Raw genomic sequence first — 110,239 nt, forward strand, 5'->3', positions numbered from 1 at the left:
TTTTCGGCTGTTAAGGGCCCCCTCGCCCGCCTGCGGGAGAGGGGGCGAGCGTCAGCGAGCCGGGGTGAGGGCGGCGCGTGTCCACGCGCCCAAGACCTGGAGAGACAGCCGCTTTCGCTGTCGCGAAGCGCACCTGGCGGTGCGCGCCCTCTCCCTCCCGTCGCTGTCGCGACGGGCCCCTCCCTCTCCCGCTGGCGGGCGAGGGAAATTATGTCTACTGCGGCCAGCGTCACCCTGGACGCAGCCGTCACCAAGGGCTTCGAAAGGCGTTCCGAAAATTAAACCGGACAGCCGCGGGTCAAGCCCGCGCATGACGAGAAGGCAACCGTCTCCATTCGGACATTTGCGTCCGCCCCCCGCGCGGGCTAGAACACCGGGATGACCGTGACGATTGCGCTCGACCTGGCCGACGAGGCCGCCACCGGCCGCCTGGGCGAGGCGCTGGCGGCGCGGGCGCGGCCGGGCGACGTGATCGCGCTGGAGGGTCCGCTGGGCAGCGGCAAGAGCACCCTGGCGCGGGCCTTCGTCCGCGCCCTGACCGCCGCCGACGAGGAGGTGCCCAGCCCCACCTTCACCCTGGTCCAGACCTACGAGACCGCATCGGGCGCGGTCTGGCATTTCGACCTCTACCGCCTGGAGCGGCCCGACGACGCCTACGAGCTGGACATCGAGGACGCGCTTGCCGACGGCATCTGCCTGATCGAATGGCCGGACCGGCTGGGGCCGCTGCTGCCGGCCCGCCGCCTGCACCTGACCCTGGCCCCGGGCGCGGCCGAGACCGCCCGCACCGCCACCCTGGACTCCCACCGCCAGTGGGACGACCGCATCGGAGACATATCGGTTTGAGCGATCGCGAAACCCTGATCCGCCAGTTCCTCGCCCGTGCCGGCTGGGGCGAGGCCCGACGCGGCCGCCTGGCCGGCGACGCCAGCTTCCGCCATTACGACCGCCTGGCCGAGGGCGAGCGCCGCGCCGTGCTGATGGACGCGCCGCCGCCCAAGGAAAAGGTGATGCCGTTCATCGCCGTCGCCATGCACCTGGAGCGGCTGAACCTGTCCGCCCCCCGCCTGCTGGCGGTGGACATCGAGAACGGCCTGCTGCTGCTGGAGGATCTGGGCGACGACACCTATACCCGCCTGCTCGCCGCCGGCGCCGACGAGGATTCCCTTTACGCCCTGGCGGTCGATGTTCTGGCCCGCATCGCCGCCGACCCCCAGGCCATCCCGCTCGGCCTGCCGGCCTATGACGACATCCGCCTGCTGTCCGAGGCCGGCCTGCTCACCGAGTGGTACATGCCGGCGGTGCTGGGCCGGGAGATCGCGGCGGCGGCCCGGGCCGAGTACGAGGCCGTCTGGCGCGGTCTGTTCCCCATCGCCCGCGCCGTGCCCGACACCCTGGTGCTGCGCGACTTCCACGTCGACAACCTGATGCGCCTCGACCGCCCCGGCCTGGCCGCCTGCGGCCTGCTGGACTTCCAGGACGCGGTGGCGGGGCCGCTCACCTACGACCTGATGAGCCTGCTGGAGGACGCCCGCCGCGACATCGACCCGGCCTTGGCCGGCCGCATGACCGAGCGCTTCCTGGCCCAGCTGCCGGGCCTCGACCGTCCGGCCTTCGAGGCGTCGTGGGCGGTGCTGGCGGCGCAGCGCCACGCCAAGGTCATCGGCATCTTCACCCGCCTGGCGCGCCGCGACGGCAAGCCCAACTACCTGGTCCACATCCCCAGGGTGTGGCGCCTGCTGGAGGCGGCGCTGGCCCATCCCGCTTTGGCCCCCCTGGCCGCCTGGCTGGACCGCCACCTGCCGCCCGAGACGAGAACGGTTCCCACCCCATGAGCACCCGCCCCACCCACGCCATGATCCTGGCCGCCGGCCTCGGCCTGCGCATGCGCCCGATCACCGAGTACACGCCCAAGCCACTGGTGTCGGTGGGTGGCCGCACCATGCTGGACCGCGCCCTCGACCACCTGGCCAAGGCCGAGGTGGGCAAGCTGGTGATCAACACCCACTGGCTGGCCGAGCGCATCCACGGCCGCTATGCCGACCGCGCCGACATCACCTTTTCCCACGAGGAGGAGCTGCTGGAGACCGGCGGCGGCGTCGCCAAGGCCTTGCCGCTGCTGGGCTCCGACCCGTTCTACGTGGTCAATTCCGACATCATCTGGACCGATGGCGCCACCCCCGCCTTGGCCCGCCTGGCCGAGGCCTGGGACGAATCGCGCATGGATGCCCTGCTGCTGCTGGCCCGCACCGCCACCGCCATGGGCTACGAGGGCCAGGGCGACTTCTTCCTCGATGCCGCCGGGGTGCCGCGGCGGCGCAAGCCGCGCGAGGTGGCGCCGCTGCTGTTCGCCGGGGTGCAGATCCTGTCGCCGCGCTTGTTCGACGGCGCCCCTTCGGGCAAATTCTCCCTGAACGTGCTCTACGACCGGGCGCTGGAGGCGGGACGGCTGTTCGGCATCGTCCACGAGGGCCGCTGGTTCCACGTCGGCACCCCCGACGCCCTGCCCGAGGTCGAAGCGGCGCTGCGGGATGTGGACGGCTAGGCCAGTCTCGCCGGTTCGAGTAGCCTCATCCTGAGGAGCCGCAACGCGGCGTCTCGAAGGATGAGGCTCGACTGAGGCGACGGGAAAGGAGGGGCGCATGGCCAAGGTCTTTCACATCCCGCCCGGCCTGCCCTTCGTCGATACCCTGGCCCGCCACGTCATGGCCGAGGCCGGCGGCGATCCGCTGAAGCTGGCGGACACCACCATCCTGCTGCCCAACCGCCGCGCCTGCCGCGCCGCCCGCGACGCCTTCCTGCGCCATTCCGGCGGCCGGCCGCTGCTGCTGCCGCGCCTTCTCACCATGGAGCCGGGCGAGGACGAGGCCGAGGAATTGTCGCTGCTGGCCGGCGGCGAGCTGGACATCCCGCGCCCGGTGGACGAACTGGAGCGCCGGCTGGTGCTGACCCGGCTGGTGATGGGGCTGGGCGGCGGCCGCGGCGGCCGCGCGCCGTCGCCCGACCAGGCGGCGCGGCTGGCCGGCGAGCTGGCCCGGCTGCTGGACGGCGCCGCCATCGAGCGGCTGTCCTTCGACCGCCTGGCCGCCCTGGTGCCGGCGGATCTGGCCGCCCACTGGCAGGTCACCCTGGACTTCCTGAAGATCGTCACCGAGCACTGGCCGGCGCTGCTGGGCGGGCGGCTGGACCGCCAGGACTGGGTCAACCGGGTGCTGGCGGCCCGCGCCGCCCAGTGGCGCGACCAGCCCCCCGAGAGTCCGGTGATCGCCGCCGGCTCCACCGGCTCGCGCCCGGCCACCGCGGACTTGCTGGCGGTGGTGGCGGAGCTGCCGGCCGGCAAGGTGGTGCTGCCCGGCCTCGACCGCCATCTCGACGACCAGGCCTGGGCCTGCCTGGACGAGGGCCATCCCCAATACGGCCTCAAGCGCCTGCTCGACCATTTGGGCGTCGAGCGCCATCGGGTGCGGCCGCTGGTGCCCGAGCCCGACCCGCGCGCCGCCCGTTCGGCCCTGCTGGCGGAAGCCCTGCGCCCGGCCGAGGCCTGCGAGGCGTGGCGCAGCCTGCCCGAATTCCCCGCCGCCGCCTTGGCCGGCGTGGCCCGCCTGGACGCCCCGACCCCGCGCGAGGAGGCCGCCGCCATCGCCCTGCTGCTGCGCCAGGCGCTGGAGGAGGAGGGCCGCACCGCCGCCCTGGTCACCCCCGACCGCGACCTCGCCCGCCGGGTGGCGGCCGAGCTGCAGCGCTGGGACATCGCCATCGACGATTCCGGCGGCCGGCCGCTGGCGCTGTCCGAGCCCGGCACCTATCTGCGCCTGCTCGCCCGCATGGTGGCCGAGGATTTCGCCCCCCACGCCACCCTGGCCTGCCTGAAGCACCCCTTGGCCGCTGGCGGCGACGATCCCGCCCGCTTCCGCCGCCGCGTGCGTCGCCTCGACCTCGCCTTGCGCGGCCCCCGCCCGGCCCCCGGCCTGGCCGGGCTGCGCGCCGCCGCCGGACTGGCGGACGGCATGGGGCGCTGGCTCGACGGGCTGGAGGCGCTGCTGGCCCCCTTCGTCGCCGTCATGGGCCGCGACAGCGCGCCCCTGGCCGAGCTGGTGGCCGCCCACATGGACTGCGCCGAGGCGCTGGCCGGCGAGGCCGCCTTGCCCGGCGCGGCGCGGCTGTGGCGGGGCGAGGCCGGCGAGGCGCTGGCCGCGTTCGCCGGCGGCCTGGGCGAGGCGGCGGCGACCCTGGGGGCCTCGTTCCCCGCCGTGCCGCCGCGCTTCTATCCCGCCCTGTTCGACGAGCTGCTGTCGGGACAGGTGTCGCGCCCGGCCTGGGGGCGCCATCCCCGGCTGTTCCTGTGGGGTCCCATGGAGGCCCGCCTGCAGCACGCCGACCTGATGGTGCTGGCCGGCCTCAACGAGGGCACCTGGCCGGGCGAGCCGCCGCCCGATCCGTGGATGAGCCGGCCCATGCGCGCCGCCTTCGGCCTGCCGGCACCGGAACGCCGCATCGGCCAGTCGGCCCACGATTTCGCGCAAGGGTTCGCCGCCCCCCGGGTGGTGCTGACCCGCTCGACCCGGGTCGAGGGCACGCCGACGGTGCCGTCGCGCTGGCTGCTGCGCCTGGAGGCGGTGATGAAGGCGGCCGGGCTGGACTGGGGCGAGGACGGCGGCCAGTGGCTGGACTGGCAGCGCCGCCTCGACCGCGCCGAGTCCAGGCCCGAGATCCGCCGCCCCGCCCCGCGCCCGCCGGTGGCGGCCCGGCCCCGGCGGCTGTCGGTGACCGAGATCGAGACCTGGATGCGCGACCCCTATGGGGTCTATGCCAAGCACGTGCTGGGCCTCAGGGCGCTCGACCCGCTGGACGCCGATCCCGGCGCCGCCGAATACGGCACCCTGGTCCACCGCGCCATCGAACGCTTCCTGATGGAGGTGCCGGGCGCGCTGCCCGCCGATGCCGAGGACCAATTGCTCGCCATCGGCGAGGAGGTGTTCGCCGAGGCCCTGGCCCGCCCCGGACTCTGGGCCTTCTGGTGGCCGCGCTTCCGCTCGGTGGCGCGCTGGCTGGTGGAGCACGAACGCGGCCGCCGTTCCCGGGTGCGGCGCAGCTTCTGCGAGGTCAAGGGCGGGCTGGAGATCGCCGGGCCGGCCGGGCCGTTCCTGCTGCACGCCCGCGCCGACCGCATCGATGCCCTGGCCGACGGCACCCTGGAGATCATCGACTACAAGACCGGCAAGGTCCCCGGCCCGGCCGAGGTGGCCGCCGGCTTCTCGCCGCAGCTGCCGCTGGAGGCCGCCATCGCCGCCGCCGGCGGCTTCGGGGGATTGGACCCGGCGCCGGTGTCGGGCCTGTCGTTCTGGCGCCTGAAAGGCGGCCCGGACGGCGGCGAGGACAAGCCGGCCGGAGACGACCCCGCCGCCCTGGCGGCCGAGGCGCTGGCCGGCGTCGCCGCCCTGGTGGCGGTCTTCGACGACCCCGCCACCCCCTACGAGGCCCGCCCCAACCCCGGCATGGCGCCCCGCTACAGCGACTACCTCCACCTCGCCCGCGTGCGCGAATGGGCCAGCGGCGAGGAGGGGGAGGAGTGAGGAGAAAAAAAACACTTGGGCAACACGGATGGACGCGAATGGGCACGGATGGACGGGATGAAGATTGACCTCGATGCGAGCCTCGACAGGCTGACCGAGAAGATCATCGGATCGGCATTCGCCGTAGCGAACACACTCGGGCACGGCTTCCTTGAGGTCGTTTACAAGCACGCGCTGATCGAGGAGTTGTCGGCCTCAGGTCTGGAGGCCAGGAAGGAAGTCCCCTTTCCTGTGCTTTATCGTGGTACGCAGGTCGGGCTCTACGTTGCCGATGTCGTCGTCGAAGGCACGGTGATCGTGGAACTGAAGGCAATAGAGAAACTGACGCAGTCCAATCGCGCCCAGCTCCTGAACTATCTCAAGGCCAGCGGCCTGCCGGTCGGTCTCCTGTTGAATTTCGGCACGCCGCACATCGAGGTCAAACGAGTCGTCCTTTGAATATCCGCGTTCATCCGCGCCTATCCGAGTCCATCCGTGTTGCTTGTATCTTTACTTGATGCGCTAAATTGGACCAAACCACACTTGGGGGAGTGTCATGTCGGTACAGACCTGTGAGATCACGTCGCGCGCCGACGCCATCGCCGCGCTGAACCGCCAGCCCAAGGCGGTGGCCATTTCGCTGCTGTGGTCGCAGACGGTGGACCTGTTCGCGGCGCGGGTGGACGAGGCGCTGCGGCCGGCGCTGAACGGGCTGCGCCGGCTGGCTCCCGACGGGGTCAAGGTGGCGGTGGAGTCCATCGAGCGCGAGATGGACGGCTGGCGGGTGCTCATCGACGGCGGCACCGGCGACGAGATGATGATCCCCGACGAGGCCATCGGCGATACCCTCGCCACCCCCGGCGGCGGGCTGTGCAACCTGGCCCAGGACGTCGAGGTGATCCGCCAGTCGGTGGGCGAGTTCCGCCACCTGCCGCCGGTCCGCCACCTGTCCTGGGCCGATTCGGCCGAGCAGTTCGGCGCCGAGGCGGTGCCGGGCCGCTCGCGCACCTCGCTGGTGCTGAAGGATGACGGCTTCGACAAGCTGATCCTGACCGAGCGCGGCCCCAGCTGGGACCGCGCCGCCATCGACCCGCTGGCCATCGAGCGCGCCTTCTACGATTCCGGCGATGCCGTGCTGTTCGTCGGCCAGGAGCCGGTGGACAGCAAGAAGTTCGAGGAAATCCGCCGGCGCAAGCTGGCAGACCCGGCGCTCAGGGTGTACTGGCTGGTCGGCGGCAACCAGCTGAAGCGGCTGTTCACCGAATACCGCGACTTCCTGTCGGTGGTCGATGTGGTCAGCCTCAACCTGGCCGAGGCCGCCGGCTTCTTCGGCTTCGAGCCCCTGCGCAAGCGCCACCGCGATTCCAACGAGCTGCGCAAGATGTACGCCAAGGAGATCGCGCGCCGCGCCCTCGAGCTGGGGGCCAACCACGTGGTCATCACCGACGGCGCCAAGGGCGCCAGCCTGGCCCGCAAGGCCCGCGGCGGCCATGTGGAGTTCGTCTATTCGCCGCTGATCCACGAGAACACCGTCGCCGTCGATCCGACGGTGCGCGAGGATACCGGCTGCGGCGATTCCTTCGCCGCCGCCGTGGCCACCTATTTCCTGGCCTCGCCGGCCCGCTTCAAGCTGAACGAGGCGGCCAACTTCGCCCATTACGTCGCCGGCATCGTCTATCAGCGCCGCCGCCCCAAGCTGACCCGCGAGGACGTCCCCTTCATCGCCGAGGCCCATGCCCGGGCGCGGGCCTGCGGCGCCCTGGTCGGCCACCACGAGGCCTTCGACCGCACCCGCTGCCAGATCCGCCCGGCCGACATGATCTGCCGCGGCCCGGCCCGGAAGGTGCTGGTGCTGCTGACCGGCGGCGATCCCACCGACCCCGCCCAGCCCCACGTCTCGGGCGCGGCGGCGGCCATCGAGCGCCTGGCCGAGATGTGCCGCACCGGCGCCTACGGCCGCGCCCCGCTGATCCGCATCGTGCCGCGCGTCACCACCAACCCGGCGGCGCGCGGCCATGCCGGCTATGCCCTGGTCGACCGCGCCGAGATGCAGCGCCTGGCCTTCCGCGAATCCTTCCGCAAGGAGCTGGGCAACCCCGAGGGCGAGCCCCGCAACGGCGTGCTGGCCTCGGACCTGGAAGGGCACGAGGGCGTCTACCTGCTGCGCGTCACCATCCTGGAGGCCATCGAGGTGCTGTCCTCCGAGGATTTCCGCGAGCTGTTCGGCGACATCAAGTTCTGGCACTTCGCCACCGAGAACATCGACGAACGCATCGCCTGGCATGCCCGCAACCTGGGCGTCACCCGCGAGCAGGGCCAGGAAATCATGCGCCAGGCCCTGCGCGACTACGTCATCGAGGAAATGGGCGCCCAGTACCGCTTCAGCCACGCCCGGGCCACCAACCTGGACGAGTTCCAGCAGGAGATGACCGAACAGCTGATCTTCCCCCTCGACGCCCTGCTGATGGGCATGTTCCGGGGGGCGGTGTGAGGCCGTCTTTCTCACCCGTCGTCCCCGCGCAGGCGGGGACCCAGGAGTCGCGGACGCGGTGGATGTGCACCCCCTGGGTTCCCGCCTGCGCGGGAACGACGGTTCGATGACTGACGTCGCCGCCCTTCTCGACGACGCCACCAGGCGGCAGCGGCGGGCGGCCGATCCGGGGGCTTCGGTGTGGGTGGCGGCCTCGGCCGGGACCGGCAAGACCAAGGTGCTGACCGACCGGGTGCTGGCCCTGCTGCTGGCCGGGGTGGCGCCGCACCGCATCCTGTGCCTGACCTTCACCAAGGCCGCCGCCGCCGAGATGAGCACCCGCATCGCCACCCGGCTGGCGGAGTGGGCCACCGCCGGCGATTCCCGGCTGGCCGGGCTTTTGGCCGAACTGGTGGAGGGCGAGCCCGACGCCGCCACCCTGACCACCGCGCGCCGCCTGTTCGCCCGCGTCCTCGACGTGCCCGGCGGCATGCACATCGAGACCATCCACGCCTTCTGCCAGTCGCTGCTGCGCCGCTTCCCGCTGGAGGCCGGGCTGGCCCCCCACTTCCAGGTGATGGACGACCGCGATGCCGGCGAGATGCTGGAAGCGGCCAAGGAGGAGGTGCTGGGCCTGGCCCGGGACGGCGCCGACACGGCGGTGGCCGCCGCCTTGGCCGAGGTCACCGGGCGGGTGCACGAGACCATGTTCCCCGAGGTGATGGCCGAGCTGGCCGCCGATCGCGGCCGCCTGAAGCGCCTGTTCGACCGCACCGGCGGCATCGAGGGGGTGGCGTCGGCCTTGCGCGACCGCATGGGGCTGGAGCCCGGCGCCACGCCCGACACCATCCTGGCCGCCGCCTGCGCCGAGACCGCCTTCGCCGGCCCCGCGTTGCGCGCCGCCGCCGAGGCGCTGATGGCCGGCAGCGACACCGATGCCCGCCGTGGCCGCACCATCGCCGCCTGGCTGGCCGACCCCACCGGCCGCACCGCAGGCTTCGCGGCCTATGCCGGCGCCTACCTGGCCCAGAAGGGGACCATCCTCAAGACCCTGGCGACCAAGAAGGTGGCCGCCATCCCCGGCGTGCTGGCGGCGCTGGAGACCGAGGCCGAGCGCCTGCTGCGGGTGACGGCGCGGCTGAAATCGGCGCGGGTGCTGCATGCCACCCTGGCGCTGCTGACCCTGGGCGGGGCGCTGCTGGGGGCCTATGAGCGCCGCAAGCAGGCGGCGGCGCTGATGGATTACGACGACCTCATCCTCGCCGCCCGCGACCTGCTGGCGCGGCCGGGGGTGGCGCCGTGGGTGCTGTTCAAGCTGGACGGCGGCATCGACCACCTGCTCATCGACGAGGCCCAGGACACCAATCCCGACCAGTGGGCGGTGGTGGCCGCCCTGGCCGAGGAATTCTTCGCCGGGGCCGGCGCCCGCGACCGGGTGCGCACGGTGTTCGCGGTGGGCGACGTCAAGCAGTCCATCTATTCCTTCCAGCGCGCCGACCCGCGGGCGTTCGAGGCGATGCGGGCCGGCTTCGCCCGCCGCGTCCCCGAGGCCGAGCGCGACTGGCGCGAGATCCCTCTGAACCTGTCGTTCCGCTCGGGGCAGGCGGTGATCGACGCGGTCAACCGGGTGTTCGCCCCCGGCAGCCCGGCCCGCGACGGCGTGGCGGGGGACGAGGACATCACCCATCTGGCGCGGCGCCTGGGGCAGGCCGGGCTGGTCGAGGTGTGGCCGCCGGTGGAGCCCCGGCCGCTGGACGCCCCGGCACCGTGGAAGCCGCCGGTGGAGCGCATCCGCGGCGATTCGCCGCAGGCCCGGCTGGCCGGCCTGCTGGCCCGCCGCATCGGCGCCATGATCGCCACCGAACGGCTGGACTCGCAGGACCGTCCGGTGCGGGCCGGCGACGTGATGGTGCTGGTGCGCCGCCGCGGTCCCTTCGTCGAGGACCTGGTGCGGGCGTTGAAGGCCGAGGGGGTGGCGGTGGCCGGGGCCGACCGCATGGTGCTGACCGAGCAGATGGCGGTGATGGACCTGATGGCGCTGGGCAACGCCCTGCTGCTGCCCGAGGACGACCTCACCCTGGCCGCCGTGCTGAAGGGGCCGCTGGTCGGCCTGTCCGAGGACGAGCTGTTCCGCCTGGCGTGGAACCGGGGCGAGGCCGGGCTGTGGGAGACCCTGCGCCGCCGCGTCGGCGAGGAGCCCGCCTTCAACCGCGCCTGGGAGACCCTGTCGGGCCTGGCCGCCCTGGCCGACCGGCTGACCCCGCACGATCTGTTCGCCCACGTGCTCGGCCCCCTGGGCGGGCGCCGCGCTTTGCTGGCCCGGCTGGGCATCGACGCCGAGGACCCGCTGGACGAGTTCATGGCCCTGACCCTGGCCTATGAGCGCGCCCACGCGCCGTCGCTGCAGGGCTTCCTGCGCTGGCTCGAGACCGGCGCGGTGGAGATCAAGCGCGACCTGGAACAGGGCGGCCAGGACGCGGTGCGGATCATGACCGTGCACGGGTCGAAGGGGCTGCAGGCCCCCATCGTCATCCTGCCCGACACCCTGCAGGCGCCGACCAGGGGGCCGAAGCTGCTGTGGAGCGGCGAGGCCGAGGCCGAACTGCCGCTGTGGCCGCCCTCGGCCGACCATGACGACGAGGTTTGCGCCGCCGCCCGCCAGGCCCATCGGACGGCGCGCGAGCGGGAATACCGCCGCCTGCTCTACGTCGCCCTGACCCGGGCCGAGGACCGCCTGATCGTGTGCGGCTGGGAGACCCGCAAGGCGGCCCCGGCGGGGTGCTGGTACAATCTGGTGCGCGACGCGCTTTCGGGCTTCGCCGCCGAGGCCGAGGACCCGTTCCTGGCGGAAGCCGGCGAGACCCGGGGCGCCACCGTGCTGCGGCTGGCCTGCCGGCAACAGGCCGAGCCGGACCGGCGCGGCGACGCCCCCGACGCCCTCGCCGCCCCCGGCGCGCTGCCGCTGCCCGACTGGACCCGCCGGGCGCCGCCGCCGGAACCGGCGCCGCCCAAGCCGCTGGCGCCGTCCCGCCCCGATGGCGAGGAGCCGCCGGTGCGCTCGCCGCTGGGACCCGACCGGACACGGCGCTTCCGCCGCGGCAAGCTGATCCACCGGCTGCTGCAGATCCTGCCCGAGCTGCCGGCGGACAGGCGCTCGGCCGCCGCCATCGCCTTCCTGCGCCGCGCCGGCATCGATGATGCGGCCGAGTGCCTGGCCATCGCGGGCGAGGTCGCCGACGTGCTGCTCGCCCCCGCCTTCGCGCCGCTGTTCGGCCCCGGCAGCCGCGCCGAGGTGCCGATCATCGGCCTGATCGGCGACAGCCGCGCCGTCTCGGGCCAGGTCGACCGGCTGGTGGTCACCGGGACCGAGGTGCTGGTGGCCGATTACAAGACCAACCGCCGCCCGCCCCCGGGGCCGGCCGACATCCCCGAACTGTACGTCCGCCAGATGGCCGCCTACCGCCTCGCTTTGGCCTGCATCTATCCGCGCCACCGGGTGCGCTGCGCCCTGGTGTGGACCGACGGCCCGGCGCTGATGGAAATCGACTCCGCCCGCCTGGACGACGCGCTGGGGTCGCTGTAACGGTCCGGCCTCGCCCGTGCGCTTGACGGAGGGCCTTGCCGCGTCTAAACCCGGCTGACGTTCCCCATCCCACCCTGTTCCGCCCGTCGGAGGATTCATGGCCTCGTATCAATACATCTACGTGATGAAGGGCCTGACCAAGGCCTATCCCGGCGGCAAGGAGATCATGAAGGGCCTGACCCTGTCGTTCCTGCCCGGGGCCAAGATCGGCGTGCTCGGCGTCAACGGCGCCGGCAAATCGACCCTGCTGAAGATCATGGCCGGCATCGACAAGGAATATGGCGGCGAGGCCTGGGCCGCCGAGGGCGTCAAGGTCGGCTACCTGCCGCAGGAGCCCCACCTCGACCCGGCCAAGGACGTCATGGGCAATGTCATGGAGGCGGTGGCCGAGACCAAGGCTCTGCTCGACCGCTTCGACGAGGTCTCGGCCAAGTTCGGCGAGGAGATGACCGACGACGAGATGAACGACCTGATCGCCGAGCAGGCCGAGCTGCAGGAGAAGATCGACCACCTGGACGCCTGGGACCTGCAGCGCAAGATCGAGATCGCCATGGACGCGCTGCGCTGCCCGCCCGGCGATATCGGCGTCGCCACCCTGTCGGGCGGCGAGCGTCGCCGCGTCGCCCTGTGCCGCCTGTTGCTGTCGCACCCCGACATGCTGCTGCTGGACGAGCCCACCAACCACCTGGACGCCGAATCGGTGGCCTGGCTGGAGCGCTACCTGGAAAACTACGCCGGCACCGTGGTGATGGTCACCCACGACCGCTATTTCCTGGACAACGTCACCGGCTGGATCCTGGAACTGGAGCGCGGCCACGGCATCCCCTACGAGGGCAACTACACCAGCTGGCTGGAGCAGAAGGGCAAGCGCCTGGAACAGGAGGAGCGCGAAGAGACCGCCCGCCAGCGCGCCATCCGCGACGAGCTGGAATGGGTGCGGTCCAGCCCCAAGGCGCGCCAGACCAAGAGCAAGGCCCGTATTTCCGCCTTCGAGGACCTGGTCGCCAAGTCCCAGGAGAAGGCCACCGGCCCCGCCGTCATCTCCATCCCGCCGGGGCCGCGCCTGGGCGGCAAGGTGATCGAGGCGGTCAACGTGTCCAAGGCCTTCGGCGACAACCTGCTGTACGAGAACCTGAACTTCCGTCTTCCCCCCGGCGGCATCGTCGGCATCATCGGCCCCAACGGCGCCGGCAAGACCACCCTGTTCCGCATGATCACCGGCGCCGAGCAGCCCACCAGCGGCACCTTCACCGTCGGCGAGACGGTGGTGCTGGGCTATGTCGATCAGAGCCGCGATTCGCTGGACGCCGACAAGACGGTGTTCCAGGAGATCAGCGACGGCCAGGAGGAGATCGACCTGGGGCGGCGCAAGATCAATTCCCGCGCCTATGCCGGCCTGTTCAACTTCAAGGGCGCCGACCAGCAGAAGAAGGTCGGCGTGCTGTCGGGCGGCGAAAGGAACCGCGTCCACCTGGCCAAGATGCTGTCGCGCCCGGCCAACGTCATCCTGCTGGACGAGCCGACCAACGATCTGGACGTGGAGACCCTGTCGGCGCTGGAGGATGCCCTGGCGGAATTCCCCGGCTGCGCCGTGGTGATCAGCCACGATCGCTTCTTCCTCGATCGCATCGCCACCCACATCCTCGCCTTCGAGGGCGATTCGCAGGTGGTGTGGTTCGAGGGCAACTACCAGGATTACGAGGCCGACCGCCACCGCCGCCTGGGCTCGGACGCCGACCAGCCGCACCGGCTCAAGTACAAGCCGCTGGTGAGGTAACCCCGCCTTGGCCATCGCCTTCGCCCCGTTCTCCGACGACGACGTCGAGCCCGAGGGCCAGGCGCATCCCGGACTGGTGGTGCTGCTGGCGCTGGCCACCATCGGCCTGCTGGCCTGGCTGATGCTGATCGACAAGCCGCCGCCCAAGGTGGCGGTGGCGGTCGAGACCCGCGCCGGCGCCCTGGCCGATCCCCGCCTGACCATGGCCCGCATCCAGTCCAACCTGGAGCGGGTGGCGGCGCGGACCCGGCCCTGGCCGCTGGCCAAGGGCGCCAAGGCCGACCCGCTGGAGGCGCTGGTCGATGCCTACGCCGCCTTGCTGAAAGGCCGCGAGCGCCGCTTCGATGCCGCCCTGGCCAAGGTCGAGGCCGCCGTCGAGGCGCGCCTGCCGCGGCCCGAACTGGCCGCCGACGATGCCGAGCGGGAGCAGCTGGTCGCCCGCCACCAGGCGATGACCGCCTATTTCGCCGGCCTCGACGCCCAGGGATCGGCCCATGCGCCGCCGCTGGCCCGCTTCATCCGCGCCATGCGCAAGGCCGACGCGGTGCTGTTCGCGGAAATCGCCGGCGGCCGCCCCGCCGCCATCGACACCCGCCGCGCCGAGGGCTCGGCCGCCGCCTCGGGCCTGTGGCTGCGCCTGCCGTGCCGTACCGCCCTGGGCCGGGCGGACGAGCTGGCCCGCCTGGCCAAGGCCTTCGGCCCGCTGGCCGGGCCGCTGCTCAACTGCCCGTCCGACGAGCGCGACGTCACCCGCCTGGCCGCCCTCGCCGCCGCCCCCGCCCGCCTGCTGACCGCCCGCGAGGTGCCGCCGCCACCGGTGCGGGCCGCCGAACCGCCGCCGGCGCCGCCAGAGGAGATGGAGGGGGACGGGAATGCCGACGCCGAGGCCGAGCCGGCCCCCGAACCGGTCGCCGTCGATCCCGACGCCGCCCTGACGCCGCTGATGAAGGCCGCCCGCGCCGGCGATGCCGCCGCCATCGAGCGCCTGCTGGCCGAGGGCGCCGAGGTCAACGCCCAGTCCTGGGACGAGGCCGCGACACCCGACCTGGAGGCCGATGGCCGCAGCGCCCTGATGTTCGCCGCCGCCTCGGGCTCGGCGGCGGCGCTGCAGGCCCTGCTGGCCGCCCGCGCCGACCCGTTCCAGGCCGATTCCAAGGGCCGGCGGGCCATCGACTACCTGTTGGGGTACGGCTCGCAGCCCCCCGCCAAACGCCTGGACCCGGCGGCGCTGCAGCCGCTTCTCCGCCGTTTGTATTGACCACCCCACCCATTCGGTCAGGATTGAAGCAGTGGCGCAGCCACCCCTTATGTCCTAGGTGCCTTGTGCGTACCCACGCGAAGAATGGGGCCCATGCGGAAGAACGGGGAGGATGCCATGCTGGTCAAATCCATCTTGAAGTCGAAGGCGCGGGGAGCGGGGGTGGTCACCGTCTCGCCCCAGGCCTCCATCGGCGAGGCGGCGGCGCTGCTGGCCCGCCACCGCATCGGCGCGCTGATCGCCACCCAGGCCGATGGCGGCATCGCCGGCATCCTGTCGGAACGCGACATCGTGCGCGGTCTGGCCGAGCAGGGGGATGCCTGCCGCCGCACCCTGGTGGGCGAGCTGATGACCGCGGCGGTGCTGACCTGCCGCGAGGACGATACCGTCGAGGAGTTGATGAAGACCATGACCGCGCGGCGGGTCCGCCACCTGCCGGTGCTGGATTCCGGCGGCCAGCTGGTCGGCATCGTCACCATCGGCGACGTGGTGAAGAGCCGCCTGGACGAGGCCGACATGGAGGTCGACAACCTGCGCCACTACGTGGCGGCGGCGCGGTAGCGGGCCCTCTTGGCAGGTTCGCCATGGCCGAGCCTTCGGCCGGTAGCATTGGGCCGGTAGCATTCGGGCCTCATCCTGAGGAGCCGCCGTAAGGCGGCGTCTCGAAGGATGAGGCTACGGATACCCTGTGGATCAGGCCCGCAAACGACGGAGACGGGCTTGGTCGACCTTACGAAACGACGATATCCGCCGAGTGCTCGTACTTCTCGCCGTTGTCGTCGTGGTAGGTCAGGGTGATCTTCCCCGATTCCGTCGCCAGCGCGTAGATGGTGACGAAGGGGTTGGCCGACATGGCGGTATGCCAGTCCGAGCTGACCACCACGTCCTTGTTCCAGGTGCAGACGAACTTGTTGATGATCCGGCGCGGGATCGGCGTGCCGTCGGGGTGCTTGCGCTGGCCCGATTCCATGTCGTGGGTGATCTGGGCCTTGATCTCGATGACCTCGCCCTTCTTCGCCTGGGCGGGGATGCGCGCCTTGATGGCGGGTGCAGCCATGATGGTAACTCCCTTTTGTCTTGTCGCTTCGCCCTCGCCGGGCGGGCGCTTCCGCGCCCTTGGCCGCGCCCTCAACGGGCGCAGGAGCGGCGCAGGCGCGCCGCTCTAGCAGCCGCCGATGGTGACCTTGATTTCCTGCTTCGCCATCCACACCGAGCCGTCGGACATGACGGCATAGGCGCGCACCGTCTGGGTCTTGCCCAGGCGCATGCGGAAGGCGATTTCGGCCTTGCCCGAACGCGGGGTGAAGAACCACGACGACACGCCGGGGGCGGGGTTGCCCTCGGCCACCACGTGGATGGCCTTGACGTGGTCGGCGGCGGTCATCGGGCTGTCCACGGCGACGCTGACCGGTTCGGCCGCGCCGCTCTCGGCGATGTCCTTCAGCCGCAGCTGGACCTTGCCCTCCTTGGCCGCGGCGCCGCCCAGCAGCTTCTTGACCATGTCGTCGGCCTCCTGCGGCGTCGCCGCCGCCAGCCGCGGCATCGCCGCCGCCGCGGCGCCCGCTCCGGTGGCCGCCAGGACCCGGCGGCGCGACCAGCCGCCCTTGTGTTGAGACACCATGATTCGTCCCTCCCTTTCCCGGGCCTTGGCCCGTTATGACCTGTTTGGCCGCGACGTTAGCGGAAGCGCCGGCCCCGACGCAACATCCGCATCAGCATTCGCTCAAGTACCGGCGCGAGCCCCCTCCTTCCAACCGCAACGCACACAGAGGCGCTTGCATTTTTTGCCCCGATTCCTCACAATGAGCCACCGCACAGAATTGTGCGAGCGGTCACCCGCAGGCTGACGAGAAGGGTCAAGGCCATGGTCGATGATATCGAGAATGCCGTCCGCGTGCAGGCGGCGATGGTGGTGCAGGTGGCCCCGGCCGTGACCGGTGTGGCCCCCGTTTCCGAAACCGCGAAGTCCGCCAACGACCCGGTCGATCTGTCGACCCGGGCGCGCAGCCTCGTCCAGGAATTGCAGGGCAGCCAGACCGTGGCCGAAGCGTGGCTGCAGCAGAAGACGGCGCCCGCCGAAATCACCGATCCCAGCAAGAGCGACAACCAGGACCGGCTGCTCGACCCCGCCGCCAAGGACGAGGAGAAGCGCCAGCAGAAGGCGCTGAAACAGAGCTTCGACACCGTGATGTCGGATATCGCCTGGCTGTTCGATGCCTTGGGCGCCAAGAAGGTGGATGGCGGCCCCATCGCCGAGGCCATCTCCCGCAAGGCCGCGGCCGCCGGCGTCGGAACCCGCCCGCCGGTGCACGAGGTGGTGTTGCGTGCCGAGCAGGGCGGCGGCGCCGCCGCGCTCTACGTCGAGAACCTGCACATCACCGTGCAGAAGGGCGAAGTGACCAAGGTCGAGGTGGAACGGGTGGCGCTGACCAACGTCCACGACACCCTGCGCGACCGCTTCTCCGGCACCGGCCGCCCGCTGGTGCTCGATGTCGGCGGCGAGCTGCAGCAGGTGGGCGGCACCGCCCTCGGCGCCGACCGCACCGCCGACGTGGTGATCTCGCCCAAGGCCCGCGCCGACAAGCAGCCCGGCGAGGATGTCGCCGCCCGCGACCGCGCCACCCCGCTGGACGACCCGCGCCACGCGCTGCTGATCGTGCGCGAGGGCGGCAAGCTGCACCCCGAGGGGACGCTGCGGCTCAAGCTGGACGCCCTGCTGCCGATCCGGTGAGCCGGTGATCTCCCCTCCCCGTCCATGGGGAGGGAAAAAAGCACCATCAGTCCCCCTTGATCAGGGTGCCGACGCCGTGCGGAGTGAACAGCTCCAGCAGCACCGCGTGCGCCACCCGTCCGTCCAGGATGACGGCGGCGTCCACCCCCTGCTCGACCGCATCCAGGCAGGTTTCCACCTTGGGGATCATGCCGCCCGAGATGGTGCCGTCGGCGATGTACTCCTTGACCTGGCTGGCGGTCATTTCGGGGATCAGGTTGCCGGCCTTGTCCAGCACCCCGGCGACGTCGGTCAGCATCAGCAGGCGGCGTGAGCCGGTGGCGGCGGCGATGGCGCCGGCGGCGGTGTCGGCGTTGATGTTGTAGGTCTCGCCCGAGCCGCCCATGCCGACCGGGGCGATGACCGGGATGATGTCCGATTCGCGGAAGAAATCCAGGATGTGCGGGGTGATCTCGGCCGGTTCGCCGACGAAGCCGAGGTCGATGATCTTCTCGACGTTGCTTTCGGGATCGCGCTTGGTCCGGCGCAGCTTGCGCGCCCGGATCAGGTGGCCGTCCTTGCCCGACAGGCCGACCGCGAAGCCGCCGGCCTCGTTGATGGCCGAGACGATCTGCTTGTTGATCTTGCCCGACAGCACCATCTCGACCACCTCGACCGTCTCCTGGTCGGTGAACCTGAGGCCGTCCACCCGCGGGGTCTGGATGTCCAGGCGCTTGAGCATCTGGTCGATCTGCGGGCCGCCGCCGTGGACCACCACCGGGTGCACGCCGACCTGCTTCAGCAACACGATGTCGCGGGCGAACAGGCGGGCGAGGTCATCGGATTCCATGGCGTGGCCGCCGAACTTCACGACGATGCTCTCGTCCGAGTACTGGCGCATGAAGGGCAGCGATTCGCTCAGGGTCTTGGCGCGCTCGAGCCAGGCCTTGCGGTCGTGCAGGATGTCGGGCGTCTCGTCGCTCATGGGGTTCGCTCCGGTTGGGCCAGTTGCAATAGTTCGGCGCGCAGCTCGGCGATGCCGGTCGCCTTCTCGGCCGAGGTCGGGATCAGGACGGGATGGGCGGCGACGTGGCGGGCGATCTCGACGCGGGTGCGCTCCGCCACCGCCTCCACCTCGGCCGATTTGGGCTTGTCCGCCTTGGTCAGCACCACCTGGTAGACCACCGCCGCCTGATCCAGCAGGGTCATCATCTCGCGGTCGCTGTCCTTCAGGCCGTGGCGGGAATCCACCAGCAGCATGCAGCGCTTCAGGGTCGGGCGGCCCTTGAGGTAGCCCCGCACCAGCCGGGTCCAGGCGTCCACCTTGTCCTTGGGCGCGCTGGCGAAGCCGTAGCCCGGCATGTCCACCAGGATCATCCGCCCCGAGATATCGAAGAAGTTCAGCTCCTGGGTGCGGCCCGGGGTGTTGGAGGTGCGCGCCACCGTCGAGCGCCCGCACAGGGCGTTGATCAGCGAACTCTTGCCGACGTTGGAGCGGCCGGCGAAGGCTACCTCGGGCAGGCCGAAGGCGGGCAGCTGGTCCAGCGCGGCGACGCCCCGCAGGAAGGTCACCTCGCGGGCGAACAGCAGCCGGCCGGCCTCCATGAGGCCGGCCGCTTCGTCGGCCTCGGACGCCCCGTTCAGGGCTTCACCCCGGCTTTGCGCATGATCACCCATTGCTGCAGGATCGACAGCGAGTTGGACCACGCCCAGTAGATCACCAGGCCGGCGGCGAACTGCCCGAGCATGAAGGTGAACAGGATCGGCAGGAACATGAACATCTTGGCCTGCACCGGATCGGCCGGCTGCGGGTTCAGCTTCTGCTGCAGCCACATGGTGATGCCCATGATCAGCGGCCATACGCCGATATGCATGAAACTGGGCAGATAGAGGTCGGGGTTCCACGGGATCAGACCGAACAGGTTCCACACGGTGGTGGGATCGGGCGCCGACAGGTCGTGCACCCAGCCGTAGAACGGCGCGTGGCGCATCTCGATGGTGACGAACAGCACCTTGTAGAGGGCGAAGAAGATGGGGATCTGGACCAGGATGGGCAGACAGCCCGAGACCGGGTTGACCTTCTCGCGCTTGTACAGCGCCATCATCTCCTGCTGCATCCGCACCTTGTCCTCGGAGAAGCGCTGCTGCAGCTTCTGCACCTCGGGCTGCAGCAGCTTCATCTTGGACATGGAGACGTAGGACTTGTTGGCCAGCGGGAACATGGCCGCCTTGATCAGCACGGTCAGCGCCATGATCGCCAGACCCATGTTGCCCAGGGCGTCGTGGAACATGCGCAGCAGATAGAAGAACGGCTTGGTCAGGAAGTAGAACCAGCCGAAATCGATGGCCAGGTCGAAGCGGTCGATGCCCAGCGCCTCGCCGTAGCCGTCCAGCAGGTTGACCAGCTTGGCGCCGGCGAACAGGTGGAAGCCGGCTTCCTCGGCCGCGCCCGGCGCCACCACCCGCGGACCGGCGGTGAAATCCACCTGGTAGCGGTCTGCGGTGTCGCCGCGCTGATGCACGAAGCGCCCGGTCACCTCGGCCTTCTGGTCGGGAATCAGGGCGGTCAGCCAGTACTTGTCGGTGATGCCGATCCAGCCGCCGGTGGTCTTGGCCTTGACGGTGGCGTCGGTCTTGAGGTCGTCGTAGGAGATCTCCTTCAGGCTGCCTTCGAGCACGCCGATGGGTCCCTCGTGCAGGATGTACATGCCCTCGGTCTTGGGCGTGCCGGTGCGCGACACCAGCGCATAGGGATGCAGGGTGGCCGGCTTGTCGCCATAGTTCTCGACCCGCTGGGCGACGCTGAACATGTAGTTCTCATCGAGGCCGAAGGTGCGCACGAAGCGCAGCCCCTCGCCGTTGTCCCAGGTCAGCACCACGGTGCCGCCGGCCTTCAATTCGGAGGCGGCGGCGGTCCACACCGCTTCGGGGCCGGGGGTCTTGACCGCCGGATCGGCGGGGACCCAGCCGAACTCGGCGTAATAGGGATGCGGCGCGCCGTTGGGCGACAGCAGCACGATCTCGGGGCTGGCCGGGTCGGGGGTCTCGCGGTAGTCGATCAGGGTGAGGTCGTCGAGGCGACCGCCCTTCAGCGCCACCGAGCCATGCAGGCGGGCGGAGCGGATGGGAATGCGCCGGCTCTGGGCCAGGGCCGCCTCGCGGGTCTCGGCCGGGCTGCGCTGGGCGGCGGCGGGAGCGGCCGGCGCCGCGTCGGTGGCGGACGGAACCGGGACCGGCGGCGTGCTGCCGGACTGGGCGGCCTCCGGCTGGGTGGCGGGCGCCGGCGCCTGGGGCGCGGGGAAAAGCCACTGGAACCCGAACAGGATCGCGACCGAGAGGGCGATGGCGAGGAACAGGTTGCGCTGATCGTTCATGACGTCCTATCCGGTGGCGCGGCCGGCGGGGTGCCGGCACGGCCCTTTGACTTCGGTTCGGGGACCGGGTCGTAGCCCCCGTCGTTCCAAGGATGGCACCGTGCCACCCGGCATATGGCCAGCCACGTGCCCTTCACCGCCCCGTGCCGGGCCAGCGCCTCCATGGCAAAGGAGGAACAGCTCGGCGTGAAGCGGCAGCTGGGCGGCAGGATCGGCGACACCAGCAGCTGATAGGCCCGCACCAGCCCCCGCAGCAGCCACGCCAGCGGGCTCATGGCGACACCGCCGCCGCGTCGGCGGACTCGTCCCCGCAACGCAGCGCGCCGACACGTTTAAGCGCGGTTCGCAAATCCTGCAAGAGAAGAGAATAAGGCCGCGTCACGGTCTCGGCGCGGCCGATCACCACATAGTCGGTCCCGGACCGGGCGGCGGAAGGGAAAACCTCGTCCACCGCGGCCTTGAGGCGGCGGCGGGCACGATTGCGGGCGACCGCGTTTCCCACCTTTTTGGAACAAGTGAAGCCGACGCGGACGGCGTCGGCTTCGGTATTCGTGTCCGGCGGCACGGGCGCCACCTGCAGGACCAGGCCGGGGGTGGCCCATTTGCGCCTTTGGCCGGCGACGCGGAGGAAATCCGCCCGCTTCTGCAGCCGCGCCAGCGCCAATGGGACTAGGCCGACAGCCGCTTGCGGCCCTTGGAGCGGCGGGTGGCGATGACCTTGCGGCCGCCGACGGTGGCCATGCGCGCGCGGAAGCCATGGCGGCGGGCGCGGACGAGCTTGCTGGGCTGATAGGTGCGCTTCACGACGAATACTCCGGTCCGAACCGATCTCGAAAAAGGAAGCAGCGCTTATAGGGCGTCCCCGCCCCGGAGTCAATCGCCCTATTTCCGAGGGGTCCTGGGAAAGCCCCCAGGGTTTCCTTCGGACCAAGTTTCGTTAAGATAACCGGACGAAAGGAGAGAGGGAATGCCCTGGGACCCCAAGCTCTATACCGCCTTCGCGGCGCCGCGGCTGCGCCCGGCGGCCGATCTGCTGGCCCGTGTCGATGCCGAAGGCCCGGCCCGGATCGCCGATCTCGGCTGCGGCACCGGTGCCGCCACCCGCCTGCTGGCCCTGCGCTGGCCCAACGCCGTTGTGGTCGGCGTCGATTCCTCGCCCGAGATGCTGCGGGCGGCGGCGGCCGGCACCCCGTCCGCCATCCGCTGGGTCGCCGGCGATGCCGGGACATGGACGCCCGAGGCGCCGCTGGACGTGCTGTTTTCCAACGCCGCGCTGCACTGGCTCGACCACCACGAGACCCTGTTCCCGCGCCTGATGGGGCTGCTGGCACCCCACGGCGTGCTGGCGGTGCAGATGCCGCACAACCACTACGCCGCCTCACACAAGGCCATGGGCGAGACCGTCGAGGCGGGGCCGTGGGCCTCGACCCTGCGCCCCCTGAGCCGCCGCTTCCCGGTGGCCGATCCGGAGATCTACTACGACATCCTTTCCCCCCACGCCCGCAGCCTCGACATCTGGGAAAGCGAGTACCTGCACGTGCTGGAGGGCGAGGACCCGGTGGTCAAGTGGACCATGGGCACGGCGCTCAAGCCCCTGCTCGACGCGCTGGAGGAGCCGCTGCGGGGCGAATTCCTGGCCGAATACACCCGCCGCATCGCCGAGGCCTATCCGCCGCGGGCCGACGGCCGCACCCTGTTCCCCTTCCACCGCCTGTTCATCGTGGCGAAACGGTAGCCCTTCCGTGTAAACCATGTCTCCGAACGCCCACAGCGGGAAAGGGACAGCCATGTACGTGGTCCATTGCCAGGACAAGCCCGATGCGCTGCAGCTGCGGCTCGACAACCGCGCCGCCCATCTGGAATACCTGCAGGCCAACATCGCCCATGTGGTGATGGCCGGGCCGGTGCAGACCGAGGACCGCTCGGGCATGCTCGGCAGCGTGCTGGTGCTGGACTTCCCCGACCGCGCCGGGCTCGATTCCTTCCTGGCCGTCGACCCCTATGCCCGCGCCGGGCTGTTCCAGTCGGTCACCGTGCTGCCCTACAAGAAGGTGCTGCCGTGAACCACTGGCTGGTCAAATCCGAGCCGGCCTCGTGGTCGTGGAGCGACCAGGTGCGCGACGGAACCACCGCCTGGACCGGCGTGCGCAACCACCAGGCCGCCAACTATCTGAAGGCCATGCGCCTGGGCGACACTGTCTTCTTCTATCACTCGGTGGAGGAGAAGCGCATCGTTGGCGTGGTCGAGGTGGCGCGCGAGGCCTATCCCGACCCCACCGCCGAGGACCCGCGCTGGGTCTGCGTCGACCTCAAGGCGGTGATGCCGGTGGCCCGCCCGGTGACCCTGGCCGACATCAAGGCCGAGCCGCGCCTGGCCGAACTGCCGCTGCTGAAGCAGTCGCGCCTGTCGGTGATGCCCATCGACCCGTTCAGCTGGTCAACCTTGTGCCGTATGGCCGGGGTGACGCCGTGAGCCGGGTCCTCTGCGCCCTCGCCGACCTGCCCGATCCCGGCGCCAAGGGTCCCATCCGCGTCACCATCGACGGCGAGGCCAAGGCGGTGTTCGTGGTCCGCGTCGGCGACATCCTGACCGCCTGGATCGATTCCTGCCCGCATCTGGGGGCGCCGCTGGAAATGGAGGAGGACCGCTTCCTCGACCTCACCGGCGGCGAGATCATCTGCGCGGTGCATGGGGCGCGGTTCCATCCCGAAACGGGGGCTTGCCTTTGGGGGCCGTGCCGGAACGGAAGGCTGACCCCATATCCCATCCGGGTGGTGGATGGCAGCATCGTCGCGGCGGTGTAGGCCCCGGGCAATATGCGACTTTCGTAACATTGCGCGACCACCGGCCCGAACGGATCAATTCGTGCGCGCCGGGGGTTGAGTCGGTTTTGGAATCCGACCATAATTCGCCGGCTAAGCGGGGAAAAAGCGCGCAGCCGGGTACGGCGCGCGTCAACCAACGAGTTGGAGACAACCGATATGACCGACCTCTTTCCGGTTCCCGCCGACTTTGCCAAGTCGGCCCTCATCGACGAGAAGACCTACAAGGAATGGTACGAGCGCTCGGTCAACGACCCCGACGGCTTCTGGGGTGAGCACGGCAAGCGGCTGGACTGGATCAAGCCCTTCACCAAGGTCAAGGACGTCTCCTATACCGGCGACGTGCACATCAAGTGGTTCGAGGACGGCACCCTGAACGTCGCCGCCAACTGCCTGGACCGCCACCTGGCCACGCGCGGCGACCAGACCGCCATCATCTGGGAGGGCGACGACCCGAACGAATCCAAGCACGTCACCTACCGCGAGCTGCACGAGCAGGTGTGCCGCCTGGCCAACGTGCTGAACGATCTGGGCGTCAAGAAGGGTGACCGCGTCACCATCTACCTGCCGATGATCGTCGAGGCGGCGGTGGCCATGCTGGCCTGCGCCCGCGTCGGCGCCATCCACTCCATCGTGTTCGGCGGCTTCTCGCCCGACGCCCTGGCCGGCCGCATCCAGGACTGCGATTCCTCGCTGGTGATCACCGCCGACGAGGGCCTGCGCGGCGGCCGCAAGGTGCCGCTGAAGGCCAATGTCGACAAGGCGCTGGAGACCTGCTGGTCGGTCAAGAACGTGCTGGTGGTCAAGCGCACCGGCGGCACCATCCACATGGTCGCCGGGCGCGACAAGTGGTACCACGAGCTGGTGGATGCCGCCCCGGCGACCCACAATGCGGTGGAGATGAACGCCGAGGACCCGCTGTTCATCCTCTACACCTCGGGCTCGACCGGCAAGCCGAAGGGTGTGCTGCACACCACCGGCGGCTATCTGGTCTATGCCTCCATGACCCACCAGTACGTGTTCGACTACCATGACGGCGACGTCTACTGGTGCACCGCCGACGTCGGCTGGGTGACCGGGCATTCCTACATCGTCTACGGCCCGCTGGCCAACGGCGCCATCAGCCTGATGTTCGAGGGCATCCCGACCTATCCCGACGCCTCGCGCTTCTGGCAGGTGGTGGACAAGCACAAGGTCAACATCTTCTACACCGCCCCGACCGCCATCCGCTCGCTGATGCGCGAGGGCGAGGAGCTGGTCAAGAAGACCAGCCGCGCGTCCTTGCGCCTGCTCGGTTCGGTGGGCGAGCCGATCAACCCCGAGGCGTGGCTGTGGTACCACCGCGTCGTCGGCGACAGCCGCTGCCCCATCGTCGATACCTGGTGGCAGACCGAGACCGGCGGCATCCTGATCACCCCGCTGGCGGGCGCCACGGCGCTGAAGCCGGGTTCGGCCACCCGTCCGTTCTTCGGCGTCAAGCCGGTGATGGTCGATGCCGAGGGCAAGGTCCTGGACGGCGCCGTCGAGGGCAATCTGTGCCTGGCCGAGCCGGGCTGGCCGGGCCAGATGCGCACCATCTTCGGCGACCACGAGCGCTTCGGTCAGACCTATTTCTCGACCTACAAGGGTTATTACTTCACCGGTGACGGGGCGCGGCGCGACGCCGACGGCTATTACTGGATCACCGGCCGCGTCGACGACGTCATCAACGTCTCGGGCCACCGCATGGGCACCGCCGAGGTCGAATCGGCCCTGGTCGCCCATCCCAAGGTGGCCGAGGCCGCGGTGGTCGGCTATCCGCACGAGATCAAGGGCCAGGGCATCTATGCCTATGTCACCCTGATCCAGGGCGAGGAGCCGAGCGAGGACCTGCGCAAGGAACTGGTGGCCTGGGTCAGGAAGGAGATCGGCCCGATCGCCAGCCCCGACCTGATCCAGTGGTCGCCGGGCCTGCCCAAGACCCGCTCGGGCAAGATCATGCGCCGCATCCTGCGCAAGATCGCCGAGAACGAGTACAGCAGCCTGGGCGACACCTCGACCCTGGCCGATCCCACCGTGGTCGACGACCTTATCGAGAACCGCATGAATCGCGGCTGATCGGTGTTATAAGGAAGGGGTCCGCCGATGCCGTCGGCGGGCCCCTTTTTCATGAGGATGCGCCGCGTGATCGCCGAGACCCTGGGAGCCGTGGCCGGAGGCTATCTGCTGCTGACCGGCGGCATGGCGGTATTCCAACGCGACTTCATCTACCATCCCGCCACCGAGCCGCCGCCACCGCCGGCCGAAATCGGGCTGCCCGAGATGGTGCCGGTGACCATGATCACCGGCGACGGCTATGTGATCACCGGCTGGTACGCCCCGGCGCAGAACCCGCGCGCCGCCACCGTGGTGCTGTTCCACGGCAATGCCGGCACCCTGGCCCACCGGGCGCGCAAGGCCCGCGCCTTCCTGGATGCCGGCTTCGGCATGTTCCTGGCGGAATACCGCGGCTATGGCGGCAATCCGGGCAAGCCCAGCGAGGAGGGGCTCTACGCCGATGCCCGCGCGGTGATGACGTGGCTGTCCAATGCCGGCATCCCCTCGGCCAAGGTGGTGGTCTACGGCGAGTCCCTGGGCAGCGGCGTCGCCGTGCAGATGGCCGCCGAGGCCGAACGCCTGGCCGCCCTGGTGCTCGAGGCCCCGTTCACCAGCCTGCCCGACCTCGCGCCGCCCTACCTGCTGCCCGGCAGCGCCCGGCTGCTGATGGTCGATCGCTACGACAACGCCGCCAAGATCGGGCCGCTCGAGATGCCGCTGCTGATCATCCACGGCGAACAGGACGGACTGGTCCCGGCCGCCATGGGCCGCGCCCTGTTCGCCGCCGCCACCGCCGCCGAGAAGGAGCTGTCGATCCATCCCGAGGCCGCCCACAACGACGTCTGGGACTTAGGGGGAGGCGAGGCCGCCCTGGACTTCCTCGCCCGCCGCCTGGTGAAATAACGTTTTCGCATGCCCTCGCCGGGCGCAAACCTCCGGTTTGCTTGGCCGCCGCCTCAACGGCGGCAGGGGCGGGGCATTTCACGCGCCCCGCCCAGCTTTGGCTTGCAATCACCGTCGACTCCCCCGATATTCCCGGCCGGGAGATCGGCGCGGACGGACCCGTCGCCAACCCGGTCAGGTCCGGAAGGAAGCAGCCGTAACGATTTCCGGTCCGGGTCGTGTCCGGTCTCCCACCTGAAAGGCGCCTCCTGGTGACATCACCGCCCGCGCGCTATATCCTCCCGCCATGACCGAGCCGTCGCCGACGCCCTATCGCGTCCTCGCCCGCAAGTACCGCCCCACCGACTTCGCCACCCTGATCGGGCAGGAGGCGATGGTGCGCACCCTGACCAACGCCATCCAGACGGGCCGGCTCGCCCACGCCTTCGTGCTGACCGGAGTGCGCGGGGTGGGCAAGACCACCACCGCCCGCATCATCGCCCGGGCGCTGAACTGCGTCGGTCCCGACGGCCATGGCGGCCCCACCATCGACCCCTGCGGCGTGTGCGAGCATTGCAAGGCCATCGCCGAGGACCGCCACGTCGATATCCTGGAAATGGACGCCGCCAGCCGCACCGGCGTCAACGACATCCGCGAGATCATCGAGGGCGTGCGCTACCGGCCGACCTCGGCCCGCTTCAAGGTCTACATCATCGACGAGGTCCACATGCTGTCGACGCAGGCGTTCAACGCGCTGCTGAAGACGCTGGAGGAGCCGCCCGAGCACGTCAAGTTCGTGTTCGCCACCACCGAGATCCGCAAGATCCCGGTCACCGTGCTGTCCAGGTGCCAGCGCTTCGACCTGCGCCGGGTCGAGATGGAGGTGCTGGCCGCCCATTTCGCCGGCATCGCCGAGAAGGAGCAGGCCGCCATCGAGCCCGGCGCCCTGCGCCTGATCGCGCGGGCCGCCGACGGCTCGGTGCGCGACGGGCTGTCGCTGCTGGACCAGGCCATCAGCCACGGCGCCGGCACGGTGTCGGAGGCCCAGGTGCGCGACATGCTGGGCCTGGCCGACCGCGCGCGGGTGTTCGACCTGTTCGAGCGGGTGATGAAGGGCGAGATCGGCCCCGCCCTCGACCTGCTGGGCGAGCAATACGCCCTGGGCGCCGATCCGGCGGTGGTGCTGCAGGACATGCTGGAGCTGACCCACTGGCTGACCCGGCTGAAGATCACCCCCGACGCAGCCGATTCCTCGGCCGCCTCCGAGACCGAGCGGGTCAAGGGCGGGGCCATGGCGACGGCGCTGTCGATGGCGCAGCTGACCCGGGCCTGGCAGATGCTGCTGAAGGGCCTGGCCGAAACCCGCTCCGCCCCCAATCCGCTGCAGGCCGCCGAGATGGCGCTGGTGCGCCTGGCCTACGTGTCCGACCTGCCCAGCCCGGCCGAGCTGGTCGAGCAGTTGCGGGCCAACCCGCCTTCCCCCGCGCCGCGCGGACCGGGCGGCGGCGGCGCCCCCGCATCCGGCGGCGGCTTCACCGCCGCCATGGCGGCGCCGGCCCCCGCCGGCCCAAGTGGTGGCGGCGGTGCCACCGCCCTGGCCGCCGCCGCGCCCATGGCCCAGTTGCCGCCCATGCCGGCCACCTTCGCCCAGGTCGCAACGCTGTTCTCCGAGAAGCGCGAGGGCCGCGTCGCCGTGGCCCTCAAGACCCAGGTCCATCTGGTCCGCTTCGAGCCCGGCCGCATCGAGTTCCGGCCCGGCGCCTCGGCGCAGTCCGACCTGGCCCCCACGGTGGCGCGGCTGCTGGGCGAGTGGACCGGGCGGCGCTGGACCGTCACCGTCAATTCCGTCGAGCCGGCCGAGCCCACCCTGGCCGAACAGGAGGCCCTGGCCGAAACCCGCCGGCGCGAGGATGCCGCCAGCCACCCGCTGGTCCAGGCGGTGCTGGCCGCCTTCCCCGGTGCCACCGTCGAGGTGGTGCGCGACATCGCCGCCGACGAGCCCGAAGCGGGCGAACTCGCCTTCGACGCCGACCAGATCGCAGGAGAAGAGGAACCATGAAAAATCTCGGCAACCTGATGAAGCAGGCCCAGCAGATGCAGACCAAGATGGCCGAGATGCAGGCCCGGCTGGCCGAGATGGAGGTCTCGGGCGCCGCCGGCGGCGGCATGCTGGAGGTGACGCTGAACGGCAAGTTCGAGCTGCGCAAGATCAAGATCGACAAGGCCCTGGTCGATCCCGAGGACGTCGAGGTGCTGGAGGATCTGATCGTCGCCGCCTTCAACGACGCCAAGGCCAAGGCCGAAGCGGCCATGGCCGACGAGATGGCCAAGATCACCGGCGGCCTCAACCTGCCCCCGGGCATGAAGCTGCCGTTCTAACTCTGAAAGCCCCTCCCCTCGCTTGCGGGGGGAGGTCGGGAGGGGGGCTGCATCCGCTGGCTTCGCCGTCGCCCCCCACCCCGACCCTCCCCCGCAGGCGGGGGAGGGAGATTGTGGAGGTGCGCATCCCATGGTCGGACCCGAGCTCGAACGCCTGATCCAGGTGCTGTCGCGGCTGCCCGGGTTGGGGCCGCGTTCGGCCCGGCGGGCGGCCCTGCACCTGATCGAGCGCAAGGACGTGCTGATGCGGCCCCTGGCCGAGGCGCTGGCGTCGGCGGCCGACAGCGTGCGCCGCTGCCCGGTCTGCGGAAATTTCGACAGCGTCGAGCCCTGTGCCATCTGTTCCGATCCGCGCCGCGACGACGGCCTGCTGTGCGTGGTCGCCGATGTCGGCAGCCTGTGGGCGATGGAGCGCACCGGCGCCTATGCCGGGCGCTACCACGTTCTGGGCGGCCTGCTGTCGGCGCTGGACGGGGTGGGGCCCGAGGATCTGGGCATCGCCCGGCTGGTGACCCGGGCCGCCGCCGCGCGCGAGGTCATCCTGGCCACTCCCGCCACCGTCGAGGGCCAGACCACCGCCCATTACATCGCCGACCGCCTGGCCGGCACCGGCGTCGCGGTGTCGGGCCTGGCCCATGGCGTCCCGGTGGGCGGCGAGCTGGACTACCTGGACGACGGCACCATCAGCGCCGCGTTGCGGGCGCGGCGGAGCCTGTGAATAGACTCCCTCCCCCTTGTGGGGAGGGTTGGGGTGGGGGGCTGGCGCCGCCTGCATTTGCGGCCGCCAACCCCACCCCCGACCCCTCCCCATGGAAGGGGAGGGGGAGTTCACCTTCCGCGCCATGAAACCGCCGCGATCCGGGGCCATCTTGAGGGCATGAACCGCGCATTCGCCTTGCTCGCGCTGCTGTTTCTCGCCGCCTGCACCACGCCCATCGTGCAGACCGACGTCACCCGCTTCCATACGTTGGAGGCGGGGCCGGGGCCGCGCAGTTTCACCATCCTGCCCGAGAACGGCCAGGCCGGCAGTCTGGAGTTCCAGCGCAATGCCGAGCTGGTGGCGGCGGCGCTGCAGGCGCGCGGCTGGCGGCCGCTGCCGGCCAGCGCCAATGCCGATGCCGTGGTGACCCTGGGCTGGGGCTTGGGGCCGGCCCACACGGTGACCTGGCAGACCCCCAGCTCGGTGTGGACCGGCACCGGCTTCGGGTCGCGCTCGAGCTGGTACGGCGGCGGCATCGGCTTTCCCCTGGGCGACCCCTTCCCCTACTGGGAGACCCGCTCGGACACCCGCCATCCCAAGTGGCTGTCGGTCGCCATCCTGGACGGTCCGGCGTACCGGGGCGGCCAGCGGAGAGTGCTGTTCGAAGGTCGCGCGGTGACCGAGCGCGGCCGCCAGGAGATCGCGCCGCTGATGCCCTATCTGGTGCAGGGATTGTTCACCGGCTTCCCCGGCGGGTCCGGCACCACCATCCGGGTCGATGTACCGGTGACCGGCACCGCGCCGTAGGCTCAGCCCTGGCCGGACTCATCGCCGCCGGTGGCGGCGGCGGCGGTCACGATCATCTCGCCGAATTCGCGCAGATAGACCGAGCCCTTGACGGTACGCTGCACAAGCACCGACCGGCGATCGGTCTCGTCGGTCTTGCGCTTGACCAGGCCCAGCTCGGACAGCCGGTCCAGCGCCCGCGTCACCGCCGGCTTGGAGATGTTGAGGGTGGCGGCCAGGCCGCGCACGGTGTGGGGCGGCGGCGTCAGGTAAACGGTGAGCAGCAGCGCCATCTGCCGCGCCGACAGGTCGGGCGCGTCGCGGCGGACGCTTTCGACGATGGCCCCGCGCCAGAGATCCAGCGCCTGCACCGCCTTGAGTTGGAACCCCATTCTGTCGCCGTCCGTTCGTTCCGCTGACGAAATCTTTTATCCCACCGGGAAGGTTCCGGCAATGGCTCGATTGGGAGTTACGCCCAGATTGGTTAAGTTTTGGTTCCAAAGCGTTGCACCGCCACCGAAAAGAGGGCGCGCAGGGCCATCGCCTCGCCGCCTTCCGGGCGGCCGGGGCGCGTGCTGGGATTCCACGCCATCAGGTCGAGATGGGCCCACGGGATGCCAGCCGGCACGAATTCCTGCAGGAACAGGGCGGCGGTGATGGCGCCGGCATGGGGTGAATCCGAGACGTTGGCGATGTCGGCCACCTTGCTGTCGAGCATGCGCCGGTAGGGCTTGAACAGCGGCAGCCGCCACAGCGGGTCGGATTCGGCCTCGCCGGCCCGCAGGATGTCGCCGGCCAGCAGGTCGTTGTTGCAGAACAGCGCCGGCAGGTCGGTGCCCAGGGCGGTGCGGGCGGCCCCGGTCAGGGTGGCGAAGTCGAGCAGCAGATCGGGCTTGTCGCGGCCGGCCTCCCACAGCGCGTCGGCCAGGATCAGGCGGCCCTCGGCGTCGGTGTTGCCGACCTCGACACTCATGCCCTTGCGGGTCTGCAGCACGTCGAGCGGGCGCATGGCGTCGCCCGAGACGGCGTTCTCCACCGCCGGAATCAGCACCCTGAGGCGCACCGGCAGCTTCGCCGCCATCACCATCGCCGCCAGCCCGAGGGCGTGGGCGGCGCCGCCCATGTCCTTCTTCATCAGCTTCATGGCGGCCGAGGCCTTGAGGTCGAGGCCGCCGGAATCGAAGCACACCCCCTTGCCCACCAGGGTGAGACGCGGCGCCCGCTCGTCGCCCCACACCAGGTCGATCAGCCGCGGCTGGCGGGGATGGCCGGCGGCGCGCCCCACCGCGTGGATGGCGGGATAATTCTCGGCCAGCAGGCCCTCGCCGACGATGACCCGGACCCCGGCGCCGTGTTTCGCCGCCAGCGCCTCGGCGGCGGCGGCCAGTTGCGGCGGCCCCATGTCGGCGGCCGGGGTGTTGATGAGGTCGCGGACCAGCGCGATGGCGTCGAAGGCGGCCTCGACATAGGCGCGGTCGGCGCCCTCGGGCCAGACCAGGGCCGGCCAGGCGCGGCCGCCCTTGGCCTTGTAGCGGTCGAAGGAATAGGTCGCCAGCAGCCAGGACAGCGCCGCCCAGGTCGCCGCCTTGGGATCGCGCGCGGGCGAAAGGCGCCAGGTGCCCGGCGGCAGCTTGCCCGGCAGCTGGGCGATGGTCCAGGGATCGTCGTCGTCGCCCAGGCCGGCCAGCATCAGCGCCAGGGCGCCGCCCTTGCCCGGCACCGCGCAGACGGCGCCGGCCTCGGCGGAAAAGCCGGACGCCTTCACCCAGGACCGCGTCGCCGCCGGCTGCGCCGCCAGCCAGCCGTCCAGCTCGGCCTTGCGCAGGGTCACCAAATCCGCCGCGTCGGCCGCATCCACCACGTAATCCACCACCACCGCACCTCCCGTCATTGCCGGTGCAAGGATGGCCCAGTCGGCGGCGGCTGAAAAGACCGGCTTGCGTCCAGGCGACCGAGGGCGCGATCATCCCGCTCGGAAGACAGGGAGGTCCGCCATGGACGAATTGGTATTGGTCATCGGCAGCCGGCGCTGGTCGTCGTGGTCGCTGCGCCCCTATGTGGCGGCGCGCATGGCCGGTGCCACTCCGCGGCTGGTCGAGATCGCCCTGCGCCGGCCCGAAGCCAGGGCGGACATCCTGAAATGGTCGCCCTCGGGCAAGGTGCCGTGCCTGATCCACGGCGCGGTGGTGGTGTGGGATTCCCTGGCCATCTGCGAGTACCTGGCCGAACTGTTCCCCGCCGCCGGCCTGTGGCCCGAGGATCGCGCCGCCCGCGCCGTCGCCCGCGCGGTCTCGGCCGAGATGCATTCCGGCTTCCCGGTGCTGCGCCAGACCTGTTCCATGGAGCTGTGCGCCACCACGCCGCTGGCGGACATCCCCGCCGATCTGGCCGCCGAGCTGGAGCGCCTGGACGCCATCTGGACCGACTGCCGCGCCCGCTTCGGCGCCGGCGGGCCGTTCCTGTTCGGCCGCTTCTCGGTGGCCGACGCCATGTTCGCGCCGGTGGCGACCCGCTGCGCCACCTACGCGCTGCCGCTGGGCGAGGGCGCCGCCGCCTACCGCGATACGCTGCTGGCCTTGCCGGCGCTGGCCGAATGGCGCCAGGGGGCCTGCCCCTAACCCCTGCATGTGCGTGCAGATTCGCGGTTTCGCGCCGCCGCGTTTCGCGGCAATATGTGCGCGCGCGACGCTCGGGGGGCGCCAGAGGTCATGGCTGAAGAAGAACTCAAAGCGATCAGCGACAGCGACATGGATTCCATGTTCGTGCTGCCGCTCTCCATCATCCCGCTGGAGACGCCGGCGCTGCAGAGCGCAAAGCTGATCAAGAACGTCCGCCTGAAAAGCGTCATCGAGATCTTCTCCGACGACCAGACCGGCTCGGGTCAGGTCGACATCGAGAGCCTGCCGCGCATGTTCAACTGGAATCCGGACGAGTTGCACCCGGACCACGCCGTCCTGCGCCGCCTGGCCCTGCTGCCCAGCTACGACGTCTATTCGCTGCGCATTTCCTTGCGCGAGCACGGCATCCCGGTGAACGACTTCTCGGCCCTCAAGCTGAGCCCGGACAAGGCCAGCGAGCTGACCAAGTACATGGTCATGTTCACCCGCCCGCTGATGAAGATGATCTACGCCGACGAGGCGGTGAAGGTCGAAAGCTACGACGACCTGCTGCACCTGTTCCGCGACCCCGACGTGCGCAAGGCGAAGCAGCGCCTCGAGCAGATGGCCACCAGCCTGAACATCGACATGTTCGACGTGCCCCGCTTCCTCGAGGATTACGGCGACACCTTCCTGTCGCTGTCCTATTACCGCCACTCGCTGGACCGCCTCGAGCCCTACTTCACCGCCTGCGTCGCGGCCATGAAGCCGATCCGCACCCATTTCCAGCTGCGCCAGAACCAGGGCCTGATGAAGACCTGCGACATGATCGAGGACACCATCAACAACATGTCGGCCGCCATCACCGGCCGACTCGAGGTGTTCGAGCGGCGCACCCGCGAGATGTGGGGCAACCTCAACCAGGAAGAGTTTCGCCAGGTCAAGACGCTGATCGAGCGCTACCACGTCACCATCGGCGCGGTGCTGTGCGGCCTGACGGTGAAGATGAACACCTTCGCCCGCACCTTCCCGCGGCCCAGCACCGGCGGCCCGGTCAAGCGCGCCGACTTCATGGCCTCGGAGATGATCCAGGGCATCGAGATCATCCGCAATTCCGAGAAGCAGTTCGCCCTGTAGGGAATGCGGGGCGGCCTCAGTAACGCACCGTCATCACCACCTCGCCGCCCGCGTCCGGCAGGTCGAAGGCCGAGTCGGCGAAAGCCGGCGGGCCGCTGACCTCGGGATCGTTGGACAGGGCGTAGCCCTCGGTCGGGATCATGCCCATGAAGCGGTCGAGGCCGCCGTCGCCGTCCTCGTCGTGATAGGCCATGATGGCGTAGCGGCCGGCCGGCAGCCCCTCGAAGCGCACCGTCACCCGCCCCGCCGCCGCCGGCGCCTCCCGCAGCGCCACCGCCTTGTCCTCCTTGCGGAAGGTCTCGGCGCGGTCGTAGAGGCCGACCCGCACGCCGCCCCGGTCGTGGGCGAGTCCTTCCAGGATGGCGGTAAGGTCGGCGGCGGCGGCGGGCCAGGCGGCCAGCGCCAGAAGCAGGGCGGCCAGGCGGACGGGAGCGGTCATGGCGGGATGGGCCTCGATAAATCCGGAACCGCTCCAAAGTGCCGCACAATGCCGTTCAATTCCATGCGAATTCGCAAGTGAGCGACTACTCCGCCGCCCCTTCCAGCGCGGTCGCCAGGCGTTCGTGCAGCAGCGCCGCCTCCTGCTGCTTGTGCCACATTCCGGCATAGCGCCCGCCCGTGGCCAGCAGGTCTGCATGGCGGCCGCGCTCGACGATCTGCCCCTGCTCCATCACCACGATCTCGTCGGCATCGACCACGGTGGACAGGCGGTGGGCGATGACCAGGGTGGTGCGGTCCCGCGACACCTCGCGCAAGGACGCCTGGATCTCCTTCTCGGTGTGGGTGTCGAGCGCGCTGGTGGCCTCGTCGAACAGCAGGATGCGCGGCTGTTTCAGGATGGTCCGGGCGATGGCGACCCGCTGTTTCTCGCCGCCCGACAGCTTGAGGCCGCGCTCGCCCACCCTGGTGTCGTAGCCCTCGGGCAGCGAGACGACGAAGTCGTGGATGCGGGCCAGCCGGGCGGCCGCCTCGATCTCGTCCTGGCCGGCGCCGGGGCGGCCATAGGCGATGTTGTAGCGGATGCTGTCGTTGAACAGCACGGTATCCTGCGGAACGATGCCGATGGCGGCGCGCAGGGATTGCTGGGTCACCGAGCGGATGTCCTGGCCGTCGATCAGGATGGCGCCGCCGGTGACGTCGTAGAAGCGGAACAGCAGCCGGGCGATGGTGCTCTTGCCGGCGCCCGAGGGGCCGACGATGGCCACCGTGCGCCCGGCCGGCACCACCAGGTCGATGCCTTCCAGGATGGTGCGGTCGGGGCGGTAGCCGAAGCCCACCGCCTGGAACCGCACCTCGCCCGGACCGGCGGCCAGCGGCGGCGCGCCCGGGGAATCGGCGATCTCGGCGTTCTCGGCCATCAGCCGGAACATGGATTCCATGTCGGTCAGCGACTGCTTGATCTCGCGGTAGACGAAACCCAGGAAGTTCAGCGGCATGGCCAGCTGCACCAGGTAGGCGTTGACCAGCACGAAATCGCCCAGGGTCATGGTGCCCCGGGCCACCTCGGCCGCCGCCAGCATCATCACCCCGGTCAGGCCGGCGGCGATGATGGCGCCCTGGCCGATGTTGAGCATGGACAGCGTCACCTTGCTTTTGACCGCCGCCCCCTCGTAGCGTTCCAGCGCGCGGTCGTAGCGCGCCGCCTCGTGCTCCTCGTTGCCGAAATACTTTACCGTCTCGAAGTTGAGCAGCGAGTCGATGGCCTTGGTGCTGGCCTCGGAATCGGTCTCGTTCATGGTGCGGCGGAACTTGGTCCGCCACTCGGTGACCGCCAGGGTGTAGGTGATGTAGACGGCGATGGTGCCGAAGGTGGCGAGGGCGAAGCGGGCGTCGTACAGGGTCCACAGCACCGCGGTGACCAGTCCGATCTCCAGCAGCGTCGGCAGCACGTTGAACAGCATGAAGTTCAGCAGGAACTCGATGCTCTTGGTGCCGCGCTCGATGGCGCGCGAGACGCCGCCGGTCTGGCGGTCCAGGTGGAAGCGCAGCGCCAGCCGGTGCAGGTGGCGGAACACCTGCAGCCCGACGGTGCGGATGGCGCGCTGGCCGACGCGGGCGAAGGCGACGTCGCGCAGTTCGGCGAAGGCGCTGGAGGAGACCCGCGCCAGCCCATAGGCCAGCAGCACCGCCACCGGCACCGCCACCGCCACCCCCGCCTCGGCCAGTCCGGGCTGGCCGCCCAGCGCGTCCACCGCCTGCTTGTAGAGCAGCGGCACCACCACGTTGATGCCCTTGGCGGCGGCCAGGAAGGCCAGCGCCAGCACCACCCTGAGGCGCAGACCCGGCGCATCCCGGGGCCACAGATAGGGGGCCAGGGTGCGCAGGGTCTTCCAGTCGTGGCGCGGGCCGATCTGGGCGGGACGGTGGTATTCGGAGGGGAGGCGTCGGTGCATGCCCCTAAGATGAGGCGGGCGCCGCGCCCGCGCAACGCATCCCGTGGGGTTGCGCACAGGAGGCGCCGTTGCCCGCCGCCGCCGCCGTCGCTATTGTGGCCGCATGCGCCATCCCACCGAACTCCATAACGGCGACGTCGCCTGGAAGACCGTCCGCGTCCTGGTCTTCAGCGCCGACGATGCCTTCCGCTTCCTGGTGCGCCAGACCTTCCGCAAGCTGAACGTGCGCGAGGTGCTGTCGACCAGCGTCCCGGCCGACGCCACCCCGATGATGAAGCAGGCCCCCGACATCGCGCTGGTCGATCTGGACGGCGACGTGGCGGCGGCCATCGCCTTCCTCGAGCGGGTGCGCGCCGCCGATGCCGAGATCCCGGTGCTGGCCATGGCGGGCACCGAGAAGACCGGCGCCCCCGACGCCCTGCGCTTAGGGATCGAGGGCCTGGTGCCCAAGCGGGTGTCGGGCCACGAGCTGTCGCACCGGGTGGCCGAGACCCTGAAGGACCCCAGGCGGCTGCCGCCGCCGGCAGAGGCCAAGCCGAAGCCGGCCGTCGTGCTGCCGCCGCGCCCGGCTGCGGCCCCCTCCCCCGAGGCCCCGCCGCCGGGCGCCATCGGCGGCGCGCCCGACCCGGTCAAGGCCGAGCTGGCGGCGCTGACCGCCAGGCTGGCGGCCAATTCCAAGGTCCTGGGCGGCGGCGCCGCCGCTCCCACCCCCCGGCCGGCGCCGCCGCCGGCCCGGACGGCCGCCCGCGGCGGTGACGGCGGCACCTGGGGGGGCGATGCCCCGGCGGCCAAGCGCCCCTCCGGCGGCACCCTCGACCTGGACGACCTCGCCCCGGCGCCGGCGGCGCGCGGCGGCAAGCTGGACGATGACGACATCGCCGCCGCCCCGGTCGGCGTCAAGGGCGGCACGCTGGACCTGCGCCCCCTGTCCGACGACGAACGCGCCGCGGCCGAAAAGCGCAAGGCGGCGTGGCAGGAGGAACTGGCCCAGTCCGGCCATACCGCGCGCGCCGGCAAGGACGTCGCCGGGCTCGACGTCAGCGCCATCGTCGCCGCCCATGGCGAGTGGCTGGCGACCAAGGGGGCGGGCGGCAAGCGCGCCAACTTCCAGGGCATGGACCTGGCCGGCGGCGACCTGTCGGCGGCGGTTCTGGCCAACGCCACCTTCCGCGATGCCGAGCTGTCCGACGCCACCCTGGCCGAGTCCCGTCTCGACGGCTGCGACTTCCGCTATGCCAAGATGGGCGCCACCGACCTCGCCGGGGCCGATCTGGGGGTGGCCCAGCTGCGCCATGCCGACCTGCGGCTGGCCAACCTGGAAGGGGCCAATCTGCGCGGCGCCGACCTGTCGGGAGCGCGGCTGGCCGGGGCACGCCTGGCCGGTGCCGATTTCGGCGGCGCGGTCCTGGTCAGCACCGATTTGTGCGATGCCGACCTGTCGCAGGTCGACAAGCTGGGCCAAGCCCAGGTCGACAAGGCCATCTGCGACATGAAGACCAAGCTGCCGCCCGGCATCTCCCGCCCGCGCCGGCCGGACGGGGAATGAAACCGACTCGCAAGCCGCAGATTCCCATCGAAAATCCACGAATTCGTCATATGCTGATATCCGGGAGTTGAATGACAGCGGGGACGTGTTTTGGCACCGATCGATGCCGAACGCCTGAGGCGCGTCATCGTCCTGTATGCGACCGTCGCCATGGCCACCATCAGCCTGGTGGTGGCGGCGGTGGCCATCGGGCCGCTGGCGCTGCGCCTGCGTGAGGATGCCGTCGCCGGCTTGCGTCACGAACTGGCGCTGAAGGCGATAGCCGGCGCCGAGGTGCTGACCCGCGCCCGCAACCTGGCCGAGCAGGTGACCAGCCGCACCGTCATCCGCGAACGCCTGGAAGCCTACAACCGCGGCGAAATCACCCTGCCCGAGCTGGCCGAGTTCACCCGCGACAAGCTGGGCGACGCCCTCAACCTGTCGCCCGAGCTGCTGGGCATCGGCCGCTTCGCCGCCTCGGGCGAAGCGGTGGTCGATATCGGCCGGCCGCTCGACGGGCTGCCGCTGCCGCCGTTGGGGCGGCGCGAGATGACGCTGTCGCTGATCGAGGCCGGCGGCGAGCCGGTGCTGCTGATGGCCGCCCCCATCATCGGCCGCGGCAAGGTGCTGGCCGGCACCGACCTGGTGGCGGTGGACGCCGGCTCGCTGAAATCGATCCTCGACGAGGCCCGCGCGCTGGGCCACAGCGGCGAGGCGGCGATCCTCGACGCCGCCGCCGGATACCGGGTGCTGCTGGCGTCGAAGGGAGCGCAGGCCGCCGTGCCCGCCACCGCCGCCATCGCCGCCCGCGCCATCGAGTCCGGGGGATCGGTGCTGGACGAATCCGGCGGCTACATCTACACCGCCGAGCCGCTGCGCGGGACCCCGTGGGTGCTGGTGCTGCGCATCCGCTCCGGCGAAGCCACCGCCAGCGTCGACCGCCTGCTGCTGCTGGTGATCCTGGGCGCGGCGGCGCTGATCGGGCTGGGGGTGTTGGGGCTGCGCAAGGTGCTGGCGCCGATGACCGGCGTGTTCATCGTCCAGCATGCCGACATGGCCCGCCAGATCGGAGCCCTGGAACAGGCCAAGGCCGAGCTGGCGGCCAAGACCCGCAGCCTGGCCCTGTCCAATGCCGAGCTGCAGGAATACGCCTACGCCGCCTCGCACGACCTGCAGGAGCCGGTGCGCACCATCATCGGCTTCACCCAGCTGCTCAAGCGCCGCTACCGCAGCCAGATGGGTCCCGAGGCCGACGAGTTCATCGACTTCATCGTCGAAGGCGCCGAGCGCATGCGCCGCCAGATCAACGACCTGCTGTCCTATGCCCGGCTGGGCCGCAACGAGGCGCCGGCCGAGGTGGTGGACATGGATTCGGTGGTGGCCGAAGCCATCGAGGTGCTGCACGCGGTGATCGCCGAGACCGGCGCCACCATCGAGGCGGCGCCGCTGCCGAACGTGAAGGGCGGACACGACGCCATGCTGCGGCTGATGCAGAACCTGCTGTCCAACGCCATCAAGTTCACCAAGCCCGGCGAAGCTCCGCGGGTCGAGATCACGGCCTCGGTCGCCGACGGCTGGGCCGAGTTCACCGTGCGCGACCACGGCATCGGCATCGAGCCGGAATACCACGACCGCATCTTCCACATGTTCGAGCGCCTGCACCCAAGGGGCCACTACGACGGCAGCGGCATCGGCCTGGCCATCTGCCGCAAGGCGGTGGAACTGCTGGGCGGGCGCATCTGGGTGGAATCGCGCCCCGGCGACGGCGCCGCCTTCCACTTCCTGCTGCCGGCGGCGAAGGCGGCGCCGGTGGCGGCGGACGATCATCACGTCCGCCATTAGGGTCCGTTCACGTCGCACCGCCGTGAACGTGAGAAAATCAGCCTCTACCTTTGTTGAATGGAGCAAGCGTCCCACACAATTCTGAGCCCACATGACGCGGTCTTGCGTGGTAGGCGCACAACGTGGTCGCGGCGGTCATGGGGCGTGCAGCTAGCAGGCCCGCCGCTTATTGACCGAGCCCTATTCAATGGTAGTATTTACTCGGTAATGGACGACTTTTTGCCCGGGCCATGAGATTCGAACAATGGAGAACAGCGGTCCGTCGGTGCGCCGCCGTTCAAGGGCGCCGTCCGGCCGAGACCCTCCACGAATACCGTCAGGTGCTGATTGAGCTCCACCAATTGGCTATGCAGGCCCCCGCCGTGGTCCGCGACGCCTTCAAACGCCTGCGTGAGAGCGACATAAAAGCTGAGGCCGCGAAACGGGAAACGCGGGTGGCCAACGGCAATTGCGCCTGGGACTGTCCCCTGGATGACGCCGACGAGGCCACCTGGATGATGGCCCTGGGGGCACAGATCAGGGCAGTGGAAACCTGGATGAACATATCGGTCGCCCACGCCCTGGGAGAACCCGCCAGCGCCGATGCCTGGTACTGCGCCGCGACCGACCACTACGCCGTTCCCCGCCGACGGCCTTTTCGCCCCAAGGACCACCATCCCTATGAGCGTCGGGGCCTGCTCTACCACCGCATCATTCCGGCGGAAGTGTCGGGCTATCAGGTCCGGATCACGCTGGACAACGCCCGCGATCCCTCGCGCGACGGCATCACCCGCATGGGGGCGGCGCTGCTGCAGGACTTCCGCTTCACCCATACCCGCCATGGCGACGGCTTCCTGATCGACTCGGTGGAGGCAACGGATATGGCTGCCACCATCGGGGCACAGGTTGAACGAGCCTGCGGCGCCGCCTGCTATTGCGTGGTCTGGCCCGAATTGGCGCTTTCCCCGGCGGCGCGCGACCATATCGCCACCTTGCTCCGCCACCACGACGGCAGAAACCGGCCTGCCGTTGTGGTTGCGGGATCGTGGCACCAACGCGACGGCAGCGTCGCTCGTAACGTCGGCACGGTGCTGGACGGGTACGGCCGCTCGGTGCTCACCTTCGCCAAGGCGCTGCCGTTCACCCATGACAGCCTCGGACCGGAAGCCATCCAGGGCAGCCACGCCATCGAGGTGTTGGTTACCCGCGACAGCGTCATCGCCTTCGCCATCTGCCGCGATTATTGCGACAACCAGGTGCTGTCGCCGTTTCCCGATCTGGACGTCGATCTGATCCTGGTCCCCTCGCTCGGCAACGCCGCCACCATGGACGGCCACAGGGTGACCGCGAAGCGGGCGGCCCTCAACCACGGCACCCGCACCTTCGTGGTGCAGCAGGACCTGCCGGCGGGCACGGACCCGCGCCTGGGACTCGTGTTGCCGCCGCAGGCCGGGGCCGATCAGAAAGCGCTGGCGCAGTCCGACGTATGGAAGGTCTATGAAGTCACTTCGTTAGGCCCATATTATGTTGGCGGCCGGACTGAAACGTTGTAAAACGTGTCGGCCCGCATTGACGCGGAACAGGCGAATGAACGCATTGCTTGATTTCGATAAAATTGCGCTTGGCGATGCCAAGCCCGCCGAGGCCCGCGCCATCCTGCGGGCGGCCTTGGAGCAAGGGTCCACCGAAGCCATCCAGCGGGCCTACACGGCGCTGCGTTCGTGGGTGTGGAAGACCCTCGACGGCCGCCGCCGCGATGACGAGCTCCACGACTGGTTCGACATCCTGAAGGCCACCCAGGCCCGGCTGGAGCATACCGGCCGGGTCGAGGCCGAACGGCTGCGCGTGTTGCAGGAGCTGATCGACGAATCCATCGCGGTGGCGCAGGTGCGGTCGGCGGAGGCGGTGATCCGGCGGCCCCACGTCATGGACATCCTGCTCCAGCTCAGGAACAACGGCTCCGAGGGACGGATGGGCCGCGACCGCATCGGCGCCCGCCTCAACCTGCGGCAGGCCAACCTGTCGCGCATCCTCGGCATGATGGTCGCCGCCGGCCTGATCGAGCGCGAGCCCTACGGCAAGTACGCCGCCTTCCGCCTCACCCGCACCGGCATGGCGGAAGTGAACAAGGCCCATCCCGAGCGGGAGCCGGCATTGGCCGACAAGCCCCGCATTCGCTCGGGCGCCACACGCGCGTTAAGCTACCGCATCAACCTGGCGACCAACCTGGGGACTCCCGCCGCGGCCGAGATGGCCCAACAGCGGGACGTGGCTCAGCGAGTGACGCGGTTTCTGCAACGCCCGGCCGAAATCCACAACACGACGGACCCCGGCCGCCTGTTGGTCGCTGCGGGCGGCAGGTCCGACGCCAGTGCCGAGTGGGTCGTCCCGGCATCCCCTCCTCCGGGCGTGGGCGAGTTCCACACGGCGCTGGACCGCGCCTGCTCGATGAACAGCCTGGCCTATCCCGTAAACGCAGCGGCGACCGTCAAGAAGGGCGTGGCCGCGCCCCCCTCGCGGAGGCTTGACCATGAGTGACCATCCGGCAGGTTCGCAACCCGACGCCAACACCGAGGAAGAGCTTCAACTGCCCGAGGTGCCCAAGGTGACGGTCACCTGCGACGCGGTCGGGCGCATGCGCATCCCACGCACCGTGATGTCGCTGCTGCTCGGCGTCGGCGAGCTGGAGGACGGGAGCAAGGTGCTGGTTCCTGCGGTGGAGCTGAAGATCGACGTCACCGACGATTCCACCGACGAAACCGAAACCGTCTGCCATTCCATTTCCCTCGACAACGCCGCCTTCCTGATCACCAGCCTGGCCCAGGGCCTGGGCATTTCCCTCGAGCCCCTGAAATCGTTGGTGAACGGGCAGCTTCTACCGGAACCCGCGCGTCTGGAGCAGACCCGCCATTACATGCTGGCGGCGCAAAAGATGCTGGCCGCCGGCGTCGCCGAAATCGACGAAGCCCTGGCGGCGACCCGGGCCGAGCGCGCTCAAGGAAAATAGCCCGTCTCCGTCAGGCGAAGCCGGCCTTCACCAGCAGCTGGTGGAAGTCGCGCAGGGCCTTGGCCTTCCTCGCCGGGTCGGGGATGTCGTCGACCAGGGTGGCGTCGAAATTGGGCTGGCGCAGCAATTCCACCACCCGCTTGCGGGCGCGGGCCAGGGCCTTGCCCTCGGGCAGCACGCCGGCGCCGCAGAACTTGACCAGCCGCACCGCGCGGTCGCGCAGGTGGGTCTCGGGGTGGTCCAGCTTCTCGATGATCTTCTCGTCGATGATGTAGCGTTCCAGCACGCCGTCGATATGGGCCGCCACCTTCTCCTTCAGCTCGTCCGGCAGGGCCGAGTTCTTGGCCGCCTTGAAGGCGCCGGTGACGCTGACCATGCGTTCCTTGGGCGACAGCGAGCGGCGGCACAACTCGCCGATGACGCGGGCGCCGAACACCGTATCCAGCTGCTCGCGGATGTCGTCCAGGTGGTCCTTGGCGAAGTCGGTCTTGGACAGCTCGGCCAGGTACATCACCCCGTGGGCGCGGTCGGGCAGCGCCTGGACGGTATTGGTGATGGCCATGCGCCGCCCGGTGGCGCCGCCCTGCTCGACGAAGCGGGCGCCGCGCACGGTCAGCGCCTCGGCCGCCTTCTCGCCGGCCAGGATGCCGCCCGGCACCAGCAGGCGCATCAGCACCTTCTGGTATTCCTCCATCTCCTTGCCCGGCTCGTTGGTGTAGAGCGGCTGGGGCGAGCGCAGCTGCTTCAGGGCGCGGTCGATGAGAACGTACTGGCTGCCCGGCAGCCGGCCGGCGGCCAACAGGGCGTTGAGCTGCTCGGTGATGTCCTTGGCCTCGCTCTTGGCGGCGTCGAACTTGCCGTCGGCGAGGTCGAGCATGGCGATGATGGCGTCGGCCAGCGAGCGCTGCCAGCCCATGATCTCCTGCGCCACGTTGGCGCCCAGCACGTCGGCGATGACCGTGTCGAGCAGCAGCACCGCCTGGGGATTGGGCTCGTTGGCGGCCAGCTTGCACAGCCGTTCCAGCTTGCCCAGCCAGCTGCGGGTGCCGATCAGCTCGCGCGACAGCACCACCATGGCCAGGTATTCGGGGGTCTCGTCGCGGTACCCGGCGACGTCGGCCAGGGTGTCCGAGAACCGCTCGCCCAGCTTGGGCAGTTGGAAACCGTCGGCGCGCCGCGCCTGGGCCTGGATCTGGTCGAGCGCGGCGAAGATCTCCTCGCGCCGCTGCTTGGCCGGCATCTCGGTGTCCTTGACCTGCAGCGTGGCGACCTTGTCCACCGCCGAGGGGACCAGCGCGTCCTTGTCCATGATGCGCTGCATTTCCTTGCGGTTGTGCAGCAGCTCGGTCGGGGTCAGCACCACCTTCTCGAAATAGGTGCGGAACACCCGGTTCATGGCCATGCGGCTTTCCAGGCCGAAGAAGTCGCGCGGCTTCTCGCAGCGCGGCGGCGCCTTGCCGATGGGATCGATGCGGATGGGTCCCTCGCCGCGGGCGTCCTGCACCTTCTCGAAGATGACGTTTTCCGACATGGAGCCGTCGCGGTTCAGCCAGTTGCGAACCACGCGCGCCCCCTCGCACGCCTTGTTGGACAGGAACTTCTCGGCGAGCTGTCGGGCCTCCGCCTCCTTGTCGCGGGCGGATTCCGTGACCCAGCGGCCCTGCTTCATCACTTGGACTTCGTAATTCTCACGTCCTGACGCGGCCATTCTGACCTCCCCCGAAGTGCACAGGGCAGTATTGAGCCAGTGAGGCTTGGACGCAATACCAAGCAATTGTTCAGCGGGCGGGAGCCAGATAGCCCCGCCGCACCGCATCGGCCACCAGCGCCTCGGCGTGGTCGCCCAGGGCCGGGGCGCCGGCCCGGATGCGCGCCACCAGGCGGGCCACCTGGTCGGCGGTGACGCCGTTGGAGCGCCAGGTGGCGCCGCCGGTGGCGACGTTGTTCAGGATCGGCTGCAGCCGGTCCAGCGCGTCGGCGAAGCGGGCGGTGGCGGTGTCGCGCGCCTCGAATTCCCGCCACAGCGCCTCGAACTCCGCCGCCTGGTCGGGCGGCAGCAGCCCGTACAGGCGCCCGGCCGCCGCCGCCTCGCGCGCCGCCTTGGTGGCGTTGCCGGCCTCGTCGTGGATGAAGGTGTCGCCGGCATCGATCTCGACCACGTCGTGGAACAGCAGCATGCGGGCGGCGCGCCATGGATCGGCGCCCTCGGGGGCATATTCCGCCAGCAGGACCGCCATCGCCGCCACGTGCCAGGAATGCTCGGCGTCGTTCTCGCGGCGCGAGGAATCGGTGAGCAGCGTCTGGCGCAGCACGGTCTTCAGCTTGTCCAGCTCGAGAACGAAGGCGAGCTGCCGGGAAAGGCGGTGGTCGGTCATGGCGTTCCTTCTACCACACCGGTGATTCCGGTTGAAATCGCCACGGCGCCGGTGTAGATGAAGCCCCTTCGGCGCGGCACCCCTGGAGGCCGCGCCTTTCCGCGTTATTGGAGAATCGCGACATGACCGAGATCAGCACCATCGCCGCCGAGCTGCGCGATCGGGCCGGAAAGGGGGCCGCCCGAGCCACTCGCCGTGAGGGCAAGGTTCCGGGCGTCATCTACGGCGCCAAGCAGGACCCCATCTGCATCGCCATCGACCCCCGCATCATCTGGGCCGAGCTGCACAAGCCGGGCTTCAAGACCCGCCTGTTCGACGTCGATCTGGGCAAGGGCGGCAAGCACCGCTGCCTCGCCCGCGACGTCCAGTACCACCCGGTCAACGACCAGCCCATGCACATCGACCTGATGCGGGTGGCCGCCGACGCGGTGGTGCACGTCAAGGTGCCGGTCCACGTCGCCAACGCCGACAAGTCCCCGGGCGTCAAGCGCGGCGGCGTGGTCAACCTCGAGCTGCACGAGATCGAGGTCACCTGCGCCCCCGACCTGATCCCGCACGAGTTCGTGGTCGACCTGGCCGGGCTCGACATCGGCGCCGCCGTCCATGTCGGCCAGCTCGGCCTGCCCAAGGGCGTCACCCCCTACCACGTGGCCGCCGACGCCACCGTGGTGACCATCGCCCCGCCGACGGTGGGTAAGGCCGACGCCGCCGCCGAGGCGACCTCGGCCGGCTGATCGCCATGATCCTGGTTGTCGGACTGGGCAATCCCGGACCCGAATACGCCAGGAACCGGCACAATATCGGCTTCATGGCGGCGGACGAACTCGTCCGCCGCCATTCCTTCGGCCCCTGGCGGGCCAAGTTCCAGGGCCAGATCGCCGAGGGCATGATCGCCGGCGGGAAGGTGATGGCGCTGAAGCCGATGACCTACATGAACCTGTCCGGCCAGTCGGTCAGCGCCGCCCTGCGCTTCCTCAAGGTGCCGGTCACCGACCTGGTGGTGATCCACGACGAGCTCGACCTCGCCCCCGGCCGCATCCGGGTCAAGCGCGGCGGCGGCGCCGGCGGCCATAACGGCCTGAAGAGCATCGACGCCCATCTCGGCAAGGATTACCGCCGCATCCGCCTGGGCATCGGCCATCCCGGCGACAAGGACCGGGTCGCCGACTACGTGCTGCACGATTTCGCCAAGGCCGACCAGGACTGGGTGGACAAGCTGATCGACGCCGTCGCCGACGCCTTCCCGCTGCTGCTGGGCGGCGACGACAACGGCTTCATGAACCGGGTGACGGTGTTGACGGCGCCGCCGAAACCGGCCAAACCCGCCAAGGCGCCGGAACCGGCCGCGCCTGCGGAGGGCGGCCTGGCGGAAAAGCTGAAGGCCGCGATGGAGCGGAAAAAGGACAACTGACCCTTCTCCCGTCATGCCCGGGCTTGACCCGGGCATCCACGGCGGCGAAGCCGCTTCCGGCAGCATGGCCCCCCGGGTCAAGCCCGGGGGTGACGGTGAAGGGAAACCGAGGAACTGGAGAGGATCATGGGTTTCAACTGCGGCATCGTCGGCCTGCCCAACGTCGGCAAGAGCACCCTGTTCAACGCCCTGACCCAGACCGCGGCGGCGCAGGCGGCCAATTATCCCTTCTGCACCATCGAGCCCAATGTCGGCCGGGTGGCGGTGCCCGATCCGCGCCTGGACAAGCTGGTGGCCATCGCCAAGAGCCAGAAGGAGATCCCCACCCAGCTGGAATTCGTCGACATCGCCGGGCTGGTGCGCGGCGCCTCGAAGGGCGAGGGCCTGGGCAACCAGTTCCTCGCCAACATCCGCGAGGTCGACGCCATCGTCCACGTGCTGCGCTGCTTCGAGGATGCCGACATCACCCATGTGGAGGGCAGCGTCGATCCGGTGCGCGACGCCGAGACCATCGAGACCGAGCTGATGCTGGCCGACCTCGACAGCCTGGAGCGCCGCATCGTGCCGCTGGAGAAGAAGGCCAAGGGCGGCGACAAGGACGCCAAGGCCCAGGTCGAGGTGATGGAGGCCTATCTCGCCGCCCTGCGCGAGGGCCGGCCGGCCCGCACAATCGCCTTCGACAGCGAGGACGAGCGCCGCATCGCCCGCCAGCTCGGCATGATGACCGCCAAGCCGGTGCTTTATGCCTGCAACGTCGAGGAGGCCTCGGCCGCCGAGGGCAACGCCTTCTCCGCCCGCGTCTTCGAGATGGCGGCCAAGGAAGGCAACCGTGCCGTGGTCATCTCGGCCGCCATCGAGGCCGAGGTGGCGCAGCTGTCCTCGGACGAGGAGCGGCGCGAATTCCTCGAGACCCTGGGACTGGAGGAGGCCGGCCTGGCCCGCGTCATCCGCGCCGGCTACGACCTGCTTCACCTGCTCACCTTCTTCACCGTCGGGCCGAAGGAGGCCCGGGCCTGGACCGTGCAGAAGGGGGCCAAGGCGCCCCAGGCCGCCGGCGTCATCCATACCGACTTCGAAAAGGGCTTCATCCGCGCCGAGACCATCTCCTACGAAGACTTCATCGCCTGCGGCGGCGAGGCCGGCGCCAAGGAAGCCGGCAAGATGCGGCTGGAAGGCAAGGAATACGTGGTCCAGGACGGCGATATCTTCCACTTCCTTTTCAACGTATAATTAACGATCCGGTTGATCGACATCAAAATCATTTGGCGCCAATAGGTTATGATGCACTCCTGGATGGCGGGGGGGCACATGGTCAGCGGCGATTTGCGGGTTCACTGGAAGGACAGCTTCGCCGTCGGCGATCCCACCATCGACGCCCAGCACAAGGCCTTCTTCGAGGACATCAACCGCCTGGCCGAGGCGCTGGACGGCGATGCCCCGCACCAGGCGGCGATCACCTTCTACCGCGCCTTCCGCCGCGACCTCGCCCGCCACTTCCGCGAGGAAGAGGAAATCCTGCAGGCCACCGGCTTCCCCGACCTCTCCGCCCACGGCGCCGAGCACGAGGCTTTGCTGGCCTCGGTCCAGGGCATGGAGGAAATGCTGCGCGACTATCCCGACACTGCCGATCTGCGCCTGATGCTCCGCCGCCTGTTCCAGGCGCTGATCGAGCACGTGATCGGCGAGGACATGCGCTACCGGCCATACCTACGGCAAGGTTCGGCACCGTGACAGGCCCGGCGGTGGACAGCGGCGCGCCCTTTGTGATGGAGTAGCCCCTCCTCTTCCGCAGGTTCAGGGGTGCCCGATGCAGGTCGAGAGCGAGGCGGCGCCGGGCACGCCACGTCCGCAGGCCAACGGGTGAGGGCGCGCGCATGAAGGCGGTTGTGCACGGCATGCTGGCGGCGGCATCGGCCGCCCTGCCCTCGGGCGCGGCGCTGGCCCACGGCATTTCCGAGCCCGACCGCCTGGCCATGATCGAGGGCGGATACGGCCGCTATGTCGAGCTGGGCGCCCTGCACATGCTCACCGGCTACGACCATCTGCTGTTCCTGCTGGGGGTGGTGTTCTTCCTGACCCGCCTGCGCGACGTGGTGGTGTTCGTCACCGCCTTCACCCTCGGCCACAGCATCACCCTGCTGGGCGCCACCTTCCTGGGCATCACCGTCAATCCCTTCGCCGTGGACGCGGTGATCGCGCTCACCGTGGCCTATAAGGGCTTCGACAATCTCGGCGGCTTCCAGACCCATCTCAACATCCGGCCGCCCAGCCTGCTGGCCATGGTGTTCGGCTTCGGGCTGATCCACGGCTTCGGCCTGTCGACCCGCCTGCAAGAGCTGCCGCTGGGCGACGACCGGGTCGCCACCGGGCTGCGCATCCTGTGCTTCAACGCCGGGGTCGAACTGGGGCAGATCGCCGCCCTGCTGGCCATGACCGCCGCCCTCGCCCTGTGGCGCCGGCGCCCGTCCTTCCCGCGTTTCTCGGCCCTGGCCAACGGCGCCCTGGTGGCGGCCGGGCTGCTGCTGTTCCTGGCCCAGTCGCACGGCGCGCTGCACACCCTCGACCCCGACCAGTTCGGCTTCGCCACCGATCAGCACACCCACGCCCACGAGGACATGCGCCTCGAGCTTCAACGCCTCGAGCAACGACGAAAGGCCGCCGGCCATGACAATCTCTGACCCCCTCCGCGCCGCCGCGCTGGCCGTGTCCCTGGCCCTGGCCCTGCTGGCCGCCCCCCCGGCCGCCGCCCATCCCGGCGGCCATGTGGGCGACCCGGTCGGCCGCGAGGTGGTCGTCCCCGCCGCCATGGACGTCAAGACCCGCCTGGTCCAGGAAGGCAAGATCGACTTCACCTGGGCCATGGTGGAGCCGGCCAAGGCCGACCAGATCGACAACAACGGCGAAAAGGAATGGCTGGTGCTCTTCCACAACCCCGCCGTCGCCGACCCGGCCAAACGAATCCTCTACATCTTCTTCACCATCGAGGGGATGTATCTGGCGGCCAATTATACCGGCCGCTAATTCCTACCAGCCCTTGCGCAAACCGGCGACCACGGCGAGGTAGTCGGGCTCGCCGTCCGGCGTCAGCACGCCGTGGCGGAGCATGAAATCCAGCAGGACCAGGTTGACGTTGAACTTGAAGTCGTCGCCGCTGCGCACCCGCTCCTTCACCTCGGCCACCGGCATCAGGCGGAAATCCTCGATCTCGCCGTCGGTGTTGCGGGGGACGAAATCCTCGGGCAGTTCCAGGTCGAAGCAGAACATGGTGTCCGGCTTCAGCCCCCAGCCGTCCTCCATGCAATAGCTGACGGCGCCGACCGGGCGGGCGGTGCGGGCCAGCGCCTCGGGCAGGTCGGCCTCCTCGGCCGCTTCCTTGACCAGGTTGTCCATCAGCGTGAGCCCGGCCGGCTGGCCGCCGGCGATCATGTTGTCCAGCTTGCCCGGCGCCACCGCCTTGTCCCAGGCCCGCTTGCCGATCCACAGATGCAGGCCGTCGGCGCGGCGCACCACGCCGTTGACGTGGATGCCGTAGGCGCGCACCCCGAACAGCGCCACATGGGCGCGATCGACGGTGAACAGGCTGGGCTCGCCCCAGCCCGGCGCGATGTCGTAGCGCTCGCCCTTGGGACCGGGCGTGCCCCAGGCGGCGGCCAGGTCGCGGCAGGCGGCGTCGATGGCGACCGAGCGCGCCTCGGGGGTGGCCAGGCCGGGATGCAGCGTCACCGCTTCCTCGGACACCCGGAAGGTGGCGGGAAAGGCCGACAGGTGGCCGGCGACATCGTGCCGCACCCACCCCACCTGGCGCCGTTCCGCCATGAACGGGCGGAACTTGCCAATGTCGTGGGCGTTGCAGGCGGCGATGTGGTCGAGGAAGGCCATGGCGAAAAGGTGCCCCCGGCATGCCCCCCGCGCAAGCCCCTCAATGGACGCGGGTGGCTGTGGTGGCTATACTCCCGCCCTCCCGGGTGGTTTTCGCCCGGTGTCCGAGGGCAGAGCAGCGGAGGACTTGATGACCGAATTCGCCAAGAAGACCCTGGCCGATTGGGAGGCGCTGGCCTCCAAGGACCTCAAGGGCGCGTCGCCGGAGACCCTGAACTGGGAGACCCCGGAAGGCATCACGGTCAAGCCGCTCTACACCGCCGCCGACCTGGAAGGGCTCGAGCATCTGGGCTCGCTGCCCGGCTTCCCGCCCTTCACCCGCGGGCCGCGCGCCACCATGTACGCAGCCCGGCCGTGGACGGTGCGCCAGTACGCCGGCTTCTCCACCGCCGAGGAGTCCAACGCCTTCTACCGCCGCAACCTGGCCGCCGGCCAGCAGGGCATCTCGGTGGCCTTCGACCTGGCCACCCATCGCGGCTATGATTCCGATCATCCCCGCGTCGTCGGCGATGTGGGCAAGGCCGGCGTCGCCATCGACTCGGTCGAGGACATGAAGATCCTGTTCGACGGCATCCCGCTCGACAAGATGAGCGTGTCCATGACCATGAACGGCGCCGTGCTGCCGGTCCTGGCCGGCTACATCGTCGCCGCCGAGGAGCAGGGCGTCGCCCAGGACCAGCTGTCCGGGACCATCCAGAACGACATCCTGAAGGAGTTCATGGTCCGCAACACCTACATCTACCCGCCGGCGCCCAGCATGCGGATCATCGCCGACATCATCGAGTACACCTCGAAGAACATGCCCAAGTTCAACTCCATCTCCATCTCCGGCTACCACATGCAGGAAGCCGGCGCGACGGCGGTGCAGGAGCTGGCCTTCACCCTGGCCGACGGCCTGGAATACGTGCGCGCCGCCCTGGCCCGCGGCCTCAAGATCGACGAATTCGCCGGCCGGCTGTCGTTCTTCTGGGCCATCGGCATGAACTTCTTCATGGAGATCGCCAAGATGCGGGCCGGCCGCCTGTTGTGGGCCCGCATCATCAAGCAGTTCGACCCGCAGAAGCCCGCCTCCATGGCGCTGCGCACCCACTGCCAGACCTCGGGCGTGTCGCTGACCGAGAAGGACGCCTACAACAACGTCATCCGCACCACCATCGAGGCCATGGCGGCGGTGCTGGGCGGCACCCAGTCCCTGCACACCAACGCGCTGGACGAGGCCATCGCCCTGCCCACCCCGTTCTCGGCCCGCATCGCGCGCAACACCCAGCTGATCATCCAGGAGGAGACCGGCATCCCGCATGTGGTCGACCCGCTGGCCGGCTCGTACTACGTCGAGGCGCTGACCGCGGCCATCGCCGAGGAGGCCTGGAAGCTGATCCAGGAGGTCGAGGATTTGGGCGGCATGACCAAGGCGGTGGAATCCGGCATGCCCAAGATGAAGATCGAGGAGGCCGCCGCCCGGCGCCAGGCCCGCATCGATCGCGGCGAGGAGGTGGTGGTCGGCGTCAACAAGTACCAGCCGGCCGAGGAGGCCCCCATCGAGATCCTGGACGTGGACAACGCCAAGGTCCGCGACTCCCAGATCGCCCGGCTGAAGCAGATCAAGGCCACCCGCGACCAGGCCGCCTGCGACGCCGCCCTGGCGGCGCTGGAGAAGGCCGGCGAATCGGGCGAGGGCAACCTGCTGGAACTGGCGGTGGCCGCCACCCGGGCGCGGGCCACGGTGGGCGAGATCTCGGACGCGCTGGAGAAGTCGTTCACCCGCCACCGCGCCCAGATCCGTTCCATCTCGGGCGTCTATGGCGGCGTCTACCAGGGCGATGCCGGCTTCGCCGCGCTCAAGGCCGACGTCGATGCCTTCGCCAAGGAGGAAGGCCGCCGGCCGCGCATGCTGGTGGTGAAGATGGGCCAGGACGGCCACGACCGCGGCGCCAAGGTGATCGCCACCGCCTTCGCCGATATCGGCTTCGACGTCGATGTCGGGCCGCTGTTCCAGACCCCGGAAGAGGCGGCCCGCCAGGCGGTGGAGAACGACGTCCACATCGTCGCCGCCTCCTCCCTGGCGGCCGGCCACAAGACCCTGGTGCCGGCGCTGATCGGCGAGTTGAAGGCGCAGGGGGCCGGCGACATCCTGGTGGTCACCGGCGGCGTCATCCCGCCGCAGGACTACGACTTCCTGTCCCAGGCCGGCGTCGCCGCCATCTACGGCCCCGGCACCAACATCCCCAAGGCGGCCGCCGAAATCCTGGCGCTGCTGCGCAAGCGGGAGCGGGCGGCGTAGCGAGGGACGGCTTTCAACCCTCGCCCGCCCGCGGGAGAGGGTGCGAGGCGAAGCCGAGCGGGAGAGGGCCTGTATCCGCCGGGATCGGTGGCGCCGAACGCGGCTGACGTCCAGGCCCTCTCCCTCCCGGCCTGACGGCCGGGCCCCTCCCTCTCCCGCAGGCGGGCGAGGGGTTTTTCTACCCCTTCACCCGCACCCGGTACTTCAGCACCACCTCGCCCTTGGCCGGCACCGTCACCGTCCAGCGGGCGGTGAAGGCGTTCTCCTTGGCGTGCTTGGCGCTTTCGTCCACCACCAGCCAGTCGCCGCCGAAGGCCTCGCGCACGGTGACCGTCTCGGCCTTGGCGGCGGCGTTGGCCAGCTTGATTTCGAAGGCGGCTTCCGAGACCTCGGCCGAGACCTTCTGGAAGTCCACTTGGCTGCGCCGGGCGGTGAGGTCGAAGGCCTTGCCCAGGGTGATGCGGGCGGTGGCGCCGGCCGGGGTGGCGGGCAGGCGGTCCTCGCCCAGCAGGCGCACGCCGCCATCGGCGCCGCGCTGGACCACCCGCACGGTGCCGCCGGGCAGCGGCACCCCTGAGGTATTGCGCAATTCGAGCTGCGCCGCCGGATGCAGCGCCGGGCCCTCCGTCCACGGCTGGCGCCAGGCATAGGGCGGCACCGGGTCGAGCACCAGGCGCCGCTCGGCGGCCACCGCCACCGGCGCCACCAGCGGCACCTGCCGGGTCTCGCCGTCGCGCAGCGACACCGGCTGCGCCACGGTGTAGAGGTGATAGGGACCCAGGGCCTCGCGCGCCGCCTCGGGCGCCATGGCGGCCGCCGCCTGGACCTTCATCAGCGCCCGCGGCGGCGGGGCATCGGCGACGCGGTTGGTCTCGCCGGCCACCAATTGCAGCCGCGCCCGGGGCAGGTCGATGCCGCTGTGATTGGCCACCGCCGCCCATACCGACAGGGTGACGCCATCGCCGGCGGCCGGCAGCTCGGCCACCGTCTCGGCCGACCAGCCGAGGCCGAGGGTCTGGTAGACCAGGTCCAGCGGCCGCCGCCCGGCCGCCTCGGCGCTGATGGCGGCGCGGTAGGCGGCCAGCGGCCGCATGTCCTGGGGCAGCGCATCGTAATGGATGCGGGCCGGCTGCCCGGCCACCACGCGGCCGGCCACCTGGAACACCGGCAGCGGCCCGGCGGCCAGCACCACCGCCCGTTCCTCTCGCGCCGGCGCAGTGCCGTCGGACCACACCACCGTGACCTCGCGCCCCACCGCCGCCCGCAGCAGGCTGCCGGCCTCGATGCCGCCCGGGTCGAAGCCCTGCTCGTCCACCCGCACGCCCGCTCCCGACAGCGACCCCACCCCGGTGGCCTGGCCGGCCACGCCCTCGAACACCAGCGCCTGGGCGCCCTTGGCCAGAGTCGCCTCGCGCCGGTCGCGGACCAGGGCGGTGCCATCCTGGGTGATGGTCACCGCCAGCCCGGTGCGGTCGGCCACCGTTGCCACACCGTCGGCCGCCGCAGCGGGCACGGCCAGGCCCAGCAGGGCGGCGCAGGCGAGGATGGAGGCATGTGGGCGGGCCATGGCGCGAACTCCGTGTCGTCTTCCTGGCCCCGTCCTATGCTATGAAATGGGCGGCATGATGGCATCGGAGGGGTGATCCGTGGACGCAAGCGTGGTGATGGCGGGGCTGGCGGTGGCGGTGCTGGCGCTGCTGGCGGCGGCGGTGCTGGCGCTGAAGGGCCGCGGCGGCCGCGACGAGGCGATCCAGCGGGCGGTGGAATCCCTTGGCCAGTCGCAATCGGCGCTGACCGGGCGGCTGGCCCAGCTGGCCGACAGCCAGGCGGCGACCCAGGCGCAGATGGCCGAGCGCCTGGACCGCCAGGAGAAGGGCGTCGCCCGCGCCGTCGAGGAGCGCCTGGCCGAGCTGGCCAAGCGCCTGGACGAGGGCCTGGCGTCGTCATCCCAGCGCCAGGCCACCACCCTGCACGACCTGCGCGAGCGGCTGGCGGTGATCGACGCGGCGCAGAAGAACATCACCGAGTTGTCGGCGCAGGTGGTCGGCCTGCAGGACATCCTGTCCAACAAGCAGGCCCGCGGCGCCTTCGGCGAGATCCAGCTGAACGACATCGTCACCGCCATGCTGCCGCCCAGCGCCTACCGCTTCCAGGCGCCGCTGGGCGATGGCCGCCGCGTCGACTGCCTGCTCGAGCTGCCCAACCCGCCCGGCTCCATCGCGGTGGACGCCAAGTTCCCGCTGGAAAGCTACCACGCGCTCCGGCAGGCCCGGGACGACGCCGAGCGGACCCAGGCCGGCCGCGCCTTCGCCACCGCCATCCTGAAGCATGTGCGCGACATCGCCGAGAAGTACATCGTCCCCGGCGAGACCGCCGAATCGGCGCTGATGTTCCTGCCGTCCGAGGCCATCTACGCCGAGCTGCACGCCAACTTCCCCGACGTGGTCGAGAAGAGCTTCCGCGCCAAGGTGTGGATCGTCTCGCCCACCACCCTGATGGCGACCCTGAACACCGTGCGCGCCGTGCTGAAGGACGCCCGCATGCGCGAGCAGGCCGGGCTGATCCAGAAGGAGGTGGCGACCCTGCTCGACGACATCGGCCGCCTCGACGACCGCGTCACCGCGCTGGACAGGCATTTCGGCCAGGCGGTCGAGGACATCCGCCAAATCCGCATTTCCACCGACAAGGTGGTGAAGCGGGCCGACCGCATCGAATCGGTCCAGCTGGGCGACGACACGGCAGTGCCCGAGGTCGCCGCCCCCCAGGCGCGCCTGCCGGTGGGGTGACGCCCGTCCCGGTCAGTGCACGCTGACCGGCTCCAGCTCGTGCTGGCGGATGGCAGCGAAGGCGAGGTCGCGGCTGGGGGCGAGGCCCATATGGGTGCCGTCGGCGGCGTGGATGGACCAGCCGACCTGCTCGTCGAGCTCGACCCGCTTGACGAAGGCCAGATGGGGCATGCCCCAGCTGGCGAAGTCCGCCGCGCTCATCGCCTTCTGCGGCTGGTGGACATGGTTGTGTTCGTTCATGGCGGCCTCCTTCTAGCGGCCGGGATGGCGGCGGGGCTTGGACTCTGTCGCCTCGTCACCGGAAAGGTCGATGGTCCTGGGCGCCGGACCGGCGCCCTGGATGGGGATGGAGCGAACCTTGGTCTCGGCCCGCGGACGCTCCAGGTCAACGTGCAGCAGGCCGTTGTCCAGGCTGGCCGCCTTGACCTCGATGCCCTCGGCCAGCACGAAGCTGCGCTGGAACTGGCGGGCGGCGATGCCGCGGTGGAGGAAGATGCGGCTGCAATCGTCCTCGGCCTGACGGCCGCGAATGATCAGCTGGCTGTCCTCCAGCCCGACCGACAGATCCTCCATGGCGAAGCCCGCCACCGCCAGGGTGATGCGCAGGCCGTTCTCGCCGATCTGCTCGATGTTGTAGGGCGGATAGCCCTCGGCCTGGCTTTTGGCGACGCGGTCAAGCGCTCGCTCGAAATGGTCGAAACCGAGCAGCAGGGGGCTGTTGAACAGGGACAGGCGGCTCATGGAAGACGTCCTCCTCTGGCAGCGAGCGAGAAACGGTGGTGGGCCCGGATACCGGCGCCCGTTACGGCGTCCCGCCGGGAAAACTCCCGCACGGAGACCGTTCTGAATGAATATCTTGGGTGGGTTCGGGGGAGAGTCAAGATTAGGTCAGTCATTCTCCCCTATTCCAGACTCACCGCCGAGATGGCGGCAGGGGCTCGGAGCGCACGCGTTCGACCGGGGCGGCCACCGGGATGTTCGTCGGCGCCGGCATCGGAGCCGCCGCTGGCATCGATCCCGGGCCGGTATGGCGCGGCGCCACGGTGACCGAGACCTTGGCACCCCACATGGACCCTGATTCCACCTGCACGGTGGCGGCGCGGTCGCCGCGGGTATAGCTCATGACGGAAATACCCGAGGTGACCGCCATCACCGGCTCCCAGCCGAAATTGGGCATCTGGCTCTGGTAGAAGGCGGTGGCCTCGGGCGCCGACTTCCACAGCTTCATCACCACCCGCCCGGTCCAGCGGTCGCGGTCGCCCAGCACCAGCGAGCGGTCGTTGTCCATGGTCGCCCCGGACGGGATGGGAATGTCGGTGAGCAAGGTGAAGTCCGGCGCCTGGCCGGGATCACCCGACTGCACCGGCGGCAGCGCCGTGCTGGTGCCGCAGCCGGCCAGCGGCAGCAGGACAAGGGCGACGAAAGCGGCGCGGCGGGCGGGCGTCATGGCGCAAACTTACCCGAAAGGGGCACCATGGCACAAGGGAGCGTATGACCCGCAAGGGGCGGCACGAGATGTGGACAAATCGTCGTCCCCGCGCAGGCGGGGACCCAGGGGGTGCACCACCAATCCGTCCGCGACTCCTGGGTTCCCGCCTGCGCGGGAACGACGGCGGAATGCTACCCCAGCCCGTATTCCGCCACCGCCTCGTATTCCGCCCCGCCGCGGCCGAGATGGCTGCGGAACAGCACGAAGCCCTCAACCGGGAAGGGGCCGGCGCGGTAGGGCGAGTGGGCGGCGATGAAGGCCTGGAGGCGGGCGATGGGGGTGTCCTTCAGCCGGGCCAGGGTGACGTGGGGCTGGTAGCGCCGGCGCTCGGGCTCGAGGCCGGCGCGCACCGCGGCCGATTCCACCTTGGCCTGCAGATGCATCAGGCCCGGCGCCCGCTCCACCCCGGCCCACAGGGCGTTGGGGCTGCGCGAGCCGAAGGTGCCGAAACCCTCCAGCGCCAGGTCGAAGGCCGGCGCCCGCACCGCCGCCAGGGATTGGTGCAGCTCATGCCCCACCGTCTCGTCGACGTCGCCGACGAAACGCAGGGTGACGTGCAGGTTGCGCCGCTCGACCCAGCGCGCGCCGGGAAGGCCGGCGCCCAGGGCGGCGAGGGGAACCCCGATGGCGGCGGGCAGCGCCAGGCCGACGAACAGGCGGATCACCGCGCCTCTCCCGCCAGCACGGTGAGCACGCCGGTATAGCCGTAGAGCCGCCCGCCGCAGATCTCGCCATTGGCGAAGAAGCCGGCCAACGGCACCTCGCCCAGGGCGTCCCGGATCATCGCCGGCTCGATGCCGTCGTCGCCGAACATGTGGCGGCCGCGCCCGATGCAGGTGGCGTAGAACGCCGCCCGCGCCGGCCGGCCGTCCAGGCGCCGCTTCACGTCCGCCAGCATGCGCTTCATGTCGGCGCGGGCGGCGGCCGGATCGCGACGCACGAACATCAGGCGGTCGCCGGCCTCGAAGCGGTCGCCGATGGCGATCCAGCCCTGGCGCTGGTCGATGCCCAGCAGGGTGCGGACCAGATAGTCGCCGGTATCCGACCCTGGCACCGGCACCCCGACATGGATGTAGCCGGCGGCGCGCTTGACGTCGCGGGCGATCAGCTCGCCCGCCTCGTCCTTCAGCACCTCCAGCGCCGGCCGACCGTCCAGGCTCATCACCACCCCTTCCCACGCCTCGGTGACCATGTGCACCGGGCCGATCGGGCTGCACCCTTGCGTCACCCCGCACACGGCCGGCACCGAGGCGGCCAGCAGAAGGCCCGACAGCCCGCCCGACACCACGCCGTCGGCGACCTGGGCCGGATGCGCCCCGGCCGAGACCAGCCCGCCGGCCAGGAAGCCGAAATCCGCCGCCGCGCCCCCGACCAGGGCGGGCAGACCGGGATTGCGCGGGTCGCCGTGGACCAGCCCGAGGCAGGGGCCGTGCCCGGCCACCCAATCGCCCAGGCGGGTGCGGAAGGCGGCGACGTCGAGGCCCGAGAAGCAGCGGAAACCCTCCGCCGGCAGCGCCCCCACCATCACCGCCAGGGCGCCGCCCTCGCGCAGGCCGCCACCCTCGCGCAGCCCAATTGCGCCCGAGCAGATGCCGGGGGCGACGGCACCGACCCAGGTTTCGATGCGGGTGGTCTCGCGCAGGAAGGTCAGGATCGAGGCGAAATCCGGGGCGAACGTCTCGGTGGCATAGAGAATGCCGACATTGGCCGAAGGCGCGGCGGCGGCGATTGCCTCCAGGCAGGCCTTGGCGGCGCGGCCCCAATGGTCGGCCTCGGCATGGGCGGCGGCGAAGGGGGCCTGGTCTTCCGGCACCGGTGTGGTGCGAGCGCTCATCCCTTGCCTCCCGCCCCGTCCAGCAGCCTGCGCACCATGGGCAGGATGCCCTGGACCATCAGCTTGACCCCCTCGGCGTTGGGGTGCAAGCCGTCCGGCTGGTTCAGCCGCGCCTGGCCGGCCACGCCCTCGAGGAAGAAGGGATAGAGCGGCACCCCGTGGACCTTGGCCAGGCGGGGATAGATGGCGGCGAAAGTCTCGGCGTAGTCGCGGCCGTAATTGGGCGGGGCGTACATGCCGGCCAGCAGCACCGGCACCCCCTGCTGCTTCAGCCGCCCCAGGATGGCGTCGAGGTTGCGGTAGGCGGCGGCGGGATCGAGGCCGCGCAGGGCGTCGTTGGCCCCCAGCTCGACGATGGCGGCGCCCGGCCGGTCGCCCAGCGCCCAGTCCAGCCGCGCCAGCCCGCCGGCGGTGGTGTCGCCCGACACCCCGGCATTGAGCACCGAGACCTGGTACCCCTCGGCCCGCAGCGCCTGTTCCAGCTGGACGGTGAAGCCCTGCCCGGCCGGCAGCCCGAAACCGGCGGTCAGCGAATCGCCCAGCACCATCAGACGCAGCGGTTCGGCCCGCGCCGGGCCGGCATTCGCGTTGACAACCATGAGCGCCGCGCCATATCCGACCAAGGCCTGCCACATCACCCGCCGCAAGAAAGTCCGCCAGCCCATGGTTCAATCCGACTCAGGGTCCCTGATCCAGCTCGGGGACGTGCACCTCAACTTGGCGAGCATGGCCGGCGAGGTCAACGTCCTGCGTGGGGTCGACCTGACGGTCGAGGGCGGCGAGACGGTGGGCGTGGTCGGCCCCTCGGGCTCGGGCAAGTCGACCCTGCTGATGGTCATTGCCGGGCTGGAGCGCGCCACCTCCGGCACCGTCCGGGTCGCCGGCCACGATCTGTCGGCCCTCGACGAGGACGCGCTGGCCCGCTTCCGCCGCGGCGCCGTGGGTATCGTCTTCCAGTCCTTCCACCTGGTCCCGACCATGACCGCGCTGGAGAACGTGGCGATTCCGCTGGAGCTGGCCGGCGCCCGCGACGCCTTCGACCTGGCCGCCGCCGAGCTGGGGGCGGTCGGGCTGGCTCATCGCCTGTCCCACTATCCCGGCCAGCTGTCGGGCGGCGAGCAGCAGCGGGTGGCGCTGGCCCGCGCCTTCGTGGCGCGGCCGAAGCTGCTGCTGGCCGACGAGCCCACCGGCAACCTGGATCAGGCCACCGGGCGGGCCATCGTCGAGCTGCTGTTCGACCTGCACGGCCGCCACGGCACCACCCTGCTGCTGGTCACCCACGATCCCGCCTTGGCCGCCCGCTGCGGCCGGGTGGTGCACGTCGAGGACGGCCGCATCGCCGCCGACGCCCGCCAGGAGGGCGGCCGCGTGGTGCCGATCCGGCGATGACCGCGCCGCTGCCGCTGACCTTCGCCCGGCGCGAGCTGCGGGGCGGCCTCAAGGGCTTCCGCATCCTGGTCGCCTGCCTTGCCCTGGGGGTGGCGGCCATCGCCGCCGCCGGCTCGCTGCGGGCCGCCTTCCAGACCGCGCTGGACGAGGATTCGCGGGCGCTGCTGGGCGGCGACCTGGACATCCGGCAATCCTATGCCCCGATCGATGCCGGCCAGCGTGCCGCCCTGGACGGCCTCGGCACCGTCAGCGCCGGCATCGAGATGCGGGCGATGGCGCGATCCGAGGCCGGCGACAGCCGCCGTCTGGTCGAGCTGAAGGGCGTCGATGGCGCCTATCCCCTGGTCGGCCGGCTGCAGCTGGAGCCGGCCGGCGACGTCCGGGCGGCGCTGGAGCGGCGCGACGGGGTGTGGGGGGCGGTGGCCGACCCCAACCTGCTGGCCGGGCTCGATCTCGCATTGGGATCGCGGGTGCGGGTCGGCGAGGCGGTGTTCGAGATCCGCGCCACCATCGCCAAGGAACCCGACCGCGTCGCCACCGCCCTGTCTTTCGGTCCGCGCCTGATGGTGGCGGCGGCGGCGGTGCCCGAGACCGCGCTGATCCAGCCCGGCGCCCTGCTGCGCTGGACCTGGCGCGTCGCGCTTTCCCCCGGCCTGACCGCCGCCGAGGCGCGCCGGCAACTGGCCGAACGCTTCCCCGAAGCCGGCTGGCAGGTGCGCGACACCTCGGACGCCGCGCCGGGCATCGGCCGGTTCCTCGACAATCTGGCGGCCTTCCTCACCCTGGTCGGGCTGACCGCGCTGCTGGTCGGCGGCATCGGCGTCGCCAATGCGGTGAAGGCCTATCTCGACGGCCGCATCGAGACCATCGCCATCCTGAAATCCCTGGGCGCCCCGGCCCGCACCATCCTCGCCACCTATGCCGTGCTGGTCGCCGCCCTGGCCGGGCTGGGCACCCTGATCGGCCTCGGCGTGGGGGCGCTGGTGCCGTGGGCGGTGGTACGCCTCGCCGGCGAGTCCCTGCCGCTGGCCGCCCGGGTCGGCATCTACCCGGTGCCGCTGGCGGTGGCGGCGGCCTTCGGCCTGGTCACCGCTTTGGTCTTCACCCTGTGGCCGCTGGCCCGCGCCCGGGCGGTGCCGGCCACCGCCTTGTTCCGCCAGGTGGTGGTGCCGCCCCGGGGCCGCATCGACCGCCCGGCGCTGGCCGCACTGGCGCTGGCCGGGGCGCTGCTGGCCGGCCTCGCCATCCTGTCGTCGCCGCGCCCCGGCCTGGCCGCCGGCTTCGTCGCCGCGTCGGTGGCCACCCTGGCGCTGTTCCGCGGGCTGGCCTGGGTCCTGTCGCGGCTGGCGGCGCGGGCCGGGGCGCGGCGCACCGGCCTGCTGGCGCGGCCGACCCTGCGTCTGGCCCTGGCCAACCTGCACCGGCCCGGCAGCGCCGTGGTCAGCGTGGTGCTCAGCCTGGGCCTGGGCCTCACCGTGCTGGTGGCGGTGGCGCTGGTCGAGGCCAACCTGGCCCGCCAGTTCGGCGAAAGGCTGCCGGCCCAGGCCCCCAGCTTCTTCTTCATCGACATCCAGCCCGACCAGTTGGAGCGCTTCGACGCCATCGTCGGCGCCACCGCGCCCACCGCCACGGTGGAGCGCGCCCCGATGATCCGCGGCCGCATCATGCGCATCGCCGGGGTGCCGGTGGCGGAACGCCCGGTGGCGCCGGAAGCGGAATGGGCGGTGCGCAGCGACCGCGGCCTGACCATGGCCGCCGAACCGCCGCCCGGCACCCGCCTGACCGCCGGCGAATGGTGGCCCCAGGACTATGCCGGGCCGCCGCTGGCCTCGGTGGATGCCAACATCGCCAAGGGCTTCGGGCTGAAGCTGGGCGACACCTTGGGCATCAGCGTGCTGGGCCGCGAAGTGACGGTGAAGGTGGCCTCGTTCCGCGAGATCGAGTGGTCCAGCCTCAACATGAACTTCACCTTCATCCTGTCGCCGGGCGCCCTGGCCGGGGCGCCCCATACCTGGATCGCCACCGTCCACGCGCCGGCCGCCGAGGAAGCGGCGGTGGAGCGGGCGGTCACCGACGCCCTGCCCAACGTCTCGGCCATCCGGGTCAAGGAGGCGCTGGAAAGCGTGCGCGCCATGATCGCCAATGCCGATCTGGCGGTGCGCCTGGCGGCGGCGGTGACCCTGGCGGCAGGGGCGCTGGTGCTGGCCGGGGCGGTGATGGCCGGCCATGCGCGGCGCGTGCGCGACGCGGTGATCCTGAAGGTGCTGGGGGCTACCAGCGGCGATCTGTGGAAGGCCTGGGCGGCCGAGTTCGGCATCGTCGGCATCATCACCGGCATCGGCGCCGGACTGGTCGGGACCCTTGCCGCCTGGGCGGTGCTGGTCAAGGTGATGCGCGCCGACTGGGCCTTCCTGCCCGACATCGCGGCGGCCACCGCCACCGTCGCCACCCTGGCCGCCCTGCTGGCCGGCTTCGCCGGCACCTGGACCGCCATGCGCGCCAAGGCGGCGTCGTATCTGCGGTCCGAATGAATCCTCATCGCTTGATTCCGGGATGGACTGCGCCATATTGGGGTTGCCCGATTGCAACCCGAGCCTGAGGTATCGACAATGGCCTTCGGAACCGACCGCAAATACATGACCCGCACGCAGTCCGAGGCGGCCGAGATCGACGTCGGCCTGCGCCAGTACATGCTGCGGGTGTACAATTACATGGCCTCCGGCCTGGCCCTGACCGGCATCGTGGCGATGCTGGTGGCCTCCAACGAGACCATGACCCAGCTGATCTTCGGCACCCCGCTGAAATGGGTGGTGATGCTGGCCCCGCTGGGCTTCGTCTTCTTCATGAGCTTCAAGATCGAGACCATGAAGGCCAGCACGGCGCAGACGCTGTTCTGGGTCTTCGCCGCCCTGATGGGCGCGTCGCTGGCCTCGGTGTTCCTGGTGTTCACCGGTGAATCGGTGGCCCGCACCTTCTTCATCACGGCGGCCGCCTTCGCCGGCCTGAGCCTGTGGGGCTACACCACCAAGAAGAACCTGTCGGCCTTCGGCACCTTCCTGGTCATGGGCCTGATCGGCCTGATGATCGCCATGGTGGTCAACATCTTCCTGCAGAGCGCCATGATGCAGTTCGTCATCTCGGCCGCCGGCGTGCTGATCTTCGCCGGCCTGACCGCCTATGACACCCAGCGCATCAAGGAGATGTACTGGCACCTGGACGGCGGCGAGGTGGCGGTGAAGAAGGCGGTGATGGGGGCGCTGACCCTCTACCTCGACTTCATCAACCTGTTCACGTTCCTGCTGCAGTTCCTGGGCGTGCGCCGCGACGAATAGGCGGCACCACGGCAAAGCCCCCGGCAACGGGGGCTTTTCTTGTTCCGCGACGAGGCAACGAAAAAGGCCCGGGGATCGCCCCGGGCCTTTTGGTATTCGGTTCCGCTGCAGCCGGCGTCAGGCGGTCGCCTGCTTGTTGGCCAGGGCCTTCTGGACGCGGCGCTTCACGCGGCGGGCCTCGACCGGCAGCTTGGAATCGTTGGTGGTCATCAGGAAGCTGTCGAGGCCGCCATTGTGCTCGATGGTCTTGAGCCCGTGGGTCGAGACCCGGATGCGCACCATCTCGCCCAGCGCGTCGGACAGCAGCGAGGTGTCCTGCAGGTTGGGCAGGAAGCGCCGCCGGGTCTTGTTGTTGGCGTGGCTGACGTTGTTCCCGGTCTGAACGCCCTTGCCGGTGATGCTGCAACGACGGGCCATGGCTCGAATTCCTCTCGTTTTCCTCGATCAGCGGCGCCCATGCGCCGAAACGGTCTCCGCCGGGGCTTGCCCGGGGAAGCCGCGTTTTTAAGGGCCTGCCCGGCCCGCGTCAAGCGGATTCCGTCAGCCGAACAGCTTGTCGATGTCGTCCTGGCCCAGCATGGCGTCGACCTCGGCCTGGGTCACCCCCTTGCCGGTCAGCTGCGGCCCGTGCAGCAGCTTCTTGTCGGGGTCGGTATCTTCCTTGATCTCCACCACCACCTTGGTCAGCTCGTCCCTGCCCCAGGTGATGATGATGGAGTTGATGCGCTCCTCGACGAACTTCATGGAGTTGACCACCTTGGTCACCCGCTGGCCGGTGATGTCCTGGAACGAGCAGGCTTCGAACACCATGTTCACCTTGTCGGTGACGCCGTCGAACACGGCCTTCAGCTTGGGGTCGTCGGTGGCGGCGCGGGCATCGTTCATCAGCGTATCGATGCCCTCGACGCTTTCCATGATGGTGTTGGTGGCCTTTTCGGTGGCGCTGACGATCTCGTCGAGTTCGTCGGACATGCTGCCGAAATGGTCGGGCGCGCCCGGGGGGTTGAGTGACGCCAGTTCCTTGCGGATTTTCTGGAGATGGCCGAACAGCCCGACCAGCTCTTTTTTCAGGGTAAGGATTTCCTGGACCGAGGGCTCGTGGGTCATGCAAAATTCCTGGACACTTGGCGGTCGAACCGTGCCGCAGAGCATACTCCGACATTTGCGCCGCCGCCAAGCGGTCCGGAGGGATGTGATGGATTGATCACGACGCCCCGCCCGCCCGCTCGCGAAAGACCGCCGCCAGGCGGCGCGCGGCGGCCCCGGGGGCCATCTCGCCGGCGCTGACGGCGCGCTCCAGCTCGGGCAGCAGCAGCGCCACCCGGGAATCGTCGCGCAGGGCCTGCAACAGGGTTTCCGACACCTCGTTCCACATCCAGGCATGGGCCTGGGCGGCGCGGCGGGCGGCGAAGCGGCCGGCCTCCTGCATGGCCGCCTGGTAGTCGCCGACGGTGCGCCACACCTCGGCCACGCCGTCGCGCATGAGCGCCGAGCAGGTCAGCACCGGGACCGTCCAGCGGCCGGCCGGCGGCGCCAGCAAATGCAGCGCGGCGCGGTAGTCGCGGGCCGCCCGCTGCGCCGCCGCGGCAAGGTCGCCGTCGGCCTTGTTGACCACGACGGCGTCGGCCAGCTCGACGATGCCCTTCTTGAGCCCCTGCAGCTCGTCGCCGCCGCCGGGGACCAGCAGCAGCAGGAACATGTCGACCATATCGGCCACTGCGGTTTCGCTCTGGCCGACGCCCACCGTCTCGACCACCACCACGTCGAAGCCGGCCGCCTCGCACACCAGCATGGCCTCGCGGGTCCGGCGCGCCACGCCGCCCAGGGTGCAGCCCGAGGGGCTGGGGCGGATGAAGGCGCGCTGGTCGCGGGACAGTTCCTCCATGCGGGTCTTGTCGCCCAGGATCGAGCCGCCCGAGCGCGGGCTGGAGGGGTCCACCGCCAGCACCGCCAGGCGGTGGCCCTGGCCGACCACATGCAGGCCGAAGGCCTCGATGAAGGTGGACTTGCCGGCCCCCGGCACGCCGGTGATGCCGACCCGCACCGAGCGCCCGGAATGGGGCAGCAGGTCGTGCAGCAGCGCCTCGGCCGCCGGGCGGTGGTCGGGCCGGGTCGATTCGATCAGGGTGATGGCGCGGGCCAGGGCGCGGCGCTCGCCCGCCAGCACGCCGGCCGCCAGGGCCTTGGCATCGGGGATCACGTGCGGCCGCCCCCGCCGCTGCCGCCGCGCATCAGCGTGGTGATGGCCATGGCCACCAGCTTGGCCCGGCTTTCGTCGTCCAGCGCGTCGAGGATCTGGCGCTGGGCGCGGTGCACCGCCATGGCGTTCTTCAGCAGGGCCTGACGCTCGGGGGTGGCGAATTCCTTGATTTGGGCGTTGCCGCGTTCGATGGCCGCCTGCCGCGCGCCTTCGGGGGGAGAGGCGCTCTTGGCCGCCGCCACCGCCCTGGCCGGCGCCAGCCTGGCGGCGCGGCGGTCGATGGCCTCCTGGGCCTGACGGTCGAACATGTCCTTGAGGAATCCGAACATGGGGGAATGGTAATCCCTCGGCCGGCGGGTTTCCAGCCCCAGGGAAGGCTACGGCGCCGATGGCTTCAGGTGCGCCACCACCCATTTGACGCCCTCGACATCGCCGGCATCGGCCTTCATGGACTCGGCATCCTCGCGCCGGGCGACGCCGCCCAGCAGGAAGGCGATTCCGTTCACCACCCGCACCACGGTGCCGGCCTTGCCTTCCAGCCCGAGCTGGCGGCGCACCGCCTCCTCGCGCGCCGGATCGGGGCGATAGGAGTCGAGCCGGCTTTCCTCGGCCAGCACCACCTCGTTCAGCACTTCGGCGGCGCCCTCGACGGCGCGGGCCGCCTGTTCGGCGCGGCGGCGCTGCTCGGGCTTGACCACCGCCCCCAGCAGCAGCACGCGGCCGCCCCACACCTCGGCGGTGACGGCGCGGAAGGCGGCGCGGTCCAGCTCGGCGATGCGGCGGAGCACAGTGGCGCGGACGACATCATCGCGATTGGAGACGGCGCGCGGGCGCTCGACCGGCACCGGCGGCGGCGGCGCGGCCGGACCGGCGGTCTCGCAGGCGGTGGCCAGCAGCGCCAGCAGCAGGATGGATGCCCTCATGGCCCGCCCTCTCCCGGCCCGCCCTCGTCGTCACGGTCCTGGCGGTAGCGCCGCCACAGCCACAGGCCCAGCACGGTGGAGGCGACGAACAGGGCCACCGACAGCCCGGTGGTGACCACCGGCTTCAGCTCGATGCCGCCGCCCAGCAGGGCGAACACCACCGTCTGCGGCAGGTAGCCGATGGCCGAGCCGGCGAAGAACGGCAGCGGCCGCACCCCCGAGACGCCGGCCACCAGGTTGGTGGTCAGATTGTGGGTGAACGGGGCCAGGCGCAGCACCAGGGCCATGCCCAGGGTGTTGCCGGCCAGGAAGGAATCCAGCTTGCGCACCCGGTCAGGGAACTTGCGGGCCAGGAACGAGCGGCCCATGAAGCGGGCGTAGTGGAAGACGCCGACGGCGCCGATCACCGTCGCCAGCAGGGCCAGCAGGGCGCCGGTGACGAAACCGAAGGCATAGCCGGCCAGGAACGACACCACCTGGCGCGGCAGGCCGACGGCGGTGAACAGGGCGCCGACCAGCACGAACAGCGCCTCGCCGGTCACGCCCTGGCCGCGCACGTGCTGGTCGATCCAGCCTTCCTCCAGCAGGTGCTTCAGCCCCATGCCCTCGAACAGCAGGCCGATGGCCGCCAGGGTCAGGATCAGGACGATGCCGCGCACCAGCACGCGCGGGCGCCACAGGCTGGAGCGGTCGGGGCCAGGTTGGTCGGCGGGCGACGCGGTCACTTGGCCGGCTCGACCACCGGATTGCGCGAGCGCCGCATCAGCCACATCACCCCCAAGAGGTCGGGAACACCGACCAGGGCGCGGCGCAGGTTGCTGTAGTTGGAGCGGCCGGTCCCGCGCGGGCGGTGGTTGACCTTGACCGAGACCACGGCGCCGCCGGCCCGGATGGTCAGGGCGGGCAGGTAGCGATGCATGTGGTCGAAGCGCGGGAAATCCAGGAACAGGTCGCGCGGGAACAGCTTGGAGCCGCAGCCGGTGTCGGGGGTGGCGTCCTTCAACGCCCAGGCGCGGATGGCGTTGGCCGCCTTGGACGCCCACCGCTTCGAGGCGGTGTCCTTGCGGTTGGCGCGCCAGCCGGCGATCAGCAGCTTGGCCCTCTCCTCCACCGGCGCCTGGCGCCAGCGCGCCAGCATGTTGGGGATGTCGGCCGGGTCGTTCTGGCCGTCGCCGTCCAGCATGGCGATCAGCGGCGCCCGGGCCGCCTTCACCGCGGTGGCGATGGCCTGGCTCTGGCCGCAGGAGAAGCGGTGCCGCAGCACGCGCAGGCGGGGGAAGCGCAGCCGCGCCTCGGCCAGCACCATGGGGGTGGCGTCGTCGGAGCCGTCATCGACGTAGATCACCTCGAACTCGGCCTTGCCGTCGAGGGCGGCGTGGATCTCGTCCAGCAGGGGCACGATGTTGCCGGCCTCGTTCTTGACCGGAACGACGACGGCGAGTTCGGGGGCGGCGGTGGACATCGGGCGGGAACCTGCGCGGACAAGACGGCCTATTTACACCCTCGGGGGGCGGCGGGGGAAGACGTCAGCCCAGCCCGGCGCGGCCCATGTCGAGGAACTTCTCGCGCCGCCGCGCCCGCAGCACGCCGCCCTCGACCCCGCCCATCGCCGTGAGCGCGCCGTCGATGGCGGTGGCCAGGGTCCGCATGGTGAGGTCGGGGTTGCGGTGGGCGCCGCCCAGCGGTTCGGGCACCACCTCGTCGATGATTCCCAGCTTCAGCAGGTCCTGGGCGGTCAGCTTCAGCGCCTCGGCGGCGTCCTGGGCATTCTCGCCCGACCGCCACAGGATCGAGGCGCAACCCTCGGGGCTGATCACCGAATAGATGGAATGCTCGAGCATCAGGATGGAATTGGCGGCGGCCAGCGCGATGGCGCCGCCCGAGCCGCCCTCGCCGATGACCACCGACACCAGCGGCACGCGCACGTCCAGGCAGGTCTCGATGGAACGCGCGATGGCCTCGGCCTGGCCGCGCTCCTCGGCATCGACGCCGGGATAGGCGCCGGCGGTGTCGACCAGGGTGATGACCGGGACCTGGAAATGGTCGGCCATTTCCATCAGGCGGCGCGCCTTGCGGTAGCCCTCGGGCTTGGCCATGCCGAAATTGTGCTTCAGGCGGCTTTCGGTGTCGCGGCCCTTTTCCTGGCCCAGCACCATCACCGAATGGCCGCGGAAACGGCCCAGGCCGCCGATGATGGCCTTGTCCTCGCCGAAGCAGCGGTCGCCGGCCAGCGGCGTGAAGTCCTCGAACAGCGCGCCGATGTAATCCAGTGCGTGCGGGCGGTCGGGGTGGCGGGCGACCTGGGTCTTCTGCCACGGGGTGAGCTTGCCGTAGGTCGCGCGCATGAGCTTGTCGACCTTGGCCTGCAGCCGGCCGACCTCGTCGGCGATGTTGACATCACCACCGTCGGCGAGATGACGCAGTTCCTCGATCTTGCCTTCGAGCTCTGCGATCGGCTTTTCGAATTCCAGGATATGCATGGGGGCTTCATACCACAGCCGGCGGCCGGAGCAAGCGAAAGCGCGCGACGCCCCTGCCGTCATGGCCGGGCTTGACCCACGGCTGTCCGGTTTAATTTTCGGACTGCCTTCTGGAGCCTTTGGTGACGGCCGCGTCCAGGGTGATGTTGGCCGAAGCAGACAGATTACCCTCACCCGCCTGCGGGACCTTTGCGAAACTATGCCCGAGGACGCCCTCGTCGAGACGACCGCTGGCGCGGTCTCCTCAGGATGAGGGCTTTAATGATTTCAACGTATTAAGCCTCATCCTGAGGAAGCCCGCAGGGCTGTCTCGAAGGATTAGGCGTCCCCGGCCCGGATTTCGCAAAGGTCCCGCAGGCGGGCGAGGGGGCATTGGCCAGCCGAGAACTAAACCGGACAGCCGTGGGCTTGACCCGGCCATCCATGCGGCCACCGGCGGAGCGGTCGCCGTGGACCCCCGGGGCAGGCCCGGGGGTGACGGAGTTTCAGGCTCAGTACATGTGCTGGCCGCCGTTGATGGACATGGTCGAGCCGGTGATGAAATCGGCCTTGTCGTCGATCAGGAACATCACGCCGCGGGCGATGTCCTCGGCGCGGCCCAGGCGGCCCACCGGGATCTTGGCGATGATCTTCTCGAGCACCGCCGGCGGCACCGCGCGCACCATGTCGGTATCGACATAGCCCGGGGCGATGGCGTTGACGGTGATGTTCTTGGCCGCGCCTTCCTGGGCCAGGGCCTTGGTGAAGCCGTGGATGCCCGACTTGGCGGCGGCGTAGTTGACCTGGCCGTACTGGCCGGCCTGGCCGTTGATGGAGCCGATGTTGACGATGCGGCCGAAGCCGCGCTCGCGCATGGACTCGATCACCAGCCGGGCCATGTTGAAGCAGCTGGTCAGGTTGGTGTGGATCACCTCTTCCCACATCTCGTAGGTCATGCGGTGCATGGTGGCGTCACGGGTGATGCCGGCATTGTTGACCAGGATCTCGACCGGACCCAGATCGTGGGTGATCTTGTGCACCGCCGCCTCGCACTCGGCGTAGTTCGAGACGTCCCAGCGATAGGTCGGGATGCCGGTCTCGTCGGTGAACAGGCGGGCCGCCTCGACATTGCCGAAATAATTGGCGGCCACCCGGTAGCCGTGCTCCTTCAGGGTGACGGAAATCTGGCGGCCGATGCCGCGGGTGCCACCGGTAACGACTGCTACACGCCCCATGGGATTCTCCTTTGATTGTGATTGGCCGGCCTTGTTTGTGCGCCGGCATTGTTTCCACCCGAGCCACACCGGAGGAGCCGCCGGGCGGGCGGGCGGCTCCTCCGAACAGTGAGTTATCCTATCAACGCTCGACGCAGAGGGCGATGCCCATGCCGCCGCCGATGCACAGGGTGGCGAGACCCTTCTTCGCGTCGCGCTTGATCATCTCGTGCAGCAGGGTGACGAACACCCGGCAGCCCGAGGCGCCGATGGGATGGCCGATGGCGATGGCGCCGCCGTTGACGTTGACCTTGGCGGTGTCCCAGCCCATGCCCTTGTTGACGGCGATGGCCTGGGCGGCGAAGGCCTCGTTGGCCTCGATCAGGTCGAGCTGGTCGTGGCTCCAGCCCGCCTTCTCGAGCGCCTTCTTCGAGGCCGGGACCGGGCCGACGCCCATGATCTTGGGATCGACGCCGGCGGTGGCCCAGCTCTTGATGGTGGCCAGCGGCTTGATGCCGCGCTTGTCGGCCTCGGCCTTGGTCATCAGCACCACCGCGGCGGCGCCGTCATTGATGCCCGAGGCGTTGCCGGCGGTCACCGTGCCGGCCTTGTCGAAGGCGGGGCGCAGCTTGGCCAGGGCATCCAGGGTGGCGCCCATGCGGACGAACTCGTCCACGTCGAACAGCTTCTCTTCCTTCTTCACCACGATCTTGACCGGGACGATCTCGTCCTTGAAGCGGCCGGACTTGACCGCCGCCTCGGCCTTGTTCTGGCTGGCGACGGCGAACTCGTCCTGCATCTCGCGGGTGATCTGGAATTCCTTGGCGACGTTCTCGGCGGTCACACCCATGTGGTAGGCGTTGAAGACGTCGGTCAGGCCGTCATTGATCATGGTGTCGACGAAGCCCATGGGCCCCATCTTGACGCCCGACCGCAGGAAGCCGGCATGCTGCGAGTTGGTCATGCTCTCGTGACCGCCGGCCACCACCACGCTGGCGTCACCGGCCAGGATGGACTGCATGCCCAGCGCCACGGCGCGCAGGCCCGAGCCGCACACCTGGTTGATGGTCATGGCGGTGGATTCGATGGGCAGGCCGGCCTTCAGCGCCGCCTGGCGGGCGGTGTTCATGCCGTTGCCGGCGCTCAGGATGTGCCCCATGACGACGTCGGTGACGTCGGTGGCGGCAACTCCGGCGCGCTTCAGCGCCTCGGCGATGACGATGCCGCCCAGATCGGCGGCCTGATAGCCCGAAAGCGAGCCGCTGAACGACCCCACGGGGGTCCGGCAGGCGGAAGCGATGACGATGTCGGTCATGGAAGGGTTCTCCTTTTAGAGTCTTTGCCCCGGTCGTTGCGGCCATCCGAACTAGAAATAACCGCAAGTCTCTTAGTACGAGGGCGCGGGGTGGCGCAACCCGTGTTGTGCAGTGCCGAACGGACTAGCCATTTCGCCAGCGGGCCGTAGACCTCGGTCTTCGCCCGCGACGACAGCAGCATGCCGACATGGCCGCCCTTCACCGTCACCAGGCGGCAGCCGGGAATGGCGGCGGCCAGCGGCAACGCCGAATCGGGGGGGACGATGCGGTCGCGCTCGGGAATGATGGCCAGGGTCGGGCAGCGGATGGCGGCGGGCGAGACCACCCGCCCGGCCACCCGCCAGCCGCCGCGGGCGGGGGTGTTGTCGCCGTACCAGCCGAACAGGCATTCGTGCGCCACCGGGCCGGCCAGCGCCACGCCGTCATTGGCCCAGTCTTCCAGCGCCACGAAGTCGCGGGCCTTGGCGCGCCGTTGCGGCAGGCGGGCGAAGGCGGCGAACTTGCGGCCGTTGAGGGTGGGGTCGAGGGCGGCGAACATGGATTGCAGCATGTCCACGGGCACATTGCCCACCTGGGCGATCACCCGCCCCAGCGGTCCCGCCAGCGCCCGCATCAGCGCGCCGTGCGCCTCGCGGCTGGCGTGGAAGTCCCAGGGGGTGGCCAGCAGCGCCAGCGCCGACACCGCATCGGGGCGCAGCTGCGCCAGCGCCAAGGCGAGGTCGCCGCCCATGCAATAGCCGACCAAAGCCACCGTCCCGCCGGTGGCGGCCACCACCGCATCGAGGGCGGCACACAACCGGCCGGCGATGTAGTCGGTGAGGTCGAACCCCGTCTCCTCGGCGCCGGGGGCGTCCCAGTCCACCAGGAACGGCGCGAAGCCGTGCGCCGCCAGATAGCGCAGCAGGCTGCGCCGGGCGGTGAGGTCGAGGATGTAGGAGCGGTTGATCAGCGACGGGATCACCAGCACCGGGAGGCCGCCGGAGCCCGGCTCCGGGCCGGCGCGGAAATCCAGCACCGAGGTGGTGCCTTGGCGCCACAGCACGGCCGGCGGCGGCAGGGCGCGGCGATAGGGATGGCGGCGGTACAGCTCGATGCCGTCCAGCACCGCCTGGTGACGGGCCACGCCCTCGGCTTCGATCGCCTTGTCGAACTCAGTCCACTCGTCCGGCCCGGCGCCGGCGAGGCCCGCCCTCAGGCTTTCCGCCGCCTTCGCCAAGGCGGGATTCCAGGGCAGCGAGCCGGTCCTCAACAGCGGCAAGGCGGCGCGCGAGCCCAGCAGCATCGAGGCATGGGTCATCAGGTGCAGCGGCAACGGCCGGGGACCCGGTCGAAGCGGGGAAGGGGCGCTTCGGCGATGCGGCATCGGGTGTTCTCGCCTCGCTCGCTGGGCTGGACATGCCGGTTTGCGCCACCTGGACGAACGCCGCCGGCCCCTGGGCGATCAGGGCGATGCTGCGGGCCAGCGCTTCCGCCAGGGCCGGATCGTTGGCCATGGCGGCCACCTGCTCCTGCCAGAGGTCGAGATAGCGGCGCGCCAGCGCCTTCAGATCCGGCGGCGCTTCAGACATGGCGGCAGTATAGACCGGCGGCGCCGCGTTGACCAGACGGCCCGGGCGCCACCTTGTTGCGCCGCAGAGAAAAATCGCTTGCCAATCGCGGCGATTGGGAAAACTCTGAGAGCATCCAGGCACGATCCCCGATTGGAAGCGACAGCCGCATGTCCGACGCCCAGATTACCGCCCAAGCGCCAATCACGATCAAGAAATACGCCAACCGCCGCCTCTACAACACGGCGACCTCCAGCTACGTCACCCTGGACCACCTCGCGCAGATGGTCAAGGAGGGGGCGGACTTCGTGGTCTACGACGCCAAGACGGGCGAGGACATCACCCGCTCGGTGCTGACCCAGATCATCGTGGAAGAGGAATCCAAGGGCGGGCAGAATTTGCTGCCCATCAGCTTCCTGCGCCAGCTCATCGGCTTCTACGGCGACAGCCTGGGCGGCCTGGTGCCGCGCTACCTGGAATATTCCATGTCGGCGTTCTCGCGCAACGAACAGCAGATGCGCCAGTACATGCAGAACGCCCTGGACGGCCTGTTCCCGTTCAAGCCGTTCGAGGAGGTGAGCAAGCAGAACGCCGCCTTCTTCGAAAGCGCCCTCAAGATGTTCGCCCCCTTCTATCCCCAGGGCGACACCGGCGCCGTCTGGTCCGGCCAGCCGGCCGAGGAACCCCGGCTCGAGGACCTGCAGGCCAAGATCGACCAACTGCAGAGCCAGATCGAAGGCCTGTCGAAGAAGAAGTAGCGGCCGGCGAATTTGCTCCCATTGCGATTCCGGGCAAAGCGGGCCTAGACTGGTCCGTTCCTCTCCTGTCGCATGGGGAAGGCCTTGGGCGATCTGTTATCGGCACCGGTTGAAGTTCGCGCGGCGGGCGCCCAGGCCCGGGCCGCGGCGGCAGTCGTGGCGGTGCCGGTGCGCCCCATCGACCCCGCCCGCCCGCGCTTCGAGGTCGAGGATGGCGGACAGGCGGCACGCAAGGCCCCGGCCAAGCCCGAAGCCGAATCCTTCCGCGACCAGATCCAGCCCGGCCGGCCTTTCCCCGACATGCCGGTGTCGGGCCGGCGCGGCCCCGGCCTGGTGGGCGCCTTCACCGCCTTCGTCGCCAAGCTGTTCACTCAGGACACCGCTTCCGCCGGACTCGAGGCGTCGGCGGTGCTGAACGGCGCGCGGGCCTATGGCCGGGCCGCCAGGCCGACGGCGCAGCCGGACACCCAACCCGGCATGGATATACTTTCGCCGTCATTCCCCAGATTGGCATCGGGTCGGATTCTCGACCTCACGGTCTGACCTATCCTTCCGATTTCGGATATCCACACTGGTACTACCGCGACCGTGCGATCATATATCGCAGCGTGGGAGGCCCCATGCCTCCAGGCAATCCGCGGTCGTTCCGGTCGCAAGGCCGCTATGGACATAAGGCATAGCGCACCGGTTGCGCAGCGTCGGCGCTGATTTCAACAAAATAAAAAAAAGCGGTTTATTGTCGGCGACAAATGTTCCGAACAGAACGCATGTACGACTTTCAAGTGGGTTGCCTAGGCGTCAAAGTTAGACTAGGACAGGGATTAGGTAGCCATGCCGGATACACCGGACGACACCCGCCACTACGACGACCCCAAACTTCAGTCGAGAGCGATGACACCACAGCAAGAGGCAAGAGCGGCGCGCCCGACCAATCGTGCCAACGACACTGACCGGCATGTCGGGGCTCGCATCCGCGAACGCCGCATCATGTTGGGCCTGTCGCAGCAGCAGATGGCCGACCTCATCGGCGTCACCTATCAGCAGGCCCACAAGTACGAGCGCGGCATCAACCGGATCTCCGCCGGCCGCCTGTACGAGATCGCCCAGGTGCTGGGCGTTCCGGTCAGCTATTTCTTCGAGGGCCTGGACACCCAGCGGGTTCCCGACCTCACCACCCGCCAGCGCATGTGCCTGGAACTGGCGCGCAACTTCTCGAGCATCCAGAACGAGAAGCACCAGGAAGCACTGTCGCAGCTGGCGCGGGCCTTGGCGGCCGACCTGTAGCGGTGGATCCCTTCCGGGCGGGAAGCCCTTTGACGAGGAGGTGGCCATGGCCGCCTCTTCGTCGTTTTGGGGCTTATCTACCTGAGGATGCTTGGTAATCCCGGCTGTTCGCGTTGGTATTACCGATGCGGGAACAGGCCCAGGAAGCGGCATCGCGTATGGTGGCAGAGGCGTCGCCGAGACGGGCGGCGGCAACCGGCGCCAGCTCCGGCCGGCCGGAATTGCCGATGGCGACCAGGACGTTGCGCAGCAGCCGCTCGTGGCCGATGCGCTTGACCGGCGAACCGGCGAAGACCTCGCGGAAGCCTGCTTCGTCCAGGTCGGCAAGGTCGGCCAGGCGCGGGGCGGCCAGTTCGGCGCGGGCCAGGAAGTCGGCCTCGGCGGTCGGGCGGGCGAACTTGTTCCAGGGACAGGCGGCCAGGCAGTCGTCGCAGCCGTAGATGCGGTTGCCCAAGGCCGGACGCAGCTCCACCGGGATCGGGCCGGCGTGCTCGATGGTGAGGTAGCTGATGCAGCGGCGCGCATCGATCCGCCCGCCGGTTTCAGTGGCGCCCGGTTCGATGGCCCCGGTGGGGCAGGCGGGAACGCAGGCCCGGCAGCTGCCGCAATGGTCGTCCCCGGGCGGGTCGGGCGGCAGCGCCAGGGTGGTGTAGATCTCGGCCAGGAACAGCCAGCTGCCGAAGTCGCGCGACACCAGGTTGGTATGGCGGCCCTGCCAGCCCAGCCCGGCCCGCCCGGCCAGCGGCTTCTCCATCACCGGGGCGGTATCGACGAAGACCTTGAGGTCGTGGCCGAAACTGTCGGCCATCCAGCGCCCCAGCGCCTTGAGGCGCTTCTTGACCACGTCGTGGTAGTCCTTGCCGCGGGCATAGACGCTGATGCTGCCGCATTCGGGCCGGGCCAGCGGCGCCAGCGGATCGCCGTGCGGGCCGTAATTGCTGCCCAGCACGACGACCGTGCGCACCTCGGGCCACAGGCCGCCGGGACTGGCCCGCTGGGCCATGCGCTCCGCCATCCAGGCCATGCCGCCATGGCGCCCCTGGGCGACGAATTCCTCCAGCGCGGCGCCCCAGTTTCCGTCGGCGGCGGCGAAGCCGACGGCATCGAACCCCAGCTCCAGCGCGCGGGCGCGGATGGCGTCCTTGATGGGGTGCGACCGGTGCCCGTCGGGCACCGCCCTATCCCCGCCCGCGATAGGATGGCACCCCCTGGTCGGGCAGCCACAGGCCCTCGGGCGGGGGTCCGGTCTGCCAGAACACGTCGATGGGGATGCCGCCCCGGGGATACCAGTAGCCGCCGATGCGCAGCCACAGGGGGGCGATGGCATCGACCAGGCGCTTGCCCACCTCCAGCGTGCAGGCTTCGTGGAAGGCGCCGTGGTTGCGGAAGCTGCCCAGGAACAGCTTCAGCGACTTGGATTCCACCAGCAGCGCGTCGGGGACGTAGTCGATGACCAGATGGGCGAAGTCGGGCTGGCCGGTCAGCGGGCACAGCGAGGTGAATTCCGGCGCCGCGAAGCGGACCAGATAGGTGGTGCCGGGATGGGGGTTGGGCACCGCCTCCAGCACCGCCTCGTCGGGCGAGGCGGGAAGGGCGGCCTTGGATCCCAGCTGGGTCAGGTGGTCGTAGCCGGCCATGGCGCGCCTCAGCCCTTGTTCATCTTCCGGATGGTATTGGTGGTGCTCTGGCCTTCCACAAGGTTGGCCAGCACCACCGCGCCGCCCCAGCTCATGACCTCGGCGGCGCCGACCACCGTCTCGACGGTGTAGTCGGCGCCCTTGACCAGGATGTCGGGCTTCAGCCGGCGGATCAGCTCCAGCGGCGTATCCTCGCCGAAGATCACCACCAGATCGACCGTGGCCAGCGAGGCCAGCACGGTGGCGCGCGCCGCTTCCGACTGCACCGGCCGGGTCGGTCCCTTCAGCCGCCCCACCGAGGCGTCGGAATTGAGGCCGACCACCAGCCGGTCGCAGGCGGCGCGGGACTGGGCCAGCAGCGAGACGTGGCCGGGATGCAGCAGATCGAAGCAGCCGTTGGTGAAACCGACCTTGAGGCCCTTGGCGCGCCAGCGCGCCACCATCTCGGCGGCGGCGTCGCGGGCCAGCACCTTGGCCTCGCCCAGGGCCAGCTCGTCATGGTGCAGCGCCGCCACCACCTCGTCGGCATAGGCCACCGCGGTGCCGACCTTGCCGACCACGATGCCGGCGGCGACGTTGGCGATCTGCGCCCCCTCCAGCAGCGAGGCGCCCGAGCCGATGGCGGCGGCCAGGGTGGCGACCACGGTGTCGCCGGCGCCCGAGACGTCGAACACCTCGCGCGCCTCGGCCGGCAGGTGGTGCACCGTGCCGTCGGCGGCGACCAGGGTCATGCCGTCCTGGCTGCGGGTGGCCAGCACCGCGTCGATGCCGCATGCGGCGATCAGGCGGCGGCAGGCGGCGACGATGGCCTCGTCCGAATCCACCGCCATGCCGGTGGCCTCGGCCAGTTCCTTGCGGTTGGGGGTGAGCACGGTGGCGCCGCGGTAGCGGCTGTAATCGCCGCCCTTGGGGTCGACCACCACCGGCTTGCCGGCGGCCCGGGCCTTGGCGATCAGCTCGGCCGCGGCGGGGGGCTCCAGCACCCCCTTGCCGTAATCGGACAGCACCAAAGCGGTGCAGGCGGCGACCGCCTCGGCGGCGCGGGCGGCAAGGGCGGCGCGGCTGCTCTGGGCCAGCGGCGCGCGGGTCTCGCGGTCCGAGCGCAGCAGCTGCTGCGACGAGGCGATGAAGCGGGTCTTGATGGTGGTCTGACGCCCCGCCTCGACCACCAGGCAGGGGTCGATGGCGGCGTGCTCGCCCAGCAGGCGGCCGATCTCGCGGCCGGCATCGTCGTCGCCCACTACCGCCACGAAGGTCGGCCGCGCCCCCAGGGCGACCAGGTTGCGCACCACGTTGCCGGCACCGCCCAGCATGGCGGCGTCGCGTTCGACCCGCAGCACCGGGATCGGCGCCTCGGGCGAGACGCGATCGACGGCGCCGTAGACGAAGCGGTCGAGCATGGCGTCGCCGACGCACAGCACGGCAGTGCCCTTCAGGCGTTCCACCCGCTCCACCAGCTGGGAAAGTTCGGTCATGGCGGCGTCCCTGTCACGTTCCCGGGTCAGCTATCGCATGGGCAAGCGGGTTGCAAGGTCTGTTTGTTCCTACGTCGACAGGAAGCGGCGCTCGCTTCCCTCGAGCACCACCGCGGTCAGCACCCCCGAGGCATAGGCGCCGGTGTCGATGCCGATGCGGTTGGGGCGCAGCTCGGGCAGCGGCGCGATGGTGTGGCCGTGCACCACCACCTTCTCCAGCGGCGACGGGTCGAACAGGAAGGAATCGCGGATCCACATCAAATCGTCGGGGTTCTGGTCGGCCAGGGCCACGCCGGGGCGGATGCCGGCATGGGCGAAGGCGTAGTCTCCCTCGACGTGCAGCAGCGGCAGCCGGGCGAGGAACCTGAGCTGGGCCGGCGGCAGGGCGCGGCCCAGCAGCATCTGCAGCGCCGGGATGTCCCATTCCAGATCGTCCGGCACCGTGCCGACATAGGAGGTCACGGTGGCGCGGCCGCCGTTCCACAGCCAGCCCCGCGCCACCCCGGCATCGTCGAGGAAGCGCACCATGCATTCCTCGTGGTTGCCCTTGAGGCAGATCCATTCCGCCCCGGCCAGGGGGCCGGACGACGGCGGGCCGGCCATCAGCCGCTCGACCACCGCCCGCGAATCCGGCCCGCGATCGACGTAATCGCCCAGGAACACCATCACCAGCCGCGGCGGCCGCGGCGGGCGGGCGGCGTCCTCCTCGACCTGCGCCAGCAGCCGGTCCAGCAGATCGCGCCGCCCGTGGATGTCGCCCACGGCGTAAACCCTTGTTCCGTCTGCGACCGCGGGCGAGGGGGCGGTGTGCATTTCGTTGTAGGCTCGTTAACCGCTGCGATGTATTTTGTCCAACGGACTGTGCCCGTTTCGGCGGGCCGGCACAATGCCCGCGCAAGGGGTTAGCTCGCCGGGTACGGGAACGGCAGGATCGGGGACGGAATGAACGCGACGGCGTTCGGCGGACAGCCTCAGGAAATCGTGACGCCGGAGCGCATGCTCTACGACGCGCTGGAGCGCATCGGGCGCATTCGCGAGGGCCGTATCGCCGTCCACCTGCATCTGTCGCGCCTGCGGGCGCGCAACCGCGACGATTCGCGCATCCGCATCGCCTTCCGCATGTTCGAGACCATGGTCGACAACTTCCATGGCCAGCTGTTCCTGCTCACCAACAACGACATGATCCTGGTGTGCAAGGACGCCCGCGTCGCCGACCTCGACGTCATCGTCGACAAGCTGCGCGCCCTGTTCGCCAAGGACCCGCTGACCTATTCCGAGGCCGAGACCGGAGTCGATCGCTTCGTCAGCTATTTCGACCTGGAAAGCGAATACGAAGACTTCGTCGCGGTCAGCGCGCGGCTGGTGGAAGAGGCCAAGCAGCGCATCGCCGACCGCCGCAAGCAGGTGCCGATCAAGCCGCTGGAGGCCAGCGGCCTGGTCGGCGTCATGTCCCGGCTCGGCACCATCGACATCGCCGCCATCATCCGCCGCCAGGCCTGCGTGCGCTTCACCGACAAGAACCACGCCGAGACCGACTTCCAGGAATTCTACATCTCGCTGGGCGATCTGCGCCGGGCGGTGGCCCCCGACGTCGATATCACCGGCAATCGCTGGCTGTTCCAGCACCTGTCGCAGATCCTCGACCAGCGCATCCTGGCGGCGCTGCAGCAGGCCGGCTTCCGCAAGATGCCGGCGGCGTTCTCGCTGAACCTCAACATGGCGACGGTGGAAACCCCCGCGTTCAAGGAGTTCGCCGCCTCGCTGGCCGGGCGCTCGAAGCTGCTGGTGGAATTCCAGCTGATCGACATCTTCAACGACCCCGACCGCTTCATCCGGGCGCGCGACTGGCTGCGCAACCACGGGCACAAATCGGTCCTGGACAGCATGACCGCCACCACCCTGGAATTCATCGACGCCGAGCTTTACGAGACCGACTTCGTCAAGCTGCTGTGGAGCGAGGAGATGGGCGACGAGCAGATCGCCGCCGATACCGCCGAGACGCTGGCACCGGTGGGGTTCGACCGCGTCATCCTCGGCCATTGCGACAACGAGAACGCCGTGGTCTGGGGCCTAAACCAGGGTGTGCGCCACTTCCAGGGCCGCTTCCTCGACACCGTCGTGGCGGCGGTGACCATGAACCAGTGCCCGAAATCGGCCGCCTGCACCCTGGCCCAATGCAACCAGCGCCATGCGGTGATCTCGGGCCGTCCGCGCGCCGAATGCGGCGACAACGACATGCTCGACCTTTTCCCCACCCTCAAGGCCTTCTGACGGGGGACGCCGCAATGGTACCGCCTCCCGCCGAACAGAACCGGGTGACCAGCCAGGAGAACCTGCTGCTGGACTACCTGCAGCGTCTCGAGCGCCACCGCTCCGAGCGCCGCGCGGTGCACCTCCACATCTCCAGCCTGTTGGTGCAGAACCGGCGCGAGCAGCACATGCGCATCGCCCACGGCACCTTCGAGAACCTGGTCAAGATGCTGCAGGCCCAGGTGTTCAACCTGGCCAGCGGCGACATGATGATCGTCTACAAGGCGCAGGCCCAGGACGAGCTGGAATCGGCCATCGTCAAGCTGCGCTTCCTGTTCTCCGACGACCCCCTGATCCTCGACGAGGAGACCGGCGAGCGGCCGTTCTGCACCTGGTACGACCTTGATCGCGAATACGACGTGCTGGTGGCGCTGGCGCAAAAACTGCTGGCCGAGGAACAGGCGCGCCGCCGTGCCGAGATGGAAAAGGCGACCGCCGCCCAGCGCGCTGCCGACAAGCCCAAGGGCATGCCGTTCACGCCGGAGCTGCTGGCCAAGATGGAGGCCAATCTGGGCCAGGCCGACCTGTCCAACCTGATGCGCCGCCAGGCGGTGTGCGCGGTGGTGGGCAAGGCCTCGCCGCAGCCGGTGTTCCACGAGCTGTTCATCTCCATCTCCGACCTGCGCCAGGCGCTGATCCCCAACGTCAACCTCAATTCCAGCCCGTGGCTGTTCCAGGAGCTGACCGAGACCCTGGACAAGCGCGTGCTGTCGCTGCTGAACAAGCACGACGACCGCACCCTGGAAGGCGACATCAGCATCAACCTCAACGTCTCGACCATCCTGTCGCCGGAATTCCTCACCTTCGACGACAACGTCAAGGCGGCCATGCGCGGCACCATCGTGCTGGAACTGCAGAAGGTCGACATCTTCGGCGACCTCAGCGCCTACATGTTCGCCCGCGACTTCGCCCACGACCGCGGCTACCGCATCTGCGTCGACGGCCTCAACTACGCCATGCTGCGCTACGTCGATCGCGAGCGGCTGGGGGCCGACCTGATCAAGCTGATCTGGGACGACGTCCTGACCCGGCAGCCCGACCAGACCGCCGAGGTGCTCAAGCGCATCGGCGTCACCCGCATCATCCTGTCGCGCTGCGACACCCCCACCGCCATCGAGTTCGGCCAGAGCATGGGCATCACCCTGTTCCAGGGCCGCTATGTGGAATCCGAGCTGCTCAACAGCATGCGCCAGAAGGGCATCGGCCGCGCCCGGCCGCGGCGATAATTTTTTCGGGCGATAATTTTTTCGCCGTCACCGGAGATCGGCGGTATCGGCCGCCGCCAGTCCTTCCGCCGGGCTTCCTACAGCCCGAACCTTTCGGCGAATTCCCGGGCTTCCCGCTTGGTCAGGCCGTAGCCGCCGGCATCGGCCAGGCCGGCCTTGCCGGCCAGCATGTCCTTGAGCAGCCCCAGCTCCATGCGCGACAGCCGCGCCGACTCGAGCTGATAGTCGCGGAAGGCCTCGGCGGTGACCGGCACCCACTGCTCCAGCAGCTCCAGGATCTTCTCGGCGTAGATGCGGATCTCGTACTGGGCGTGGCGGTCGGCGCGCAGGCGCAGGAAGTGCATCAGATTGTGCAGGTTGGTCTGCCAGTACATCTGGGTATAGGTGGACAGCGGCAGGCCGATGCGCGCCAGCTCGCGGGCGATGCCGTCGCCCTCCGGGTCGATGGCGTCGCCGTTCTCGTCGGCGTTCAGCAAGGTGTGGTAGCTGGCGAAATTGGCCAGGGCGTCGCGCTTCATCATCTCCAGCACCCGGGCGGCGCGTTCCGGCGTCAAGGTCTCGCCGCGGCCCTGCTTGTTGTCGCTGGATTGCACCGCCAGCTGCGACGGCTCGGGCAGATAGAACTCGTCGGGCATGATGGAATAGCGCGCCGAATATTCGTTCAGGGAGGCGGTGCGGTGCCGCACCCACTGGCGCATGACGAAGATGGGCAGCTTGACGTGCAGCTTGATGACGCAGCCCTCGAACGGGCTGGTGTGGAGATGGCGCATCAGGTAGCGCAGCAGGGCGCGGTCGTCGTTCAGGCCCTTGGTGCCCTTGCCGTAGCTCATGCGCGCCATCTGCAGGATCGACAGATCGTCGCCCATGTAGTCCTTGACCGCGATGAAGCCGTGGTCGAGCACCGGATGGTAGACGTTGACGTGCCGCTCCATCCCCGGGGCGACCGGACGGAAGGTGGTGGAGGTCTCGCGCAGCGGGGCGTCGGCGGCCTCGGGCGTGGGCTTCTCGTCTTCGGGGGCGGACATGCGGGACCTCGTGCAGGGGCGGCTGGGTTGCCGCCGAGTTGTAACCGGGAAGCCCGGTCAGGTCCAGCCGTAGAGGGCGGCGGCGCGGTCGCGGAAGCGGGCGACGATGCGCCGCTCGGCCTCGTGCACCGCCAGCCGCGCCAGCGCCTGCAGCATGGGCGAGCGGAAGGCCAGGCGGTATTCCGCCTCGACCCGGCAGCCGCCGCCGGCGCGGTCGAGGAAGCGCCAGACCAGGTGGAAGCGGCGGAAGGGGCCGTCCTCGGAGGCGATCTCCAGGCTGTCCGGCGGTGCGGCGATGGCGCGGGTGCGGAAGCTTAAGTCCACCGGCCCGGCGCCGAAATGGTTGTCGACCGCCCGCTCCGCCCCGGCTTGCGACACCACGCGGGCGCTGCGGCACCACGGGATGAAGGCCGGATAGCTTTCGATGTCGTCGGCCAGCGCGAACAGCTGCTCGCGGCTATGGCGCGGAAACTCGGCGGCGAACCGTCCGGCCAGCTCGGGCACCGCCAGCCTCAGCGGGTCAGGTTGCGGATGTTGCGCACGAAGATGTTGATCAGGCCGCGGATGAACGGATCGGCCTTGGACAGCTTCTCGCGGAAGGCGTCGCGGCTGATGATGACCACCGACAGATCGGTCTGCGCCTTGGCCGAGGCCATGCGCGGCTGATCGTCCACCAGCGCCATCTCACCGAACAGCTCGCCCTTGCCCAGGGTCGCCAGCGTCAGGCCGTGCTTGGTGATCTCGACGGTGCCCTCCTGGATCAGGTAGGCGCGATCGCCCGCTTCGCCTTCGTTGAAGACCTTCTGTCCGGCGTAGAACACCTTGCGTTCGAGGACCCGTCCCTTCTCCATGGCTCTTCCCCGTGACCGACCTGGAGCAACTTTAAGCACAGATTGCGCCGGAGTCATCCCCTGCCGTAGTCGGACGCGCGATACGTGCGCGTCGACAGCGCACGGCGGCAGGGCTACACTGCGGTTCATGACAAAACGATTTCAACGCCTTCCCCCGCGCCGGAGCCGCCGGTGAGCCCGCCCGGAGCGGTCGGTGCCGCGGTGCGCGAGCGTCTGCTGCACCGGTTGCGCGCACTGATGGCGCGCACCGTGGCCAACGGCGCCACGCCCGAGGAGGAATTGTCGGCGGCGCGCATGGCGGCCAAGGTCAGCGCCCAGATCGACACCATGGACGGCGTCGCCGTCGAGCGCGGCTCGGGTCCCGAATGGGCGCGGGCCGAGCGCGAATCGGAAAGCTACCAGCGGGCGCTGGAGCGCAACACCGCCGAGACCCTGCTGAAGGCGGCGGTGCAGGAACTGGCGCTGGAGCACGTCAACCGCGTCGCCCCGCCGCGCAAGCGCCTGCCCGGCGAAGTGGTCGAGCGGGTCGGCATCCACGATCTGCTGGAACCCTATCTCGGCATGATGCTGGCGGCCAATTCCAGCCGGGTCGGCCGCGCCCTGCTGCGCCAGACCATCGACGAACTGGTTTACGAAGGCGCCCTGCCGCCGTGGATGGACGTCCCGGCGCAGCGCTGAACATGCTTCGAGACGGCCGCCTGCGGCGGCCTCCTCAGCATGAGGCTCCTCACCCTGAGGAGAGCGCGAAGCGCTCGTCTCGAAGGGTGCGCCGCAATCATCCGATCAGCCCCCGCAGCACGCAGTGCAGGATGCCGCCGTGGCGGAAATAGTCGATCTCGTCCAGGGTGTCGATGCGGCACAGGGCGTCGAAGGCGATGGTGGCGCCGTCGCGGTGGCGCACCGTCACCGTCACCGTCATGCCGGGGCGGAGGCCGGCGGCCAGGCCGGTGATGTCGAAGCTCTCGGTGCCGTCCAGGCCCAGGGTCTTGCGGTCGGTGCCGGCGGGGAATTGCAGCGGCAGCACCCCCATGCCGACCAGGTTGGAGCGGTGGATGCGCTCATAGCTTTCGGCGATCACCGCCTTGACCCCCAGCAGGGCGGTGCCCTTGGCCGCCCAGTCGCGGGACGAGCCGGTGCCGTATTCCTTGCCCGCCACCACCACCAGCGGAGTGCCGTGGTCGCCATAGAGCAGGCCGGCATCGTGGATGGCGATGACATCGCCCTCGCCCTTGAAGCGGGTGGCGCCGCCCTCGATGCCCGGCACCATCTCGTTCCTCAGCCGCACATTGGCGAAGGTGCCGCGGGTCATCACCGCGTCGTGGCCGCGCCGGGCGCCGTAGGAATTGAACTCGCCCGGGCTCACCCCGTGCTCGATCAGCCAGCGCCCGGCCGGCGTCGAGGCCTTGATGGTGCCCGCCGGGCTGATGTGGTCGGTGGTGATGGAATCGCCCAGGATGGCCAGCGGCCGCGCCCCGCTGATGTCGCCGGCGGCGGCGGGCACTTCGCGCGTCATGCCGTCGAAATAGGGCGGCCGGCGGATATAGGTCGAGCGCGGGTCCCACCCGTAGGTGCGCCCGCCGGCCACCGGTACCGCCCGCCATTCCCCGGTGCCCTCGAACACCTGGGCATAGCGGGTGCGGTAGCTGTCGGGCGACAGGTGGCGGGCGATGGCGGCCTGGATCTCGGCGCCGGTGGGCCAGATGTCCTTGAGGAACACCGCCCGGCCGTCCGAGCCCGCCCCCAGCGGCTCGGAGGAGAGATCGACGTTCATGGTGCCGGCGATGGCGTAGGCCACCACCAGCGGCGGCGAGGCCAGGTAGTTGGCCTTGACGTGGGGGCTGATGCGGCCTTCGAAATTGCGGTTGCCCGACAGCACCGCCGCCACCACCAGGCCCTCGCTGTCGACGGCCTCGGCCACCGGCGGGTCGAGCGGCCCGGAATTGCCGATGCAGGTGGTGCAGCCGAAGCCGGCGATGGCGAAGCCGAGCTTCTCCAGCGGCTCCAGCAGGCCGGCGGCGCGCAGGTAGTCGGGCACCACCTGGCTGCCCGGGGCCAGCGAGGTCTTGACCCACGGCCTGGAGGACAGCCCCCGCGCCACCGCCTTCTCGGCCAGCAGGCCGGCAGCCATCATGACGCCGGGATTGGAGGTGTTGGTGCACGACGTGATGGCGGCGATCACCACGTCGCCGTGGCCGATGGCGCCGCGCCCGTCGGATAGCGGCACCTTGCGGGTGATGTCGGCGTCCGGGCTCAAGGCCGGCAAGGCGGCGGCGAAACCGGCCCGGGCATCCTTCAGCGCCACCCGGTCCTGCGGCCGCTTCGGCCCGGCCAGCGACGGCTCGACCTCGTCCAGCACCAGCTCCAGCAGGTCCGAGAACAGCGGCTCGGGCGAGCCCGGCTCGCGCCACAGGCCCTGCGCCTTGGCATAGGCCTCGACCAGCCCCACCTGATCCGCATCGCGGCCGGTGAAGGTGAGGTAGCGCACGGTCTCGGCGTCGATGGGGAAGAAACCGCAGGTGGCCCCGTATTCGGGCGCCATGTTGGCGATGGTCAGGCGGTCGGGCAGCGCCATGGCATCCAGTCCCGGTCCGCAGAATTCCACGAACTTGCCGACCACCCCCTTGGCCCGCAGCATCTGGGTCACGGTCAGCACCAGATCGGTGGCGGTCACCCCCTCCTTCAGCGCCCCGGTCAGGCGGAAGCCCACCACCTCGGGAATCAGCATGGAGATGGGCTGGCCCAGCATGGCCGCCTCGGCCTCGATGCCGCCCACCCCCCAGCCCAGCACGCCCAGGCCATTGACCATGGTGGTGTGGGAATCGGTGCCGACCAGGGTGTCGGGGTACGCGAGGCCGTCCTTGCTCCACACCACCCGGGCCAGGTACTCGCAATTGACCTGGTGGCAGATGCCGGTGCCCGGCGGCACCACCCGGAAATTGTCGAAGGCGGTCTGGCCCCATTTCAGGAAGGCGTAGCGCTCGGCGTTGCGGCGGAACTCGGTCTCCATGTTGCGGGCCAGGGCGTCGGGGGTGCCCCAGACATCCACCGTGACCGAATGGTCGATGACCAGATCCACCGGCGACAACGGGTTGACCCGCGCCGGATCGCCCCCCAGCGCCGCCACCGCGTCGCGCATGGCGGCCAGATCGACCACCGCCGGCACCCCGGTGAAATCCTGCATCAGCACCCGGGCGGGACGGAAGGCGATCTCGCGCCCGGCCCGGCCGCGATCCTCCAGCCAGCCGGCCATGGCGCGGACGTCGGCGGCGGTAACGCTGCGCCCGTCCAGGTGCCGCAGCAAATTCTCCAGCAGCACCTTCAGCGACACCGGCAGCCGGGACAGATCCCCCAGCCCGGCCGCCTCGATGCTGTGATAGTCCCAGGTGACGGTGCCGACGGTCAGGGCGCGGCGCGTGTCGAGGGTCTCGGACATGGATGCAGGCTCCCGTGCAAAGGCGGTCGTCCGTGCCCATGAATGTGGGGAGCGGCGGCGGCGGCTGAAAGCCTCTGCCGCTGCGGCAAAGAAAGGGCTATTCGCGAATCGGCGGGGAATCCTGAGCATAGTGGACGTCGTCCCCGCGCAGGCGGGGACTCAGGGGTGCACCGCCGGCTCGTCCGCGATTCCTGGGTTCCCGCCTGCGCGGGAACGACGGAGTGCGCTTTCCGAACGACACCCCGCCAATCCGCGACGAACCAAAGAAAAACCCCCCGGCGGTGTTCCGCCGGGGGGTCAGGTTTGAGCGCTCTTCTTATTAAACTGCCGGGCCGCCTGCTCTCCCGTCGCGTCACCCCCGGGCTTGACCCGGGGTCCATGGCGGCGGGGGGATGCCCGGATCAAGTCCGGGCATGACGGCCCAATTCCTTACACCGTGACCGTCTCCGCCACCGACTGGAAGGCAGGGATCTGGTCGAAGTTCATGTAGCGGTAGATATCGGCGGCCTTGGCGCTGAGGCTGCCGACCTGTTCGAGGTATTCCGCCGACGTCGGAATCCGGCCCATCAGCGCGCACACCGCCGCCAGCTCGGCCGAGCCGAGATAGACCCTGGTGTCGATGCCCAAGCGATTGGGGAAGTTGCGGGTGCTGGTGGACATGGCGGTGCTGCCCTTGCGGATCTGGGCCTGGTTGCCCATGCACAGCGAACAGCCGGGCATCTCCATGCGCGCCCCCGACTTTCCGAGGATGCTGTAATAGCCTTCCTCGGTCAAAATGGTCTGGTCCATCTTGGTGGGCGGCGCGATCCACAGCCGGGTGGGGATGTCGGACTTGCCCTCCAGCACCTTGGCGGCGGCGCGGAAGTGGCCGATATTGGTCATGCACGAGCCGATGAACACCTCGTCGATGGTGTCGCCGGCGACCTCGGACAGCAGCTTGACGTCGTCCGGGTCGTTGGGGCAGGCGACGATGGGTTCCTTGATGTCGGCCAGGTCGATCTCGATCACCGCGGCGTATTCGGCGTCGGCATCGGGGGCCAGCAGCTTAGGATCGGCGATCCACGCCTGCATGGCCTTGATGCGGCGGCCCAGGGTGCGGGCGTCCTCATACCCTTCCGCGATCATCCACTTCATCAGGGTGATGTTGGAGCGCATGTACTCGATGATCGGCTCCTGGTTGAGCCGCACGGTGCAGCCGGCGGCCGAGCGCTCGGCCGAGGCGTCGGTCAGCTCGAACGCCTGCTCGACCTTGAGGTCGGGCAGCCCCTCGATCTCCAGGATGCGGCCCGAGAAGACGTTCTTCTTGCCCTTCTTCTCGACGGTCAACAGGCCGGCGCGGATGGCGTAGAGCGGGATGGCGTTGACCAGGTCGCGCAAGGTGACGCCGGGCTGCAGGCTGCCCTTGAAGCGCACCAGCACCGATTCCGGCATGTCCAGCGGCATCACGCCGGTGGCGGCGGCGAAGGCGACCAGGCCCGAGCCGGCCGGGAACGAGATGCCGATGGGGAAGCGGGTGTGGGAATCGCCCCCCGTTCCCACCGTGTCGGGCAGCAGCAGGCGGTTCAGCCAGGAATGGATGACGCCGTCGCCGGGACGCAGGGCGATGCCGCCGCGGGTGCTGATGAAGGCCGGCAGCTCCTTGTGGGTCTTGACGTCGACCAGCTTCGGGTACGCGGCGGTGTGGCAGAACGACTGCATCACCAGATCGGCCGAGAAGCCCAGGCAGGCCAGGTCCTTCAGCTCGTCGCGGGTCATCGGGCCGGTGGTGTCCTGCGACCCCACGGTGGTCATGCGGGGCTCGCAATAGGTGCCGGGGCGCATGCCCTTGCCCTCGGGCAGGCCGCAGGCGCGGCCGACCATCTTCTGCGCCAGCGAGAAGCCCTTGCCGGTATCGGCCGGCACCGCCGGCAGCCGGAACAGGGTGCTGGGCGGGAGGCCCAGGGCCTCGCGCGCCTTGGCGGTCAGGCCGCGGCCGATGATCAGCGGAATGCGGCCGCCGGCCCGGACCTCGTCGAAGATGACCTCGGACTTGACGGTGAACTCGGCGATCACCTTGCCGTTCTTCAGCGCCTTGCCGTCATAGGGACGCAGCTCGACCACGTCGCCCATGTCCATCTGGTTGACGTCCAGCTCGATGGGCAGGGCGCCGGCATCCTCCATGGTGTTGTAGAAGATGGGGGCGATCTTGGTGCCCAGGCAGACGCCGCCGAAGCGCTTGTTGGGGACGAAGGGGATGTCCTCGCCGGTGAACCACAGCACCGAATTGGTGGCCGACTTGCGCGACGAGCCGGTGCCGACCACGTCGCCCACATAGGCGACCAGATGGCCCTTGGCCCGCAGGTCCTCGAGGAACCGCACCGGGCCGCGCACCCCCGCCTCCTCGGGCTCGATGCCGGGACGCGGGTTCTTCAGCATGGCCAAGGCGTGCAGCGGGATGTCGGGGCGGCTCCAGGCATCGGGGGCCGGCGACAGATCGTCGGTGTTGGTCTCGCCCGACACCTTGAAGATGGTGACGGTCAGGCTTTCGGGGACCGCCGGACGGCTGGTGAACCACTCGGCGTCGGCCCACGACTGCAGCACCGCCTTGGCGTTGGCGTTGCCCGTGTCGGCCAGCGCCTTGACGTCGTGGAAATAGTCGAACATCAGCAGGGTGTTCTTCAGCCCCTGTGCGGCGGCGGCGCCGCAGGTGGCGTCGCCCAGCAGCTCGATCAGCGGGCTGATGTTGAAGCCGCCCAGCATGGTGCCCAGCAGTTCGGTGGCCTTGACCCGATCGATCAGCGGGCTGGACGCGGTGCCCTTGGCCACTTCGGCGAGGAAGCCGGCCTTGACCCGGGCGGCATCGTCGACGCCGGCGGGCACCCGGTGAGTGATCAGCTCGACCAGCGCCTGCTCCTCGCCCTTGGGCGGAGTCTTCAGCAGGGCGACCAGGGATTCGGTCTGCTCGGCCGACAACGGCAGCGGGGGAATGCCAAGGGCGGCGCGTTCGGCGACATGCTGGCGATAGGCTTCAAGCACGGGACATCCTCCGCGAATACGATCGGAACCGGCGAATATTGGACCGGATGCGCCTGCGCTTACACCACAATTTTCAGGTGGAGTCCAGTGTCGCTATCCGAACGGGCGGGGCGCCCCTACCCGAATGCCGGCGCGCGCCCCATATTCCTGCCATAATCCGATGCTTGGATACCGGGATAGACGGCCCCTTTGCCGCCGCCGGCCCACCCCCCCTTTGCGGGCCGGCGGCCCGGGTCATCAGACGGCCGGTGCGTCCCCCCCGCACCGGCCGTTATTTATTGATGGCCCTCAGCCGCCGGGCGGGGCGCCCCTTGAGGGGCCGCGCGCTTTCTGCCATACACCCCCGATGACCTTCGATCCCCCCCCTTCCGCCTTTTCCGGCCAAGGCTTGGGCTGCGTGCGCGGCGGCCGGGTGGTGTTCGCCCATCTCGACTTCCGGGTCGGTCCGGGCGAGGCGCTGATGCTGCTGGGGCCCAACGGCTCGGGCAAGTCCAGCCTGCTCCGGGTGATGGCCGGGCTGCTGAAGCCGGCGGCCGGACAGCTGACATGGGGCGAGGGCGAGGCCGGCGACGATGCCGAGGCCCATGCCGCCCGCACCCATTACGTCGGCCACCACGACGCGGTGAAGCCGGTCCTCACGGTGGCCGAGAACCTGCGCTTCTGGGCCCGCCTGCACGAGCCCCATGCCGGCAAGGCGGCGGGCGCGGTGGAGCACGCGCTGGAGCGCTTCGGCCTGGCGCATCTGCGCGACATTCCCGGCAAGATGCTGTCGGCGGGGCAGAAGCGGCGCACCAACCTGGCCCGGCTGCTGGCGGCGCCGTCGCCGCTGTGGCTGCTGGACGAGCCGACCACGGCGCTGGACCGCGCCTCCATCGCGGTGCTCGAGGATGTGTTCGCCGGGCACCGCGCCCAGGGCGGCATGGTGGTGCTGTCCACACACCAGGACGTCGCCCTGCCCGGCGCCGCGGTGCTGCGGCTGGATCAGTTCGCCCTGGCGGAGGACGAGGAATGAAGGCGGCGGTCGGCAACCTCCCTCCCCCCTCGCGGGCAGAGCCCGCACATTGGTCGTGCGCGTTCCACGCGCGGGGGAGGGTCGGGGTGGGGGGGGAATCCCCGGCTGCCTGCCGGGCGGCACCCCCACCCCAACCCTCCCCCGTCAAGGGGGAGGGGGAGTTCCGGTCATGACCCGCTTCCTCGAGATCATCCGCCGCGACCTGCGCCTGGCGCTGCGCCAGGGGTCGGACAGCATCATGGTGGTGACCTTCTTCGTGCTGACCGTGGTGCTGTTCCCGTTCGGCATCGGCCCGGAAAGCGGCATCCTCGAGCGGGTCGCCGCCGGCGTGCTGTGGGTGACCGCGCTGCTGGCCTCGCTGCTGTCGCTGGACCGGCTGTTCCAGGCCGATTACGAGGACGGCTCGCTGGAACTGCTGGTGCTGACCCCGGCGCCGCTGGAGGTGGCGGTGGCGGCCAAGGTGGCGGCCCACTGGCTGACCACCGGCGTGCCGCTGCTGGTCGCCGCGCCGGTGCTGGCGGTGCTGCTGCACCTCAACGCCGACGCCTTCGGCGTGTTGATGCTGACCATGCTGATCGGCACTCCGGTGCTGTCGCTGATCGGCGCCATCGGCGCCGCCCTGGTGCTGGGGGCGCGGCGCGGCGGCGTGCTGCTGTCGCTGCTGATCCTGCCGCTCTACGTGCCGGTGCTGATCTTCGGGGTCGGCGCCATCGACGCGGCGGCGCAAGGCCTGTCGGCGAAACCCCACCTGCTGATCCTGGGCGGGCTGCTGGTGGGCGCCCTGCCGCTCGCCCCCTTCGCCACCGCGGCGGCGCTCAGGCAGGCGCTGGAGTAGCTAGCCCGGGGATGTCTTCCGCCGATAGCGGAAGAACACCGGCGCATTGCCGGTGATGCATTTCTGTTCGTAGCGGGTCGGCGGCCAGTCGTCGGGCAGGGTGGCGCGGTCGCGGGTGACCTGGACTTCCTCGAACAGCGGGTGCGCCGCCAGATGCTGGCCGGCCCAATCCTGGTAGACCGGGTCGTCCGAGGCGACGCGCAGCTCGGCACCGGCGGCCAGCACCCGGGCCAGGGCGTCCAGGTTGGCGGGGCCGATGAAGCGGCGTTCGGCGTGGCGCTTCTTCGGCCAGGGATCGGGGAACAGCACGAAGGCGCGGCCGATACTGGCCTCGGGCAGGGCCGGCAGCAGCAGGCGGGCATCGTCGGCGAAGATGCGCACGCGGTCGCGGGCGTCTTGCGGCAGGTGCGCCAGCAGGCTGGCGATGCCGTTGCGGAACGGCTCGCAGCCGATCAGGCCGATTTCGGGATTGAGGGCGGCCTGGGCCACCACGTGCTCGCCGCCGCCGAACCCCACTTCCAGCCAGACCTGGCCGGGGCGGACGGGAAACAGGGCGAAGGGGTCGAGCGGACCGGCCGGCAGCGGGACGGCCATGCCGGGCAGCACGGCATCCAGCAGGTCGAGCCCGGACTGGCGCAGCTTCTTGCCGCGCCGCCGGCCGAAAAAGCGCGGGCGGTCGCCCGCCCGCGTCTCTTCGGTATCTTCGGCCAAGTGGGTTAGAACGCCTTCTTGAGCTGGTCGACCAGGTCCAGCTTCTCCCACGAGAAGCCGCCATCGGCATCGGGATTGCGCCCGAAATGGCCATAGGCGGCGGTGCGCGCGTAGATCGGCTTGTTGAGGGCGAGATGGGTGCGGATGCCGCGCGGGCTGAGATCCATCAGCTCCTGCAGCACCATCGACAGCTTGTCCTCGTCGACGCGGCCGGTGCCGTAGGTGTCGACATAGACCGACAGCGGCTTGGACACGCCGATGGCGTAGCTGAGCTGGATGACGCAGCGATCGGCCAGACCGGCGCCGACCACGTTCTTGGCCAGGTAGCGGGCGGCATAGGCGGCCGAGCGGTCGACCTTGGTCGGGTCCTTGCCCGAGAAGGCGCCGCCGCCGTGGGGCGCCGCACCGCCGTAGGTATCGACGATGATCTTGCGCCCCGTCAGGCCGCAATCGCCGTCCGGACCGCCGATGACGAAGCGGCCGGTGGGATTGACGTAGAAGGTCTCCTCGGGGCACATCCAGCCCTCGGGCAGCACGTCGAGCACGTGCGGGCGCACGATCTCGCGCACGTCGGCCTGGGACAGGGCGCCGTCATGCTGGGTCGATACCACCACCGAGGTGGCGCGCACCGGCTTGCCGTCACGGTATTCCAGGGTCACCTGCGACTTGGAATCCGGACCCAGCAGCGGCTGGGCGCCGGAATGGCGGGCCTCGGCCAGGCTCCTCAGGATCTCGTGGGAATAGTAGATGGGCGCCGGCATCAGCACCGAGGTCTCGTTGCAGGCGTAGCCGAACATGATGCCCTGGTCGCCGGCCCCCTCGTCCTTCTCGCCGGCGGCGTCGACGCCGACCGCGATGTCGGCGGACTGGGAGTGCACGTGGCACTGGACTTCGGCGTTCTTCCAGTGGAAACCGTCCTGCTCGTAGCCGATGTCCTTGATGGCGTGGCGGGCGATCTCTTCCATCAGCGCCGGGGTCACCGAGGCCGGGCCGCGCACTTCGCCGGCCATCACCACCAGGTTGGTGGTGCACAAGGTCTCGACGGCGACGCGGGAATAGGGATCGGCGGCCAGGAAGGCATCGACGATGGCGTCGGAGATGCGATCGGACACCTTGTCGGGATGGCCCTCGGACACGGATTCGGAAGTGAAAAGGAAGTTCTTCTTGGACACGGGACAGGCTCTCCTAGTTCCAGGCGGGTGGACCAGGGGCATCGGGAATGGACGATAGGGCTGCCATCGGGATGCACCCACTTAGCCGGTGTTTTGCGTGGCGGCAAGCGGTCACAAATCTCCACGCGGAGGCTGCGCGCGGGCGCCCACCCCCAAGGGGGTTCTTGTGACAGCACGACCATCGTCTCGTCAAGTCCGAAGCGGTCCGCCCATCTTCCGACCGGTTGATGACATTCCTCCGAAACGACGAACGGCCCCCGAAGGGGCCGTCGCCGCAACCGGAAACCATGGGTTCGCGTTCAGCGCCCCATGGCCTCGGCGGCGTCGGCCAGGGCCTTGGCCAGCTCGTAGACGCGCTTCCTGACGTGGGGGTCGGTGATGCGGTAATAGGCCCGCACCAGCTCCAGCGTTTCGCGCTTGGCCATGGGATCGTGCTCGAACTGGGCGGGCGGCTCCTCCAGCCCGCCGACGCCGGCGATCAGGGCCGGGCTCTGCGCCTTCAGGTCGTCGCCCATGTCGTCGAAGAAGAAGCTGACCGGCACGTCGAGGACGCGCGAGAGGTCGAACAGGCGCGACGAGCCGATGCGGTTGGCGCCGCGTTCGTATTTCTGCACCTGCTGGAAGGTCAGGCCCAGGGCCTCGCCCAGCTTCTCCTGGCTCATGCCGAGCAGGGTCCGGCGCAGGCGCACGCGGGCGCCGACATGGACGTCGATGGGATTGGGCTTGCCCGATGGCATGCGCCCGCGGCTGCTCACCTTCCGGGGTCCGGTTTTCTTGGTACGCGGAGTTTGTGCCATTGGGATATCCGACGCTAAACTATTGAGAAGTAAGGGCCTTGACCCGGTGACGACAATAGTATGGCATTTGTATGCAAGTCAATCGGGTGTCTTCACCATTGTCGTCGCGCAGTGGGCATGCGTTCAACCCTTTCCTCGTGATGCGCGGCGGAGCCCGCCGGCGACAAGTCCGGCGACGACGAGACAGGCCAGCGCCAGCGCCAGCGGCAGGGGCGGCCCCAACCGGGCATAGATGGTCGCCGGCAGCGGGCGCGGCAACGACGAATCGACGATGCCGCGCCGTCCCAGATCCAGCCGCGCCACCTCGCGCCCCAGCGGGTCCCAGACGCCCGAAATGCCGGTATTGGCCGAGCGCACCAGCGGCAGGCCCTCCTCCACCGCCCGCATGCGCCCGGCGGCGAGGTGCTGATAGGGACCGGCCGACAGGCCGAACCAGCCGTCATTGGTCACCGTCAGCAGCCAGTCCGGGCGCTGCTGGTCGCCGCCGACCACGGAACCCGAAAAGATCGCCTCGTAGCAGATCAGCGGGCTGAAGGGCGGCAGGCCGGGCAGGTCCAGGGTGCGCAGGCCGGGTCCGGGCGAGAAATCGGTGCCGCCGTGGGTGATCTTGGCGATGGGCAGAATCTGGCGCAGCGGCACGTATTCGCCGAACGGCACCAGATGCACCTTGTCGTAGCCCCCCACCACCTGGCCGGCGCCGTCGATGGCCATCAGGCTGTTCCACAGCCGCATCGGCTCGACGCCCTTGGGGGTGATGCGCGGCGCCCCGGTCAGCACCATGCCCCCCGGCGGAGCGACATGGGCGACCAGCGCCCGGTGGCGGGCATCGAGGTCGAGGAAGAACGGCGCCGCCGTCTCGGGCCACACCACATGGGTGATGCCGTCCAGCCCCGGCTGGCGGGTCAGTTCGATCTGGTCGAGCAGGTGCGCCTCGCGCAGGTCCTCCTGCCATTTGTGCTGCTGGCCGATGGCGGCCTGGATCAGGCGCAGGCGGATGCCATCGACGGTTTCGGTGGGGTTGGCGGCCAGCCGCAGGCCGCCGCCGCCCAGGGTCAGGGCGGCCAGGGCCAGGGCGGCCCCCAGCGCCCGCATCCTCACCCGGCGGTCCGGGGCCTGCGCCGCCGCCGCCGGCAGGCCGAACACCAGCACGGTGCCCAGGCACAGGCCGTAGACGCCGACCACGGCGGCGCCCTGCAGCACCGCCGGCACCGCGTCCCACACCGAGCCCAACGGATTCCACGGAAAGCCGGTGAGGAACCACGAGCGCACCCATTCCGCCAGCGTCCAGGTGCCGGCCAGCGCCACCACGCCGAGCACCCCGCCGGGCCGCAGCATCCACGCGCCCAAGGTGGCGAGGCCGAGGAACACCGCCTGCACGCCGCCCAGGCCCAGGGTGGAGAACGGGATCATCCAGGCGAATTTCTCGGGCTCGATCAGCATGGCGTTGCCGATCCAGTAGAAGCCACCGGCATACCAGCCCAGCCCCCACCACCAGCCGACGGCGAAGGCGCCCTTGCGCGAGGTGGCGCCGCCCAGCGCCCAGACCAGGGCGGCGACGGTGGGCAGCAGCACCGGCACCAGCCCGACCGGGGGCAGCGCCAGCACCGACAGCAGGCCCAGTGCCGCCAGAAGCCCGTTGCGGCGCCAGCCCTTCAGCCCGGCCACCGCGCCCGGCAGCGCGCCAAGTCCGCCTCCGGCGAAGCCGCCGGCACGGGCCAGCGCGAGCACGGCGGCGGTGGCGGTCATGCGGAATCCGGGGACGGTTCGGGGGCGGTGCGGCGGACCCGCAGCCACTTGACCCGGCGCGGATCGGCATCGACCACCTCGAATTCCAGGCCCGAGGGGTGGGCGATCAGCTCGCCGCGCGACGGCACCCGCCCGGCGATGAAGAACACCAGGCCGCCCAAAGTATCGACGTCGTCGCGCTCCTCCTCGGTCAGCACCGACCCCACCAATTCCTCGAATTCGGCGATGGGGGTGCGGGCGTCGGCCTCGATGACCCCGTCGGGGCGCATTACCAGGTCGGGCTCGGCGGCGCGGTCGTGTTCGTCCTCGATCTCGCCGACGATCTGCTCGACCAGGTCCTCGATGGTGACCAGCCCGTCGATGCCGCCGTATTCGTCCACCACCAGCGCCATGTGGGTGCGCTTCAGGCGCATCTCCAGCAGCATGTCCATCACCCGCATGGACGGCGACACGAACAGCACCCGGCGCACGATGCGGTGCAGCTGGAACGGCTTGTCGACCCGAAGGGCGGCCAGCACGTCCTTGATGTGGACCATGCCGATGATGTCGTCCAGGTCGCCGCGGTACACCGGCAGCCGGGAATGGCCGTGGCGGGTGAAGAACTCGGTCAGGTCGTCCGCGCCCAGGGTGGCGTCGACGCCGACGATGTCGGCGCGCGGCACCATCACGTCATAGGCGGTGCGCTCGCGCAGGTGCAGGATGTTGCCCAGCAGCAGGCGCTCGTGGTCGTCGATGGGGATGCCGGATTCGTCGCGGTCCTCGATCAGCTCCTCGAGGGCCTCGCGCACCGTCTCGCTTCCCTTCGAGCGGCGCAATTGGCGCATCCAGTTGCGGATGCCGTCGACAAGGCCGTCGGCCCTGTGGTTCGCCCCGTTCTCACGGGGCGGGGTACTTTGCGGGTCGTTCATGGTCCTCATCGCCCTCCTTCGGCGATGTTCGTGGGGGCGGCGATGCCGGTATAGGGATCGGCGATGCCGTAGCCGGCCAGGATGGCGGCTTCCAGGCGTTCCATCTGCTCGGCCTCGGCCTCGCTTTCTTCGTGACCGCGGGCTTCGTGCCCGCTGGCCTCGTGATCATAGCCCAGCAGGTGCAGCACGCCGTGCACCACCAGATGGGCGGCATGGTGGGCCAGGGTCTTGCCCTGCTCGCGGGCCTCGGCGACGCAGGTGCCGAGGGCCAGCACCACGTCGCCCAGCAGCAGCGGCGCGCCCACCGGCAGCGGCGCCTCGTCGTCGTCCATGGCGGCGAAGGACAGCACGTTGGTGGGCACGTCCTTGCCCCGCCACTCGCGGTTCAGGCGCTGCACCTCGCCGTCGTCGGCGAGCAGGATGCTGATTTCCACCGGCGGCCCATCGAGCCCCTCGCCGGCCCCGGCCACCGCCGCCGCCGCCATGGTGCGGCACAGTTCCTCGGCGCCGGGCAGGGCCTCGGTCCAGGCGGGATCGGCGATGGCGACCTCTACTGTGACGATGGTCATGGACTGGGTTTTCCTTCCCGCTCGGCGCGGTCATAGGCCCGCACGATGCGGGTGACCAGGCCGTGGCGGACCACGTCGCGGTCGGTGAAGCGGATGAACGAGACGCCCTCCATGGCGCCCAGGATGTCGATGGAATCCTTGAGGCCCGACCGGGTTCCGGCGGGCAGGTCGATCTGGCTGAGATCGCCGGTCACCACCATGCGCGAGCCCTCGCCCATGCGGGTCAGGAACATCTTCATCTGCACCGGGGTGGTGTTCTGCGCCTCGTCCAGGATGACGAAGGAATTGGCCAGGGTGCGCCCGCGCATGAAGGCCAGCGGCGCCACCTCGATCTCGCCCGAGCCCAGCTTCTTCATCACCTGGTCGCCCGGCAGCATGTCGTAGAGGGCGTCGTAGAGCGGGCGCAGATAGGGATCGACCTTGTCCTTGAGGTCGCCGGGCAGGAAGCCCAGGCGCTCGCCGGCCTCCACCGCCGGGCGCGACAGGATGATGCGGTCGACCTCGCCGGCCAGCATCAGCGCCACCGCCTTGGCCACCGCCAGGTAGGTCTTGCCGGTGCCGGCCGGACCCAGTCCGAACACCAAGGGGTCGCGGGCCAGGGCGCGCAGGTAGTCGGCCTGGGTCGGCGTGCGCGGGGCGATGTGACGCTTGCGCGTGCGCAGCACCAGATCGGCGCCCGGCTCGGGGACATGGCGGGCCATGCGCACGGCGGCATCGACGTCGGCGGTTTCCAGGTGGCCCTGGCGGCGAGCCAGGGCGTAAAGGGCGTCGAGCACCTGGCCGGCATCGCCGGCGGCCTCGACCGGGCCGGACACCGAGACGGTGTTGCCGCGGGCGTTCAGCGCCACCCCCAGCTGCGCCTCGATGCGCTCCAGATTGGCATTGTGGGGACCGAACAGCACCTGCAGCAGGGCGTTGTCCTCGAACTCGCGATGGGTGGTCGCATCGGCGGGGCTGGCCTGGCTCACCGCGGGCTCCCTTCCGCCGCCGGCACCGCCGCCAGCGAGTTGGGGTGCACCGCGGTGACGGTGAGCCGCACCACCTTGCCGGCCAGATGGGCGGCGGCGTCCACGTGCACCGGCTGCATGTAGGGCGAGCGCCCCAGCATCTGGCCGGCATGGCGGCCGGGGCGGTCGAGCAGCACCGGCATGGTGCGCCCGACGCAGGCGCGGTTGAAGGTCTCGGTCTGCGCCTGCAGCAAGGCCTGCAGCGCGGCCAGGCGGGCCTCCTTGACCGGCTCGGGGACCTGGTCGGGCATGGCCGCCGCCGGCGTGCCGGGACGGGCGGAATACTTGAAGGAATAGGTCTGGACGAAGCCGACCTCGCGCACCAGTGCCAGGGTGTCGGCGAAATCGGCATCGGTCTCGCCGGGGAAGCCGACGATGAAGTCCGAGGACAAGGCCAGATCGGGCCGCACCGCCTTCAGCCGCTCGGCCAGGCGCAGGTAGTCGTCGCGGTCGTGGCGGCGGTTCATGGCCGCCAGGATGCGGTCCGAGCCCGATTGCACCGGCAGGTGCAGGAACGGCATCAGCTTGTCCACCTCGGCGTGGACGGCGATCAGCGCCTCGTCCATGTCCATGGGGTGCGAGGTGGTGTAGCGGATGCGCTCGAGCCCGTCGATCCCGGCCAGGCCCCGGATCAGATGGGCGAGGCCGCCCTGGTCGCCATGCCAGCCGTTGACGTTCTGGCCCAGCAGGGTGATCTCCACCACCCCCTGATCGACCAGGCGGCGGGCCTCGTCCAGGATGGCGGCGCGGGGGCGCGAATACTCGGCGCCGCGGGTATAGGGCACGACGCAGAAGGTGCAGAACTTGTCGCAGCCCTCCTGCACCGACAGGAAGGCGGCGGGGCCGTCGGCGCGGGCGTCGGGCAGGTGGTCGAACTTGGGCTCGGCCGGGAAGTCGGTGTCGAGCACCGAACCGCCGGCGCGGCTCGCTTGCGCCACCATTTCCGGCAGGCGGTGATAGGTCTGCGGCCCCAGCACGATATCGACGAAGGGGGCGCGGCGCAGGATCTCCTCGCCCTCGGCCTGGGCGACGCAGCCGGCCACGGCGATGATCATGCCGTCGTCCCGGGCGGTCTTCAGGCGCTTCAGCCGGCCCAGTTCCGAAAACACCTTCTCGGACGCCTTCTCGCGGATGTGGCAGGTGTTGAGGATGACCATGTCGGCGTCTTCCGCCCGTTCGGCCGGGCCATATCCCAGCGGCGCCAGCACGTCCGCCATGCGGGCGGAATCGTAGACGTTCATCTGGCAACCGTAGGTCTTGACGAAGAGCTTTCTGGTCAATGTCTTATGCAAGCGGCGTTGCCGCCGCCAGCGGTTGGGGACCGGGCCATGCCATGAAGCTAGCACCGCCGGTCCAGGAGTCAAGGTTCGGAACAGTTACGCCGGGTTACGCTTCCGCGACGGCGGCGGCCGGATGAGGTAGCGCCGGCGGCAGCGGGCGCCCGCACAGGGCGCGGACCACCCCGTTCGCCACCACGTCGTGGCAATGGTTGGCCAGGGCCTTTCGGTCGCCGAAATCGGCCAGGGTGACCGGCGCGTGGAAGGTCACCTCGACGGTGGCCTCGCCCAGGCCCAGCGCCTCGAACAGGTGGCCGGCCAGGGTCATGTCGCCGTACCAGGCATAGAAGCTGCGGAAGGCGCGGCCCATGGGCATGCCGTCGAGCCGGGTATAGGCCACCGACACCGGCTGCACCACCGGAAGCGAGGAATCGGCCAGCGGCGCCTCTACCACCGCGAACAGCGAGCTCTTGAACGGCAGCACCCGGTTGCCGTCGTTGGAGGTGCCCTCGGGGAACAGGATCAGCGAATCGCCGCCGTCCAGGCGCCGGCGCAGCAGGTCGCGCTCGCGCGCCGAACCGCCGCGGCGGCGAGCGACGAAGACGGTCCGCGCGATGCGGGCGAGGAAGCCGAAGCCGGGCCACCCCGCCACCTCGGTCTTGGCGACGAAGCAGGCCGGCAGCAGGCTGCCCAGGATGACGATGTCGAGATAGCTGGAATGGTTCGAGACGAACATCACCGGCCGCACGAGGCCGGCCGGGGTGCCGTGCACCACCACGTGGAAGCCGCAGATGCGGGCGACCCGGCGGAAGTAGAAGCGGGTGAACCGGGCGGCGTGGAAGCCGCTGGCCGCCAGCACCGCCAGATAGGGCGGCAGCAGGACCAGGGTCCAGCCCAGGAAGGCGATCAGGCGCAGGGTGGCGACGAAGGGATTGACCATGGCTGGGGCGTCAGGAGGTGGCCATCACGTCCCGGGCGGTGCGGTCGTAATGCTTGGAATATTTCGCGGTGACCAGGTCGGTCTTGACCAGGACACAGACGTCGGTGGTGTTGAACTGGTGATCGATCACCGCGCCGTCGCCGACGAAGCCGCCCAGGCGCAGATAGCCCTTGACCAGCGGCGGCAGCGAGGCCAGCGCCCGGCGGGGATTGAGCGAGTCCGCCGGGGCGCGGTTCATGTCGACATAGAGTTCAGGCAGGGCGCGGGGCCGCATGGCCTCGGGCGCCAGGTGGAAATGGTGCAGATAGGCCAGTTGGGTGGCCAGCGCGTCCGGATCGGTGCCGGGCAGCGAGGCGCAGCCGAACATCAGGTCGATGCCGTGGTCGAAGACGTAAGAGGCGATGCCCGCCCACATCATCTGCATGGTGGTGCCGGTGCGGTATTCGGCATCGACGCAGGAGCGGCCCAGTTCCATGAAGCGGCCGCCGCCGGCCAGCACCTTGGAGATGTCGTACTCGCCGGCGGTGTAGAAGCGACCGAAGCGCTCGCCCACCTCGCGGCGGATCAGGCGGTAGGTGCCGACCACCGCGGCACCGCCGGTCCCGCGCGCCGGATCGAGCACCAGCAGGTGGTCGCAGACGGTGTCGAAATCGTCGAAATCCGAGCCCCGGGCCGCCATGGCGGCGGACGGCCTGGCCCCCATCTCGTCATAGAAGACGCGGTAGCGCAGGGCCTGGGCGGCGGCGATCTCCTCGTCGCTCGCCGCCAGACGCACCTCAAGGCGAGACCCGCCGGCCTCGGCCTCATTCTCCGTCGACGTCATGTCCCCTCGCGTCAGTCAGATCAGGCTTCGGATTCTTTGTCCGCGCCCAGCGGAACTCCATACAGCTCAAGGCGATGACCGACCAGACGGAAGCCATAGCGGCGCGCGATCTCGCGCTGCAGCGCCTCGATCTCGGGGCTGGTGAACTCGATCACCTTGCCCGATTGCACGTCGATCAGGTGGTCGTGATGCTCGCTGGGCGATTCCTCGTAGCGGGCGCGGCCGTCGCCGAAATCGTGGCGCTCCAGGATCGCCGCCTCCTCGAACAGACGCACCGTGCGATAGACGGTGGCGATCGAGATGTGGGCATCGATGGCGGTGGCGCGGCGATAGACCTCTTCGACGTCGGGATGGTCATCGGACTCGGACAGCACCCGGGCGATCACCCGGCGCTGATCGGTCATCTTCATGCCCTTGTCGATGCAGCGCTGCTCGATTCTCGAAACCATGCCGAACCTTGTCTCTTGGAAAGCGCGGCGCCATCATAGACGAAAAGGCGCCGCAAGCAAAACGCCTGCGGCGCCATCGCTGTTCCCGATGCCGGGGCCTGGGATCAGGCCCGCTTGGCGGCCGGCCGCCGGCGCGGCTTGGTGCCCAGGCCGATCTTCTTGGCCAGGGTCGAGCGGTGCGCGGCGTAATTGGGGGCGACCATGGGATAGTCGGCGGGCAGGCCCCAGCGCTCGCGGTATTCCTCGGGCGTCATGTTGTAGGCGGTCTTGAGGTGGCGCTTCAGCATCTTCAGCTTCTTGCCGTCCTCGAGGCAGATGATGTAATCGGGATTCACCGACTTCTTCACCGCCACCGCCGGCTGCGGGCGCTCGGGCACCGCCGGCACCGAGCCGACGCTGGCCAGGGTGCGGTAGACCTCGTTGATCAGCTGAGGCAGGTCGCTCACGGCGACGGTGTTGTTGGCGACGTGCGCAGCCACGATCTCGGTGGTCAGCGCCAACAGGTCGCTGGTGTTAGAACGCTCCGACATGAAGAGCAGACCTCCAAATACGACGAATGGAGGGGTATATAATTCTTTTGCCGGCTAGTGGCAATAACTTCTACGGAAAAAACAAGAAGGCAGCCTGCGCATGACTGACGACGCAAACTACTACCTTGACATCACCGGAGAGGTCTGCCCCATGACCTTCGTCCGCACCAAGTTGCTGGTGGAACGCATGCAACCCGGCGAGATCGCCGAGGTGCGCCTGAAAGGTCACGAGCCTTTGACCAATGTCCCGCGCTCGGTGGCGGAATTGGGGCATGAAATCGTGTCGCTTGAGGCGGAAGTCGAGGGCGGCGCCCAGGGTGTCCATCGGCTCACGATCCGGAAGAAGTAGTGTCCAGATCCTTGCGCATGATCAACGCGTCATTGCCGCCGTAATAGCCCTTGCGCCGCCCCACGGCGGTGAAACCCCGCCTGCCGTAAAGCGCCAGGCCGGCCCGGTTGCCGGCATCGACCTCGAGGAACAGCACCGTCGCCCCGGCCGCCGCCGCCCGGTCGGCCGCCGCCTGGACCAGCCGCCCGCCGAGGCCGCGGCGGCGCCACGGCGGCAGCACGGCGATGGTCAGGATCTCGGCCTCGCCGGCGGCGGCGCGCCACAGCACCAGGCCGGCCGGCCCCGGCGGCCCGGCGGCGGGCACCAGGCTGGCGCCGTCCACCGCGATCAGGCCGGCGGCGCCCGGCATGGCCAGCAGGTCGATCATGGCCTGGGGTCCCCAGGGCTCGGCGAAGCAGATGCGGTGCATGCCGGCCAGCACCTCGGCGTGCAGCGGCGTGGCGGCGATCAGCTCCACCGCCTCAGGCCCGGGGCGGGGTGACGTCGGCGGCACGCAGGTACAGCGGCTCGGGCGCCAGCGCGGTGCCGGCCGCCCAGCGTGCCGCCGCCAGCGCCGCCACCACCGCCGCGTCGGGACAGGGCGGCGCCGTGGCGGCGACGGCGTCGGGCAGGTGCGGCAGCACCCGCGCCGCAGCGTCGCCGACCACCACCACCGGGCCGCCGACCAGCGTGGCCGCCGCTTCCGGCGGCAGCGCCAGCGGCGCCGACAAGGGGCGCAGATCGGAGTCGAAGGCCTGCAGCCACGGCTCCTCACGACGGGATTCGATGGCCGCCAGGACGGTGCGGCCGCGCCGCTCGGTCTCCGCCACCGCCGCCGCCACCGCCTCGGGCACGGTGATGCCGGCCAGCGGCTTGCCCGCCGCCAGGGCCAGGGCGCGGGCGGTGGCCAGGCCGATGCGGATGCCGGTGAAGGCGCCCGGCCCCACCGTCACCGCCAGCAGGTCGAGATCGGCGAAGCCCCGTCCCGCCTCGTCCATGACCGCCGCCACCATGGGCACCAGCGCCTCGGACTGGCCGCGGCTCATGGCGGCGAAGCGGCGGGCCAGCACGGCGCCGTCCCGCCACAGGGCGGCGGAACAGGCGGAGGCGGCGGAATCGAGGGCGAGAACCAGCATGGTCTTAGCGGCAGCCGGGCGGGGCGGCTATACTGCCCCGCCCGCGTGCGGATGAAAAGGAGAAGCGATGGTCCCGCTGGTGCGCATCGGCCCGCCCGACCTGGACGTCGAGGTGGCGCTGGCCTACGCCACCGCCGACAATTTCACCGGCCGCCCGGTCTATCGTCCCGATGCCGGCTGCTTCCTCGTCGCCGAGGCGGCGGAGCGGCTGGCCGAGGCGGCCCGGCTGGCGCGGGCGCTGGGATTGCGGCTGCGCATCCTCGACGCCTTCCGCCCGGTCGAGGCGCAATGGGTGCTGTGGACCCACACCCCCGACCCCGACTTCCTGGCCGATCCCCGGCGAGGGTCGCTGCATTCGCGCGGGGCGGCGGTGGACCTCACCCTGGTGGACGACGCCGGGGCGCCGCTGGACATGGGCACCGCCTTCGACGCCTTCACCCCCGAGTCCCATCACGGCGCCGCCGCCATTCCCGCCGCCGCCCAGGCCAACCGCCACCTGCTGCTGGGCCTGATGACGGCGGCCGGATGGGATCATTACCGGAAGGAATGGTGGCACTACCAGTTGTTCGCCCCCCACCCCCGCCACCCCCTGCTGTCGGACAGCGTGCTCGGCCGTGACGCCATGATGCCGCGCTGACGCGGCACCGCGCTCTTGCGCGCCGGCCGGGGCGACCACATGTCTATGCCGACCCGGGCATATTCGAGGCTTCCTAATATTGCGCTGCAGTATTCACCTTCGGATGCCACCTCCGTGGTAAGAAAGCGGCAATATGATACTTATGAACGGATCGACAAGCCGTAGTCATAGTGATGTATAGTCGAGACACGCCCACATCAGCCGGAAGGGGGCAACCATGATACCCAGCGCCTGTTCGCCCGCCCTGCCGACCGAAGCCCGCACCGTTCCGTTCGCCCTTGGCGTGCACATGCGCCGGTCCAGCCGCTATCTCGGCAATGACGAGCCGTCGCTCGACGAGCTTCTCGCCGACGACGACGTGCTGCGCCGGGTCATGGCCCGTGACGGGGTCGAGCCGGAAAGCCTGCTCGCTCTCGCCCACCATCTGCGCGACCGGGACTGAACGCCGCCGCGCACCCGAAGGAAAGGCCGTCCCCGGCGGGGGACGGCCTTTTTTGGTGTTCTGGCGGCTGGGCGGGGAACGCCCCGCCCTACTTCTTCTTGGCGGCGCGCCTGATGGCCTCCTCGATGAGCTCGGCGGCGCGCTCAGGCCCGCCCCAGCCCAGCACCTTGACCCACTTGCCTTCCTCCAGGTCCTTGTAGTGGGCGAAGAAGTGCTCGATCTGCTGGATCAGGATGCGGGGCAGTTCGTCATAGGACTTCACGTCGTCGTAATAGGGGTGCAGCTTGGGGTGCGGCACCGCCAGGATCTTCTCGTCGTGGCCGCCCTCGTCCTCCATCAGCAGCACGCCGATGGGGCGGCAGCGCATCACCGCTCCCACCGCGATGCCGTGCTTGCCCACCACCATCACGTCCACCGGATCGCCGTCGTCGGACAGGGTGTGCGGCACGAAGCCGTAATTGGTCGGGTAGAACATGGCGGTATGCATGAACCGGTCGACGAACATCGCCCCCGATTCCTTGCAGATCTCGTACTTCACCGGGTCGCCGCGCAGCGGGATCTCGATGATCACGTTGATGTCGTTGGGGGGGTTCTTGCCGATCGGAATCTTCTTGATGTCCATGGTGGTGCCAGATCCTTTTTGTTATTCGGCCAGCGCGGCCAGGGGGTCGACGAAGGCATGGCCCAGGTCGCGCGCCACCGCGGCATGGGTGACCTTGCCGCGGTGGACGTTGAGACCCGCCAGCAGATGCGGGTCCCGTCTCAGTGCCTCGGCCCAGCCGCGATCGGCCAGGGCCCGGACATAGGGAAGGGTGGCATGGCCCAGCGCGAAGGCCGAGGTGCGGGCGACCGCGCCGGGCATGTTGGTGACGCAGTAATGGACCACGCCCTCGTCCACATAGGTGGGCTGGGCGTGGGTGGTGGGCCGCGCGGTGGCGAAGCAGCCGCCCTGGTCGATGGCGACATCGACCACCACCGAGCCGTTGCGCATGCCGGCCACCAGCTCGCGCCCGACCAGCCTGGGGGCGGCGGCGCCGGGCACCAGCACGGCGCCGATGGCGAGGTCGGCCTCGAGAACGTGGCGCTCGACCGCGTCGAGGGTGGCATAGGCGGTCTGGACGCGGCCGCCGAACATCTCGTCGAGCTGGGCCAGGCGGGCCAGCGAGGTGTCGAGCACCGTCACCCGCGCCCCCAGCCCCACCGCCATGCGGGCGGCGTTGGTGCCGACCACGCCGCCGCCGACGATGGTGACGCTGGCCGGCGGCACTCCGGGCACGCCGCCCAGCAGCAGGCCGATGCCGCCCTGTTCCTTTTCCAGGCAATGGGCGCCGACCTGGATCGACATGCGCCCGGCGACCTCGCTCATGGGGGCCAGCAGGGGCAGCCGGCCGAAGGCATCGGTCACCGTCTCGTAGGCGATGGCGGTGCAGCCCGACTCCATCAGCCCCCTGGCCTGGACCGGATCTGGTGCGAGGTGGAGATAGGTGAACAGCACCTGACCCTGGCGCAGCATCGCCGTCTCGGACGGCTGCGGTTCCTTGACCTTGACCACCAGCTCGGCGGTGGCGAACACCTCGGCGGCGGAGTCTGCGATGGCCGCGCCGGCCAGCCGATAGGCGTTGTCCGGACTGCCGATGCCGTCGCCGGCCCCGCTCTCGACCACCACCTGGTGGCCGCCATGGATCAGCTCGCGCACCGCCGCCGGAACCAGCCCGACGCGGTATTCGTGGGTCTTGATCTCCTTGGGAACGCCGATCCGCATGTCTCACCTTTTTGCGCTGCAGCATAGAATAGCCGAAACCGCGCGCGGCGCAAAGACGGCGTCCTATGACCCGCGCGGGGGGGAACCCTGCGCCAAAGGTGGGGTCTCGGCGCCCCCGCTTGAAGGGTCGCGGCGCATCATCCACAGCAGCAGCAGCAGCGCCGGCACGGTGGCGACGGTGGTGAGCAGGAAGAAATCGACCCAGCCCAGCACGTCGGCCAGCTTGCCGCTGACCGAGGCGAACAGGGTGCGCCCGACTGCGGTGAGCGAGGACAGCAGGGCGTACTGGGTGGCGGTATAGGCGGCGTTGCACAGGCCCGAGATGTAGGCCACCAGGGCCGAGCCGGCCATGCCGGCGGTCAGGTTCTCGGCCGCCACGCACAGCGCCAGGGCGTAGACGTTGTGGCCGGCGGTGGCCTGCAGCACGTAGAACAGATTGCCCAGCGACTGCAGCACGCCGAACAGCAGCAGCGCCCGCATCACCCCCAGCCGGGTCACCAGGGCACCGCCGATCAGGCTGCCGGCGATGGTGGCGCCGAAGCCGAACACCTTGCTGACGGTGGCGATTTCATCAAGGGAGAAGCCCAGCTCGACATAGAGGGTGTTGGCCATCGCCCCGGCCATGGCCTCGCCCAGCTTGTAGCCGATGACCAGGGCCAGCACCGCCAGCCAGCCCTTGCGGCTGACGAAATCGGCGAAGGGGCAGATCACGGCGCCGTACAGCCAGGCCGTCACCGCCGCCGCCGGCCCCTTGAGGTGCGGCCGCGCCGCCAGGTACTCGGCCGCCTTGGCCTCGCGCTCGGCGGTGGCGGCCGAGACCTTGACCGCCGGCTCGGGGCCGAACAGGAAGACCAGCATGCCCACCCCCAGCAGCGCCGCCATGGCGGCGTAGGCGGCGAACCAGCCGAAGGCCGAGGCGAGGTAGAGGGCGCCGGCCCCGGCCGCCAGCATGGCCAGGCGGTAGCCGGTCTGCACCGCCCCCGCCCCCGGCCCCTGCTGGTCGGCATCCAGCAGCTCGACGCGGTAGGCGTCGATGACGATGTCCTGGCTGGCCGACAGGAACGCCACCAGCACCGCCAGCACTGCCATCCGCCCCAGTTGCCCCACCGGATCGGTGGCGCCCAGCGCCAGCACGGCGACGATCAGCAGCACCTGGATCAACAGGCCCCAGCCGCGCCGGCGCCCGAAGACCCGCGTCAGCACCGGCAGCGGCAATCGGTCGATCAGCGGCGACCACAGGAATTTCAGCGCATACGGGGTGCCGACCAGGGCGAAGATGCCGATGGCGGTGCGGCTGATGCCTTCGCTCTTCAGCCAGGCCGACAGGGTCGAGAAGGTCAGCAGCAGCGGCAGGCCGCTGGCGAATCCCAGCAGCAGCACCATCACCACCCGGCGGTCGAGATAGACGGCGAAGGCCCTGCGCCAGTCGGCAATCATCATCGGTCCCCTGGTTGCACCGGCGGCAGCTTACGGGGAATCGGCGGCGAATTGGTTAACGGCGAGGGCCTGGCCGGCACACCCACTTGCTATACACCGTCGTTCCCGCGCAGGCGGGAACCCAGGAGTCGCGGGCACGTCGGCGGTGCACCCCCTGGGTCCCCGCCTGCGCGGGGACGACGTTCGGATCACCCCCCCAGCCCCTTCTCCATCACCGCCGCCAGGCGGCGGGCGAAGTCGGCGGGGTCGGCGGGGGGTTCGCCCTCGACGATGCGGGCCTGGTCGAGCAGCAGCCAGGCCATGTCGTCGATGGCCTCGCGCCCCGAGGACGCCACCTTGGCGGCCAGGCCCTTGATCAGCGGATGCTTGGGATTGACCTCCAGCACCCGGGCGCTGTCCTGGTCGAGCTGGCGGTGGGCCTTCAGCAGCTTTTCCAGGTGCATGCTCATCTGCCCCGAATCGGCGACCAGGCAGACCGGCGACGAGGTCAGGCGGGCCGAGGCGCGCACGTCCTTGACCCGCTCGCCGAGGCTGAGCTTCAGCGCCGCCACCAGGGTGTCGATGCCGCCGTCCTGGGGCTCGGGCTCGGGCTGGGCGGCCGCGTCGCCGCCGGCGACCTTGGCCAGATCGACGTCGCCCTCGGTCACCGAGCGCAGGCGCTTGCCGGCGTACTCGCCCACCGCCGGCACCCAGAACTCGTCGATGGGGTCGGTCAGCAGCAGCACCTCGATGCCCTTGGCGAGAAAGCCTTCCAGCTGCGGGCTCTTCTTCAGCGCCGCCACGTCGTCGCCGGTGACGTAGTAGATCTCGTCCTGGCCCTCCTTCAACCGTCCCGCCACCTCGGCCAGCGAGGCGAGGGACTCGCCGGCGGTGGTGCGGAAGCGGCACAGCTCCAGGATGTCGGCCTTGCGCTCGAAATCCTCGTAGATGCCTTCCTTCAGCACGGCGCCGAAGGTGTCCCAGAAGGTGGCGTAGTCGCCCTCGGCATCCTCGGCCTTCTTCTTCAGCTCGGCCAGCACGCGCTTGACCAGGCCGGCCTTGATCTTGGCCAGCACCGGATTGTGCTGCAGCATCTCGCGGCTGATGTTCAGCGGCAGGTCCTGGCTGTCGACCACGCCCCGGAGGAAGCGCAGATAGGGCGGCAGCAATTCCTCGGATTCGTCGCTGATGAACACCCGCTTGACGTACAGCTTCACGTGCTGCTTGCGGTCGGGGTGGAAGATGTCGAGCGGCTTCGAGCCCGGCACATAGAGCAGCCCGGTATACTCGATGGCGCCCTCGGCCTTGTAATGGATGGTCAGCCAGGGGTCGTCGAAGGCGTGGGCGACGTGGTGGTAGAATTCCTTGTACTGCTCGGGCGTGATGTCGGATTTGGAGCGCGTCCACAGCGCCGAGGCGGAGTTGAGCGTCTCCTCCTTGTCG

At 70.0% G+C, this 110,239-nt stretch carries 111 protein-coding genes and 1 other RNA gene (1 of these 112 cut by a window edge); 51 read left to right on the plus strand and 61 right to left on the minus strand.

Annotated features, from left to right (window positions below; translation table 11 throughout):
- Window positions 1-378 precede the first annotated feature (378 nt).
- From tsaE to MTBUT4_RS16380, 10 genes are all read left to right on the plus strand, one after another.
- Window positions 379-846: a tRNA (adenosine(37)-N6)-threonylcarbamoyltransferase complex ATPase subunit type 1 TsaE gene (gene tsaE / locus MTBUT4_RS16335; RefSeq protein WP_173980768.1), complete on the plus strand. Its 468-nt coding sequence runs from the start codon at window positions 379-381 to the stop codon at window positions 844-846.
- Window positions 843-1,835 carry an aminoglycoside phosphotransferase family protein gene (locus tag MTBUT4_RS16340; protein ID WP_173980769.1) on the plus strand — a complete coding sequence of 331 codons (993 nt, stop codon included), beginning with the start codon at window positions 843-845 and terminating at the stop codon, window positions 1,833-1,835. The genes tsaE and MTBUT4_RS16340 overlap by 4 nt, the downstream gene beginning before the upstream one ends.
- Window positions 1,832-2,545 carry a nucleotidyltransferase family protein gene (locus MTBUT4_RS16345; protein ID WP_173980770.1) on the plus strand — a complete coding sequence of 238 codons (714 nt, stop codon included), beginning with the start codon at window positions 1,832-1,834 and terminating at the stop codon, window positions 2,543-2,545. Before MTBUT4_RS16340 ends, MTBUT4_RS16345 begins: the two co-directional genes overlap by 4 nt.
- A 97-nt stretch (window positions 2,546-2,642) precedes the next feature.
- Window positions 2,643-5,573, plus strand: coding sequence for a double-strand break repair protein AddB (gene addB, locus MTBUT4_RS16350; protein WP_173980771.1), 2,931 nt, complete (start codon window positions 2,643-2,645; stop codon window positions 5,571-5,573).
- 57 nt (window positions 5,574-5,630) lie between these two features.
- The gene (locus tag MTBUT4_RS16355; protein ID WP_173980772.1) at window positions 5,631-6,011 is read left to right on the plus strand and encodes a GxxExxY protein; all 381 of its coding nucleotides are present in this window, start codon (window positions 5,631-5,633) and stop codon (window positions 6,009-6,011) included.
- 97 nt (window positions 6,012-6,108) lie between these two features.
- Window positions 6,109-8,043: a carbohydrate kinase family protein gene (locus tag MTBUT4_RS16360; RefSeq protein ID WP_173980773.1), complete on the plus strand. Its 1,935-nt coding sequence runs from the start codon at window positions 6,109-6,111 to the stop codon at window positions 8,041-8,043.
- A 106-nt stretch (window positions 8,044-8,149) separates the two neighbouring features.
- Window positions 8,150-11,605: a double-strand break repair helicase AddA gene (gene addA / locus MTBUT4_RS16365; protein ID WP_173980774.1), complete on the plus strand. Its 3,456-nt coding sequence runs from the start codon at window positions 8,150-8,152 to the stop codon at window positions 11,603-11,605.
- A gap of 97 nt (window positions 11,606-11,702) precedes the next feature.
- A complete protein-coding gene (gene ettA / locus MTBUT4_RS16370) occupies window positions 11,703-13,382 on the plus strand; it encodes an energy-dependent translational throttle protein EttA (RefSeq protein ID WP_173980775.1) in 1,680 nt (559 codons plus the stop codon).
- 7 nt (window positions 13,383-13,389) lie between these two features.
- Complete coding sequence (locus tag MTBUT4_RS16375; RefSeq protein WP_173980776.1) at window positions 13,390-14,640, plus strand: ankyrin repeat domain-containing protein; 1,251 nt, start codon at window positions 13,390-13,392, stop codon at window positions 14,638-14,640.
- Between the two features lie 93 nt (window positions 14,641-14,733).
- Window positions 14,734-15,201, plus strand: coding sequence for a CBS domain-containing protein (locus tag MTBUT4_RS16380; protein ID WP_371738043.1), 468 nt, complete (start codon window positions 14,734-14,736; stop codon window positions 15,199-15,201).
- A 169-nt stretch (window positions 15,202-15,370) separates the two neighbouring features.
- On the opposite strand, the gene soxZ is transcribed toward MTBUT4_RS16380, so the two are convergent.
- Both soxZ and soxY read right to left on the minus strand, forming a co-directional pair.
- On the minus strand, window positions 15,371-15,697 hold the full coding sequence (gene soxZ / locus MTBUT4_RS16385; RefSeq protein ID WP_173980777.1) for a thiosulfate oxidation carrier complex protein SoxZ: 327 nt from the start codon (window positions 15,695-15,697) through the stop codon (window positions 15,371-15,373).
- Window positions 15,698-15,802: 105 nt separating this feature from the next.
- On the minus strand, window positions 15,803-16,261 hold the full coding sequence (gene soxY / locus MTBUT4_RS16390; protein WP_173980778.1) for a thiosulfate oxidation carrier protein SoxY: 459 nt from the start codon (window positions 16,259-16,261) through the stop codon (window positions 15,803-15,805).
- A gap of 243 nt (window positions 16,262-16,504) precedes the next feature.
- On the opposite strand from soxY, the gene MTBUT4_RS16395 reads away from it, so the two are divergent.
- Complete coding sequence (locus tag MTBUT4_RS16395) at window positions 16,505-17,371, plus strand: hypothetical protein (protein WP_173980779.1); 867 nt, start codon at window positions 16,505-16,507, stop codon at window positions 17,369-17,371.
- Window positions 17,372-17,417: 46 nt separating this feature from the next.
- Here MTBUT4_RS16395 and argB read toward each other — a convergent pair whose 3' ends face one another.
- Genes argB through rpmH form a run of 6 tightly spaced genes read right to left on the minus strand, consistent with a single transcriptional unit; the run spans window position 17,418 to window position 21,528 of the window.
- On the minus strand, window positions 17,418-18,335 hold the full coding sequence (gene argB, locus MTBUT4_RS16400) for an acetylglutamate kinase (RefSeq protein WP_173980780.1): 918 nt from the start codon (window positions 18,333-18,335) through the stop codon (window positions 17,418-17,420).
- A complete protein-coding gene (yihA, locus tag MTBUT4_RS16405; RefSeq protein WP_173980781.1) occupies window positions 18,332-19,027 on the minus strand; it encodes a ribosome biogenesis GTP-binding protein YihA/YsxC in 696 nt (231 codons plus the stop codon). Before yihA ends, argB begins: the two co-directional genes overlap by 4 nt.
- Window positions 18,991-20,724, minus strand: coding sequence for a membrane protein insertase YidC (gene yidC / locus MTBUT4_RS16410; protein ID WP_173980782.1), 1,734 nt, complete (start codon window positions 20,722-20,724; stop codon window positions 18,991-18,993). The genes yihA and yidC overlap by 37 nt, the downstream gene beginning before the upstream one ends.
- Entirely contained in the window at window positions 20,721-20,999 is a 279-nt protein-coding gene (yidD, locus tag MTBUT4_RS16415; RefSeq protein ID WP_173980783.1) for a membrane protein insertion efficiency factor YidD, read from the minus strand. Before yidD ends, yidC begins: the two co-directional genes overlap by 4 nt.
- Window positions 20,996-21,388, minus strand: a complete 393-nt coding sequence (gene rnpA / locus MTBUT4_RS16420) for a ribonuclease P protein component (RefSeq protein WP_173980784.1) — start codon at window positions 21,386-21,388, stop codon at window positions 20,996-20,998. Before rnpA ends, yidD begins: the two co-directional genes overlap by 4 nt.
- 5 nt (window positions 21,389-21,393) lie before the next feature.
- Window positions 21,394-21,528 (minus strand): 50S ribosomal protein L34, encoded by a 135-nt coding sequence (gene rpmH / locus MTBUT4_RS16425; RefSeq protein WP_163673800.1) that lies wholly within the window; start codon window positions 21,526-21,528, stop codon window positions 21,394-21,396.
- 163 nt (window positions 21,529-21,691) lie between these two features.
- Here rpmH and MTBUT4_RS16430 point away from each other — a divergent pair, with 163 nt between their 5' ends.
- The 11 genes from MTBUT4_RS16430 to MTBUT4_RS16480 all read left to right on the plus strand — a co-directional run bounded on the left by MTBUT4_RS16430 (window position 21,692) and on the right by MTBUT4_RS16480 (window position 30,391).
- Window positions 21,692-22,459, plus strand: coding sequence for a methyltransferase domain-containing protein (locus MTBUT4_RS16430; protein ID WP_173980785.1), 768 nt, complete (start codon window positions 21,692-21,694; stop codon window positions 22,457-22,459).
- A gap of 52 nt (window positions 22,460-22,511) precedes the next feature.
- Window positions 22,512-22,787 (plus strand): YciI family protein, encoded by a 276-nt coding sequence (locus tag MTBUT4_RS16435; RefSeq protein ID WP_173980786.1) that lies wholly within the window; start codon window positions 22,512-22,514, stop codon window positions 22,785-22,787.
- Window positions 22,784-23,197, plus strand: coding sequence for an EVE domain-containing protein (locus MTBUT4_RS16440; protein ID WP_173980787.1), 414 nt, complete (start codon window positions 22,784-22,786; stop codon window positions 23,195-23,197). The genes MTBUT4_RS16435 and MTBUT4_RS16440 overlap by 4 nt, the downstream gene beginning before the upstream one ends.
- A complete protein-coding gene (locus tag MTBUT4_RS16445; RefSeq protein ID WP_173980788.1) occupies window positions 23,194-23,529 on the plus strand; it encodes a Rieske 2Fe-2S domain-containing protein in 336 nt (111 codons plus the stop codon). The genes MTBUT4_RS16440 and MTBUT4_RS16445 overlap by 4 nt, the downstream gene beginning before the upstream one ends.
- A gap of 177 nt (window positions 23,530-23,706) precedes the next feature.
- Window positions 23,707-25,644, plus strand: coding sequence for an acetate--CoA ligase (gene acs, locus MTBUT4_RS16450; RefSeq protein ID WP_173980789.1), 1,938 nt, complete (start codon window positions 23,707-23,709; stop codon window positions 25,642-25,644).
- Window positions 25,645-25,701: 57 nt separating this feature from the next.
- Window positions 25,702-26,526 (plus strand): alpha/beta hydrolase, encoded by an 825-nt coding sequence (locus tag MTBUT4_RS16455; protein WP_173980945.1) that lies wholly within the window; start codon window positions 25,702-25,704, stop codon window positions 26,524-26,526.
- A gap of 137 nt (window positions 26,527-26,663) precedes the next feature.
- Window positions 26,664-26,762: signal recognition particle sRNA small type (gene ffs / locus MTBUT4_RS16460), an RNA gene on the plus strand.
- Between the two features lie 50 nt (window positions 26,763-26,812).
- Complete coding sequence (locus tag MTBUT4_RS16465; RefSeq protein WP_173980790.1) at window positions 26,813-28,564, plus strand: DNA polymerase III subunit gamma/tau; 1,752 nt, start codon at window positions 26,813-26,815, stop codon at window positions 28,562-28,564.
- Window positions 28,561-28,884: a YbaB/EbfC family nucleoid-associated protein gene (locus tag MTBUT4_RS16470; RefSeq protein ID WP_173980791.1), complete on the plus strand. Its 324-nt coding sequence runs from the start codon at window positions 28,561-28,563 to the stop codon at window positions 28,882-28,884. The genes MTBUT4_RS16465 and MTBUT4_RS16470 overlap by 4 nt, the downstream gene beginning before the upstream one ends.
- A 130-nt stretch (window positions 28,885-29,014) precedes the next feature.
- Window positions 29,015-29,602 carry a recombination mediator RecR gene (gene recR, locus MTBUT4_RS16475; RefSeq protein ID WP_173980792.1) on the plus strand — a complete coding sequence of 196 codons (588 nt, stop codon included), beginning with the start codon at window positions 29,015-29,017 and terminating at the stop codon, window positions 29,600-29,602.
- A gap of 159 nt (window positions 29,603-29,761) precedes the next feature.
- Window positions 29,762-30,391: a DUF4136 domain-containing protein gene (locus MTBUT4_RS16480; RefSeq protein WP_173980793.1), complete on the plus strand. Its 630-nt coding sequence runs from the start codon at window positions 29,762-29,764 to the stop codon at window positions 30,389-30,391.
- A 2-nt stretch (window positions 30,392-30,393) separates the two neighbouring features.
- On the opposite strand, the gene MTBUT4_RS16485 is transcribed toward MTBUT4_RS16480, so the two are convergent.
- A complete protein-coding gene (locus tag MTBUT4_RS16485) occupies window positions 30,394-30,762 on the minus strand; it encodes a MarR family transcriptional regulator (RefSeq protein WP_173980794.1) in 369 nt (122 codons plus the stop codon).
- Window positions 30,763-30,854: 92 nt separating this feature from the next.
- Window positions 30,855-32,261 (minus strand): M17 family metallopeptidase, encoded by a 1,407-nt coding sequence (locus tag MTBUT4_RS16490; RefSeq protein ID WP_173980795.1) that lies wholly within the window; start codon window positions 32,259-32,261, stop codon window positions 30,855-30,857.
- Between the two features lie 103 nt (window positions 32,262-32,364).
- Here MTBUT4_RS16490 and MTBUT4_RS16495 point away from each other — a divergent pair, with 103 nt between their 5' ends.
- Window positions 32,365-32,988, plus strand: coding sequence for a glutathione S-transferase family protein (locus tag MTBUT4_RS16495; RefSeq protein ID WP_173980796.1), 624 nt, complete (start codon window positions 32,365-32,367; stop codon window positions 32,986-32,988).
- 90 nt (window positions 32,989-33,078) lie between these two features.
- Window positions 33,079-34,104, plus strand: a complete 1,026-nt coding sequence (locus MTBUT4_RS16500; protein WP_254434895.1) for a hypothetical protein — start codon at window positions 33,079-33,081, stop codon at window positions 34,102-34,104.
- A 16-nt stretch (window positions 34,105-34,120) separates the two neighbouring features.
- On the opposite strand, the gene MTBUT4_RS16505 is transcribed toward MTBUT4_RS16500, so the two are convergent.
- Together MTBUT4_RS16505 and MTBUT4_RS16510 are read right to left on the minus strand one after the other, a co-directional pair.
- Window positions 34,121-34,543, minus strand: a complete 423-nt coding sequence (locus MTBUT4_RS16505; protein WP_173980798.1) for a DUF2141 domain-containing protein — start codon at window positions 34,541-34,543, stop codon at window positions 34,121-34,123.
- An 85-nt stretch (window positions 34,544-34,628) separates the two neighbouring features.
- Complete coding sequence (locus tag MTBUT4_RS16510) at window positions 34,629-36,497, minus strand: ABC transporter ATP-binding protein/permease (RefSeq protein WP_173980799.1); 1,869 nt, start codon at window positions 36,495-36,497, stop codon at window positions 34,629-34,631.
- A 103-nt stretch (window positions 36,498-36,600) separates the two neighbouring features.
- Between MTBUT4_RS16510 and MTBUT4_RS16515 the strand changes: the two genes are divergently transcribed.
- From MTBUT4_RS16515 to MTBUT4_RS16535, 5 genes are all read left to right on the plus strand, one after another.
- On the plus strand, window positions 36,601-38,043 hold the full coding sequence (locus MTBUT4_RS16515) for a pentapeptide repeat-containing protein (RefSeq protein WP_173980800.1): 1,443 nt from the start codon (window positions 36,601-36,603) through the stop codon (window positions 38,041-38,043).
- A gap of 90 nt (window positions 38,044-38,133) precedes the next feature.
- Entirely contained in the window at window positions 38,134-39,864 is a 1,731-nt protein-coding gene (locus MTBUT4_RS16520) for an ATP-binding protein (RefSeq protein ID WP_173980801.1), read from the plus strand.
- Between the two features lie 320 nt (window positions 39,865-40,184).
- Window positions 40,185-41,396 (plus strand): hypothetical protein, encoded by a 1,212-nt coding sequence (locus MTBUT4_RS16525; protein WP_173980802.1) that lies wholly within the window; start codon window positions 40,185-40,187, stop codon window positions 41,394-41,396.
- Between the two features lie 34 nt (window positions 41,397-41,430).
- Window positions 41,431-42,381, plus strand: a complete 951-nt coding sequence (locus MTBUT4_RS16530) for a winged helix-turn-helix domain-containing protein (protein ID WP_173980803.1) — start codon at window positions 41,431-41,433, stop codon at window positions 42,379-42,381.
- Window positions 42,374-42,850 carry a hypothetical protein gene (locus MTBUT4_RS16535; RefSeq protein WP_173980804.1) on the plus strand — a complete coding sequence of 159 codons (477 nt, stop codon included), beginning with the start codon at window positions 42,374-42,376 and terminating at the stop codon, window positions 42,848-42,850. The genes MTBUT4_RS16530 and MTBUT4_RS16535 overlap by 8 nt, the downstream gene beginning before the upstream one ends.
- 10 nt (window positions 42,851-42,860) lie before the next feature.
- Here the strand turns inward: MTBUT4_RS16535 and MTBUT4_RS16540 are convergent, their stop codons facing one another.
- A complete protein-coding gene (locus tag MTBUT4_RS16540; RefSeq protein WP_254434896.1) occupies window positions 42,861-44,519 on the minus strand; it encodes a hypothetical protein in 1,659 nt (552 codons plus the stop codon).
- Between the two features lie 109 nt (window positions 44,520-44,628).
- Window positions 44,629-45,225 carry an HD family hydrolase gene (locus MTBUT4_RS16545; RefSeq protein WP_173980806.1) on the minus strand — a complete coding sequence of 199 codons (597 nt, stop codon included), beginning with the start codon at window positions 45,223-45,225 and terminating at the stop codon, window positions 44,629-44,631.
- 122 nt (window positions 45,226-45,347) lie between these two features.
- On the opposite strand from MTBUT4_RS16545, the gene MTBUT4_RS16550 reads away from it, so the two are divergent.
- From MTBUT4_RS16550 to MTBUT4_RS16575, 6 genes are all read left to right on the plus strand, one after another.
- Window positions 45,348-45,959 carry a 50S ribosomal protein L25/general stress protein Ctc gene (locus tag MTBUT4_RS16550; RefSeq protein WP_173980807.1) on the plus strand — a complete coding sequence of 204 codons (612 nt, stop codon included), beginning with the start codon at window positions 45,348-45,350 and terminating at the stop codon, window positions 45,957-45,959.
- A gap of 5 nt (window positions 45,960-45,964) precedes the next feature.
- Window positions 45,965-46,636, plus strand: coding sequence for an aminoacyl-tRNA hydrolase (gene pth, locus MTBUT4_RS16555; protein WP_173980808.1), 672 nt, complete (start codon window positions 45,965-45,967; stop codon window positions 46,634-46,636).
- 126 nt (window positions 46,637-46,762) lie between these two features.
- Window positions 46,763-47,866, plus strand: coding sequence for a redox-regulated ATPase YchF (gene ychF, locus MTBUT4_RS16560; protein ID WP_173980809.1), 1,104 nt, complete (start codon window positions 46,763-46,765; stop codon window positions 47,864-47,866).
- A gap of 78 nt (window positions 47,867-47,944) precedes the next feature.
- Complete coding sequence (locus MTBUT4_RS16565) at window positions 47,945-48,367, plus strand: bacteriohemerythrin (protein ID WP_173980810.1); 423 nt, start codon at window positions 47,945-47,947, stop codon at window positions 48,365-48,367.
- 143 nt (window positions 48,368-48,510) lie between these two features.
- Window positions 48,511-49,314, plus strand: coding sequence for a HupE/UreJ family protein (locus tag MTBUT4_RS16570; protein WP_217424195.1), 804 nt, complete (start codon window positions 48,511-48,513; stop codon window positions 49,312-49,314).
- Window positions 49,301-49,657 (plus strand): DUF6488 family protein, encoded by a 357-nt coding sequence (locus tag MTBUT4_RS16575; RefSeq protein ID WP_173980811.1) that lies wholly within the window; start codon window positions 49,301-49,303, stop codon window positions 49,655-49,657. The genes MTBUT4_RS16570 and MTBUT4_RS16575 overlap by 14 nt, the downstream gene beginning before the upstream one ends.
- Before the next feature lie 3 nt (window positions 49,658-49,660).
- Here the strand turns inward: MTBUT4_RS16575 and MTBUT4_RS16580 are convergent, their stop codons facing one another.
- On the minus strand, window positions 49,661-50,515 hold the full coding sequence (locus MTBUT4_RS16580) for an NUDIX hydrolase family protein (protein ID WP_173980812.1): 855 nt from the start codon (window positions 50,513-50,515) through the stop codon (window positions 49,661-49,663).
- Window positions 50,516-50,645: 130 nt separating this feature from the next.
- Here MTBUT4_RS16580 and scpA point away from each other — a divergent pair, with 130 nt between their 5' ends.
- On the plus strand, window positions 50,646-52,796 hold the full coding sequence (gene scpA, locus MTBUT4_RS16585) for a methylmalonyl-CoA mutase (RefSeq protein WP_173980813.1): 2,151 nt from the start codon (window positions 50,646-50,648) through the stop codon (window positions 52,794-52,796).
- 178 nt (window positions 52,797-52,974) lie between these two features.
- On the opposite strand, the gene MTBUT4_RS16590 is transcribed toward scpA, so the two are convergent.
- Entirely contained in the window at window positions 52,975-54,363 is a 1,389-nt protein-coding gene (locus tag MTBUT4_RS16590; protein WP_173980814.1) for a DUF4139 domain-containing protein, read from the minus strand.
- Window positions 54,364-54,442: 79 nt separating this feature from the next.
- Between MTBUT4_RS16590 and MTBUT4_RS16595 the strand changes: the two genes are divergently transcribed.
- A complete protein-coding gene (locus tag MTBUT4_RS16595; RefSeq protein ID WP_254434897.1) occupies window positions 54,443-55,582 on the plus strand; it encodes a DNA recombination protein RmuC in 1,140 nt (379 codons plus the stop codon).
- A 12-nt stretch (window positions 55,583-55,594) separates the two neighbouring features.
- Here the strand turns inward: MTBUT4_RS16595 and MTBUT4_RS16600 are convergent, their stop codons facing one another.
- The 6 genes from MTBUT4_RS16600 to MTBUT4_RS16625 all read right to left on the minus strand — a co-directional run bounded on the left by MTBUT4_RS16600 (window position 55,595) and on the right by MTBUT4_RS16625 (window position 59,504).
- Window positions 55,595-55,822 carry a DUF1150 family protein gene (locus tag MTBUT4_RS16600; protein WP_173980815.1) on the minus strand — a complete coding sequence of 76 codons (228 nt, stop codon included), beginning with the start codon at window positions 55,820-55,822 and terminating at the stop codon, window positions 55,595-55,597.
- Between the two features lie 12 nt (window positions 55,823-55,834).
- Window positions 55,835-56,323 (minus strand): Hsp20 family protein, encoded by a 489-nt coding sequence (locus MTBUT4_RS16605; RefSeq protein ID WP_173980816.1) that lies wholly within the window; start codon window positions 56,321-56,323, stop codon window positions 55,835-55,837.
- A gap of 172 nt (window positions 56,324-56,495) precedes the next feature.
- Complete coding sequence (locus MTBUT4_RS16610) at window positions 56,496-57,029, minus strand: hypothetical protein (RefSeq protein WP_173980817.1); 534 nt, start codon at window positions 57,027-57,029, stop codon at window positions 56,496-56,498.
- Window positions 57,030-57,202: 173 nt separating this feature from the next.
- Window positions 57,203-57,736 carry an RNA 2',3'-cyclic phosphodiesterase gene (gene thpR, locus MTBUT4_RS16615; protein WP_173980818.1) on the minus strand — a complete coding sequence of 178 codons (534 nt, stop codon included), beginning with the start codon at window positions 57,734-57,736 and terminating at the stop codon, window positions 57,203-57,205.
- A complete protein-coding gene (locus MTBUT4_RS16620; RefSeq protein WP_173980819.1) occupies window positions 57,733-58,905 on the minus strand; it encodes an FIST C-terminal domain-containing protein in 1,173 nt (390 codons plus the stop codon). The genes thpR and MTBUT4_RS16620 overlap by 4 nt, the downstream gene beginning before the upstream one ends.
- Entirely contained in the window at window positions 58,902-59,504 is a 603-nt protein-coding gene (locus MTBUT4_RS16625; protein WP_254434898.1) for an arylesterase, read from the minus strand. Before MTBUT4_RS16625 ends, MTBUT4_RS16620 begins: the two co-directional genes overlap by 4 nt.
- A gap of 64 nt (window positions 59,505-59,568) precedes the next feature.
- Between MTBUT4_RS16625 and MTBUT4_RS16630 the strand changes: the two genes are divergently transcribed.
- The 3 genes from MTBUT4_RS16630 (at window position 59,569) to MTBUT4_RS16640 (ending at window position 63,626) form a co-directional block, all read left to right on the plus strand.
- Window positions 59,569-60,294 carry an ABC transporter ATP-binding protein gene (locus MTBUT4_RS16630; protein ID WP_173980820.1) on the plus strand — a complete coding sequence of 242 codons (726 nt, stop codon included), beginning with the start codon at window positions 59,569-59,571 and terminating at the stop codon, window positions 60,292-60,294.
- Window positions 60,291-62,825 (plus strand): ABC transporter permease, encoded by a 2,535-nt coding sequence (locus MTBUT4_RS16635; RefSeq protein ID WP_173980821.1) that lies wholly within the window; start codon window positions 60,291-60,293, stop codon window positions 62,823-62,825. The genes MTBUT4_RS16630 and MTBUT4_RS16635 overlap by 4 nt, the downstream gene beginning before the upstream one ends.
- Window positions 62,826-62,903: 78 nt before the next feature.
- Window positions 62,904-63,626, plus strand: coding sequence for a Bax inhibitor-1/YccA family protein (locus MTBUT4_RS16640; RefSeq protein ID WP_173980822.1), 723 nt, complete (start codon window positions 62,904-62,906; stop codon window positions 63,624-63,626).
- Between the two features lie 117 nt (window positions 63,627-63,743).
- Here MTBUT4_RS16640 and rpmB read toward each other — a convergent pair whose 3' ends face one another.
- From rpmB to MTBUT4_RS19630, 12 genes are all read right to left on the minus strand, one after another.
- A complete protein-coding gene (rpmB, locus tag MTBUT4_RS16645; RefSeq protein WP_173980823.1) occupies window positions 63,744-64,043 on the minus strand; it encodes a 50S ribosomal protein L28 in 300 nt (99 codons plus the stop codon).
- Window positions 64,044-64,166: 123 nt separating this feature from the next.
- Window positions 64,167-64,733 carry a protein phosphatase CheZ gene (locus MTBUT4_RS16650; RefSeq protein WP_173980824.1) on the minus strand — a complete coding sequence of 189 codons (567 nt, stop codon included), beginning with the start codon at window positions 64,731-64,733 and terminating at the stop codon, window positions 64,167-64,169.
- A gap of 97 nt (window positions 64,734-64,830) precedes the next feature.
- The gene (meaB, locus tag MTBUT4_RS16655; protein ID WP_173980825.1) at window positions 64,831-65,826 is read right to left on the minus strand and encodes a methylmalonyl Co-A mutase-associated GTPase MeaB; all 996 of its coding nucleotides are present in this window, start codon (window positions 65,824-65,826) and stop codon (window positions 64,831-64,833) included.
- The gene (locus tag MTBUT4_RS16660; RefSeq protein ID WP_173980826.1) at window positions 65,823-66,155 is read right to left on the minus strand and encodes a hypothetical protein; all 333 of its coding nucleotides are present in this window, start codon (window positions 66,153-66,155) and stop codon (window positions 65,823-65,825) included. Before MTBUT4_RS16660 ends, meaB begins: the two co-directional genes overlap by 4 nt.
- A gap of 48 nt (window positions 66,156-66,203) precedes the next feature.
- Window positions 66,204-66,749, minus strand: a complete 546-nt coding sequence (locus MTBUT4_RS16665) for a BON domain-containing protein (RefSeq protein ID WP_173980827.1) — start codon at window positions 66,747-66,749, stop codon at window positions 66,204-66,206.
- Window positions 66,746-67,474 carry a TVP38/TMEM64 family protein gene (locus MTBUT4_RS16670; protein WP_173980828.1) on the minus strand — a complete coding sequence of 243 codons (729 nt, stop codon included), beginning with the start codon at window positions 67,472-67,474 and terminating at the stop codon, window positions 66,746-66,748. Before MTBUT4_RS16670 ends, MTBUT4_RS16665 begins: the two co-directional genes overlap by 4 nt.
- Entirely contained in the window at window positions 67,471-68,211 is a 741-nt protein-coding gene (locus MTBUT4_RS16675; protein ID WP_173980829.1) for a glycosyltransferase family 2 protein, read from the minus strand. The genes MTBUT4_RS16670 and MTBUT4_RS16675 overlap by 4 nt, the downstream gene beginning before the upstream one ends.
- 64 nt (window positions 68,212-68,275) lie before the next feature.
- On the minus strand, window positions 68,276-69,229 hold the full coding sequence (locus tag MTBUT4_RS16680; protein ID WP_173980830.1) for an acetyl-CoA carboxylase carboxyltransferase subunit alpha: 954 nt from the start codon (window positions 69,227-69,229) through the stop codon (window positions 68,276-68,278).
- A gap of 491 nt (window positions 69,230-69,720) precedes the next feature.
- Entirely contained in the window at window positions 69,721-70,443 is a 723-nt protein-coding gene (gene phbB / locus MTBUT4_RS16685) for an acetoacetyl-CoA reductase (protein ID WP_173980831.1), read from the minus strand.
- 121 nt (window positions 70,444-70,564) lie between these two features.
- Window positions 70,565-71,737 (minus strand): acetyl-CoA C-acetyltransferase, encoded by a 1,173-nt coding sequence (locus tag MTBUT4_RS16690; RefSeq protein WP_173980832.1) that lies wholly within the window; start codon window positions 71,735-71,737, stop codon window positions 70,565-70,567.
- On the minus strand, window positions 71,734-72,996 hold the full coding sequence (locus tag MTBUT4_RS16695) for an alpha/beta fold hydrolase (protein ID WP_371738085.1): 1,263 nt from the start codon (window positions 72,994-72,996) through the stop codon (window positions 71,734-71,736). The genes MTBUT4_RS16690 and MTBUT4_RS16695 overlap by 4 nt, the downstream gene beginning before the upstream one ends.
- Window positions 72,890-73,306: a hypothetical protein gene (locus tag MTBUT4_RS19630; protein WP_254434899.1), complete on the minus strand. Its 417-nt coding sequence runs from the start codon at window positions 73,304-73,306 to the stop codon at window positions 72,890-72,892. Before MTBUT4_RS19630 ends, MTBUT4_RS16695 begins: the two co-directional genes overlap by 107 nt.
- A 149-nt stretch (window positions 73,307-73,455) precedes the next feature.
- Between MTBUT4_RS19630 and phaR the strand changes: the two genes are divergently transcribed.
- From phaR to MTBUT4_RS16710, 3 genes are all read left to right on the plus strand, one after another.
- A complete protein-coding gene (gene phaR / locus MTBUT4_RS16700) occupies window positions 73,456-74,043 on the plus strand; it encodes a polyhydroxyalkanoate synthesis repressor PhaR (RefSeq protein ID WP_173980834.1) in 588 nt (195 codons plus the stop codon).
- 84 nt (window positions 74,044-74,127) lie between these two features.
- Window positions 74,128-74,586: a hypothetical protein gene (locus MTBUT4_RS16705; protein WP_173980835.1), complete on the plus strand. Its 459-nt coding sequence runs from the start codon at window positions 74,128-74,130 to the stop codon at window positions 74,584-74,586.
- A 348-nt stretch (window positions 74,587-74,934) separates the two neighbouring features.
- Window positions 74,935-75,327 (plus strand): helix-turn-helix domain-containing protein, encoded by a 393-nt coding sequence (locus MTBUT4_RS16710; RefSeq protein WP_173980949.1) that lies wholly within the window; start codon window positions 74,935-74,937, stop codon window positions 75,325-75,327.
- 73 nt (window positions 75,328-75,400) lie between these two features.
- Here MTBUT4_RS16710 and queG read toward each other — a convergent pair whose 3' ends face one another.
- The 4 genes from queG to MTBUT4_RS16730 all read right to left on the minus strand — a co-directional run bounded on the left by queG (window position 75,401) and on the right by MTBUT4_RS16730 (window position 79,201).
- A complete protein-coding gene (queG, locus tag MTBUT4_RS16715; RefSeq protein ID WP_173980836.1) occupies window positions 75,401-76,501 on the minus strand; it encodes a tRNA epoxyqueuosine(34) reductase QueG in 1,101 nt (366 codons plus the stop codon).
- Between the two features lie 4 nt (window positions 76,502-76,505).
- On the minus strand, window positions 76,506-76,964 hold the full coding sequence (gene queF / locus MTBUT4_RS16720; RefSeq protein ID WP_173980837.1) for a preQ(1) synthase: 459 nt from the start codon (window positions 76,962-76,964) through the stop codon (window positions 76,506-76,508).
- Window positions 76,965-76,972: 8 nt separating this feature from the next.
- The gene (rfaE1, locus tag MTBUT4_RS16725; RefSeq protein WP_173980838.1) at window positions 76,973-78,439 is read right to left on the minus strand and encodes a D-glycero-beta-D-manno-heptose-7-phosphate kinase; all 1,467 of its coding nucleotides are present in this window, start codon (window positions 78,437-78,439) and stop codon (window positions 76,973-76,975) included.
- A gap of 69 nt (window positions 78,440-78,508) precedes the next feature.
- Complete coding sequence (locus MTBUT4_RS16730) at window positions 78,509-79,201, minus strand: metallophosphoesterase family protein (protein ID WP_254434900.1); 693 nt, start codon at window positions 79,199-79,201, stop codon at window positions 78,509-78,511.
- 219 nt (window positions 79,202-79,420) lie between these two features.
- On the opposite strand from MTBUT4_RS16730, the gene MTBUT4_RS16735 reads away from it, so the two are divergent.
- Both MTBUT4_RS16735 and MTBUT4_RS16740 read left to right on the plus strand, forming a co-directional pair.
- Window positions 79,421-80,710, plus strand: a complete 1,290-nt coding sequence (locus tag MTBUT4_RS16735) for a hypothetical protein (protein WP_254434901.1) — start codon at window positions 79,421-79,423, stop codon at window positions 80,708-80,710.
- A gap of 14 nt (window positions 80,711-80,724) precedes the next feature.
- Window positions 80,725-81,975, plus strand: a complete 1,251-nt coding sequence (locus MTBUT4_RS16740; protein ID WP_173980841.1) for a hypothetical protein — start codon at window positions 80,725-80,727, stop codon at window positions 81,973-81,975.
- Between the two features lie 77 nt (window positions 81,976-82,052).
- On the opposite strand, the gene thyX is transcribed toward MTBUT4_RS16740, so the two are convergent.
- Genes thyX through MTBUT4_RS16755 form a run of 3 tightly spaced genes read right to left on the minus strand, consistent with a single transcriptional unit; the run spans window position 82,053 to window position 83,851 of the window.
- Window positions 82,053-83,000, minus strand: a complete 948-nt coding sequence (thyX, locus tag MTBUT4_RS16745) for an FAD-dependent thymidylate synthase (protein ID WP_173980842.1) — start codon at window positions 82,998-83,000, stop codon at window positions 82,053-82,055.
- A gap of 57 nt (window positions 83,001-83,057) precedes the next feature.
- Window positions 83,058-83,504, minus strand: coding sequence for a type II toxin-antitoxin system RatA family toxin (locus tag MTBUT4_RS16750; protein ID WP_173980843.1), 447 nt, complete (start codon window positions 83,502-83,504; stop codon window positions 83,058-83,060).
- A gap of 8 nt (window positions 83,505-83,512) precedes the next feature.
- Window positions 83,513-83,851, minus strand: coding sequence for a cyclic nucleotide-binding domain-containing protein (locus MTBUT4_RS16755; RefSeq protein ID WP_173980844.1), 339 nt, complete (start codon window positions 83,849-83,851; stop codon window positions 83,513-83,515).
- A gap of 171 nt (window positions 83,852-84,022) precedes the next feature.
- Between MTBUT4_RS16755 and MTBUT4_RS16760 the strand changes: the two genes are divergently transcribed.
- Window positions 84,023-84,529: a hypothetical protein gene (locus tag MTBUT4_RS16760; RefSeq protein ID WP_173980845.1), complete on the plus strand. Its 507-nt coding sequence runs from the start codon at window positions 84,023-84,025 to the stop codon at window positions 84,527-84,529.
- Between the two features lie 97 nt (window positions 84,530-84,626).
- Here MTBUT4_RS16760 and acnA read toward each other — a convergent pair whose 3' ends face one another.
- Window positions 84,627-87,284 (minus strand): aconitate hydratase AcnA, encoded by a 2,658-nt coding sequence (gene acnA, locus MTBUT4_RS16765; protein ID WP_173980846.1) that lies wholly within the window; start codon window positions 87,282-87,284, stop codon window positions 84,627-84,629.
- 429 nt (window positions 87,285-87,713) lie between these two features.
- Complete coding sequence (gene acnB / locus MTBUT4_RS16770; protein ID WP_173980847.1) at window positions 87,714-90,299, minus strand: bifunctional aconitate hydratase 2/2-methylisocitrate dehydratase; 2,586 nt, start codon at window positions 90,297-90,299, stop codon at window positions 87,714-87,716.
- A 346-nt stretch (window positions 90,300-90,645) separates the two neighbouring features.
- Between acnB and ccmA the strand changes: the two genes are divergently transcribed.
- Both ccmA and ccmB read left to right on the plus strand, forming a co-directional pair.
- Window positions 90,646-91,311, plus strand: a complete 666-nt coding sequence (gene ccmA / locus MTBUT4_RS16775) for a heme ABC exporter ATP-binding protein CcmA (RefSeq protein WP_173980848.1) — start codon at window positions 90,646-90,648, stop codon at window positions 91,309-91,311.
- 169 nt (window positions 91,312-91,480) lie between these two features.
- Complete coding sequence (gene ccmB / locus MTBUT4_RS16780; protein WP_173980849.1) at window positions 91,481-92,146, plus strand: heme exporter protein CcmB; 666 nt, start codon at window positions 91,481-91,483, stop codon at window positions 92,144-92,146.
- Here ccmB and MTBUT4_RS16785 read toward each other — a convergent pair whose 3' ends face one another.
- The 12 genes from MTBUT4_RS16785 to MTBUT4_RS16840 all read right to left on the minus strand — a co-directional run bounded on the left by MTBUT4_RS16785 (window position 92,147) and on the right by MTBUT4_RS16840 (window position 103,075).
- A complete protein-coding gene (locus MTBUT4_RS16785; protein WP_173980850.1) occupies window positions 92,147-92,857 on the minus strand; it encodes a tRNA (guanosine(46)-N(7))-methyltransferase TrmB in 711 nt (236 codons plus the stop codon).
- Between the two features lie 5 nt (window positions 92,858-92,862).
- A complete protein-coding gene (gene metK / locus MTBUT4_RS16790; protein ID WP_173980851.1) occupies window positions 92,863-94,029 on the minus strand; it encodes a methionine adenosyltransferase in 1,167 nt (388 codons plus the stop codon).
- Window positions 94,030-94,328: 299 nt separating this feature from the next.
- On the minus strand, window positions 94,329-94,826 hold the full coding sequence (locus tag MTBUT4_RS16795; protein ID WP_173980852.1) for a helix-turn-helix domain-containing protein: 498 nt from the start codon (window positions 94,824-94,826) through the stop codon (window positions 94,329-94,331).
- A 123-nt stretch (window positions 94,827-94,949) separates the two neighbouring features.
- The gene (gene lnt / locus MTBUT4_RS16800) at window positions 94,950-96,572 is read right to left on the minus strand and encodes an apolipoprotein N-acyltransferase (RefSeq protein WP_173980853.1); all 1,623 of its coding nucleotides are present in this window, start codon (window positions 96,570-96,572) and stop codon (window positions 94,950-94,952) included.
- On the minus strand, window positions 96,569-97,480 hold the full coding sequence (locus tag MTBUT4_RS16805) for a hemolysin family protein (RefSeq protein ID WP_173980854.1): 912 nt from the start codon (window positions 97,478-97,480) through the stop codon (window positions 96,569-96,571). Before MTBUT4_RS16805 ends, lnt begins: the two co-directional genes overlap by 4 nt.
- 5 nt (window positions 97,481-97,485) lie before the next feature.
- On the minus strand, window positions 97,486-98,049 hold the full coding sequence (gene ybeY, locus MTBUT4_RS16810; protein ID WP_173980855.1) for an rRNA maturation RNase YbeY: 564 nt from the start codon (window positions 98,047-98,049) through the stop codon (window positions 97,486-97,488).
- Entirely contained in the window at window positions 98,046-99,017 is a 972-nt protein-coding gene (locus tag MTBUT4_RS16815) for a PhoH family protein (protein ID WP_173980856.1), read from the minus strand. Before MTBUT4_RS16815 ends, ybeY begins: the two co-directional genes overlap by 4 nt.
- Complete coding sequence (gene miaB, locus MTBUT4_RS16820) at window positions 99,014-100,336, minus strand: tRNA (N6-isopentenyl adenosine(37)-C2)-methylthiotransferase MiaB (protein ID WP_173980857.1); 1,323 nt, start codon at window positions 100,334-100,336, stop codon at window positions 99,014-99,016. The genes MTBUT4_RS16815 and miaB overlap by 4 nt, the downstream gene beginning before the upstream one ends.
- Window positions 100,337-100,442: 106 nt before the next feature.
- On the minus strand, window positions 100,443-101,273 hold the full coding sequence (locus MTBUT4_RS16825; protein WP_173980858.1) for a 1-acyl-sn-glycerol-3-phosphate acyltransferase: 831 nt from the start codon (window positions 101,271-101,273) through the stop codon (window positions 100,443-100,445).
- Between the two features lie 10 nt (window positions 101,274-101,283).
- The gene (locus MTBUT4_RS16830) at window positions 101,284-102,096 is read right to left on the minus strand and encodes a GNAT family N-acetyltransferase (protein WP_173980859.1); all 813 of its coding nucleotides are present in this window, start codon (window positions 102,094-102,096) and stop codon (window positions 101,284-101,286) included.
- Window positions 102,097-102,116: 20 nt separating this feature from the next.
- Window positions 102,117-102,545: a Fur family transcriptional regulator gene (locus MTBUT4_RS16835; protein ID WP_173980860.1), complete on the minus strand. Its 429-nt coding sequence runs from the start codon at window positions 102,543-102,545 to the stop codon at window positions 102,117-102,119.
- A 104-nt stretch (window positions 102,546-102,649) separates the two neighbouring features.
- Window positions 102,650-103,075: a MucR family transcriptional regulator gene (locus tag MTBUT4_RS16840; RefSeq protein ID WP_173980861.1), complete on the minus strand. Its 426-nt coding sequence runs from the start codon at window positions 103,073-103,075 to the stop codon at window positions 102,650-102,652.
- Between the two features lie 100 nt (window positions 103,076-103,175).
- Between MTBUT4_RS16840 and MTBUT4_RS16845 the strand changes: the two genes are divergently transcribed.
- Entirely contained in the window at window positions 103,176-103,424 is a 249-nt protein-coding gene (locus MTBUT4_RS16845; RefSeq protein WP_173980862.1) for a sulfurtransferase TusA family protein, read from the plus strand.
- Here MTBUT4_RS16845 and MTBUT4_RS16850 read toward each other — a convergent pair.
- Both MTBUT4_RS16850 and tsaB read right to left on the minus strand, forming a co-directional pair.
- Entirely contained in the window at window positions 103,405-103,881 is a 477-nt protein-coding gene (locus MTBUT4_RS16850; RefSeq protein ID WP_254434902.1) for a GNAT family N-acetyltransferase, read from the minus strand. The genes MTBUT4_RS16845 and MTBUT4_RS16850 overlap by 20 nt on opposite strands.
- Window positions 103,882-103,885: 4 nt before the next feature.
- On the minus strand, window positions 103,886-104,539 hold the full coding sequence (tsaB, locus tag MTBUT4_RS16855) for a tRNA (adenosine(37)-N6)-threonylcarbamoyltransferase complex dimerization subunit type 1 TsaB (RefSeq protein ID WP_173980863.1): 654 nt from the start codon (window positions 104,537-104,539) through the stop codon (window positions 103,886-103,888).
- A 67-nt stretch (window positions 104,540-104,606) separates the two neighbouring features.
- Here tsaB and ddpX point away from each other — a divergent pair, with 67 nt between their 5' ends.
- Complete coding sequence (ddpX, locus tag MTBUT4_RS16860) at window positions 104,607-105,176, plus strand: D-alanyl-D-alanine dipeptidase (protein WP_173980864.1); 570 nt, start codon at window positions 104,607-104,609, stop codon at window positions 105,174-105,176.
- A gap of 217 nt (window positions 105,177-105,393) precedes the next feature.
- Window positions 105,394-105,618, plus strand: a complete 225-nt coding sequence (locus MTBUT4_RS16865) for a hypothetical protein (RefSeq protein WP_173980865.1) — start codon at window positions 105,394-105,396, stop codon at window positions 105,616-105,618.
- A gap of 88 nt (window positions 105,619-105,706) precedes the next feature.
- Here MTBUT4_RS16865 and ppa read toward each other — a convergent pair whose 3' ends face one another.
- The 4 genes from ppa to htpG form a co-directional block, all read right to left on the minus strand.
- On the minus strand, window positions 105,707-106,240 hold the full coding sequence (gene ppa, locus MTBUT4_RS16870) for an inorganic diphosphatase (protein ID WP_173980866.1): 534 nt from the start codon (window positions 106,238-106,240) through the stop codon (window positions 105,707-105,709).
- Window positions 106,241-106,261: 21 nt separating this feature from the next.
- Window positions 106,262-107,380 carry an alanine dehydrogenase gene (ald, locus tag MTBUT4_RS16875; protein ID WP_173980867.1) on the minus strand — a complete coding sequence of 373 codons (1,119 nt, stop codon included), beginning with the start codon at window positions 107,378-107,380 and terminating at the stop codon, window positions 106,262-106,264.
- Between the two features lie 63 nt (window positions 107,381-107,443).
- The gene (locus MTBUT4_RS16880; RefSeq protein ID WP_254434903.1) at window positions 107,444-108,817 is read right to left on the minus strand and encodes an MFS transporter; all 1,374 of its coding nucleotides are present in this window, start codon (window positions 108,815-108,817) and stop codon (window positions 107,444-107,446) included.
- 188 nt (window positions 108,818-109,005) lie between these two features.
- Window positions 109,006-110,239, minus strand: the 3' portion of a protein-coding gene (gene htpG / locus MTBUT4_RS16885) for a molecular chaperone HtpG (protein WP_173980869.1). The gene runs 626 nt beyond the window's last position; the window shows 1,234 of its 1,860 coding nt (coding positions 627-1,860); the start codon falls outside the window, past its right edge; it ends in the stop codon at window positions 109,006-109,008.

Origin of the sequence: Magnetospirillum sp. UT-4 (assembly GCF_902729435.1) — a bacterium.
Lineage (GTDB): Bacteria > Pseudomonadota > Alphaproteobacteria > Rhodospirillales > Magnetospirillaceae > Magnetospirillum.

What these genes read in the sequence shown, in the direction of transcription:
- MTBUT4_RS16485 (WP_173980794.1), bottom strand. Translation starts at nt 30,762, where the DNA reads ATGGGGTTCCAACTCAAGGCGGTGCAGGCGCTGGATCTCTGGCGCGGG.
- MTBUT4_RS16430 (WP_173980785.1), top strand. Translation starts at nt 21,692, where the DNA reads ATGCCCTGGGACCCCAAGCTCTATACCGCCTTCGCGGCGCCGCGGCTG.
- rfaE1 (WP_173980838.1), bottom strand. Translation starts at nt 78,439, where the DNA reads ATGACCGAACTTTCCCAGCTGGTGGAGCGGGTGGAACGCCTGAAGGGC.
- MTBUT4_RS16680 (WP_173980830.1), bottom strand. Translation starts at nt 69,229, where the DNA reads ATGCATATCCTGGAATTCGAAAAGCCGATCGCAGAGCTCGAAGGCAAG.
- MTBUT4_RS16845 (WP_173980862.1), top strand. Translation starts at nt 103,176, where the DNA reads ATGACTGACGACGCAAACTACTACCTTGACATCACCGGAGAGGTCTGC.
- MTBUT4_RS16540 (WP_254434896.1), bottom strand. Translation starts at nt 44,519, where the DNA reads ATGAAGCAGGGCCGCTGGGTCACGGAATCCGCCCGCGACAAGGAGGCG.
- MTBUT4_RS16625 (WP_254434898.1), bottom strand. Translation starts at nt 59,504, where the DNA reads ATGGTTGTCAACGCGAATGCCGGCCCGGCGCGGGCCGAACCGCTGCGT.
- ald (WP_173980867.1), bottom strand. Translation starts at nt 107,380, where the DNA reads ATGCGGATCGGCGTTCCCAAGGAGATCAAGACCCACGAATACCGCGTC.
- MTBUT4_RS16575 (WP_173980811.1), top strand. Translation starts at nt 49,301, where the DNA reads ATGACAATCTCTGACCCCCTCCGCGCCGCCGCGCTGGCCGTGTCCCTG.
- scpA (WP_173980813.1), top strand. Translation starts at nt 50,646, where the DNA reads ATGACCGAATTCGCCAAGAAGACCCTGGCCGATTGGGAGGCGCTGGCC.
- MTBUT4_RS16840 (WP_173980861.1), bottom strand. Translation starts at nt 103,075, where the DNA reads ATGTCGGAGCGTTCTAACACCAGCGACCTGTTGGCGCTGACCACCGAG.
- MTBUT4_RS16490 (WP_173980795.1), bottom strand. Translation starts at nt 32,261, where the DNA reads ATGACGGGAGGTGCGGTGGTGGTGGATTACGTGGTGGATGCGGCCGAC.
- pth (WP_173980808.1), top strand. Translation starts at nt 45,965, where the DNA reads ATGATCCTGGTTGTCGGACTGGGCAATCCCGGACCCGAATACGCCAGG.
- MTBUT4_RS16355 (WP_173980772.1), top strand. Translation starts at nt 5,631, where the DNA reads ATGAAGATTGACCTCGATGCGAGCCTCGACAGGCTGACCGAGAAGATC.
- phbB (WP_173980831.1), bottom strand. Translation starts at nt 70,443, where the DNA reads ATGGGGCGTGTAGCAGTCGTTACCGGTGGCACCCGCGGCATCGGCCGC.
- tsaE (WP_173980768.1), top strand. Translation starts at nt 379, where the DNA reads ATGACCGTGACGATTGCGCTCGACCTGGCCGACGAGGCCGCCACCGGC.
- thyX (WP_173980842.1), bottom strand. Translation starts at nt 83,000, where the DNA reads ATGTCCGCCCCCGAAGACGAGAAGCCCACGCCCGAGGCCGCCGACGCC.
- MTBUT4_RS16465 (WP_173980790.1), top strand. Translation starts at nt 26,813, where the DNA reads ATGACCGAGCCGTCGCCGACGCCCTATCGCGTCCTCGCCCGCAAGTAC.
- MTBUT4_RS16710 (WP_173980949.1), top strand. Translation starts at nt 74,935, where the DNA reads ATGACACCACAGCAAGAGGCAAGAGCGGCGCGCCCGACCAATCGTGCC.
- MTBUT4_RS16530 (WP_173980803.1), top strand. Translation starts at nt 41,431, where the DNA reads ATGAACGCATTGCTTGATTTCGATAAAATTGCGCTTGGCGATGCCAAG.
- addA (WP_173980774.1), top strand. Translation starts at nt 8,150, where the DNA reads ATGACTGACGTCGCCGCCCTTCTCGACGACGCCACCAGGCGGCAGCGG.
- MTBUT4_RS16570 (WP_217424195.1), top strand. Translation starts at nt 48,511, where the DNA reads ATGAAGGCGGTTGTGCACGGCATGCTGGCGGCGGCATCGGCCGCCCTG.
- MTBUT4_RS16535 (WP_173980804.1), top strand. Translation starts at nt 42,374, where the DNA reads ATGAGTGACCATCCGGCAGGTTCGCAACCCGACGCCAACACCGAGGAA.
- MTBUT4_RS16565 (WP_173980810.1), top strand. Translation starts at nt 47,945, where the DNA reads ATGGTCAGCGGCGATTTGCGGGTTCACTGGAAGGACAGCTTCGCCGTC.
- MTBUT4_RS16580 (WP_173980812.1), bottom strand. Translation starts at nt 50,515, where the DNA reads ATGGCCTTCCTCGACCACATCGCCGCCTGCAACGCCCACGACATTGGC.
- MTBUT4_RS16830 (WP_173980859.1), bottom strand. Translation starts at nt 102,096, where the DNA reads ATGACGTCGACGGAGAATGAGGCCGAGGCCGGCGGGTCTCGCCTTGAG.
- phaR (WP_173980834.1), top strand. Translation starts at nt 73,456, where the DNA reads ATGTCCGACGCCCAGATTACCGCCCAAGCGCCAATCACGATCAAGAAA.
- MTBUT4_RS16660 (WP_173980826.1), bottom strand. Translation starts at nt 66,155, where the DNA reads ATGTTCGGATTCCTCAAGGACATGTTCGACCGTCAGGCCCAGGAGGCC.
- MTBUT4_RS16590 (WP_173980814.1), bottom strand. Translation starts at nt 54,363, where the DNA reads ATGGCCCGCCCACATGCCTCCATCCTCGCCTGCGCCGCCCTGCTGGGC.
- acs (WP_173980789.1), top strand. Translation starts at nt 23,707, where the DNA reads ATGACCGACCTCTTTCCGGTTCCCGCCGACTTTGCCAAGTCGGCCCTC.
- MTBUT4_RS16630 (WP_173980820.1), top strand. Translation starts at nt 59,569, where the DNA reads ATGGTTCAATCCGACTCAGGGTCCCTGATCCAGCTCGGGGACGTGCAC.
- ddpX (WP_173980864.1), top strand. Translation starts at nt 104,607, where the DNA reads ATGGTCCCGCTGGTGCGCATCGGCCCGCCCGACCTGGACGTCGAGGTG.
- yidC (WP_173980782.1), bottom strand. Translation starts at nt 20,724, where the DNA reads ATGAACGATCAGCGCAACCTGTTCCTCGCCATCGCCCTCTCGGTCGCG.
- MTBUT4_RS16545 (WP_173980806.1), bottom strand. Translation starts at nt 45,225, where the DNA reads ATGACCGACCACCGCCTTTCCCGGCAGCTCGCCTTCGTTCTCGAGCTG.
- MTBUT4_RS16455 (WP_173980945.1), top strand. Translation starts at nt 25,702, where the DNA reads ATGCGCCGCGTGATCGCCGAGACCCTGGGAGCCGTGGCCGGAGGCTAT.
- MTBUT4_RS16480 (WP_173980793.1), top strand. Translation starts at nt 29,762, where the DNA reads ATGAACCGCGCATTCGCCTTGCTCGCGCTGCTGTTTCTCGCCGCCTGC.
- queF (WP_173980837.1), bottom strand. Translation starts at nt 76,964, where the DNA reads ATGGCCGGCTACGACCACCTGACCCAGCTGGGATCCAAGGCCGCCCTT.
- MTBUT4_RS16505 (WP_173980798.1), bottom strand. Translation starts at nt 34,543, where the DNA reads ATGACCGCTCCCGTCCGCCTGGCCGCCCTGCTTCTGGCGCTGGCCGCC.
- ettA (WP_173980775.1), top strand. Translation starts at nt 11,703, where the DNA reads ATGGCCTCGTATCAATACATCTACGTGATGAAGGGCCTGACCAAGGCC.
- MTBUT4_RS16495 (WP_173980796.1), top strand. Translation starts at nt 32,365, where the DNA reads ATGGACGAATTGGTATTGGTCATCGGCAGCCGGCGCTGGTCGTCGTGG.
- MTBUT4_RS16690 (WP_173980832.1), bottom strand. Translation starts at nt 71,737, where the DNA reads ATGACCGACATCGTCATCGCTTCCGCCTGCCGGACCCCCGTGGGGTCG.
- ccmA (WP_173980848.1), top strand. Translation starts at nt 90,646, where the DNA reads ATGACCTTCGATCCCCCCCCTTCCGCCTTTTCCGGCCAAGGCTTGGGC.
- MTBUT4_RS16635 (WP_173980821.1), top strand. Translation starts at nt 60,291, where the DNA reads ATGACCGCGCCGCTGCCGCTGACCTTCGCCCGGCGCGAGCTGCGGGGC.
- MTBUT4_RS16510 (WP_173980799.1), bottom strand. Translation starts at nt 36,497, where the DNA reads ATGCACCGACGCCTCCCCTCCGAATACCACCGTCCCGCCCAGATCGGC.
- MTBUT4_RS16395 (WP_173980779.1), top strand. Translation starts at nt 16,505, where the DNA reads ATGGTCGATGATATCGAGAATGCCGTCCGCGTGCAGGCGGCGATGGTG.
- MTBUT4_RS16755 (WP_173980844.1), bottom strand. Translation starts at nt 83,851, where the DNA reads ATGGAGAAGGGACGGGTCCTCGAACGCAAGGTGTTCTACGCCGGACAG.
- yidD (WP_173980783.1), bottom strand. Translation starts at nt 20,999, where the DNA reads ATGAGCCCGCTGGCGTGGCTGCTGCGGGGGCTGGTGCGGGCCTATCAG.
- MTBUT4_RS16620 (WP_173980819.1), bottom strand. Translation starts at nt 58,905, where the DNA reads ATGAGCGCTCGCACCACACCGGTGCCGGAAGACCAGGCCCCCTTCGCC.
- MTBUT4_RS16360 (WP_173980773.1), top strand. Translation starts at nt 6,109, where the DNA reads ATGTCGGTACAGACCTGTGAGATCACGTCGCGCGCCGACGCCATCGCC.
- MTBUT4_RS16675 (WP_173980829.1), bottom strand. Translation starts at nt 68,211, where the DNA reads ATGTCCACCGCCGCCCCCGAACTCGCCGTCGTCGTTCCGGTCAAGAAC.
- soxZ (WP_173980777.1), bottom strand. Translation starts at nt 15,697, where the DNA reads ATGGCTGCACCCGCCATCAAGGCGCGCATCCCCGCCCAGGCGAAGAAG.
- argB (WP_173980780.1), bottom strand. Translation starts at nt 18,335, where the DNA reads ATGAGCGACGAGACGCCCGACATCCTGCACGACCGCAAGGCCTGGCTC.
- ychF (WP_173980809.1), top strand. Translation starts at nt 46,763, where the DNA reads ATGGGTTTCAACTGCGGCATCGTCGGCCTGCCCAACGTCGGCAAGAGC.
- MTBUT4_RS16515 (WP_173980800.1), top strand. Translation starts at nt 36,601, where the DNA reads ATGCGCCATCCCACCGAACTCCATAACGGCGACGTCGCCTGGAAGACC.
- recR (WP_173980792.1), top strand. Translation starts at nt 29,015, where the DNA reads ATGGTCGGACCCGAGCTCGAACGCCTGATCCAGGTGCTGTCGCGGCTG.
- MTBUT4_RS16345 (WP_173980770.1), top strand. Translation starts at nt 1,832, where the DNA reads ATGAGCACCCGCCCCACCCACGCCATGATCCTGGCCGCCGGCCTCGGC.
- MTBUT4_RS16500 (WP_254434895.1), top strand. Translation starts at nt 33,079, where the DNA reads ATGGCTGAAGAAGAACTCAAAGCGATCAGCGACAGCGACATGGATTCC.
- MTBUT4_RS16435 (WP_173980786.1), top strand. Translation starts at nt 22,512, where the DNA reads ATGTACGTGGTCCATTGCCAGGACAAGCCCGATGCGCTGCAGCTGCGG.
- MTBUT4_RS16650 (WP_173980824.1), bottom strand. Translation starts at nt 64,733, where the DNA reads ATGACCCACGAGCCCTCGGTCCAGGAAATCCTTACCCTGAAAAAAGAG.
- MTBUT4_RS16740 (WP_173980841.1), top strand. Translation starts at nt 80,725, where the DNA reads ATGGTACCGCCTCCCGCCGAACAGAACCGGGTGACCAGCCAGGAGAAC.
- MTBUT4_RS16665 (WP_173980827.1), bottom strand. Translation starts at nt 66,749, where the DNA reads ATGAGGGCATCCATCCTGCTGCTGGCGCTGCTGGCCACCGCCTGCGAG.
- rpmB (WP_173980823.1), bottom strand. Translation starts at nt 64,043, where the DNA reads ATGGCCCGTCGTTGCAGCATCACCGGCAAGGGCGTTCAGACCGGGAAC.
- MTBUT4_RS16610 (WP_173980817.1), bottom strand. Translation starts at nt 57,029, where the DNA reads ATGACGCCCGCCCGCCGCGCCGCTTTCGTCGCCCTTGTCCTGCTGCCG.
- MTBUT4_RS16550 (WP_173980807.1), top strand. Translation starts at nt 45,348, where the DNA reads ATGACCGAGATCAGCACCATCGCCGCCGAGCTGCGCGATCGGGCCGGA.
- MTBUT4_RS16640 (WP_173980822.1), top strand. Translation starts at nt 62,904, where the DNA reads ATGGCCTTCGGAACCGACCGCAAATACATGACCCGCACGCAGTCCGAG.
- addB (WP_173980771.1), top strand. Translation starts at nt 2,643, where the DNA reads ATGGCCAAGGTCTTTCACATCCCGCCCGGCCTGCCCTTCGTCGATACC.
- acnA (WP_173980846.1), bottom strand. Translation starts at nt 87,284, where the DNA reads ATGTCCGAGACCCTCGACACGCGCCGCGCCCTGACCGTCGGCACCGTC.
- MTBUT4_RS16865 (WP_173980865.1), top strand. Translation starts at nt 105,394, where the DNA reads ATGATACCCAGCGCCTGTTCGCCCGCCCTGCCGACCGAAGCCCGCACC.
- MTBUT4_RS16835 (WP_173980860.1), bottom strand. Translation starts at nt 102,545, where the DNA reads ATGGTTTCGAGAATCGAGCAGCGCTGCATCGACAAGGGCATGAAGATG.
- MTBUT4_RS16380 (WP_371738043.1), top strand. Translation starts at nt 14,734, where the DNA reads ATGCGGAAGAACGGGGAGGATGCCATGCTGGTCAAATCCATCTTGAAG.
- ccmB (WP_173980849.1), top strand. Translation starts at nt 91,481, where the DNA reads ATGACCCGCTTCCTCGAGATCATCCGCCGCGACCTGCGCCTGGCGCTG.
- MTBUT4_RS16805 (WP_173980854.1), bottom strand. Translation starts at nt 97,480, where the DNA reads ATGAACGACCCGCAAAGTACCCCGCCCCGTGAGAACGGGGCGAACCAC.
- tsaB (WP_173980863.1), bottom strand. Translation starts at nt 104,539, where the DNA reads ATGCTGGTTCTCGCCCTCGATTCCGCCGCCTCCGCCTGTTCCGCCGCC.
- ppa (WP_173980866.1), bottom strand. Translation starts at nt 106,240, where the DNA reads ATGGACATCAAGAAGATTCCGATCGGCAAGAACCCCCCCAACGACATC.
- yihA (WP_173980781.1), bottom strand. Translation starts at nt 19,027, where the DNA reads ATGGGTGATCATGCGCAAAGCCGGGGTGAAGCCCTGAACGGGGCGTCC.
- MTBUT4_RS16795 (WP_173980852.1), bottom strand. Translation starts at nt 94,826, where the DNA reads ATGGCACAAACTCCGCGTACCAAGAAAACCGGACCCCGGAAGGTGAGC.
- MTBUT4_RS16605 (WP_173980816.1), bottom strand. Translation starts at nt 56,323, where the DNA reads ATGAGCCGCCTGTCCCTGTTCAACAGCCCCCTGCTGCTCGGTTTCGAC.
- MTBUT4_RS16825 (WP_173980858.1), bottom strand. Translation starts at nt 101,273, where the DNA reads ATGGTCAATCCCTTCGTCGCCACCCTGCGCCTGATCGCCTTCCTGGGC.
- MTBUT4_RS19630 (WP_254434899.1), bottom strand. Translation starts at nt 73,306, where the DNA reads ATGTCTGAAGCGCCGCCGGATCTGAAGGCGCTGGCGCGCCGCTATCTC.
- MTBUT4_RS16600 (WP_173980815.1), bottom strand. Translation starts at nt 55,822, where the DNA reads ATGAACGAACACAACCATGTCCACCAGCCGCAGAAGGCGATGAGCGCG.
- lnt (WP_173980853.1), bottom strand. Translation starts at nt 96,572, where the DNA reads ATGACCGCCACCGCCGCCGTGCTCGCGCTGGCCCGTGCCGGCGGCTTC.
- ybeY (WP_173980855.1), bottom strand. Translation starts at nt 98,049, where the DNA reads ATGACCATCGTCACAGTAGAGGTCGCCATCGCCGATCCCGCCTGGACC.
- MTBUT4_RS16880 (WP_254434903.1), bottom strand. Translation starts at nt 108,817, where the DNA reads ATGATTGCCGACTGGCGCAGGGCCTTCGCCGTCTATCTCGACCGCCGG.
- soxY (WP_173980778.1), bottom strand. Translation starts at nt 16,261, where the DNA reads ATGGTGTCTCAACACAAGGGCGGCTGGTCGCGCCGCCGGGTCCTGGCG.
- MTBUT4_RS16470 (WP_173980791.1), top strand. Translation starts at nt 28,561, where the DNA reads ATGAAAAATCTCGGCAACCTGATGAAGCAGGCCCAGCAGATGCAGACC.